Here is a 90,044-nt window from a genome sequence, read left to right on the forward strand (position 1 = left end):
AGGCCACGTGACGTTCGAGCGCCGAGGAGGCACCCCACAGCGGCACCGACCCCCCGACAGCGCCGAGGCGCACGTGAGCCCGGGCACGGCACTCGCGCGAAGGCGTACGTGATCGGGCCAGTCACGCCGGCGGGCCGGCGGCGCGCAGCGCCGAGGCGCACGTGACTGGGCTGGCCACCGGTGTGGACGCGCGCACGTGATCTGAGGTACGTGATCTGGCTGGTCACGGGGCCGGGAAAGCCGGCGCGCAGCGCCAGCCGCACGTGGCCAGACCAACCACGTCAGCGGGCCGGCGGCGCGCAGCCGGGGGTCACCCCAAGCGCGATTGACGTGAGGTCGCTCGGCCGCGGATCGCGTTCACGCGACGGAACGTCGCGAAGAGCGGAATCACGGCGGCCGCGACGACCTGCAGCGCCGCCCCCGTCTGCAGCAGCGCCGCCCCGCCCGGCACCCCCACCGCCCACGCGGACAGGCACCCCATGCTGATGAAGATCCAGCACAGCGTGGCGACCGCCAGCCGCCCCCGCGGCTTGGGGTACTCGACGCGGCTGACCATGAGCCACGCCACGCCCCCGATGATCGCCAGCGTCGGCAGGAACGGCAGCTGAAGCAGGACCGCGGAGACGATGGTCAGCGCGCCCATCGGGCTCGGCATGCCCTGGAAGATCCCGTCCCGGACTGTGACGCAGGAGAATCTCGCGAGCCGCAGCACCACGGCGAGCACGACCACGACCCCCGCGACGGCGGAGATGTTCTTGTGGCCGTCGTCGGCGACCATGCCCCAGACGACGACGAAGTACGCGGGGGCGAGGCCGAAGCTGATCAGGTCGGAGAGGTTGTCGAGCTCGGCGCCCATCGCTGAGCTGCGCAGCTTGCGGGCGACGAGGCCGTCGAAGAGGTCGAAGACCGAGGCGAGCAGCATGAGCATGACCGCCGTCGCCGCACTGTGCCGGGTCATGCCGCCGTCGGTCTGGCCCATGAGGTGGGGGACCAGGACGCCGGTGGTGGTGAAGTAGACCGCCATGAAGCCGCACGTGGCGTTGGACAGCGTGAGGGTGTCCGCTATCGACAGCCGCGTCGAGACGGGCATGTCGGCGGTGTCCTCTCCGTCGGCCCAGGAAGTAGGTGCGTCCGTGTCGGGGTCAATCACGGTCAAGGCGAGTCACCCCTGCCTGCGTCGTCTGGCCGACCTCCACGGCAGGCTCGACTCCCTCCGGCAGGTAGACGTCGACCCGTGAGCCGAAGCGGATCAGCCCGATCCGCTCGCCCTGCTCGACCTTCGCGCCCTGTGGCACGTACGGCACGATACGCCGTGCGACCGCACCGGCGATCTGAATCATCTCGATGTCGCCGAGTTCGGTGTCGAAATGCCAGACTACGCGTTCGTTGTTCTCGCTTTCCTTGTTGAAAGCGGGAACGAATCCGCCGGGAATGTGCTCGACGGAGGTGACCGTGCCGGCCAGCGGTGCGCGATTGACGTGCACATTGAGCGGGCTCATGAAGATGGCGACGCGGGTGCGTCCGTCCTTCCACGCCATGATGCTCTGCACCACACCGTCGGCTGGCGAGATGACCCGACCGTGAGAGATCTCACGGTCGGGGTCGCGGAAGAACCACAGCATGCCTGCCGCGAGCGCGGTGGCGGGAACGGCCGCGGCGGCCCAGCGCCCGGAGCGTCGGGCGCGGGTCAGGCTGACCGCCGCCGCGGCGACGGTCGGCAGGAGCCACGGCGACGCTCCACGCGCGAGGCGGACTCGGCCGCGTTGTGCAGAGGATGGGCTGTGGGGCATGGATGACCTTCGTAGCGGAGGATGCCGCGAATGAAAATGGGGACGGCGGCTTTAACCGATGCTATCGGTTTCGACCAGCAACTCGGCAAGCGCGAAGGCGAGTCGGTGGTTGAAAGGCGAGTACGCCTCGAGGCCGTAGTGTGATCTTCTTCGCGGATAAGTCACCCATATGCGGACATTCATCCCTGGAGTCGATACTCCTCGAGAAGCCTCCGGCCGATGATCATCTTCTGGATCTCCGCCGTTCCCTCACCGATCAGGAGCATCGGTGCCTCCCGGTAGAGCCGCTCGATCTCGTACTCCTTCGAGAACCCGTAGCCGCCGTGGATCCGGAAGGAGTCCTCCACGACCTCCTTGCAGTACTCGGAGGCCAGGTATTTCGCCATACCCGCCTCGAGGTCGTTGCGCTCGCCGGAATCCTTCTTGCGCGCGGCCATCACCATCATCTGGTGCGCGGCCTCCACCTTCGTGGCCATCTCGGCCAGCTTGAACTGGATGGCCTGATGCTGGGCGATCGGCTTGCCGAAGGTATGGCGTTGCTGCGCGTAGGCGATGCCCAGTTCGAATGCGCGGCGCGCGACACCGCAGCCGCGGGCGGCCACATTGACCCGGCCCACCTCGACGCCGTCCATCATCTGGTAGAAGCCGCGTCCGCTGCTGCCGCCGAGGACCCGGTCGGCGGGGATGCGGACGTCCTCCAGGATCAACTCGGTGGTGTCGACGCCCTTGTACCCCATCTTCTCGATCTTGCCGGGCACAGTGAGGCCGGAGACCTTCGGGTTGGGGCCGAATCCGGGTTCCTTCTCGATGAGGAACGTCGTCATCGACTTGTGCGGAGCCGTGCCCTCGGGGTGGCCCTCGTCCGTGCGGCAGAGCACCGCGACGAGGTTCGCCGAACCGCCGTTCGTCAGCCACATCTTCTGGCCGTTGATGACGTAACTGTCACCCTCCTGGACGGCCTTGGTGCGGATCGCCGAGACGTCGGAACCGAGGCCGGGCTCCGACATCGAGAACGCGCCACGAATCTCGCCCGTAGCCATCTTCGGCAGGAAATATTCCTTCTGCTCCTGCGTACCGTGCTGCTTGATCATGTAGGCGACGATGAAGTGGGTGTTGATGATGCCCGACACGCTCATCCAGCCGCGGGCGATCTCCTCCACGCACAGCGCATACGTGAGCAGGGACTCACCGAGGCCCCCGTACTCCTCGGGGATCATCAGGCCGAAGACACCGAGCTCTTTGAGGCCCTCGACGATCCGCGTCGGGTACTCGTCGCGGTGCTCCAGCTCGGTGGCGACCGGCAGGATCTCCTTGTCGACGAAATCCCGGACCGTGGAGAGGATCTCCTGCTGGATCTCGCTGAGGCCCTCGGTCTGCTGCAGGCGGCTCATCTCTTACTTCTCCTGGGACTTCAGCTCGGGGCGGCCGGGCTGCTCGCCGCCGCGCTCCTTGATGTACGTGGCGGTGGGGACCATGACCTTGCGGCGGAAGACGCAGACCAGCGTGCCGTCCTGCTTGTACCCCTTGGTCTCGACGTAGACGATGCCGCGGTCGCTCTTCGACTTGCTCTCCCACTTGTCGAGCACGGTCGTCTCGCCGTAGATCGTGTCGCCGTGGAAGGTCGGCGCGACGTGCCGCAGCGACTCGATCTCCAGATTGGCGATCGCCTTGCCGGAGATGTCCGGGACGGACATGCCGAGCAGAAGGGAGTAGATGTAGTTGCCCACCACCACGTTCTTGCCGAAGTCCGTCGTCTTCTCGGCGTAGTTCGCGTCCATGTGGAGCGGATGGTGGTTCATGGTGAGCAGGCAGAAGAGGTGGTCGTCGTATTCCGTGACCGTTTTTCCGGGCCAGTGCTTGTACACCGCGCCGACCTCGAACTCTTCGTATGTCCGCCCGAATTGCATCTCACGCCTCCAGCTTGTTCGACCGGCGGATCTCGTCCACGATCCGGCCGATCATCCCGGTGATATCGAAGTCCTTCGCAGTGAAGACGGCAGCGACGCCCTCCCCGCGGAGCGCCTCGGCGTCCGCGGTCGGGATGATGCCACCGACGATCACCGGCACATCGTCCACCCCGGCGCGCCGCAGCCGCCGCAGGACATCCGGGACGAGTTCGAGATGTGAGCCCGACAGGATGGACAGGCCCACACAGTGCACGTCCTCGGCGACGGCCGCCGCGACGATCTGCTCAGGGGTGAGCCTGATGCCCTGGTAGACGACCTCGAAGCCGGCGTCGCGGGCGCGCACGGCGATCTGCTCCGCGCCGTTGGAGTGGCCGTCGAGCCCCGGCTTGCCAACGAGCAGCCGCAGCTTGCCGACGCCCAGCCCCTCGGCGGTGGCGGCCACCTTGGCGCGAACGGCGGCAAGCGCGGTGCCCTCCTCGGCGGTGACCGCGACCGGCGCGCTGCTCACGCCCGTCGGGGCGCGGAACTCGCCGAAGACGTCGCGCAGCGCGAAGGCCCACTCCCCGGTGGTGACACCGGCACGGGCGCACTCCAGCGTCGCCTCCATGAGGTTGGCGTCGGTGGTCGCCGCGGCCTTCAGCGCCTCGATGGCGGCCTTCACCCGCGGCTCGTCGCGCTCGGCGCGCCACCGGTCGAGCGCCTCGACGACGCGCGCCTCGCCCGCCGGGTCGACGGTGTGGATCGCGGTGTCGAGGTCGGCGGTGAGCGGGCTGGGCTCGGTGGACTCGTAGCAGTTGACGCCGATGACCTTGTCCTCGCCGGACTCGATCCGGGCCCGGCGCAGCGCGTGCGAGGCGACCAGCTGGGACTTGAGGTACCCCGACTCGACGGCCGGGATGGCCCCGCCCATCTCCAGCACCCGCTCGATCTCGGCCATCGCCTCGGTGGCGATCGCGTCGGTCCGCGCCTCGATGACATGGCTGCCGCGGAAGATGTCCTCGTACTCCAGCAGATCGCTCTCGTGCGCGAGTACCTGCTGGATGCGCAGGCTCCACTGCTGGTCCCACGGGCGGGGCAGGCCCAGCGCCTCGTTCCAGGCGGGCAGTTGGACGGCGCGGGCGCGCGCGTCCTTGCTGAGCGTGACGGCGAGCATCTCCAACACGATGCGCTGGACGTTGTTCTCCGGCTGGGCCTCGGTCAATCCGAGCGAGTTGACCTGGACGCCGTAGCGGAACCTGCGGTGTTTGGGGTCCCGGATGCCGTAGCGCTCCTGGGTGATGGTGTCCCAGAGGCGGGCGAAGGCCCGCATCTTGCACATCTCCTCGATGAAGCGCACGCCCGCGTTGACGAAGAACGAGATGCGCCCGACGACATCACCCTTGCGATCCTCCGGCACCTGGCCGGATGCGAACACCGCGTCGAGCACGGCGATCGCGGTGGACATCGCGTAGGCGATCTCCTGGACGGGGGTGGCGCCCGCTTCCTGCAGGTGGTAGCTGCAGATGTTGATCGGGTTCCACTTGGGGATGTGGTTCACCGTGTAGGTGATCATGTCGGTCGTCAGGCGCAGCGAGGGGACGGGCGGGAAGACGTGCGTCCCGCGCGACAGGTACTCCTTGACGATGTCGTTCTGCGTCGTGCCCTGCAGCTTGGTGACGTCCCCGCCCTGCTCCTCGGCGACCACCTGATAGAGCGCCAGCAGCCACATGGCCGTGGCGTTGATGGTCATCGAGGTGTTCATCTGCTCCAGCGGGATGTCGTGGAACAGCCGCCGCATGTCGCCGAGATGGGCGATCGGGACCCCGACCCGGCCGACCTCGCCGCGGGCGAGGACGTGGTCGGGGTCGTAGCCGGTCTGGGTCGGCAGGTCGAACGCGACCGAGAGGCCCGTCTGGCCCTTGGCGAGGTTGCGCCGGTAGAGGGCGTTGGACTCGTCCGCCGAGGTGTGGCCGGCGTACGTACGCATCAGCCAGGGGCGGTCCCTGTGCCGCTCGGCCATCAGATGTCCCTGCTGTGCTTGATGGTCCGCTCCGCTAGCGCGTCGCGGAACAAATTGATGGCCGGCAGGTGCTTCTCGCGCATCTCCGGGTCGCGGACGCCCAGGCCCTCTTCCGGGGCGAGGCACAGGACGCCGACCTTGCCCTGGTGGAGGTTGCGGTGCACCTCGTACGCGGCCTGGCCGGTCTCGTCCAGCGGGAAGACCTTGGAGAGCGTCGGGTGGATCTTGCCCTTGGCGATCAGACGGTTGGCCTCCCACGCCTCGCGGTAGTTGGCGAAGTGCGAACCGATGATCCGCTTCAGCGACATCCACAGGTAGCGGTTGTCGTACTCGTGCATGTAACCGGAGGTGGAGGCGCAGGTGACGATCGTGCCGCCCTTGCGGGTGACGTAGACGGAGGCGCCGAAGGTCTCGCGGCCCGGGTGCTCGAAGACGATGTCCACGTCCTCGCCGCCGGTCAGCTCGCGGATGCGCTTGCCGAAGCGCTTCCACTCCTTGGGGTCCTGGGTGTGTTCGTCCTTCCAGAACGTGTAGCCCTCGGCGGTGCGGTCGATGATCGCCTCGGCGCCCATCGCACGGCAGATCTCCGCCTTCTGCGGCGAGGAGACCACGCAGACCGGGGTGGCGCCGCCGGCGAGGGCGAACTGGGTGGCGTAGGAGCCGAGTCCGCCGCTGGCGCCCCAGATCAGCACGTTGTCGCCCTGCTTCATGCCGGCGCCGTTGCGCGAGACGAGCTGGCGGTACGCGGTGGAGTTGACCAGACCCGGGGCCGCCGCCTCCTCCCAGGTGAGGTGGGCCGGCTTGGGCATCAGCTGGTTGGACTTGACGAGGGCGATCTCGGCGAGGCCGCCGAAGTTGGTCTCGAAGCCCCAGATGCGCTGCTCCGGGTCGAGCATCGTGTCGTTGTGGCCGTCGGCGGACTCCAACTCGACCGACAGGCAGTGGGCGACGACCTCGTCGCCCGGATGCCAGGCGTTCACGCCCGGACCGGTGCGCAGCACGACGCCCGCGAGATCGGAGCCGATAATGTGGTACGGCAGGTCGTGCCGCTTGCCAAGCGGATTGGACTTGCCGTAGCGCTCCAGGAAGGCGAACGTCGGCAGCGGCTCGAAGATCGACGTCCACACGGAGTTGTAGTTCACGGAGCTGGCCATCACGGCCACCAGGGCCTCGCCGGGCCCGAGTTCGGGCACCGGCACCTCCTCCACGTGCAACGACTTGCGCGGGTCCTTCTCGCGCGTGGTCAGGCCGGAGAACATCTCGGCCTCGTCCTTGTGGACGGTGACGGCACGGTAGGACTCGGGCAGCGGCAGCGCCGCGACATCGGCGGCGATGCCGGCTGTGCTGTCTGACGCGAGGATTGCGTCGAGGATGTCCTTCACTTGGGGCCTCCGGCGAAGCGTTACGGGACGCTTGAGGGAACGCTGGGGTCTTGGGTGTGCCGTCGGTTCGGCGAGGGTGGTGCGGCGAGCGCGCGGTGGCGCGCGGGAGATGCCTGTGACGCAGGCGTCCGGGCCTTTGGGGACAGACGGCGTGCGAGGCGTGTGCTCTGCACGCCGCCCGCCCGGACACCACTAATCTATGGCACGCGGTGCCATGAGTAAAGACACTGCGTGCCAAGAATTTTTTTGCCGGAACCACAGCGTCTGCTCGACACACGCACGCAACACCGCCGTCCCCGAACCGGGAACGGCCGTAAATGCGCACCTCAGGTGGTTATTCGGCGCCAAGAGCCTTTTCGACGGCGCGTAGCACCTCGGCGGGAGACGCGCTGGTGCGAGCGACGGCCACCACCACCTCGCCGCCACGCGGCTCGGCCGGGGGCCGGGCCTGCTCGCTCCTGCCCACCCCCATCCCCGTCCCGAAGGTCTCCCTGATCACGTCGAAGGCGTGATCCAGCTGCGCCTCCACGTCCCCCTTGCCGCCGGCCCGCAGCCAGCGCCGCAGCACATGGTTGTGGGCCGCCACCACCGCGGACGCGGCCACCTCGGCGAGCAGCGGGTCGTCATCGCCCGCACGGTGCTGCGCCTCGTCGAAGTGGCCCAGCAGATAGCGGGTGAACAGTCGGTCGTAGCGGGCCACTGACGCGATCTCGTGTTCGCGCAGCGCCGGGACCTCGCGGGTGAGCTTGTAGCGCTCGACGGAGACCTCGGGGGACTCGGCATACATGCGCAGCACCTCGGTGATGCCCCGGCAGACCGTGTCCAGCGGGTGTTCGCCCGGCTCCGCGCTGTCCAGCACGGCCTGGACGCGGACGAGGGTGTCGTCGTGGTCCGGGAAAATCGCCTCTTCCTTGGAGCGGAAGTGACGGAAGAACGTGCGCCGGGCCACCCCGGCCGCCGCGGCGATCTCGTCGACCGTGGTCCCCTCGTACCCCTTAGTGGAGAAAAGGTGCATCGCGGCGGCGGACAGCTCCTGGCGCACGCGGTGCCGCTGTGCGGTGGTACGGGCGGTGCTGCGCGGCTGGGGCATGTGGGGAACGTTACATGCCGCTACCGGCGGACGGTGGGGCGGGCCGTTCTGCCGGGCCTGATCGAGGCCGGGCAGCAGGCCGTCCCACCCCCCGTCGTGACCCCTGAGCTCTCCCCTGAGCTCGTCAGGCCCTGGCATATTCGCGGAAGCCGCGGCCGGTCTTGCGGCCGAGGCAGCCCGCGGAGACGAGGTGCTCCAGCAGCGGGGCGGGTGCGAGCCCGGGGTCGCGGAACTCTCGATGCAGCACCTGCTCGATGGCGAGCGAGACGTCCAGGCCGACCACGTCGAGGAGTTCGAACGGCCCCATCGGGTAGCCACCGCCGAGCTTCATCGCCGTGTCGATGTCGTCCACGCTCGCGTAGTGCTCCTGCACCATCTTCACGGCGTTGTTCAGGTACGGGAACAGCAGGGCATTGACGATGAAGCCGGCCCGGTCGCCGCAGTCCACCGGGTGCTTTCGCAGGGCCCTGCACACCTCGTGCACGGTGGCGCGCACGTCATCGGCGGTCAGCACCGTCCGGACCACCTCGACCAGCTTCATCGCCGGCGCCGGGTTGAAGAAGTGCATGCCGACGACGTCCTGCGGCCGCGACGTGGCGGTGGCGATCTCGACCACCGGCAGCGAGGAGGTGGTGGTGGCCAGCACCGCGCCCGGCTTGCACACCTTGTCGAGCGTGGTGAACAGCTGCTGCTTCACCGAGAGTTCCTCGGCGATCGCCTCGACCGCGAGATCGACGTCGGCGAAGTCGTCCAGTGAACCCGAGGGAGTGAGCCGGGCCAGCGCCGCGTCCCGGTCCTCGGCGGTCAGCCGGCCCTTGTCGACCGAGCGGGCAAGGGACTTGGCGATCCTGGCGACCGCCGAGTCGGCCTTCTCCGGCGAGCGAGCGGCCAGCACGACCTCGTACCCGGCCTTGGCGAAGACCTCGGCGATGCCGGAGGCCATCGTGCCGGAACCGGCCACGCCGACGCGCCGCACCGTGCGGCCCGCGCCGCCCGTCGAGCCGCCTACAGGAGTCTCGGCGTCCGCGATCTTCGTCTGGCTGCCGGGGGATTCGTAGGTGTAGAAGCCGCGCCCGGACTTGCGGCCGGTGAGTCCGGCGGCCGCCAGGTGGCCCAGGATCGGGGCGGGCGCGTGCAGCCGGTCGCGCGAGGCGGCGTACATCGCTTCAAGCACCGTCTTGGCGGTGTCGATGCCGATCAGGTCGAGCAGTTCGAGCGGCCCCATCGGCAGGCCGCAGCCCAGCTTCATCGCCGCGTCGATGTCCTCACGTGTCGCGTACCGCGCCTCGTACATCGCGGCGGCCTGGTTGAGGTAGCCGAACAGCAGCCCGTCCGCGATGAATCCGGGCCGGTCGCCGACGGGGACGGCCTCCTTGCCCAGGCTGCGGACCAGGGCCGTGACGCGCTCGGTCGCCTCCGGCGAGGTGAGGACGGTCGAGACCACCTCGACCAGCTTCATCGCCTGTGCCGGGGCGAAGAAGTGCAGACCGAGCACCCGCTCCGGGTGGGCGCTGTCGGCGGCGAGCTGGGTTACCGACAGCGCGTTGGTGCCCGTGGTCAGGATCGTTTCCGGCTTGACGACGGCGTCGAGTGCAGCGAAGACCTCGCGCTTGAGCGGGTAGTTCTCCGGCACGACCTCGATCACCAGATCGGCCTCGGCGGCCGCCTGCAGGTCGGAGGAGGTGCGCAGCCGGGCGAGCGCGGCATTGCGTTCGGCCTCGGTGATCTTCCCGCGCTCCACGGCGCGGGCAGTGGAACGCTCGAGGGCAGTGACGGCCGCGACGGCGGCGCGCTCGACCGGTTCGATGCCGATGACCTCGTGACCGGCCCTGACCAGGACCTCGGCAATACCGGAACCCATCGTGCCGAGCCCGACGACGGCGACGGTCAGGGATGAGCGGGCGGGAGACGACGAGGATGGGGAAGCGGGCGTAGTGGACGGACGGTCCATCGCGAAACTCCAGGGGGTCTGCCCCGCACGGGGCGTGACGACTGAGAGGTGACTGCAGGTGAGTCATGCGCATGCGCGCAGGTCACTCAGATGCAGGTGCACGGACACGTGAGTGCCCGCGTGGTGGAGTGGCGGGCCCTGTCCCGGGGCCGCGCCGCGATGTTGCCGAACCGACGTACTGCTGCGGGTGGTGCTGTGCCCGCGGCGGCTGCGTCACCAGGCCACCGTGGGCGGGGAGTCCGTACGACCACGGTCGGTGGTGCACGGCCTCGTGGTTCTGAGGGTAACTCGTCAGTAACCTGGGCGCCAGACTTTCGCCCATGTGATCTGCGCCGCTGACAGATGAGCGGTGCCGGATGGGTGTGTCAGCGCGCGGCGCCCCCGAGCCGTCGGGCGTACCGGACCTCGGGCACGGGCACGCCGTCGACGACGAACGGCTCTAGGCCGCCGTCCGGGGCGAACCCGGCGCGTTCGTAGAAACGCCGGGCCCGCGCGTTCCCCTCCAGTACCCACAGCCGCACCCAGGGGAAGCCCTGCGCGTTCGCGTGATCGAGCGCCGCCTCGGTCAGCGTCCGCCCGAAGCCGTGGCCGATGCGGTCGGGCCGCACGTACAGGGCATACAGCCCACCCTCCTGCGTGGTGGATGCGTTTTCCTCGCGGTACGGGCCGAGGCACGCCCAGCCGACGACCGCGCCATCCGGTTCCTGCGCGACGATGTTCGCCACGCGCTCTCCCGCCCGCGCGAGCATCGCGGTGGGGGCGCGGCGGCAGTGCCATCGCGGAGGCGGGCGCGAGCTCGGTCACGCCGCTGGTGCTCCACCTGCGCCCGGGCGCCCGCGAGTGGTACATGGCATGGCTGGCGGCGAACCACCCGCATCTGGTGCGCCGCTACGAGGCGAGGGACGGGCCGCCAAGGTGTCTCACCATGGCAATGGCACGAACCGCCCGCTAAACCATGGTGGTTTGCTTCAGTGCCCGCAGGCGTGGCTGCAGCCCCGGTAGGGGTTGACCGTCCATTCGAACGGCATGCGGGACGCGCCCGGCACCCGGTTGATGATCGAGCGTGCCCTGACCTCGTGGAAGGTGATGCCCTTGAAGCCCGGGGTGTCGAAGGTGCGGGACACGACGTCCGTGCCGAACAGCGCGGGCGCGGCCCCACCGGCTTCGAGGCTCAGGTTGTCCCAGCGCATGCCGCCTCCTTCGTCGCCGTCGCACCCAGAATAGAACGTGCGATCGATTTTCGACACACCGCACCCCGGATTCGATTGCGCCGCCCGTCAGTGGTTGGCTGTGGCGCGACGTCGCAGGAGACACACGAGTCGACTCAGGTCACAAAGAACACCGGAGGAGAGAGACATGGCGCAGGTCGAGGCCACCACGCAGCGCGTGGTCGCAGCCGCACCCGAGGCGGTTTTCGCCGCGCTCGCCGACTACACCAAGACCCGCCCCGAGCTGCTGCCCGAGCAGTTCAGCGAGTACGAGGTGCAGGAAGGCGGCACCGGGGCGGGCAGCGTCGTGCACTGGAAGCTGCAGGCGACGCAGAAGCGCGTGCGCGACTGCCTGATCGAGGCGAGCGAGCCCACCCCCGGGCAGCTGGTTGAGCGCGACCGCAACTCCTCCATGGTCACGACATGGACCGTCACCCCGGCGGGGGAGGGGCGCGCCAAGGTGGTCGTCACCACCACCTGGGAGGGAGCCACCGGCATCGGCGGTTTCTTCGAGAAGACCTTCGCCCCCAAGGGCCTCAACCGCATCCACGACGCCGAACTCGCCCGCCTCGCAAGCCATGTGGAGAGCTGACGGCGTTCACCGGTTCGGGTGGATTTGATTGACGTGCGGTGTGCGCCCGGCGCACACCGCACGTGGGCGAAAGCCCCTGATGGGGCGCCAAATGCGCCCCACCGCAGGCAAGTTGACCGACGTTGGTGACTCCTCTCCGCTGAAACGTCTCGCTTGCTCATTGATGTCGCGTAATGCGAGAAATGGGCCCGCGAACGGCGACGAGGGGAGCGATACGTGGGCGGTACCGCACAGCTGGAGCAACCTGCGCTGCCCCAGGAGACCACCGCGATCTCCGACGTCACGGAGCTGTCCAAGACCCTGGTCAGCCACGAGGTCACCGAAGAGCTCCCGCCGGTCGCCACGCTCGGCCCCCGCCGGGTGCGCACCGTCTTCGCCGGCCTGATGCTCGCACTGCTCCTCGCCGCCCTCGACCAGACGATCGTCGCGACCGCGCTCCCCAAGGTCGTCGGCGAACTCCACGGCCTGGACCGGATGTCGTGGGTGGTCACCGCCTACCTGCTCGCCTCCACCGTCGGACTGCCCCTCTACGGCAAACTCGGCGACCTGCTCGGCCGCAAGGCCGTCTTCGAGTTCGCGATCGTCACCTTCGTCATCGGCTCCGCACTCGCCGGCTGGTCGCACACGATGGACGAACTCATCGTCTTCCGCGGGCTCCAGGGCCTCGGCGGCGGAGGACTGATCACCGGCGTGCAGGCGATCATCGCCGACATCGTCCCGCCGCGCGAGCGAGGCCGCTACATGGGCCTGATCGGCGCCGGCTTCGGACTCGCCTCGATCGCAGGACCACTGCTCGGCGGCTACCTCACCGACCACGTCTCATGGCGCTGGTGCTTCTACGTCAATGTGCCGTTCGGCCTCGCCACCCTGCTCGTCGTCGCCACCGTCCTCCACCTGCCCAAGCCCGCACACCGCGCCCGAGTCGACGTCCTCGGCTGCCTCCTCCTCGCAGGCGCGTCAACCTGCCTGGTCCTGCTCAGCACCTGGGGCGGCACGCGCTACGCCTGGCGCTCGCACATCATCCTCGGCCTCGGCGCGGGTGCCCTCGCCTGCACCGCCCTCTTCCTCCTCGTCGAACGGTTCGCCGTCGAACCGGTCATCCCGCTGCGCCTCTTCCGCGACGGCATCTTCACCGTCTCCGGGATCACCGGCGCCGTGGTCGGCGTCGCCCTCTTCGGCGCAGCGAGCTACCTCCCCACCTTCCTGCAGATGGTCGACGGTGCCTCCGCCACCGAATCCGGTCTGCAGATGCTGCCGATGGTCGGCGGTGTGGTCCTCGCCTCCACGGCCGCCGGGCAGTTGACCAGCCGCACCGGACGCTACAAGGCCTATCCGGTCATCGGCTGCGCGCTGGCCGCGGCCGGCCTCTGGTTGCTCTCCCGCCTCGGGCCCGGCACCACCCGCCCCGTGTACAGCGTATGGATGGCCGTCCTCGGCATCGGCGTCGGCCTCGCGCTCCCGGTCCTCGTCCTGGCCGTGCAGAACACCGTGCGCCCGGCCGACCTCGGCGTCGCAACAGCCGCCACCAACTACTTCCGCCAGATCGGCGGCTCCCTCGGCGCGGCCGTCTTCGGCACGCTCCTCGCCCACCGCCTCACCACGGCACTGCCGCACTCGGCAGGCCTGCCGAACCTCGAATCGATCACCCCTGCGATCGTCCGCGCCCTGCCCGCACCACTGCGTGACTCCTATGTGCACGCCTACGCGGCCGCCATGCCGCGCATCTTCCTCTACCTGGTGCCGGTGCTCGGCCTCGGCTTCCTGACCGCCTTCCTGCTCAAGGAGAAACCTCTGATGACCGAGCACGGCTCCGACACGCCCCCGTACGGATTCGACGCGGTCATCCCGTCGGCGCGCACCCCCGCCGGTACGGGCGTGCCCGTCTGCGGAACGGTCCAGCACGCCGACGGCACGCGGGTGCCGCGCGCCGCGCTCACCCTCATCGACGCCTCCGGACGGCAGGTGGGCCGCGGCGCGACCGGAGAGGACGGGCGCTACGCCCTGAGCACGCCGGGCAGTGGCGCCTACGTCCTGATCGCGGCGGCGGGCGGCCACCAGCCGCAGGCCGTCAGCGTCACGGTCGGCGACCGTCCCGTCGACCTCGACGTGGTCCTCGGCGGCGCGGGGCGCCTGACCGGCGTGGTGGTGACCGCCGACGGCTCGCCGGTACGGGACGCGGTGGTGACGCTGACCGACGTACGTGGCGAGGTGGTCGCGAGCACACGCACGGGGCGCGAGGGCGGCTATGTGCTGGGTGACCTCGTGGCGGGTGAGTACACGCTGGCGGCGAACGCACCGGCGTACCGGCCCGCGGCGCTGCCGGTCTCCGTCCAGGCGGCGCGGGAGACGCGGCAGGACGTGGAACTGGCGGGCGGGGCGGTGCTGCGCGGTGTCGTGCGCGCCCCCGCGGGCCGGCCTGTCGAGGACGCGAGGGTCACCCTCCTGGACGCGGCGGGCAATGTCGTCGACTCGGTGACGACGGGAGCGGACGGGGTCTTCCGCTTCGTCGACCTCGCGGCGGGCTCCTACACGGTGATCGCAACGGGGTACCCGCCGGTGGCCACGGTCTTGCGTGTCGAGGGCGGGGGGCGCACGGAACGGGACATCCAACTCGGCACGTGACGGGACGCTGCGCTGGGTGCGGTACGTCTATTCGCACGGGTGCGTGACACTGCGGCTTGCGTGGGGTGTTTTTCCCGCCGCCCGCCCGTTGCCGTGATCGGGTGGGTCACGTGGGCGCTGCGTGGGTGGGTGGGGTCGGTGCCGCGCGCACGTGAGCCCAGGCACGTGAGCCCGGGCACGTGACCGGACCAGTCACGCCAATGGGCCAGCGGCGCGCAGCGCCAGGCGCAGGTGATTCGGCCAGTCACGGTGACGAGAAAATCACCCGCACGGGGTGCCGCGGGGGAGGGTGTATCTACTGCCGATGGTGAACACGCCCGCGTCGTGAGCGCGGAGCCGGGTCCACGCGCCGGCCTGTTCCAGGCAGCCCGTGCCGTGGAGAACACCCAACCACGGCGACCACGCCACCCGTACAAGAAACGACCCCGCCTGCGGTACGCGCATCGACAGCTCGCCCTGCCCCGCCCGGATCGCCGTCGACGGCGCCGACGTCAACGGCACGGCGTCCGTGACCGCGTACACGCGCCAGTGCGCGTCACCCCAGACCGGCCGCAGCCACGTCTGTCCGGCCGCCACTATCCGCGCCTCCGCGACCGCCGCGTCGTCGGGTGCCGCGTCCGGAAGCACTACGTAGGACACCGCCCACGTCCGCAACCATGCGTGATACGTCGCGGCCGTGATCTTGCCGTCGTAGAAGACCGGGTTGCGCTCGACGTCGAGCTGGCGGTTCCAGCCTCGCGCGAGATTGACGTAGGGACTCAGGCCGGCCGACTCCCAGTGGGTCCTGGCGGCCACCACTTCGACGCGGTCCCGGTCGGCGCCGAGCCTCCCCAACTCGGCGATCAGCGGCTTCGCGTACGTCGACCACCCTGCCGCGGGCGCCGTGCTCACCAGATCCTGCACCGGCTTCACGACCTGCCACCCGGCGGCGAAGACGAACGCGAGCCACAGCGCGAGCGCCCGCCGTCCACGAGCACCCTCCATCAGCGCCGCCAGCAGCACCGTCGCGGCGAACAGCAACGACAGCCGCTCCACGTTGCTGCCGATGGGCGACGGGATCAAGAGCGTGAGCAGGTCGCCGGCGATGTACACCCACGCCCCCGCCCGCACCGCCCGCCACGACGGGGGAGCCCACAGCGCGACCGGCAGGCCCGTCGCCACCACGAGTGCCGCGCCGCCCACCGAAAACGGCTGCACCCCGTAGAAGGGGAAGAGCAGCGTGATGATCCCGACCACCAGCGGCGGCGCGGTGAGCAGCGCGAGCGAGTCCCGGCGACGCCCCGTCAGGAACAGACCCGCACCCGCGACCAGCAGGAACAACCCGGCCACCGGGCTGGAGCCGGTGGCCACCGCCCCCAGCAGGAAGGCCGCTCCGTCGCGCACCGCACGCGGACCGAAGCTCTCGTACACCATCAGCGTCGCGGTGAGGCCGAACAGCACGCCGATGCTGAAGGTGATACGCCCCGACGCGGTGTCCCCGGAGAGCGCAACCGCCCCGCAGACCGCGGGAAGCAGGGGACGGGCCAGACCCGAGCGCATCAGGAGACGCGCAAGCACCGCGGCGGAGAGGGTGCCGGTGATGACCGCCGTGGTGCGTACTCCCAGCCACGCCATCAGATAGGGGGTGAGCGCGCTGTAGGAGATGGGGTGCATCCCGCCGTACCACGACAGGTTGTACGCCGAACCGGGGTGCGCGCCGGTGAATTCGGCCCAGGCGTACTGCGCTGCCATGTCGCCGCCGTCGGTGGCGAGGAACCCCGCCCACAGCAGGTGCAGTACGGCGGCGACGAGGACCGCCGCGACCACGGGGTGACGCAGCGGGCGCAGCCAGGACAGCGGCCGCGGGACGACCGGTGACGGTGTCAGGAATGCGGCGTGAGGGGATGGTTCGAGGGTGTTCATGATGAATGATTCAGTTCTTCCCCTGATGCCGTACGGGGTACGGGACGCTAACACGTGATCCTGGCGACCGCCCGTCGAGGGGCCGGCGCGCGGGCGTGCGCCGGATTGCGCCGTTGGGCCACATGGGGGACTGCCAGGGCCGTACCGTGGTAGTCGGTGCCGTAGATCTTGCGTCGGTCCTGGAGGCTGCCCCAAGAAGCGGCACGAGAGGGGAAGGAGACCGGCGGGTCATGGACAGTCTCATGCCGCCCGAACAGCAGCCCGCGCCGTCGGGACGGATTCCGCTGGCCGTGATCGTCGTGGACGCCGCGGGCCTGGTCTCGCACTGGAGCACCGGGGCGCGCCGCCTGTTCTGTCTCTCGCGCGAGCAGGCCGTCGGCAGCCCGGCCGTCGACTTACTGCCCGTCAGCAGCCTGCCGGTGAACGACGGCCTCGGCGCTCCCGCTGCGGCGGGCAGCGCGTACGGCGACGAGGGCGCGGGCCCGGATCTCGACTCTTCCCTGAGCGGGGAGACGTCGTACCCGACCGCGGGCCGAGCCCGTCTCGCCGACGCCGAAGGGCGCCCGATCGACGTCCTGTGGTGGGCGTACCCGCTTGTCGGGCCGGGTACCGAGCGGCTCCTCGTACTCGCCGCCGATGCGGCACGGCTGCGTCCGCCCGGGGCAGCCGACGCCGATGGCTCCGACGGCTCCGACGGCGTGATCGAGCGCGTCGCACCCGGTTTCGCACTGCACACCGAGTTCCCGCAGGCTGAGGGGCTCGCCAAGCGGCTGCCGGAGATCCTGCCCAACATGGGCCCGGCCGGCAGCAGCCGGATCGTCGCGCAGGTGCTCGAACTCGGCTATCCCGTCCTTGAGATCAGCAAGCACGACAGGGTGCCGGTGACGCCGGACTGGGGTGTCCCGCGCTACGTGGAGCGCGAGGCCCGGCTGCGGCGGGCGGCGGCCCGTGGATCCGTACCCGGCCTGCCGCAGCAGCGCGGCACGGCACCGGACCCGGAACGGGATCCGGACGACGGGCCCGATCTCGAATACGCCGCGGTGCGCGAGCGGCTTGAGTTCCTCAACGAGGTGAGCGGCCGGATCGGCAGCTCGCTGGACCTGACACGGACCATCCGCGAGGTGACGAGCGCCGCGGTGCCGCGCTTCGCCGACTTCGCCGGGACGCATCTGCGCGCCCAGGTGCTCGCAGGTGAGGGTTTCCCCGACGGCCCGCCGGACGTCACCACCGTCTGGCACCGGGTGTGGGTGGAGCACAACGACGAGCCAGGGCGCTGGGACGACACGGTGCCGGTGGGGGAGGCCATCGCCTTTCCCGATCACACCCCGTTCTTCCAGTGCATGGTCACCGGTGAGCCGGTGCTCATCCCGCGGGTGAGCGAGGAGTTGGGCGACCGCATCTCGGCGCAGTTCGAGAAGCGGGATCTGCGCCCGCTGATCAACGGGCGGTCGATCCTCATCGTCCCGTTGAAGGCCCGCAACGTGGTGCTCGGCTTCATGGTGCTGCTGCGCCGCGCCGAACGGGAGCCGTTCAACGACATGGACCGCACCACGGGCGCAGAGATGGCGGCACGCGCCGGTCTCGTGCTGGACAACGCGCGGATGTACACGTTCCAGGAGAACGTCGCCGAGACGCTCCAGGACAGCATGCTGCCGCACATCACCCCGCGGATGGCGGGGTGCGACGTGGCCACCCGTTACCTGCCGGGCATGCGCCTCGGACGCGTGGGCGGCGACTGGTTCGACACGATCAAACTGCCGGGATCGCGGGTGGCGCTCGTGGTCGGCGACGTGATGGGGCACGGGCTCAACTCGGCGGCGATGATGGGCCAGTTGCGCACCGCCGTGCAGACGATGGCCGCGCTCGATCTGCCGCCTGCACAGCTGTTGCGCAATCTCGACGACCTGGCGCAGCGCCTCGGCGAGCAGTACCTGGCCACGTGCCTGTACGTGGTCTACGACCCGGTGGAGTCGGAGCTGCTGATCTCCAACGCGGGCCATATCCCGCCGGTTCTGGTGCGCGCGGCCGACGGACGCAGTGAGCTGCTCGGCGTGCCGACCGGTGCGCCGATAGGGGTCGGCGGGGTGCCGTTCGAGACGGTTTCGGTGCCTGTCGCCTCCGGGGACCGCCTGGTGCTGTGCACGGACGGCCTGGTCGAGGTGCGCGGGCAGGACATCGGCGCCGGGCTGGCCGCGCTGTGCGAGAGCGCTGCGCATCCGGCGGCCTCGATGGACGACGCGTGCGACACGATCATCCGGGCGCTCGGCAGGCAGGGCGAGCGCAAGGACGACGTCGCCCTGCTCATGGCCCGGCTGCGCGGCATCGAGCGCGAGCACGTGGCCGAGTGGCGCCTTGGCCGCGACCCGGGCGAGGTGGGCCGGGCGCGGGCGATGGCGCGCAAGACGCTCATCGCGTGGGGGCTCGTGGACGCGGTCGACGTAGCGGAGCTGCTGGTGAGCGAGGTCGTCACCAACGCTATCCGGTACGGCGGCGGCGGTGGTGACGGGCACCGCGGTGAGGGGCACGGCGGCAGCGTCGGGCTGCGGCTGGTGTGGGCCGACGCGTTGCTGTGTGAGGTCAGCGATGACGACCCGTCTGTTCCCGTGCTGATGAGCGCCGGGCCCGACGACGAGGGCGGGCGCGGCATGCGTGTGGTGAGCAGGCTCGCCACGGAGTGGGGCACGAGCCGTACGGCGCAAGGCAAGACGGTCTGGTTCGAACAGACCCTTGCGGGCCCTGCACGGGGCTGGCGGGGACGGCCGGCGGTCTGATTGATTGTTGGACCGTTGCATCGTCGGGCTCCTCGGGAGGCACAATGAACGCAGCCGGCAGCTACCAGCAGGCGTGGGAGGGTTTTTGGGCGGCGGCGCCCAAGGAAGCCGGAGCCGTGATCTGGGACACGGCCGCCGCGGATGCCTCTGCCGCCCATCTGCCGCTGTTCGAGCCCCATTTCGATGCCTCGCTGCCGGTGGTGGACGTGGGGTGCGGCAACGGAACCCAGACCCGCTATCTCGCCGAGGTGTACGACAGGGCCATCGGCGTGGACCTGGCGCGCGGCGCGGTCGAGCGTGCGCGAGCGGCCGACACGGCGGGCGCCGCCGAGTACCGGGGGCTCGACGCAGCGGACGAGGATGCGGTGCGGCGTCTGCACGACGAGACCGGTGACGTCAATGTCTACATGCGCGCCATCCTCCATCAGTGTGAGGCGACGGACCGGCCGAAGGTCGTCGCGGGACTGGCCTTGCTCATCGGCGACCGCGGCCGCATCTTCGACATCGAGCTCGCCACGGCGGCGAAGCAGGTGCTCGCCGCGGCCGCCCAGGGCCCGGACGGCCCGCCGCCCAAGCTGCGCCCGGTGCTCGAGCACGGGCTCACCCCGGCGGAGATGCCGGACGGCTCCGTCGCCGAGTTGTACCGCTCGGCGGGGCTCGACGTGCTCGCCCACGGCGAACTGCCGCTAGTGATGACCGAGCACCGCTCCGACGGCTCCCGCATCGACCTGCCCGCGCACTGGGTGGTGGCCGGCCGCAAGGGCTGACGGAACGGAACGGACCCGACCGGACCCGACTCGACCGGACCGGACCGGACGGGCCTGACCGGGCCGGGCCGGTCGCGGCCGGGCGCCCGGAGGAGGACCATCGGAACCACGGGCACGAGGTGATGAAACCGGAGCGTCACAAGCGCATCCGGATTGTGTGATGATGAAACGTCAGCGAAGCCGGTCCCTTCTGCCGCGAGACCCGCGGTCGGACCCCACAACGTCGACTCTCTGCGACTGGGGCACTGCGGAAAGTGACGGAGCTGTACTTGATGTTCGCCGGGGTGGCGCACGTTGCTGTCTACCTGCTGGACAAGCAGGCCGGTGAGCTGCGACTCGCCGACACGGCCGGGGACAGCCCCGGCGCCGCTTATGGTCTTTCGCCCAGCTACCCCTTGTCGGCCCCGTCGTTGGTCGCCGATGCCTTCCGTGAGGGCCGGCCCCTGTGGCTGACGCCGGCCGAGGTCGCGGTGCCGGCCGGTGCCGGCGTCGCGCTGGGCGCCCTGCCGCTGGGGGAGGACGGTGGACGGCTGGGGTGCCTGGTCGTCGCCGACCGTCCGGGAGACGGCCTCGACGCCGAGCGACGCATCTTCCTGGAGCTGTACGCCGACCAGGTGGCGGCCCGGCTCGAAGCCGGCTGCCTGTGCGGCGCCGCCGACATCGTCGGCCGCAAGGAGCCGGGGCATGTGCATGTCCTGGCGCTGGACGGCATCCACGTCGGTTCGTTCACTCTGGTGCTGGGCACCGGGCGGGTCGACGCGGACGCGTCGCTGCTGGAGCTGATCGGCTTCTCACCGGAGGAGTTCGACGGACGCCTGGAGACGCTGCTTGCGTGCACTCTCCCGGAGGACCTGCCCGCGCTGATGTCCGTGGTCGAGCCGGGCCACATGACGCACGACGGCCGGGATCTGGAGTTCCGCGTCCGCAGGCCCACCGGTGAGTTGCGCTGGCTGCGGCTGCGCTGCCGGGTGCTCGCCGATGCCGCGGGCAGGCCGGAGCGGGTGCTGGGCGTGGTGGCCGAGGCATCGCACCTGCGCCCCAGCACCGACGATGTCTCCCGGCTGCAGCAACTGGCCGCCGCCCTGGCGACCGCGATGACCGTCCGGGACGTCAGCCGGACCGTGGTGGCCACGTTGCGGGAGCCCCTGGCGGCCGACCGGATGGCGCTCGCCGAGCTCCACGCCGGACGGCTGACCGTCACCGCCCTCGATCCGCCTCAACCCGGGGCGTGGCCGGAGATCTGGCGTCGCGAATGGCGCTCCGAGTGGCCCGATGCGGCCGCCCGCGACCTGCCCACGCTCCGGGCGGCCCTGCGCCTCGGCCGCGTGCAGCTGTGGGCCACCAGCACTGACCTTGAGCCCGGCCTCGCCGGGGTCGGACGGGGCGGCCTCGCCGTACTGCCGCTTCCGGCTGACGGCCGGGTGGTCGGCGCATGCCTGATCGGCTGGGACGAGCCCCACGGGTTCGCCCCGGAGGAGCGCTCCCTGCTGACGGCGATCGCGGGCGTGGTGGGGCAGGCCCTGGTACGGGCTCGCGCCCTGGACGCCGAGCACGAGCTCGCCGCGATGCTCCAGCGCAGCCTGCTGCCGCGCACGCTTCCGTCGCTGCCCGGCTGTGTGGCGGTCGCCCGCTATCTGCCGGCGACGGCCGGGCTCGAAGTGGGCGGCGACTGGTACGACGTGATCCCGCTCTCCGACAGATATGTGGCGCTGGTCATCGGGGACGTGCAGGGGCACAGCCCCGAGGCCGCGACGATCATGGGTCAGATCCGCACGGCGATCCGCGCCTACGCGGTGGAGGGCCATCCGCCGGATGTCGTGGTCTCCCACGCCAACCGGCTGCTCGTCGGCATGGAGACCGACGCCTTCGTCACCTGCTGCTACGTGGCCCTGGACATGGAGGAGGGCGAGGCCTGGGTCGTCCGGGCGGGGCACCTTCCGCCGTTGCTGCGCGCCCCGGACGGCGCCACCCAGGAGGTCGTCGCCGAGGGCGGGCCTCCGCTGGGTGTGCTCGCCGACGCCGAGTTCCCCATGACGATGGCTGGTCTCTCCCCGGGCGCGACCCTCGCGCTGATGACCGACGGGCTCGTCGAGTCCTCCAGCCTGCGTCTGGAGGACGGGCTGCAGCGGGTGTGCGAGGTGCTTGCGGCCACCGATCCCGCCGACGCCGACCGCATGGCCGACGAGGTGATCGGCGTGGCCGATCGCCGGGATGACGACATCGCGCTACTGCTCCTGCGGTACGACGGGACGGCCGTGCGACCGCTGCGCGCCGGCTGGGCGGTGTGGAGGCTTCCCGACGCCGTCATGCACGCTCGCCGGTTCACCGCCCGCGTGATGCGCTCGTGGAACGTCACGCAGGAAGCGGACGCGGTGCTGCTGGTCGTCTCCGAGTTGGTCACCAACGCGATGGTGCACACCCGGGGCGAGGTGCGGCTCGATCTGACCCTGGCCGGGGACCGCCTGCGGGTCGCCGTGAGCGATTCGTCGCCGCGCGCACCGGTGCGGCAGACGAGTGTCGACTGGGAGGCGACCGGTGGCCGGGGGCTGCTGCTCGTGGAAGCGGTGTCGGAGTCCTGGGGCTCGGTGCCGCTCAGCGGCGGCAAGCAGGTGTGGGGCGAGATCGCTCTCCCCTCGCGCGCCATGACCTGACGTATCTTCCTAGATACCTGCCTCATCATGTATGGCGACTATTGTCAACTTATGGGCAAAATGTTGGGATCTGTGCTGGGATGAACAGCCATCCGGTTCGTGCCGCCGTTGCCGCCACCGCGCTGACGGCAGTGTCGATGGCCGGCGGCCTCGCCGCCTGCGGCACCGGCCATGGCACGGCCGGTGCGAGCGCCTCCGCTGCCGGCCGCGGCGGCTTCGCGATCGGCCTGCTGCTTCCCGACACCCACACCGCCCGCTGGGCGCGCTCCGACAAGCCGCTGATCGAACGGAAGATCAGGCAACTGTGCGGCGACTGCTCGGTCGACTACGCCAACGCCTCGGCGGATGTGGCCACTCAGCAACAGCAGATGGACTCCATGATCGCCAACGGGGTAAGGGTCGTGATCCTCGACCCCGTCGACTACGAGGCGCTCCGCTCCTCGGTCGTCAAGGCGCATGACGCGCACGTCCCCGTCGTCTCCTACGACCGCCTCGCCGAGGGCCCGATCTCGGCCTACTCCAGCTACGACTCCGTGCAGATCGGCAGGATCCAGGGCCAGGCACTTCTGACGGCGCTGAGCCACAAGGGGCACGACGCTCAGATCGTCATGGTCAACGGCGATCCCACCGACCCGAACACGCTGGCGCTGCAGAAGGGCGCTCTGTCGGTGCTCAAGGGCAAGGTGAGGATCGGCAGGTCGTACTACGCCACCGGATGGATCCCGCAGAACGCCTTCAGCGAGATGTCCGCCGCCATCGCCGAACTGGGCCCGGGCGGGATCGACGGCGTCTACTCGGCCAACGACGGCCTCGCGTCCGGCATCGTCGCCGCGTTCAGGGCGCAGGGCGTCCAGGCCGTGCCCCCCGTCACCGGCCAGGACGCCGATCTCGCGGCCGTGCAGCGGATCGTCGCGGGGCGGCAGTACGTCACCGTCTACAAGTCCTTCACCGCCGAGGCCGATGCCGCAGCCGAAATGGCAGTCGCCCTGGGCCGCGGCGAGAGCATCGGCGCCATCGCCAAGGACACGGTCAGCAACGACACCAGCAAACAGATCCCGGCCGTGCTGGGCGCCCTCGTGCCCGTCACCGTCGGCACGATCAAACAAACCCTCGTCAAGAGCGGCGTGTACACGATCGGCCAGATCTGTACCCCGCAGTTCCAGCCCGCCTGCCGGAAGGCCGGACTCATCGGCTAGCGCCGGCCAGGCGAAGGAGATGGTTCATGTGTCGACACCACCAGTGCTGGCGCTGCGCGGGATCTCCAGGAGATTCGGCGCCGTCCAGGCGCTCAGGGACGTCGAGTTGGAGATCCACGCCGGTGAAGTCGTCGCGCTGGTCGGCGACAACGGCGCCGGCAAATCCACCCTCGTCAAGGTGATCACAGGCGTGGCCCCCGCCGACGAGGGCGCCATCGAGTGGGAAGGGCGGCCGGTGCGCATCAGCCGCCCGCATGAGGCCCGGGCCCTCGGCATCGCCTGCGTCTACCAGGACCTCGCGCTGTGCGAGAGCCTCGACGTGGTCGGCAACATCTTTCTCGGCCACGAGATCTGCCGGGCCGGAGTCCTCGACGAGGTGTCCATGGAGCGCCGCGCCCGGGAATTGGACCTGCTCGACACCCTGTCCACCGGCATCGCCAACGTGCGCGTTCCCGTCACCGCCCTGTCCGCAGGCCAGCGCCAGACGGTCGCCATCTGCCGCGCGCTGCTCAGCCGCCCGAAGCTCCTCATCCTCGACGAGCCCACGGCGGCCTTGGGCGTGTCGCAGACCGCGCGGTTCCTCGATCTCATCGAACACCTCAGGGAGCGCGGCATCGGCGTGCTCCTCATCAGCCACAACCTCGGCGACGTCAAGGCCGTCGCGGACGAGGTGGCAGTGCTGCGCCTCGGGCGCAACAACGGCTTCTTCGATGTGCTGACCACCCCCCAGGAACAGATCATCTCCTCCATGACCGGCGCCACGGACAACGCCGTGACGCACCGCAAGGCGTGGGAGGCGGTGCGGTGAAAGGCACAGACGCATCCGGGGACCCGGCCGGCCCGGTGGCCGCGGCCGAGCGGCGACCGGCGGTGCGCGAACGAGGGCTGAGGGTCCGCGCCGGTGAGTGCACGCACAAACTCCGCACCGGCGATGTCGGATCCGTCCCGGTCGTCGTCGTCCTGATCATGATCTGGACCGCCTTCCAGCTCCTCGACCACCACTTCCTCTCGCCTCGCAACCTGTCCAACCTCAGCGTGGACATCGTCGGCACCGGCCTGATCGCGGTCGGCATCGTCTTCGTGCTGCTGCTCGGCGAGGTGGACCTGTCGGTGGGTTCGGTCAGCGGGCTCGCGGCAGCCGTGTTCGCCGTGTTGAACGTGAACAACGGAACGCCGGAGTGGCTGGCGATCGTCGCCGCCGTGCTCACCGGCACCGTCATCGGCGTCGTCCAAGGTTTCTTCTTCGCCAAGGTCGGGGTGCCGTCGTTCGTCGTCACCCTCGCCGGGCTGCTCGCCTGGAACGGGCTGATGCTCTACGTCCTGGGCGCCAGCGGCACGATCAACCTGCGGGACACCGGCCTGATCCCCGCACTCACCATCGAGTACTTCCACAACCCGGCGGCCACGTACGGGCTCGCGGCGCTCGGCGCGACCGCCTACTTTTTCGCCTCGCACCGCGACGCCCGCCGCCGGAGGGCGGCCGGGGTGCCGTACCGACCGCTCGGCTCCACCGCCGTACGTACGGCCGGGATCGCGGTGATCGCGTTCGCCGCCGCCTTCGTCCTCAGCCGGTTCCAGGGACTGCCGCTCGCCCTGCTGCTCTTCCTCGCGTTCGTGGTGTGCCTCGACGTCGTCCTGCGCCGCACTTCCTACGGACGGAAGATCTTCTCCATCGGCGGCGGCGTCGAGGCGGCCCGCCGCGCGGGCATCAACGTGGTGTGGATGCGGATCTCGGCCTTTGCGGCGTCCGCGACGCTGGCGGCGATCGGCGGGCTGTTCCTCGCCTCCCGCGTCGCCTCGGTGGGCCAGACATCGGGATCGAGCAACCTGCTGATCAACGCCATCGCCGCGGCGGTCATCGGCGGCGCGAGCCTCTTCGGCGGGCGCGGCTCGCCCTGGTCCGCCGTGCTGGGGATCCTCGTCATCCAGTCGATCGCATCGGGCATGGTCCTCATGGGCATTGAGACGGCCGTGCAGTACATGATCACCGGCGGTGTGCTGCTCGGCGCCGTCGTGCTCGACTCGCTGTCGCGTCAGTCGCAGAAGGCGCACGGCCGGGCGTGATCCGGCGTGACTCTGCCGCTCGCCGCAGGGCCGTGGGTAGAGTCGGCGCATGAAGATCCTGATCTCCGCGGACATGGAGGGCGCCACCGGCGTGACCTGGCCCGCCGACGTGCTGCCCGGCAGCGAGCAGTGGCAGCGCTGCCGCAGGATGTTCACCTCCGACGTGAACGCGGCGATTGCCGGGTTCTACGACGGCGGGGCCGATGAGGTGCTGGTCAACGAGGCGCACTGGACGATGCGCAACCTCCTGCTCGAAGAGCTCGACGAGCGGGCACAGATGCTCACCGGCCGGCACAAGGACCTGTCCATGGTCGAGGGCGTGCAGCACGACCCGCCGCGGGGACCCGACGGGGTCGCCTTCGTCGGCTATCACACCGGGGCGGGCAGCGAGGGCGTCCTCGCCCACACCTATCTCGCCAACTCCATCACCGGCGTGTGGGTCAACGGGGAACCTGCGAGCGAGGGCAGGCTCAACGCCCTGGTGGCGGCGGAGTTCGGGGTACCCGTGGTGCTGGTGACGGGCGACGACCGGACGGGGCTGGACGCGCGGAGTTATGCCCCGCCGGCCCGGACCGTGGCCGTCAAGACCTATGTCTCCCGCTATGCGGCGGTGTGCCGGCCGCCGGCGCGCACCGCCGAGGAGATCCGCGCCGCGGCGAAGGCCGCCGCCGCCCTCGCCGTACGCCACGACCCGGTGCATGGCGGGCCGTTCACCGTCGAGATGGAGTTCGACGCCGCCCATCTCGTCGGAGCCGCGACCGTGGTGCCGACGGTCGAGCGGTGCGAGGAGCGCCGGGTGCGCTACACCGCCGCCACGATGTACGACGGGATCCGGTGCTTCAAGGCCGTGACCACACTGGTCTCGGCTGCGATCGAGGAGGCGTACGGCTGAGATGACGACCGCGGCACCGGACGGCCTGCTCCTCGACGAGGCGGTCCGTTTCACCTCCGAACTGATCAGGCTCGACACGAGCAATCGCGGGGGCGGCGACTGCGCCGAGCGCCCGGCGGCGGAGTATGTCGCCGAGCGCCTCGCCGACGCCGGCATCGAACCGCAGATCCTGGAGTCGGCGCCAGGGCGGGCCAACGTGGTGGCGCGCGTCGAGGGCTCGCAGCCGGATGGCGGCGGGCTGCTGGTGCACGGTCATCTCGACGTGGTGCCCGCCGAGCCCGCGGAGTGGAGCGTCCACCCGTTCTCCGGCGAGATCCGGGACGGCGTGGTGTGGGGCCGGGGCGCGATCGACATGAAGAACATGGACGCCATGGTGCTGGCCACGGTCCGCGCCTGGGCGCGCGAGGGCCGGCGGCCGCGCCGTGACATCGTCCTCGCCTTCACCGCCGACGAGGAGGACAGCGCAGCCTACGGCTCGGACTATCTGGTGCGGCACCATGCCGCCCTCTTCGAGGGGTGCACCGAAGCCATAGGCGAGTCGGGGGCGTTCACCCTGCACGACGGGCCGCGGCTGCGGCTGTACCCGATCGGCGCGGGGGAGCGCGGCACGGCGTGGCTGAAACTCACCGCACGGGGACGGGCGGGGCACGGTTCGAAGAACAACACCGAGAACGCCGTCAGCCGTCTCGCCGCGGCCATCACCCGCATCGCCGAGCACCAGTGGCCGCTGCGACTCACCCCGACCGTCCGCGCGGCAGTCGACCGGCTCGCCACCATCTACGGCGTCGAGCAGCACGGCCCGCGGGACGTCGACGCGCTCATGCCCAAGGTCGGTCCCGCCGCCGAGCTGATCGCGCCGACGCTGCGCAACAGCGCCAACCCCACCATGCTGTCGGCCGGTTACAAGATCAACGTGATTCCGGGGAGCGCCACCGCCCACGTCGACGGCCGCATCGTGCCCGGCGGGGAGGAGGAGTTCGCCGAGACGCTCGACCGGCTCACCGGCCCGCACGTCGACTGGGAGTTCCTCCACCGGGAGGTGGCCCTGCAGGCACCGGTCGACTCGCCCACGTACGCGGCGATGTGCGAGGCCGTCGAGCACTTCGACCCCGGTGCGCACACCTTCCCGTACTCCATGTCGGGCGGCACCGACGCCAAGCAGTTCTCCCGCCTCGGCATCACCGGTTACGGCTTCGCACCGCTCGCACTACCGCCGGGCTTCGACTACCAGGCGCTCTACCACGGGGTGGATGAGCGCGTGCCCGTCGAGGCTCTGCACTTCGGTGTCCGCGTCCTCGACCGCTTCCTCAGTCGAACAGCCGCCCGATGAGCCGGACAGGCCGGCAGACAGGAGATCCGACACCCATGACCGATCGCACCGCACCGTACGGCGCCTGGCAGTCCCCGGTCGACGCCGCCCTGGCCGCCGCCCATGACGGCCGCCCGGACTTCGTCGGCACCGTCGGTGACGAGGTGTGGTGGAACGAGCCGAGGCCCGCGGAGGGCGGACGGACGGCGCTGATCCGACGACGCGCCGACGGCACGCAGGTCAGCGTGTTGCCGGCGCCCTGGAACGTGCGCAGCCGGGTCATCGAGTACGGCGGTCTGGCCTGGGCGGCGGTGCCCGGCGCGTCGGGCCCCCTGGTGGCTTTCGTCCACTTCGCCGACCAACGGCTGTACGCCTACGAGCCCGACGCGCCGCAGAGCAGCCCGCGGCCGCTCACCCCGCTCTCCGCGGTGGGCGGCGGGTTGCGCTGGGCCGATCCGCGGGTGTTCGTGGAACGGGGCGAAGTCTGGTGCGTACTGGAGGAGTTCACCGGGCCGGCCCAGACCGATGTGCGGCGGGTGATCGCGGCCGTGCCGCTCGATGGCTCCGCCGCCGACGACCGGGCCGCGGTGCGTGAACTGACCGACGACACCCACCGGTTCGTCACCGGCCCCCGGCTCTCCCCGGACGGACGCCGCGCCGCCTGGCTGGCGTGGGATCACCCGCGCATGCCGTGGGACGGCACGGAACTGAAGATCGCCGAGGTGGGCGAGGGCGGCCTGATGGACGTGCGGACCCTCATCGGAGGCCCGGAGGAGTCGGTCGCGCAGGTCGAATGGGCGCAGGACGGCACACTGCTCGCCACCACGGACCGCACCGGCTGGTGGAACCTGCACCGCGTGGACCCGGCGACCGGCGAGGCCGTCAACCTCTGCCCGCGCGAGGAGGAGTTCGCCGGGGCCGGATGGCGGATCGGGCTGCGGTGGTTCGCGCCGCTCGACGGCGGCCTCGTCGCGGTGGTCCACGGGCGGGGCGCGCAGCGGCTCGGCATCCTGGACGCCGCGACCGGCGACCTCGCCGACGTGCCCGGCCCGTGGACGGAGTGGGCCTCGACGCTGGCCACCGACGGCACCCGGGTGACCGGCGTGGCGGCGAGCGGCACCAGCGGATACGAGGTCGTCGAGCTCGACGCCCGCACCGGGCGCGCCCGCGTCATCGGCACCCGGCACGCCGACGCCGTCGACCCCGGCTTCCTGCCCGAGCCCGTGGCCCGCACCTTCGAAGGACCCGGCGGCCGCGAGGTCCACGCCACGGTGTATCCGCCGCGGAACCTGCAGTTCGCCGCCCCGGACGGCCAACTGCCGCCCTACGTCATCTGGGTGCACGGCGGCCCGACCAGCCGTGCCCCGCGCGTTCTCGACCTGGAGATCGCATACTTCACCTCGCGCGGCATAGGGGTCGCCGAGGTCGACTACGGCGGGTCCACCGGCTACGGCCGTGCCTACCGCAACCGGCTGCGCGAGCAGTGGGGCGTCGTCGACGTGGAGGACTGCGCGGCGGTGGCGCGGGCCCTGGCCGCGGAAGGCCTCGCCGACGGTGAGCGGCTGGCCATCCGCGGCGGCAGCGCCGGCGGCTGGACCACGGGTGCGTCGCTCACCTCGACCGACGTCTACGCCTGCGGCACGATCAGCTACCCCGTCCTCGACCTCGGTGGCTGGTCGGGCGGCGCCACGAGCGACGAGCAGACCCACGACTTCGAGTCGCAGTACCTCACTTCACTCATCGGCTCCCGGGCGGCCGTTCCCGACCGTTACCGCGACCGCTCGCCGGTCAACCACGCCGACCGGGTCACCGCGCCGTTCCTGATGCTCCAGGGCCTCGACGACGTGATCTGCCCGCCCGTGCAGTGCGAGCACTTCCTCGCCGCGATCGCCGGCCGCGGTATCCCGCACGCCTACCTCACCTTCGAGGGCGAGGGCCACGGCTTCCGCCGCAAGGAGACGATCGTCACCGCCCTGCACAGCGAACTCTCCCTCTACGGCCAGGTCTTCGGCTTCACCCCTCCGGGCGTGCCGCCTCTGGAGCTCACCAAGTGAGCGCGCCGCACCAAGTGGCCCTCCAGCCGCGGACGCTCGCACCCGGCGCACTCGGCGGGCCGCTGGTCAGGCCCGAGCCGGGGGAGGCCCCGCACGTGTGGCTGGTGCGGGTCGCCGCGCACCGCGGATCGCTTGGGGACGCCCTGACGCTCTTCGACGAGGACGAGCGGTCGCGCCATGCCGCCTTCCACCGGGCGGAGGACCGCGACCGCTACGCCGCCGCGCACGTGGCGCTGCGGCGTCTGCTCGGCGCGTACCTCGGCACGGCGCCGGGCGCGGTGGCCGTGGAGCGTGAACCGTGCCCGTTGTGCGGCGGCCCGCACGGGCGGCCTGCGGTGTCGGGGTCCGGGCTGCACTTCTCGCTCTCGCACAGCGGGGAGCTGGTGCTGCTCGCCTTCGCCGCGACGCCCGTCGGCATCGACGTCGAGGAGACGCATGACCTGGCGGCGATCGAGGATGTGTCGACGAGTCTCCATCCACGCGAGCAGAGCGAGTTGGCCGCGACGGCCCATTCCGGGCGTGCCGCCGCGTTCCTGCGCTGCTGGACGCGGAAGGAGGCGTACCTGAAGGGCACGGGCGAGGGGCTGCCCGGCGATCCGGCGCGGACGTACGTCGGCACAGGGGAGATGCCGGCGGCCGTGCACGGCTGGACGCTTGCGGACATCCCGGTCGACGCGGGCCACGCGGCGGCCGTCGCCGTGCGCCGCGGGCAGCTCCCGTAGCCGACTCGCGCGCGAATTGTTTCGCGCATATGCCCTGCGCGACGTAGTGTCGCGTGCCATGGCACAGCAGCCGACCACCACCACCGAATGGATCAGCCTCGGCGAGGGCTACGACGCCTACGCAGCCGTCCCGTCCTGGCGCAGCCCGGCCGGAGTCGTCATCGTCGCCCCCGAGCTCTTCGGCATCACCGCCGACATCCGCGAGGCCGCCGAGCGGCTCGCCGCCGAGGGCTACGCCGCGGTGGCACCCGACTTCCACTGGCGCAGCGAGCCGCGCGCCGAGATCCCGTACGACGACGCCGGACGCGCCCGCGGTTTCGAGCTGCTGAACCGGATGACGCGCGACGACCTGCTCGCCGACATCGAGACCGCGCAGGTGGCGGCGGTGGCACGCTACGCGCCCGGCCACGCGAGCGCGATCGTCGGCTTCAGCCTGGGCGGCCACTTCGCCGTGCTCGCCGCCACGCAGATCCCCTTCGCGCTCGCCGTGACCTTCTACGGCGGCTGGATGGTGCGCGGCGGCATCCCGGTCGCCGAACCGCACCCGCCGCTCGCCGACAGCAGGCTCATCGCTGCCAACGGCACGTATGTGCTCGGCTTCTCCGGCGACCGTGACCATGTCGTTCCGGCCGACGAAGCGAGGGAGATCGAGCGGTTGCTCGCGGATGCGGGTGTGGAGCACGACATGGTCGTCTATCCGGGCGTGGAGCACGGCTTCTTCTGCGCGGGACGCCCGGCCTCCTACGACGAGAAGGCCGCCGCCGACGCATGGTCACGGCTGCTTGGCGCGTTGCGCGAGCACGTGGGGCGGTGAGCGCTGGCTGCGCACCGCGGGGCGGCATTGTGCGTGGCCCGGTGCGCATTTCGTCTCGCGGCGGTCAGTCGTCAGAGCTCGCTGGCGAAGGCGACGAAGCCGGCCCACTCGGCGGGGGAGAACGCGAGCTGTGGGCCCTGCTTGTCCTTGGAGTCCCGCACATGGACCGTGCCGGGGCAGACGGCCACCTCGACGCAGTCGCCCGAGTCCCCACTGCTGTAGCTGGACTTGTGCCAGGAGACAGCGACCTCAACGCAGTCGCCGGAGCTGCCGCTGCTGTAGCTGCTCTTGAACCAAGCCAGTTCGTCGGTGCTCATAGCGCTCCTCGCATCCGCTGCAACAAGCCCCTGGAGTCCTCGGGGGTGAGGGCCTGCGAGCGCAGTTTCGCATACCGCATCTGGAGCACGCTGATCGTTTTGGGATCGGGTACGAACTGGCCGCTCTCCTGCCCCTCGGAGTAGCCGAACCATCGGTTCTCCGAGGTCTCCAGTAGCTGGATGGGGCCATTCAGCCCAGCGTGCACTCCTCTGGACAGGGGCAGCACTTGGATTTCGGCGTTCCGTTTTGTGGCGACTTGCAGGATGTGATCGATGAGCTCCCGCGTGACGTCCTCTCCTCCGGTGCGTCGCAGGAACAGGTGCTCATCGAGGATGAAGCTGAAGGCGGTGTGCGGGCGCTCTGTCAACAGCCGTTGGCGTTCAAGACGGGCAGCCAGCTGGGCATCGATGTCCTCATCGCTCAGCGGCGGGAGGCGATGCTCGAACAGCGTCCGCGCATACGCCTCCGTCTGCAACAACCCGGGAATCAGGCGGCACTCGTACGTATACAGAGTGATCGCGCCCGCCTCCAACCGCGCCCAGCGCCGGAACCAGGACGCCAGTCCCGGCTGTCGCGCAATATGCCGCACCGCCTTGCGCAAGGCGCCCGTGTTGCCCAGGGCCTCCTCCGCGCGCTCGACAAACACGGGATCCGGCATGCGTCGGCCCAGCTCGATGGATGCCACCGTGTGTTTGGAGAACCGGACCAGCCCGCTGAACTCCTCCCTGCTCAGGCCCGCGTGCTCGCGCAGTGCCTGGACCACCGCGCCGAACGTGCGCAGGCTGTCCGACGGCTCCGGCTCGCCGTCCGAACCGTTCGTACCGACCGTGCCCTCGGCCATCCCCGGCCACCTCCCGCACCCCTGCCCCCGCGCAACTCTCCCGATCGGCCTATGGTCACGGTCGGTTACGAGTACTGTCCACCCTGCGCGTGCGTACGCTGACGCAGCGTACGCGGTGCTGATCTGGTGAACGGCCCACGTCGCGGTCCAGATTGGGCCCATGACAGCGCCACCCGCCAGCCGACAGCCCGTTTCTGTACGGGTGTTCACTCACCGCTTCAGCGCCACTCCGCTCGGAGCCCGGCTCGCCCGGCATCTCGCGGTCAACCAGCTTCACTGCTGGGGCATCGCACCCCGCGCGAGCGCATCCGACACCGCCGCCGTTCTCGTCGCGGAGATGGCGGCCAATGCCGTGACCCACGGGCGCGTCCCCGGACGGGACTTCGAGCTGCGGCTCGCCCTCACCGGGCGCACCCTACGGATCGAGGTCTCCGACACCCGTACCGAGCGGCGCCCGCCCGGTCCCGGCGACGTGTCGTCGCCGCAGCCCCTGGCCGAGTCCGGTCGCGGTCTGGTGTTGGTCGAGGCGCTCGCGGACCGTTGGACGGTGCTGGACCGTGTGCCGGTCGGCAAGACCGTGCGCGCCGAGCTCGACCTGCCGCGCTGACGGGGCCACCCCGAAGAGTTGAGGAACGGGGCTGGATAGCGCTCCGATGTGTTTGAAGTGTTGACAAGGAATCAATCTGTCGTTTGACTCTTGCCTCGATCGTGTTGGCAACGTTGTCAGATCGCCGACCGCCGCTCAGCTCCGTACGTCATCCGCGAAGTCTCGACTTCCCCCGGGGAGGCCCGTGATGGCAAGACTCCAGCGCCCGAGAGCGCCAAGACGAACAGATCCCAGCTCCTTCCACCGGCACCGCAAGCGCCTCGCTGCCCTCGGCGTCATCGCGCTGGCGGTGCTGCCCTTTCAGGCGCTGTCCGGCGCTGTCCCGGCGTCCGCCGCCACGACGCTGGTCGGCGATCCCGCGTCCTTGGTCAACCCGCTCATCGGCACCTCGGGGAGCGTGGACACCTTCCCCGGACCCGACATGCCCTCCGGCATGCTGCAATGGAGTCCGGACACCACACCCGACCGCCCGGACGGCGGCGGTTACGAGTACAACGACTCCAAGATCTCCGGATTCAGCCTGACCCACCTGTCGGGACCGGGCTGCGGCGCCGGCGGCGACGTCCCCATCCTCCCCGTCACCGGCCCGCTCTCCGGGAACCTCAGCAACACGTCGGCAGGCTTCAGCCACTCCGACGAGAAGACCGGTATCGGCTACTACGGCGTCACCGACTCCTCTGGCATCACCACGCAGCTAACCACGACCACCCGTGCCGGCCTCGGCACCTTCACCTTTCCCGGCAACGGTGACGCCTCCGACTCCAGCCTGCTGCTCAAGCTCAGCGGCGGCGCCACCCCGGTGGACGGCACCCGTGCCCAGACCGTGGGCGACGACGAGGTCGTCGGTGCCGTGCAGAGCGGCCAGTTCTGTGGCGCCAAGAACAGCTACACGCTGCACTTCGACATCAAGTTCAGCCAGCCGTTCGTCACCAGCGGCACCTGGAACGGCAGCACCATCAACCAAGGGGCGGCGTCAGTGAACCTGGGCCGCGCACCGCTCGCCCCGAGCACCCCCCACCCCAACGGCCCGCAGCGCGAGCCGCACTTCACCGTCCCGTCCTCGCCGCCGCCGACCATCCACGGCAGCGAGGCCGGCAAACTTTCCGCCGCCGGTGTGCCGGTCACCGGCGCCAACGGGATGTACCTCACCTTCGACACCAGCAGCAATCCCACGGTGACGGCGGCCGTCGGCATCTCGTACACCAGTGACGCCAACGCCACGCTCAACCGCACGCACGAGGTGCACGGCTGGGACTTCAACGCGATGCGCAAGGCGAACCACGACGCCTGGAACCAGCTCTTCGGCCGGGTCCGCATCGGCGGAGGCACCCACGACCAGCAGGTGCAGTTCTACACCGCGCTCTACCACGCGCTGCTGCACCCGAACGTCTTCTCGGACGACAACGGCCAGTACATGGGCTACGACAACCAGGTCCACACCCTCGCCAAGGGGCAGCAGGCCGAGTACGCCAACTACTCGGGCTGGGACATCTACCGCTCGCAGGTGCAGCTGATGGCGATGGCCGAGCCGCAGGTGGAGAGCGACGTCGTCACCTCGATGGTCAACGACTTCGACCAGACGGGCCTGCTGCCCAAGTGGGCGCAGAACAACGGCGAGAGTTACGTGATGGTGGGCGACCCGGCGGACGGGATCATCGCGGATGCGTATGCCTTCGGCGCCCGCTCCTTCAACACCTCGCAGGCCCTCGACGCGATGGTCTACGAGGCGACCAAGCCCAACAACAACCGTCCAGGCGAGTCGGTCCGCGAGGCGAAGGGCTATCTGCCCATCGACGGGAGCAACTGGGGCTGCTGCAACTTCTACGGTCCGGTCTCCACGCAGCTGGAGTACGACACTGCGGACTACGCCATCGCCTCGTTCGCCAAGTCGCTGGGCAAGAACAGCGACTACACGAAGTTCGCCGGCCGCGCCCAGGACTGGCAGAACGTCTTCAACCCGCAGTCCGGCTACATGCAGGCGAAGCAGGGCGACGGCGAGTGGGCGCCCGGCTTCACCCCCGGAACCGCCAACGGTTTTGTGGAGGGAACCTCCGCCCAGTACACCCCGATGGTGCCGTTCAACATCAAGGCACTCATCGCGGCGCGCGGCGGCTCGCAGGCCTACAGCTCCTACCTCGACAGCCTGCTGAGCAACCTGACCAACCCCACCTCCACAAACGCCGATCTCAGCAATGAGCCCAGCCTGGAGATCCCCTGGGAGTACGACTACCTGGCGCAGCCGTGGAAGACCCAGGCGATCGTCCGCCAGACCCAGCAGCAGCTGTGGTTCAACGCGCCCGTCGGCTCCTTCGGCAATGACGACCTGGGCGAGATGAGCTCCTGGTACGTCTGGTCCGAGCTCGGTATGTACCCGCAGACGCCCGGCACCGACACTCTCGCGCTCGGCAGCCCGGTCTTCCCGGAGGCGCAGCTGACTGTGGCCGGCGGGCACCAGGTGACGATCAACGCCCCCCAGGCCGCGCCGGACGCGCCGTATGTGCAGGCGCTGCACGTCAACGGCAAGGCGTGGAACGACTCCTGGCTCACCTACGCCTCGCTGAGCCGTGGCGCGACCCTCGACTACACCCTGGGGACGACACCGGACACCGGCTGGGCCTCTTCGGCCGGTTCGGTCCCGCCGTCCGACCCCACCGGTGAGCACGCGGTGCTCGCCTCGACCGACCCGTCGGGCTCGGGCCTGGTGCTCGCGCCGGGCGGTACCGGCACCGGGAACCTGGACCTGATGAACATCGGCGCTGTGGACAGCCCGGTGAAGTGGACCGCCCAAGCGCCCTCCGGCGTCACCGTGCAGCCCGCCTCCGGTTCGCTCACGGTCCCGGCGGGCTCCACGGCACGTCAGGAGGTCAAAGTAACCGGCGGCACCACTGAGGGGATATTCCCCGTCACCTTCGCACTGAGCGACTCCTCCGGCGCGAGCCTCGGCAACGCGGTGCTGCGCGCGGTGGTGGCCAAGCCGGGGGAGCTGTGGCCGTACGCCACAGGCAAGGGCGTCTACCCAGACGGGAGCTCCTTCACCGGCGGCTTCGACGGGCAGGGGTTCGCCTATTCGCAGAACGCCCTGGCGGCGGCCGGGATTTCGCCCGGTGGCACGGTGACGTCGGGTGGCATCACGTACACCTGGCCCGGCGAGGCCTCCGGACAGAACGATGTCATCGCCATGGCCGGCCAGACGATCCCGGCGGACGCTCCGGCGGGCGCCTCGACACTGGGGCTGCTGGGCGCGGCCACCAACGCCCCGCCCACCACGGGGACGACGGGGCAGATCACGATTCACTACACGGACGGGAGCACCTCGACGGCGACGATCGGCTTCTCCGACTGGACACTCAACGCCGGTGCGAGCAAGCCGATCCCGGGTGACACCACCGTCGCCACCACCCCGTACCGCGACACGGCAAGCGGCGGGAAGCAGACGGTGCTCACCTACGTCTTCGCCACCACGGTGCCGGTCGATACGGGCAAGCAGGTCGCCTCGCTCACCCTCCCGGTGACGAGTGACGGCACCGCGGATCTGTTCGCCCTCGGCTACGGGAGCTGACGAGGAGTCGGCTTTGTCATTCCGGTGCCCCGGCGCGCAACAGCGCGCCGGGGCACCGGATTTCGCCTGCCGCGGCAGCGGCATATGTCGTCGGCGGGGATGATTCCGGCACACGCCTGTGAAGTCTGTGTTGGTGATGTGCACGACAAGTGAATCCTTGACTATCCAGGGCACATGCTTCTGCACGCCTCTATTCGGGCGTGTTGCGCTGCGGTTACCTCGGAGTAAGTCCCGCGGCAACCCGCGGGTACGTACATCACTCTTCCGCAACACCCCGTGGAGGACCCTGTGCGTAGATCACCCCTGCTCGCCTCCGCCGTCGCGCTCGCGGCGGCCCTGGGTATCACACTCGGCGGCGCCTCGTCGGCGTCCGCCGGCGGCGTCAACTACGTTGCCCTCGGCGACTCGTACTCCTCCGGAGTCGGCTCGACCAGCAACTACCTCAATAGCTGCGACCAGAGCACAGCCGCCTACCCGTACCTCTACGACACGGCGACCAACCCCAGCTCCTTCAGCTTCCAGGCCTGCACCGGCGCCACCACCAGCAGCACCGAGAGCAGCCAGCTCGGAGCCCTCAACTCCGGTACCACACTGGTGAGCGTGACCGACGGCGGCAACGATGTCGGCTTCTCCACGGTCATGGAGGACTGCGTCCTCGGCGACGACAGCTACTGCCTCAGCGCCATCCACACTGCCGAGAACACGACGAAGAACCAACTTCCCGGATGGCTGGACACGCTGTACTCGGACATCCGCAGCGACGCGCCCAACGCACACGTCGTGGTGCTCGGGTACCCCGAGTTCTACGACCTGTCCCAGTCCAGCTCCTGCGTCGGGCTCGACTCCACCAAGCGCACCGCCCTCGACCAGGGCGCCGACCTCCTCGACAGCGTCATCGCGGGTGAGGTCGCCAAGTACGGGAACTTCACCTTCAAGGACGTGCGGCCCTACTTCGCCGGACACCAGCTGTGCGACTCCGACGAGTGGCTGCACTCCCTGACGTGGCCGATCTCCGACTCCTACCACCCCACGGCCGCAGGTCAGTCCGGCGCCTACCTCCCGGCATTCGAGGCGGGCCTGTGATCCCGTGATCACCTGACCCCGCGCCCGGCCGTCCGTTCCCCCACACGGGCGGCCGGGACGCTCTGCGACTGGCTTTCAGCCTCACGGGCGGCATCACGCATGCCTGCCGCTCCCTCGGGTACCCGAGCCGACTCGACGGCCCGCACGACCAGAGAAGGAGACGGACAGATGACCGAGAACACGCCCACGGGCGATCCCACCCCCGTCCAGCAGGCACTCCACCTGCTCGCCGCCGACGGGACCAACGCGGTGGCGCTGGGCACCCTGGCCGCCAGTGAAGTGCTGCTGCCCGTGCCCGACGATTCCGTCAATCCGGAGGGCGAGGAGCCCGGCTCGCTCGCCCTGCCCGTCTTCGAGCAGGGCGACGGGTTGCGTCTGGTGCCGGTCTTCACCTCCGAGGAGCGGATGACCCGCGCCCTGCCGCAGGTGCGCAGCTACCGGACCATCCGGCTCGCCACGCTCAGCCAGGGCTGGCCGGCCGACGACCTGTCGCTGTCGATCGACGCCGGCTCGCCCGACACGCTCACCGTCCAGGGCGAGGGCGTACGGGCGCTGGCGACGCTGACCGGCGGCTGAGGCTGAATCCACCGAGCGGGCGCCGCTCCGCCGTGACCGGCAGGGCGGCGCCCGCGCTGTCATCCCTCATCTGACCCGCGGCATCTGACCCGCGCCATCTCACTCGCGGCGCAGCTCGTCGACGACCTCCTGCACATTGCGGTACGTCCTGCCGCCCGGCAGTCGGCGCACCATCTCGGTCAGATCATCGGGGGCATGCTGCTCGGCCAGGTCGTGGACAAGCCCTCCGCGCTTCGCCGGGAACGCCCCGCGCCGCAGGTGCCGGGCGAGCTCGAAGCGCAACGACACCTCGTCCGTCGCGCCCGAGGGAACGTTGCCCGTCGCGACCCGCGGGTCGTCGTCGGCGCCGGGCTCCGGGTCGTGCCATTCCTCGACCCTCGTGGGGCGACCCGAGCGGATCAGCCCCTTCAGCTCGTGCTTCATCTCGTCGTCCTTGTGGAAGCTGAGCCGGTCACTACCTCGCTGCATGACATTCCTCCCGGATTGTCCGCTAGGTGTTCTGCTTCTTACCCACTCCGGGCGGCTCATGCGCACTCCGTCCTCGTCGCTGCCACTCCGTCGTCCACCCGTATGGTTGAGCGCCGCGCGGGCACCTAATCTGGTGGCAGGGGGAGAGACGCATCCGGGAAGGAACGCGCCATGGCTGAGCACCCCACCGGTGTGGCACCGGAGCTGCTGGACGACCGGACGCTGCTCAGGGAGCTGGAAGCACTCCACCGGACCCGGCACGACACGCTGCTGTTCGGATCGGCGGAGGCGCTGCGCACGCACAGTGCGCGCATGGCCGCGCTCGAAGGCGAGTATCTGCGCCGCCATCCCACGCGCAACCCGCTCGCGGGGCGCACCAGGCAGGGGGCGCGCGCTCGCACGGCAGCACGCCCGGTGGGGGCCTGATCCGGCCCGGCGCTCCCGGCCGGTCACGTCACGTCTCCGGTGAGGAACTCCACGACCGCGGGTCCGTCGGCGTCCAGCGCGCTCCGCCACGCACCCGCCACCTCTTCCGGCTCCGTCACCCTGATCCCGGTGAGTCCCAGCGAGGCCGCGAAGGCCGCGTAGGAGACGTCGGGCACCGTCCGGCCCGGCCCGCGGCCGTTCCAGACACCCACCACGAGACGCGGGTCCTTCCACGCGTCCCGGTACCGTGCCGCCGTGATCAGCTCGGCGAGGCCGCTCATCTGCATGGCGTGGTCTCCGGCGAGTGCGATCGCGGGCCGGTCCGGGCAGGCGAACTTCGCGCCGATGGCGTACGGCACGCCGCTGCCCGCCGATGCCAGCGTCCCCGAGAGCGACGCCCGCATCGTCCCGCGGATCCGCAGATGGCGTGCGTAATAGGCGGCGACAGGACCGGGATCACAGGTGAGGACCGCGTCCTCGGGCAGCAGCGGATCCAGTTCCCGCGCCACATGCTCGGGGTTGACCGGCTCCGCGGGCAGCGCGGCACGCCGCTCCATCTCGCCCTGCCAGCGCCTGGTGTCGGCGATGACCTGTTCCTGCCAGCCGCGGTCGGGCTTGCGTCGCAGCTTGGGCAGCAGCCGCTGCAGCGTGATGCGGGCGTCGCCGACGAGGTTCACCTCGTACGGGTAACCCATCCCGACACGGTGCGGATCGATGTCGATCTGCACGCCGCGCGCCTCGCCGAACGCGGGCAGGAACCGGGTGTACGGGAAGTCGGAGCCGATCGTCAACAGGGTGTCGCAGCCCCGCATCAGGTCATACGCAGGACGCGTGCCGAGCATGCCGATCAGGCCGGTGACATAGGGGAGTTCATCGCTGAGCACGTCCTTGCCAAGCAGTGCCTTGGCCACCCCGGCGCCCAGCACGTCGGCCACCTGCTCGACCTCGGCGCGCGCCCCGGCGGCGCCCTGACCGGCGAGAATGGCCACCTTGCGGCCGGAGTTGAGCACCTCGGCGGCGTGTTCGAGGGCGTCGCTGTCCGGCATGGGCGCCCACTGCTCGGTACCGATGGTGGCGGGGTCCATGGTGAACTCGCGGGCGGACGGCGCGTACTCGGCGAACTGCACGTCGGCCGGGACGATCACGGCCGTCGGGCAGCGGCGCCCGTACGCGGTGCGGATCGCGCGGTCGAGCACACCGGAGAGCTGGTCGGGGGCGGTGACCGTCTCGAGGAAGTCGGCGGCCACGTCCCTGAACAGGGCGTTCAGATCGACATTGCGCTGGTACGGGCCGCCCGTCGCGCCGCGGTCGGCCTGGCCGACGATCGTCACGAGCGGCACGTGGTCGAGCTTCGCATCGAACATCCCGCCCAGGAGGTGGATGGCGCCCGGCCCGGACGTCGCCGTGCACACCCCGGCCAGACCGCTGAACTTGGCGTAGCCCACGGCCTGGAACGCGCACGACTCCTCATGCCGGGCCTCGATGAGATGCGGATCGCTCCCGGCGCGCGACCATGCGGCGAGCAGCCCGTTGATCCCCTCGCCGGGATGACCGAAGACATGGGTGACGCCCCACTCGCGCAACCGGGTGAGGATCTGGTCGGCCACTGTGGTGCTCATGGCTGCCTCCTCACGTCACACAGAGCCGGATAACCCGTGACGGGCGGGGGAAACCTCGCAGAGGGCAGGGCGCGGGCGCACGGACGCGGTCCCGCGGAAGATCCGGGTCCGCCGCTGCCGCAGGATCTAAGGTCGCCTCTGATCAGCCGTTTCCCAGGCCGGCCGTCTCGTGGCCTGCCGTCCACCGGAGGTACGGATGCAGCGGACCGCAGCCGGTTCCCGGCCCGCCAAGCCCGCCATCACCGATCCCGGCCTGCCGGTGCCGCCGCTGCTCGCCGAGCGGCTTGCGGCCGCAGCCCCGGACGACGGCGAGCCGCAGCCCGTCGGGGGCGGCCCCGAGGTGCGCACCGCCGCCTGCGGATACTGGGAGCGGCGCGGGCTGCCCACAGGGCCTGAACGGGTGGTCTTCGGCCCGGGGCCGGGATCCGTGCTGCTCGCCCTGCTCACCGCGGCCGGGGGCGATCTGCTGCTGCCCCGGCCCGGCCCGGCCTGGTACGAGCCGCAGGCCCGGCTGCTCGGCCGGACCGCCCACTACACGCCCACCCCCTCCGACTGCGGCGGTGTGCCCGATCCGTTCGCCCTGCTGGAGACGGTGCGCAGGGCCCGCGCCGACGGGGCGGATCCTCGGCTGCTGGTGCTCTCCGTCGCCGACGACCCCACCGGCAGCGTCACCCCGCCCGAGCTGCTGCACGAGGCATGCGAGGCGGCGGCCGACGCCGGGCTGCTGATCGTCTCCGACGAGACGTACCGGGACGTGCTGCACGATCCGCACACCGTCTTGGTCAGCCCGGCCGAGATGCTGCACGACCGCACCGTCGTCCTCACCGACCTGGGCGCCGGGCTGATGCCGCCCGGCTGGCCGGCCGCCCTCGCCCGGTTCCCCGAGGAGGGGCCGGCCGCCGCACTCCAGAGACCTGTCATGGAAGCGCTCACTGCCGCACGTGCGGTGGCCGCCGCTCCCGTCCGCGCCGCAGCAGTGCTCGCACTCACCGAACCGCCCGAGCTGCGCGCACACGCCGCTGCCGCCAACCGGCTGCACGCAGCGGTGGCGGGTGCCGCCCACCGCACCGTCACCGCACGGGGCGCCGTGTGCCCGCCTCCGCAGGCCGGCTTTCACCTCTATCCCGACCTGACCCCGCTGCGGCCGGCCCTCGACGCATGCGGCATCACCCGGTCGGACGAGCTGGAGGACCGGCTGCCCGCATGCCTGAGCGGCCACCGCTTCGGCGAGGACCCGGCGGCGCTGCGGGTCCGCATCACCACCTCCGCGTTCTACGGCAGCACCCCCGCCCAGCGGCGCACGGCTCTGGAAGCGGCCGAGCCGCTTCAGGTCCCGCATGTGGCCGGGGCGCTGGCAGGGCTGGACCGAGCACTCATCGAACTGACCGCCTGACGAGCCGGCCGGCGTTCGCCCGACGAGCCGACAAGCCCTCTGCGGGCGACGCGCAGAGGGCGGCGAAAGCCGCGTCTTCCGCCTCGCGGGCGGAGACGCTCACGAAGGAGATGCAGTGACCGATCAGACCGATCAGACCGATCAGGCCCGGGCCGGGCAATCCGCCGGGACCCGGCCGCTGGGGGAGCGGCGCAGCTGGCCGCGCTCCTTCGCCGACCGGCTCACCGACCCGCTGCCCGGCTTCGGTGACCTCATCCGGGTCGGCCGCCACGGTGGCTTCCACCCGAGCCGCCAGGACCGTGCCACGGACATCCCCCAGCTCCCCTTCGCCCCGGAGCCGCTGCCGGAGGTGGACAAGGAGACCATCGCCGTCAGCTGGGCCGGGCACGCCAGCTGGGTGGTGCGCATCGGCGGCCTCACCGTCCTGACCGACCCCGTCTGGTCCCGCCGCATCCTCGGCACCCCGCCACGCATCACACCCGTCGGCATTCCCTGGCATGCCCTGCCGCCCGCGGACGCGGTGGTCGTCAGCCACAACCACTACGACCACCTCGACGCACCGACGCTGCGCCGCCTGCCGCGCGCCACCCCGCTCTTCGTCCCGGCCGGGCTCGCCCGGTGGTGCCGGCGGCGCGGATTCACCCGCGTCACCGAGCTCGACTGGTGGGAAGCGGCCGAATTCGGCGGCGTGCGCTTCGACTTCGTCCCCGCACACCACTGGAGCCGGCGCACCCTGGCCGACACCTGCCGTTCCCTGTGGGGCGGCTGGGTGATGCGGGATGTCGCCGGGCAGTGCGTCTACTTCGCGGGCGACACCGGATACGGGCGCTGGTTCACCGAGATCGGCCGCCGCCACCCCGGGCTCGACATCGCGCTGCTGCCCATCGGCGCCTACGCGCCGCGCCGGCTGCTGCGTACCGTGCACACCGATCCGGAGGAGGCGGTCCAGGCGTGTATGGACGTCGGCGCGCGCATCATGGCACCGATGCACTGGGCCGCTTTTCTCCTGTCGTCGGAGCCGCCGCTGCAGCCGCTCACCCGGGTTCGCGCAGCGTGGCAGGCCACCGGCCGCCCGCGCGATCAGCTGTGGGACCTGCCAGTGGGCGGCTCGCGGGTGCTCGACACCCGTTGAGCGCCGGTGGATCACGCCGTTGGTGTGATCCACGGCGCACGTGTGGTTCGCGTGACCTTCTTGTGGTGAATATGTGACTGCCAGTACAACTAGGCTACTTCGACCGGCCTGTGGGGGCTTCTCGTGCGAGCCACGCGTGTCACCGACCCGGGCGACGAGATCCGACACGACCCGAGGCGGTCCGCATGACCACACCGTCGTCTCCGCCTGACGATTCTTCGGCCCTCCCCGACGACGTCTGGGAGAAGTTCCAGCACGATTCCGAGTCGGCCATCAGGAAGACCGCCCCGAAGGAGCCGTCCGCCCGCGCCCGCATGGTGACCCGCAGACTGCGGGAGCAGGGTCCGGCCGAGCCCGTCGGGTGGCGCACCGGATCGGCATGGGACGAGATGGAGGCGCCGGAACGCCCCGCACACAGCCGCCTGTGGCAGATGACCCGGTCGTTGCTGATCGTGATCGCGGTGGGCGCGATCGTCCTGTTCGCCCTCGACCCGTCCGGTGCCATGTCGCTGCTGCGCGACAAGGACGGCGGACCGCCCGCCACGGCGACGTCGGCGCCCCGGGCTGTCGAGCCGACGACCACGACCCGGTGACGCGGGGTTCCGCGCCAGTGAACTCCGGACGAATTCACGGTTCCACGGCCTAGGGTGGGTGTCCGGAGCCGCTTCGCTCCCTACGATGAGCGGCGTGATGATCCGCCCGCGAATACCCCGCAGCCGCCGTGTGCTGCTGGCCGCCGGGGGAGGCGTGCTCGCCGCGGGAACGGTGGCCGCGGCCGTGCTCGTACCGTCCGGGGCACGCAACGGCGCCGCCGCACAGGGCCCGTCCGACGGGCTGCCGCACACCGCAGTCCAGATCTCCGCCTCGATGTGCGGTGACGGATGGTTGCGGCCGCACGGCGGACTGCAGGTCTTCGACGTGCGCAACTTCTCCGATTCGCCCGCCGAGGTCGATCTGACCGACGCGGCCACCGGCAAGGTCTTCGGCGAGATCGAGGGCCTCGCCCCGGGCACCACACGGCCGCTCCAGGTCACCCTCGGCAACGGCTCCTACGCCTTCAAGTGCATCCCGGACGACGCCGACGCGGTCACCGGCACCACGGTCACCATCAGCGGCTCGCAAGCCGTCTCCGGCCCGGCCGCGCTGCCCGTCACCCTCCAGGACCTCATCCCGCCCGCCATCTCCTACCAGAAGTGGATCGGTGACCGGATGGCCGATCTGGCGGCGAAGGTCGGAGCGCTCAAGTCGGCGATCGACAGCGGTGATCTGGCCGCCGCCCGCAGCGCGTGGCTGCCCGCGCACCTGGTCTACGAGCGGATGGGCGCCGCCTACGGCACCTTCGGGGACGCCGACAAGGCGATCAACGGCACCACTGCTGGGCTCGCGGGCGGCACAGGCGACCCGCACTTCACCGGCTTCCACCGCATCGAGTACGGGCTGTGGCACGGGCAGTCTGCGTCCCAACTGCGCGGCCCGGCCGCTCAGTTGGCCGACGACATCAGCCAACTGCGTGCGTCATGGGCCCAGGCCCGTATGGACCCGGGCGACCTGGGACTGCGCGCTCACGAAATCCTGGAGAACACCCTGCAGTTCGAGCTGACCGGCCGCACCGACTACGGCAGCGGCAGCAATCTCGCCACGGCCCGCGCCAACCTCGACGGCACCCGCACCGTCCTGGCCTATCTGCGCCCGCTGCTCACCTCCCGCGACCCCGCACTGCCGCAACTCGAGGCCCAGTTGGACCGGCTGCAGCACACACTCGACTCCTTCGACACCCCCTCCGGCTGGACACCGTTCGACAAGCTCACCCTCGACCAGCGCGAACGCGTCGACGCGGACCTCTCGGAATCGGTCGAACAGCTCGCCCAGGTCGCGGCGGTCTTCGATGTACGGAGGACATCGTGAGCGACGCGCACGCGGCCGCCGGGTCGCAGTCGGAGTCGATGCCGGCGGTTTCGCCGGGTGGGCGGAGAAGCGAACGGGACGGCGCGGTGAGCGACGCACGCCCTGCACGTGACGCACGCGTCGCACGTCGTTGGGTGCTGCGTGGGGCCGCCGCGGCCGGGGTCGGGGGCGCGGCCGCCGCGGGGCTGGTGCGCGCCGACGCCGCGCGGGCGAGCACCGGCGCGCAGGAAACCCCGGCCGCCCCGGCCACGTCCGTCCCGTTCCACGGCACGCACCAGGCGGGCATCATCACCCCCGCCCCGCCCAGCTGCGTCAGCCTCGCGCTCGACGTGATGGCCGAGAGCCGTGCGGAACTCACCGACCTGCTGCGCACCGTCACCGACCGGGCCCGTTTCCTCACCGCGGGCGGGACCCCGCCGCCGCTCGGCATCACCGCGCCGCCCCCCGACTCCGGCACGCTCGGCCCGCAGGTTCCCGCCGACGGGCTCACCGTCACCCTCGGAGTGGGCGCCTCCCTTTTCGACGACCGGTTCGGGCTCGCGAAACGCAAGCCGCTGCGGCTGCGTCAGATGGAGCAATTCCCCAACGACGATCTCGACCCTGCCTGGTGCCACGGCGATCTGAGCCTGCAGCTGTGCGCCGACGCCCCCGACACGGTGCTGCACGCGCTGCGCGACATCGCCCGCAACACCCGTGGCGGGGCACAGATCCGCTGGCGCATGGACGGTTTCGTCAGCCCGCCGCGCCCGTCCGGCACCCCGCGCAACCACATGGGCTTCAAGGACGGCACCGCCAACCCCGACACCTCCGATGCCCGCGAGATGGACCGCCTGGTGTGGGTGGGAGCGGGGTCCGGCGAGCCGGCGTGGACGGCGGGCGGCAGCTACCAGGTCATCAGGCTGATCCGGATGCTGGTGGAGTTCTGGGACCGGGTCTCCATCACCGAGCAGGAGCGGATGTTCGGCCGCAGGCGCGACACGGGCGCTCCGCTCGACGGCAACCGGGAGAGCGACGCGCCGAAGTACGCGCAGGACCCCAAGGGCGACGTCATCCCGCTGGACAGCCACATCAGGCTGGCCAATCCGCGCACCGCGGCCACGGCCGACCAGCGGATCCTGCGTCGGGCGTACAACTACGACCGTGGCATGGACTCGAACGGCAATCTCGACATGGGGCTGGTGTTCTGCTGCTACCAGCAGGATCTCGACCGTCAGTTCACCACCGTGCAGGGGCGGCTGGTCAACGAGCCTCTGGTGGACTATGTGACGCCCTTCGGCGGCGGTTACTTCTTCGCACTGCCAGGCGTACGGGACACGGGAGACTGGCTGGGCAGGTCCTTGCTTCAGTGACAGGAACAGGACAAAGTTGTGAGCTTCCGGGGAGTTTCTCATCGGGAGTTCACTTTTCGGCAACCGCAGTTCATCCCGACTGCCGCAAGGAGCAACGAACATCACGCCCGGACTGAAGCACGCGAGCATCGCTCAGTAGTGGAGGACACAAGCATGGTCGGCAGAGGCATATCGGCGGGCGCCCGGCGCCGGGCGATGCGGTGGGGGGCGCTGGCCGGAGCCGTGGCGCTGGCCGCCGCGAGCGGCACGGTGTCCGCGGCCGCGGCGTCCGCTCCCGCGTATCACGGCGCGCCCACCGCCACCCCCGTGAAGCACCTTGTGGTGATCTACGACGAGAACGTCTCGTTCGACCACTACTTCGCGACGTACCCGCAGGCGGCAAACACCGACGGGACGCCGTTCACGCCGGCGAAGAACACACCGAAGGTCAACAACCTGGCGAGCGCGGGCCTGCTCAAGCAGAACCCGAACCAGTACACGCCCTCCCGGCTCAGCTCGTCCCAGGCGATGACCTGCGACCAGAACCACAACTACTCGCCCGAGCAGTACGCCTACGACGGCGGCAAGGCCGACCAGTTCGTCCAGGACACCGAGACGAGCAAGTGCTCGGGCAACCTTTACGGCGAGCCGGGCCTGTCGATGGACTACTACGACGGCAACACCGTCACCGGGCTGTGGAACTACGCCCAGCACTACGCGATGAGCGACAACTCCTTCGCCTCGGGCTACGGTCCCTCGACCCCCGGAGCGCTGGAGCTGGTCTCCGGCCAGACCCACGGCGTGATCTCGGTCGATCCCTCCTCCGGCACCGAGAACCCCAAGCAGACCGCGACCCCGGACCCGTACACCGTGGCCTCGCCGAACGCCAAGGGCGTCGGCACGGTGATAGACGACCCGGACCCGGCGTTCGACGACTGCGCCGACTCCGACCACACCAGCAAGAACGCCCTCGCCGAGCTCAGCGGCAAGAACATCGGCGACCTGCTCAACGCCAAGGGCGTCACCTGGGGCTGGTTCCAGGGCGGCTTCGCACCCAGCACCCCGTGGAACGGGAAGCAGGGCTCGTACGCCCAGTGCAAGGGCGACACGCACACCAACGTCGGCGGTGCGGCGGTCGAGGACTACAGCCCGCACCACGACCCGTTCGAGTACTACAAGTCCACCGCCAACCCGCACCACCTGCTGCCGAAGAGCATCAACGAGATCGGCCACAACGGGCAGGCCAACCACCAGTACGACCTCAGCGCCTTCGATGCCGTGGTCAAGGCGGGCAAGCTCCCCGCGGTCAGCTTCCTCAAGGCCGCCGAATACCAGGACGGGCACGCCGGCTACTCCGACCCGACCGACGAGCAGCACTTCCTCGTCAAGGAGATCAACGAGATCCAGCAGTCGCCGCAGTGGAAGGACACCGCGGTCGTCGTCGCCTACGACGACTCCGACGGCTGGTACGACCACGCGTACGCGCAGCCGCTGAACGGCTCGAAGGACTCCACCAAGGCCTCCGACGGCAACGCCACCGACAGCCCGGCCTGCCAGGCGGGCCCCGCCCCGATCGGTGGCTACGAGGACCGCTGCGGCCCCGGGCCGCGGCTGCCGCTGCTGGTGATCTCCCCGTACAGCAAGGTCAACTCCGTCGACCACGCGCCTGTCGAGCAAGCCTCGATCACCCGGTTCATCGAGAACAACTGGCGGACGGGCTCGATCGGTGACGCCTCGTTCGACCGGCGGGCGGGCTCGCTGAACGGCCTGTTCGACTTCGGCCGCCCGCATGACCAGCAGGTGCTTATGAACAGCAACGGCTCGGTCGCCTCGGTCAAGCCCATCCCGACCGCACAGATGACCGCGGCCGACAACAGCGACACGAACGCACCCTCCACCGACGACCTGGCGACGCAGCAGCTGGCCGAGACCGGCTCGTCCTTCCCGGCGCTGCCGGTCGGCCTCGGCGCGGGCGCGGTCGTCGTCGTCGGCGCGGGCCTCGCGTACACGGTCCACCGCCGCCGCTCGGTGGCCTGACCTGGACAACCGTTCTGAGGGGCGCACGGCTTGGCGGCCGTGCGCCCCTCGGCGTGTCAGGGCTCAGGCGCGGCAGACGATCTCGCCGTGCAGAACGGTGAACCAGCCGTCCGGACAGGCCGACCACCCGCGCCAGGCGTCGGCGATGCGCTGCAGGTCCGCCTCGGTGGCGTAGCCGTCGCGCAGCGCCTGCCCGGCCATGGCCGAGGTGACGATCCGGTCGGCCCACATACCGCCCCAGTACGCGCGTTCCGCGTCATCGGCGTGGCACCAGGTGCCCGCGGTGGCCGTGATGTCGGTGAACCCGGCGGCCCGGGCCCAGGAGAGCACACGACGGCCGGCGTCCGGCTCGCCGCCGTTGGCCCGGGCGCATTGCTGGTACAGAGCCATCCATTCGTCCAGCGCGGGCAGCTGCGGGTACCAGGTGAATCCGTGATAGTCGGACTCGCGCGCCGCTACGACACCGCCCGGCTTGCAGACGCGACGCATCTCGCGCAGCGCGCCGACCGGGTCGGCGACGTGCTGGAGCACCTGGTGGGCGTGGACGACGTCGAAGGTGTTGTCGGCGAAGTCCAGCCGGTGGACGTCGGCGACGGCGAACTCGACGTTGTCCAGGCCGCGTTCGCGAGCCACCTGCCCGGCCGCCGCCAGCACCTCGGCGGATGTGTCGACCGCCGTGACCCGGCCGGCGGGTGAGACCCGCTCGGCCAGGTCGGCGGTGATCGTCCCCGGCCCGCAGCCGACGTCCAGCAGGGTCGTGCCCGGCTCGATGTACGGCAGCAGATACGCCGCGGAGTTCTCGGCGGTGCGCCAGCGGTGTGAGCGCAGCACCGTCTCGTGGTGGCCGTGTGTGTACGTCGTTGTCCGAGCCTGCGAATCGGGCATCGCGGTTCCCTCCCGGTGAGCGTCCTGGTGGACCTCTGATCGTCGCGCCGGTATGTGCACCGTACGCGCAGTCTCACTTTTCGGGAATCGCGTATCGCATGGTGGACGACGGTCAGTCGTCGGCGGGCTTGTACGCGTATACCGTCGTGGTGATCCTGCAGACGCCGGGCGAGATCACCTCCGCCCGCAACGTCTGCGTCCGCACGTCGTAGTCCACGCCCTCGGCCTCGAAGGTGCCCGAGCAGACGCTGCGCTGCGGCAGCTGCAGCAGCGTCGTCACGGCGCCCGTGACCGGCGTGCCGTCCAGCGCATGCGGGAGGTCCACCTGCAGCAGGTCCTTCGCCGCGTCGTCCGAGACGCAGACCAGCCGGGTGCCCGAGACGAAGTCGCAGCCCTGGATGTCGCTCACCGTGCGGTCGAGGGTGATCTGGCCGGCCTGCGGCAGGTTGCCGCCGGTGCGCGGCGTCGACGGGTTGAGCAGCGGCGCGGGAAAGACCTGCAGCCGGCTCTCGTCACCCCATTCGCCCGAGACCAGCCACTGGTCGTCGGGGGAGACGGTGGCGAAGGAGTTGTTGAGCATCTCGCCCTGGTCGAGCGGGTGGACGTACTCGTAGAGCTGCCCGCCGGGTGTGGTGACGGCGAACATCTTCGATGTCGCGCCGCTGCCGCCCTGGTAGGCGTCGAAGGTGTAGCCGCCGGCGATGTCGGGATCACCGACGTGGTTCCAGCCCTGCATGCGCAGCGACAGCGGGATGGAGGCGAGGCCGCGGTAGAGGATCGTTCCGTCGGCGCGGCTGGCCAGACCCTCGCCTCCGGTGAGGGAGTTGACGACGGAGCTCCCGGTCTCCGTCCAGCCGGCGGGCGCGTCGGGCGCCGCGCTCGCGGCCGTACCGGCCGTACTGGCTGCGGTGGCGGCGGTCAGGGCTAACGAGGCGAGCAGGCGCGCGGCACGGCGCGAAGCAGCAGTCATGGTTCCCCCCTGGATGGGTAGGTGGTGGTCGTACGTGAGCGTAGACCTCACCGCATGCGTTCCGGTGACGGAACCGGAACGGTGCCTCATCCGTCACATGGCCATGAAGAAGCGACCCCTTGCCCCCACCGCCGCGGCCACCCTCGCCGCCGGCGCGCTCCTCACCGGAGTCTCCGGATGCGGTCACTCCACGACGGCCGGCAGCGCCGCGGGCCAGCCCGCGAGCCACGTCAGCCCGGGCCGGTCCATCGGCCCCGGCGGACCCATGCAGATGCCGACCGGCGGCCCCAAGACCTCCAAACAGCCGATCAACCAGCCGGTCACGCTCGCGGCGCAGGACCGTACGGTCACCGCCAAGGCCGTCGTCGGCGGATGCCGGACCGCCAAGCTCGTCTCCCAGGAGACGCTCACCGCTGTCACGCTCACGGTCGTCGTGACCAACAATCAGAAGCCCGGTGAGATGTGTTCCACGCTCGCCAAGATCGTCCCCGTGCAGACGACCCTGAAGGCACCGCTGGACTCCCGCAAGCTGATCGACGGCGCGACCGGCAAGCAGCTGCCCGCCCCTAAGTAGCCCTTGCGCAACAGCCTTTGCGCGCGCGTCGGCCGTCAGGGGCCGGCCGGGCCGACACTGGTCCGGCCGGTACCCTGGACGATCACCGTGTCGCCGAGACGCGTGAAGGCATAGAAGCGCCGTGCGTCCGCCGTGGACAGGTGGATGCAGCCATGGGAGGTGTCGGCCGTGCCGATTTGCGAGTCCCACGGCGCGGCATGGACGAAGACGCCGCCCGAGGTGAGCCGCACAGCCCAGTGGACCGTCAGGTCGTAGTAGCTGGGACTGCTCCGGTCACAGGTGATGTGTGCGCTGCATGAGGTCATCTCGATGACCGCGTCCTTGCCGAGGACGTGGAAGGTGCCGGAGGGCGTGCGGAATCCGGGCTTCCCGAAGCCTACCGGGAAGGTCATCACCGTTCTGCCGTTGTCGGTGACGCGCATCGTGTGCGTCGTGGCGTCGATCGTCGTGACGTGACCGGTGGTGACCGGGTCGCTGCGGTACGTCGTTGCGGCGGTCGCCGTTGCCGAAGACGCAAGAACCGTGACGAGGGCGGCGCCTATCGCGGTGCGCCCGATGGTTCGACGTCGCTGCCGTGCCATCTGTGATCACCGTCCCGTGCTCCGAGGTCCCGTGCTCCGGGGCCAGGCGTTGATCTTTCCTCGATCAGCGTACGCGCGGCGCGGCCGTGCCGCCGCCCGGGCGACGGCACCGCGTGCGGTGACGGGCCCGGTGACCGGCCCGGCGACGGGTCCCGGGATCAGTTCCAGTCGAAGGTGTCCGGGTCCGGGCCGAGCCGGTTGCCCTTGTCCAGCGCGTCGAGGGCCGCCAGGTCGTCGCCGTCGAGCTCGAAGTCGAAGACGTCGATGTTCTCGGCGATCCGGGACGGGGTCACGGACTTCGGGATCACGATGATGCCGTGCTGCAGATGCCAGCGCAGGACGACCTGGGCCGGGGTCCTGCCGTGCCGGGCCGCGATCCGGCCGATGACCGGGTCGTCGAGCAGTCCCTTGCCCTGACCCAGCGGCGACCACGCCTCGGTGGCGATGCCGTGTTCCGCGTTGAAGGCGCGCAGCCCGGTCTGGGCGAAGTCGGGGTGGATCTCGATCTGGTTGACCGCCGGGACGATCTCCGTCTCGTCGATCAGCCGCCGCAGGTGGGCCGGCTGGAAGTTGGAGACGCCGATCGCCTTCGCGCGCCCGCTGCGGTGGATCTCCTCGAACGCCCGCCAGATCGTGAGGTAGTCGTCGCGCATCGGGCGCGGCCAGTGGATCAGGTACAGGTCGATGTAGTCCAGGCCGAGCCGGGACAGGGAGGCGTCGAACTCGCGCTGGACGGCCTCGCGCGTCCAGGTCTGCGAAGCGCTGTTCCACAGCTTGGTGGTGACGAAGAGCTCCTCACGGGGGATTCCGGAGGCCGCGAGCGCCTTGCCGGTGCCTTCCTCGTTGCGGTACATGGCGGCGGTGTCGATGCTGCGATAGCCCTCACGCAGCGCCGTGGCGACTGCGTCGGCCGCCTCCGCGTCCGACATCTGCCAGACGCCGAAGCCGAGCTGCGGGATCCGCACGCCGTTGTTCAGGGTGATGGAGGGGACCTTGCTCACGAGCAGTGGTTTCCTTGTCTCGTCGTCGAGCAGTTTCCTCCGCGACAACGATCACGGCCCCGCTGCGGATTCCCCGGATCCGCTATCCGTGGTGGTAGAGAGCTTCGATCTCCGCCGTGTACGTCTTCTCGATGGCCTTCCGCTTCAGCTTCAGCGACGGGGTGAGCAGCCCCTTCTCCTCGCTGAACTGCGCCGCCAGTATGCGGAACGTACGGATCGACTCGGCCTGCGAGACAAGGGTGTTGGCAGCGACCACGGCCCGCCGGACCTCCATCTCGAGATCCTTGTCGCGCACCAGATCGGCGGGCGTCATCTGAGGCTTGCCGCGCATCGTCAGCCAGTGCGAGACCGCCTCCGGATCGAGGGTGACGAGCGCCGCGATGAACGGGCGGTCGTTGCCGACGACGACGCACTGGGCGACGAGCGGATGGGCCCGCACCCGCTCCTCCAGCGGGGCGGGCGACACGCTCTTGCCGCCGCTGGTGACCAGGATCTCCTTCTTCCGGCCGGTGATCGTCAGATAGCCCTGCTCGTCGAGCATGCCCAGGTCACCGGTGGCGAGCCAGCCGTCGTGCAGGGCCTCGTCCGTCGCCTTGGGGTTGTTGAGGTAACCGGAGAAGATCTGGCCGCCGTACAGCCACACCTCGCCGTCGTCCGCGATGTGCACGGTGGTGCCGGGTATGGGCTGGCCGACGGTGCCGAAGCGCGTCTGCTCGGGCGGATTCGCGGTGGCCGCGGCGGTCGACTCGGTGAGGCCGTAGCCCTCGTAGACCGTGATGCCCGCCCCCGCGAAGAACAGGCCGAGGCGGCGCTCCATGCCCGACCCGCCGGACATCCCGTGCCGCAGCCGCCCGCCGAGCGCCTCACGCATCTTGGCGTAGACCAGCTTGTCGTACACCTGGTGCGCCATCCGCAGCCCTGCGCCCGGTCCGGGACCGGTGCCGAACGCCTTGTGCTCCTGTGCCTCGGCGTAGCGGATCGCGACCTCCGCGGCCTTGTCGAACGCACCGAGCTTGCCCGACAGCTCCGCCTTGCGCCGCGCCGAGTGGAAGACCTTCTCGAAGACGTACGGGACGGCGAGTACGAACGTCGGCTTGAACGCCGCCAGATCGGGGATCAGCTCCGCGGCGGCGAGGCTCGGCTGGTGGCCGAGGCGCACCCGGCCGGAACGTATCGCCGCGACCTCGACCATCCGGCCGAAGACATGGGCGAGCGGCAGGAAGAGCAGCGTGGATGCCTGGTCACCGGGCTTGGAGTGGAACACCGGCTCCCAGCGTTCGACGATGTTGTCGCACTCCGCCATGAAGTTGGCGTGGGTGAGCAGACAGCCCTTGGGACGGCCGGTCGTCCCCGAGGTGTAGATGATCGTGGCAATGGCGTCGGGGGTGATCGCCACCCGGTGCCGGTCCACCACCTCGTCGTCGAGATACGCACCGGCCGCCATCAGCTCGTCGACCGCGCCGGCGTCCAGCTGCCACAACCGGGTGAGGTGCGGGAGCTGGTCCACGACGGCGCCGATCGTCATGGCGTGGTCCTCGTGCTCGACCATGCACGCCACCGCTCCCGAGTCGTGGAGCATCCAGCGCACCTGGTCGGAGGAGGAGGTCGGGTAGACGGGAACCGACTGCGCGCCGATTGACCAGAGAGCGAAGTCGAACAGCGTCCACTCGTAGCGGGTACGCGCCATGATCCCGACGCGGTCGCCGAACCGCACGCCGTCCGCGAGCAGGCCCTTGGCGAGCGCCAGCACCTCGTCCCGGAACTGCGCAGCCGTCACGTCGTGCCAGACGCCGTCGACCTTGCGTCCGAGCACGACCTGGTCAGGAGCCTCCGCCGCATTGGTGAACACGGCGTCCGCCAGTCCTCCGACTGGGGGCGCCGTCACCAATGGCGGCACGGTGAACTCGCGCAAGGTTGCTCCTCGGGGGCGCTCGGCGGGGCGCCTCGATGGTGTGCGTCCGCCCGGTGGGGCCGGCAGAAAACGGTCCTGACGGGCGGGCCCGTAAGCTACCTGATCCGGCGCGAGGACGGGAAGGGATCTCACTTCACCGGAAATCGGATTTCTGCGACTCGTAGGACGAGTTCTCCGCCGGGAATGTGGGCTTTTGTCGCAATCAGAGGGAACTGCAGTGGGGTTACTCGGCTGTAACAAACCGTGGATCTGCACCGAATCTGCCAGGCATCTTCCCGGTGCGCTCACGTCCGTTACCCGGTGTCATAGTGGCGGCGCTCGGCGGGTGATCGCGCCACGGTACCGGCGTACCCGGCGTACGCAGAGTCTACGCGGCGATGCTGTGTCGGGTGGCCACAACGCTCTCACATCTGGATGTCCGCCATCCGCCTGCTTCTGCCTGCTTCCTGGATCGTCGCATGGTGCGAGTCACATGGGCCGGTGCAGCCTGTCGCCCGCGGCGAGGATGGCCCGTGCGAGCGCGGCCGCCGGTTCGCCGCCGGTGGCGGGCCGCTGCCCGTGCAGCAGGACGAAGTCGACCTCGCCCAGTTCCGGCAGTCCCGCCTTCGCGGGAAGCCTGCGCAGGCCCGGCAGCAGCAGGCCCTGGGCGTGCGCCACCACGCCGAGCCCGGCCAGCGCCGCCGCGCGCACCCCGCTGAGGCTGCTGCTCGTGCACACGATGTGCCAGGGACGGCCCGCGCGTTCGAGCACGTCGAGGGCGCGCGCCCTGGTGATGCTCGGCGGCGGATAGACGATCAGCGGCACCGGGCGGTCCGGTTCGATGCGCAGCCGCTCACCGGCGATCCACACCAGCCGGTCCCGCCACACCAGCCGGCCCGGTCCCTCACCGGAGGCCCGCTTGCCGAGCATCAGGTCGAGCCGCCCCTCGGCGAGCTGCTCATGAAGCGTGCCGGAGAGTTCGACGGTGAGTTCGAGATCGACCTCTGGGTGGTCGCGGCGGAAGCCCTCCAGGATCTCCGGCAGCCGGGTCAGCACGAAGTCCTCCGAGGTGCCGAAGCGCAGCCGTCCGCGCAGCCGGGTACCGGCGAACCAGGCCGTGGCCCGCTCATTGGCGTCGAGGATCGTGCGGGCGAAGCCGAGCATGGCCTCGCCGTCCTCGGTCAGTTCCACCCCGTGCGTGTCCCGGGTGAACAGCTGGCGCCCGGCCGCCTCCTCGAGCTTGCGCACATGCTGGCTGACGGTGGACTGGCGCAGGCCGAGCCGGTGCGCGGCCTGCGTGAAGCTCAGGGTCTGCGCGACGGTGAGGAACGTGCGCAGCTGAACCGGATCGAACACGCTCACCAGGCTATCGCGGCTATCGCAAAACGTGATGGCAGTCAGCGCAGTGAACGGGGTTCACAATGACCGTGCCCGTCCCGCAACCTGTCCTCACACTGCCCGAACGCGTGTCCCCGTCCCGACCGAGCGAACCCGACCGAGCGAACCCGACCGAGCGAACCCGACCGAGAGAAGACATGCCGCGCCTGAAGATGCCGTCCTGGCTGCCGATCGACCCGTACATACTCGTGCTGGTCGCCACGGTCGGCCTCGCGGCCCTGCTGCCTGCCGAGGGCGCTGCCGCGCCTGTCGCCGCCGACGCGTCGAGCGTGGCCATCGGGCTGCTGTTCTTCCTCTACGGAGCCAGGCTTTCCACGCGCGAGGCAGTCGCCGGGATGAGCCACTGGCGGCTGCACCTCACCGTGGTGGTGAGCACGTTCGCGCTCTTTCCGCTGCTCGGCCTCGCCGCGCACGGGCTCGTTCCGTACGTCCTCACCCCGCAGCTCTACACCGGCCTGCTGTATCTGTGCATCCTGCCGTCGACGATCCAGTCCTCGATCGCCTTCACCTCGATCGCGCGCGGAAACGTATCTGCGGCCATTTGTGCGGGCACGTACTCCAGCCTGATCGGCATGGTCGCCACCCCGGTGCTCGCCGGGCTGATACTGCTCCCCCTGCCTTGGGCGGGAGATGCCCACTCCACCGGCGCCTTCTCCGCGCACGGGCTGCTCGACATCGCGCTCCAGCTGCTCGTGCCGTTCGTCGCCGGTCAGTTGCTGCGCCGCTGGATCGGCGGCTTCCTCGCACGCCACAAGAAGGTGCTCGGACTCGTCGACCGGGGATCGATCCTGCTCGTCGTCTACACGGCGTTCAGCGAGGGCATGGCGAGGGGCATCTGGCACCAGGTCACGGCGGTCAGGCTGCTGGAGCTGCTCGGCGTCGAAGCGGTGCTGCTCGCCGTCGTCCTCACCATCACCAGCACGGTCTCGCGCAGGCTCGGCTTCAACCGCGGCGACCGCATCGCGATCGTCTTCTGCGGCTCCAAGAAGAGCCTGGCCAACGGCCTGCCGATGGCCAGCGTGCTCTTCGGCGCCCAGGCGGGACTCCTCATCCTGCCGCTGATGCTGTTCCACCAGATGCAACTGATGGTGTGCGCGGTGATAGCAAAGCGCTGGTCAACTGATGCCGGGGACGGCGGGGAGGGTAGCCTGCCATCGGAACGTTCACCGTCCCCTGACGCCCAGGCCCGCCCCGCCCACGCTTGAGGAGAAAGCCGTGATCCGCGACCTGTTCACCCCGACCCATCTGCTGATCGTCGTGCTCGTCGCGATCGTGCTCTTCGGCGCCAAGCGGCTGCCCGACACCGCCCGTCAGCTGGGCAAATCGCTGCGCATCCTGAAGGCCGAGACCAAGGCGCTGCGTGACGAGACCCCCGCGGGCGAGCAGCGCACGGTCGCCGGCGAGGTCGTGGACTCCGGCAAGGAGCGGGCGCAGGCCGGCTGACGACCGCAGCCGCGCCGGCTTGTCACCTGATCAACGCGTCGCCGCCGCCGTGGGCAGCGCGATCCGGTGCTCACCCGCGTAGACGTTCATCGACGTCCCGCGCAGGAAGCCGACCAGCGTCAGCCCGCTCTCGGCGGCGAGTTCGACCGCGAGTGACGACGGAGCCGACACCGCGGCCAGCACAGGTATCCCGGCCATCACCGCCTTCTGGGCAAGCTCGAACGAGGCACGGCCGGAGACGAGCAGGATCTTGTCGGAGAGCGGGAGCAGCCCCTGCTGCAGGGCGCGCCCGACCAGCTTGTCCACCGCGTTGTGACGGCCCACGTCCTCGCGGATGTCAACGAGCTCCCCGTCCGCCGTGAACAAGGCGGCCGCGTGCAGTCCCCCGGTCCGCTCGAAGACGCGTTGCGCCGCGCGCAGCCGGTCGGGAAGGGCGGCGAGGACCTCCGGTGAGAGCCGGATTCCGGGCGTGTCGGGGATGGACCAGCGGGCGGTGGTCCGGACGGCATCGAGGCTGGCCTTGCCGCACAGTCCGCACGATGACGTGGTGTACACGTTCCGTTCCAGCGTGATGTCGGGCAGCGCCACGCCGTCCGCGAGCCGGACGTCCACCACGTTGTAGGTGTTCGAGCCGTCCTCGGTCGCACCCGCGCAGTAGACGATCGTGGCGAGCTCCTCCGCCCTCCCGAGCACCCCCTCGCTGACGAGGAAGCCCGCGGCGAGCGCGAAGTCGTCGCCCGGAGTGCGCATGGTGATCGCCAGCGGCCTCCCGCCCAGACGGATCTCCAGCGGCTCCTCCGCGACCAGAGTGTCCGCACGGTGCGTGACCGCGCCATCCCTGATCCGCAGTACGCGATGCCGCTCGGTGACCCGTCCCATGATCATCAGCCCCCTGCCGTCATGATGCGATTGCCTTATGCAGGCATTGTCGTGCATCGCCGTCCCGTGTCGCCGTCCCGCATCGCCCTTCGTGGAGGGGGCGCCCGCCCGGGCAGTCATCGGCTGCCGGCCGCGCGGATACGCAGGTGAAACGCACTGCGAATCCTTGGTATCGTTGCTCCTGTCGCCGCGGGGAACCGCGGCGCGATCCCGGTCCGGGTGGCGGAATGGCAGACGCGCTAGCTTGAGGTGCTAGTGCCCTTTATCGGGCGTGGGGGTTCAAGTCCCCCTCCGGACACATACAGTATGCCCACCGGTGGTGTCGGCCTTGTCGGTCGGCACCATTCGCGTTTCGTGGTCGCAGGAGACGCTCCACACTGTTTCGCCAGGGCCGCGTCCATCACAAGCGGACTGGGCGCGAGGACGAGTCCCGGGACTGGGCGCAGGGCCTCTTCGGGGAGGCAGGGCCTCTCCGGCGCCCTGATGGTGGCGCGTTACCTGGGCAGCCAAAGAGGCCCCGAGCCGGGTATGCGCAACCGGCTCGGGACCACTTCCATTGCTCCCCCGCCCAGGGAGCGGACGAGGGTTGTTCTGACCTCTTTCATCTTCCGACCCCTGTGCACCTGCCGCAACCGGAGATCACCCAAGCGGACGCATGCGGTGCGACTACGCGGGGCGGACGTGGTCCGCCCACTGATCATGTGCCGCGCGGCGCCGGGGCGGCCGTGGAGACCGCTCGCGTCAGTGGCCGCGGTGCGCTGTGCTGGGCACATGGCAGAGCATCCGATCATCTGTTCCGCCAAGGAGCTCATGCGGCTCACCGACGACATCGAGATCGATTAGCGCAGGCGACCCCCGCTCCCACACTGCATCAGGACATGAGGAGCGAGGGTCGTCGATCTGTCACCACCCCCGACCTGCGGCGTCCGCGCTGTATTCGTCGTTGGCCGGGCCGACCGCGGGAATCACATCTCGGGCGACCCGACCACGTAGGTCTGCCGGGGTCTCTCGCTGGGAATACAAGCTGAAGAGGGAGCCTGAGTCCCCGGAGGCTGGCCATGCCCGTCAAGCCCCACCCCCGCAACGGGCACTTCGATCACGAGGGTTACTGCCGTTGCGGTGGTCCATGCTGTGTGGCCGAAGGCGGCGGCGAGTGCCTGTGCCGGCTGTGCGCTTGTCAGAGCACCCCGAGGACAGAGGTCCCCCTAATGAACACCACCGTGTACGAGGGCCCGTACAGCGGCACGCACCAGGCTGGCTAGGACTCCCTTGGGCGGCTTGTAGTACCGACACAGCGCGACAGCCTTGCGAAGCCCTGGACATGCATATGCGCGTTGTCGAACGGCCGGGCGTGTTGTCACACCCGCCACGTATTATGGCGATCATGTGTGCAGCTCGTGAGCCTCGGGTGAGGTACCTGCCTGCAGCGCTCCATGAGGCGGCAGCCCAGGTACGTGAAGAGCGTGCCCAGCAGGCCATTCGCGCCCTGATCGCTCGCGGCCGGCTCACGGCCGAGCAGCGTCTCGAACTTGCCCGCTGGCAACGCGAATGGGTCGCTGCGTGGCGCGAAAGCCAGTACGTCATCGCGGCGTGAAGACGACCCCGCCGCCGTGGAGGGTGTTTGCATCAGCTGTCCTCGTCCACCGCCGCGCCGAAAGCGGCCGCGCGTTGGGTGATGAAGCCGACGGCGACGTCGAGGATATGGCGCCGGTCAGCCACGGTCTCCTGGGCCTTGGTGAGGTGGGTGCGCAGCGGCTTGGCGCGCTGGCCGTTACCGCCCTCCTCACCCTTGGCTCGACGGCGGGAGCGATCCAACGCGGCACGCGCAGGGAAGTACGCTGAACTGCCCCGCAGTGTCATCCACGACGCGGACTGCCGCCTCATCGGACGAGGCGGCGCCGTCGGCGATTCCGCGCATACGTCAGCGTGCGGGTGCCGTCTGATCCGCGAGGCGGGCGGCGCACTCGAGCATCAGGGCGTGGACGAACGCCTGGGGAAGGTTGCCGCGCAACTGGCGCTGCGGAACGTCGAATTCCTCGGCGAACAGCCCGGGGGGGCCGCACGCGGCGCGGTTGCGTTCGAACCAGCGGACGGCCTCCAGCTCGTGGCCTTGCTGGTGTTCGGCAAGCGCGGTGAGGAATCCGCAGAGCAGGAAGGCGCCTTCCGCTTCGTTCAGGGGACGTTCGTCGTGCCGGAAGCGATACGCGTAGTGCTCCTGGGTGAGTTCCGACAGGTAGGCGCGGAGGGTCAGCGCGCTCCTGGGGTCGTCCGGCGGCACGGCGCCTCGGACGGGCGCGAAGAGCAGGGCCGCGTCGAGCCGGGGGTCGTCGGGGGAGCGTTGCCAGCGGCCCGACGGGTGGGTGGCGTGCGCGGCGGTGTCGGCGATGATGGCGTCCGCGAGCCCGGCCCACTGACCGGCCCGGCCGGGTGGCGGAGCGTAGAGCGCGATCGCGCGCAGTCCGGCGGCACAGATCAATCGGCTATGGGTCCAGGCCCGGTCGTCGAGTTCCCAGATCCCGGCGTCCGGTGCCCTCCAGCGCTCGCCGATCGCGGCCGCGGCGATCTCGGCTGCGCGCCATCCGTCCACGTCGAGCCTGCCGAGACGGGCAGCCGCCGAGAACAGCAGCAGCGCCTCGCCGAACGGGTCGAGCTGGAACTGTTTGGCGGCGCGGTTGCCGATCACGTCGAAGCCGCCCGGATATCCCGGCAGGTCCAGTGGGCGCTGTTCGGGCACTGCACCGCCGTCCACGGCATAGGCGGGGGAGAGGGCCGGGCCGTCCTCGTGCAGCCGGGCGGAGGCGAAGCGCACGGCCTCGTCGAGGAGCGGGTATGCACCCGTGGCCGCGGCGGCCTGTCCGGCGTAGCACTGGTCGCGGATCCACACGTACCGGTAGTCGTAGTTGCGGCCCTCCGCGGCGCGCTCGGGCAGGCTCGTGGTGGCCGCGGCGACCATGCCGCCGCTCGCCCCGGTCATCCCGCGCAGTACGGCGTAGGCCTGCCGCGCGTCGCGTGGGGCGATGGTGGATTCGAGCGACGGCACGGCGCGTTCCCAGGCGGCGCGGGTGGCGGCCCAGGCGCGGGAGGCGTCGACCGGCGTACCACGCAGCGGCCGGTCGGAGATCTCCAGGACCAGGTCGTGTGATCCGCCCGCGGGCACGGTCAACTCATGGGCGAGTGATCCGTCGACGTCGGATTCGCCGGCTGCGCAAGCGCCGGACCAGCGCAGATGCAGTGGACCGGCCTCGCCCGTCCACTGTTCTCCCTGGCGTGCGAAGCGAGCCTGCTGCCGACCGAAGCACGCATACGGGCCGAGCACGATACGCATGCGGGCGGCAGCGTCGCGCGGGAGGATGCGGCGCAGTACGACGGCGCGGTGCGGGTCCGCCGGCAGGGCCAGCGCATCCTCGCACTCGACGACGCCGTCCTGCGTCACCCAGCGGTTGCGCCAGATGAGCGTGCCGTCCTGGTAGGAGCCACCCCACACGAAGGTGCCCACCGGCGTGACCGCGTAACAGCCGCGCCCGCCGATCAAGGCGCAGAACAGTGCCTCGGAGTCCCAGCGGGGTGCGCACATCCATGCGATGTCGCCGCGCGGCCCGATGAGGGCCCCGCGCTCGCCGTCCGCCACTACTGCGTAGTCCCGCAGCACGTGAGGCGGATAAGCGAGCGTCTGGTTCACCGACCGCGGACCCACACCACCACGCTACCCCTGCATGCGGCCGGACCTTCGGGGAAGGCACAAGGCGAGGCGACGACCGGCTGTCCTTCCAGCGGAACCAAGGGAAACGGGGAAGGGGTGGTTGGATGCCTGTCCCGACGTCTGTGACGGGCCTGTTCGACGGTTTGCCGGCGGAAGAGCGCAAGGCATTGCGGCGGACGGCTCAGCCGGAGCATCCCAGGCCGATGCTGGCCACGTTGACGGAACGCTACTTCTCCGATCCCGCATGGGTATTCGAGCGTAAGTTCGACGGAGAGCGCTGTCTGGCCATTCGTAACGGTGCCCGGGCCGGGCTGCTCTCCCGCAGCGGCCAGTCGCTCTCCGAGACCTATCCCGAGATCGCTGACGCTCTTGACCAGCAGGAATGCGACGACTTCGTGGTGGACGGCGAGATCGTGGCCTTCGAGGGCTCCCGGACCAGCTTCGCGCGACTGCAGCAGCGCATGGGCATTCACGACGCGCGTCAGGCGCGGGCCAGCGGTGTGGCGGTGACCTACTACGTCTTCGATGTGCTCTACCTGGCGGGCCACGATCTGACCGGCCTGCCGCTGCGCACCCGCAAGGCGTTGTTGCGCCGGGCCCTGGACTTCTCCTCGCCGCTGCGCTTCACCTCTCACCGCAACACGACCGGTGAGGCGTATCTGCGCCAGGCGTGCGAGCGGGGCTGGGAGGGGGTCATCGCCAAGCGCGCGGACAGCCGCTACGAGCAGCGGCGTTCAAGGCAGTGGCTGAAGTTCAAGTGCGGCCGGCGGCAGGAGCTCGTGATCGGCGGATTCACCGAACCGGCCGGCAGCCGCACCGGTTTCGGCGCGCTGCTGGTCGGTTACTACGAGGGCCCACGGCTGATCTATGCGGGCAAGGTCGGTACCGGCTACGACCGCAGGACGCTGAAGACGATGCGCGAACGCCTGGACGATCTGGAGACCGGCAGCACGCCGTTTTCCGGGGGTGCGGTCCGTGAGCGCGGGGTTCACTGGGTTCGGCCGGAGCTCGTCGCCGAGATCGGCTTCACCGAGTGGACCGACGACGGGAAGCTGCGCCACCCGCGCTTCATGGGCCTGCGGACCGACAAACCACCCGAGCAGGTGGTGCGGGAGCGGCCAGGGGAGAAGGCGAGGGAGAGCTGATGACTGCGAAGACAAAGGAGACGATAGGGGTCGGGACCCGCAGCGTGCCGCTGTCCAACCCGGACAAGGAGCTGTTCCCTGACGACGGGATCACCAAGGCCGAACTGGCCGACTACTACCGCACTGTCGCGCGTCCCATGCTCCCCCATCTCAAGGACCGGCCGCTGGTGATGGAGCGCTACCCCGACGGGTTCCAGGGAAAGTCCTTCTTTCACAAGGATGTTCCTGACTACTTCCCCGAGTGGATCCGTACCGTTCAGGTGCCCAAGGAGGGCGGCAGCGTCACCATGGCGGTCTGCGACGACGCCGCCACACTCGTCTATCTCGCCAACCAGGCGTGCATCACCCCGCACCCGTGGCTGAGCCGCGCGGACTGCCTCGACTGCCCGGACCGGCTCGTGTTCGACCTCGACCCTTCCGAGCACGACGGCGACGGTTTCGAGACCGTACGGTGGAGCGCCCGCCAGTTGGGCGACCTGCTCACCGAACTCGGGCTTCGCCCGGCGGTGATGACGACCGGATCGCGCGGCCTGCACCTGCTGGTCCTGCTCGACCGGCGCACGGACTTCGACACCGCACGGCACTTCGCCCGGCGCGTCGCCGACGTGCTCGCCGCACGCCACAGCGACCGGCTGACCACCGAACCACGCAAGAACAAGCGCCGCGGCCGCCTCTACCTGGACACCCAGCGCAACGCCTACGCCCAGACCTCGGTTGCCCCCTACGCTGTCCGCGCCCGACCGCACGCCCCCGTCGCCACCCCGCTGGAGTGGAACGAACTCGACGACCCCGGCCTCGGCCCGCGGCAGTGGACGCTGCGTACTCTCCCCGAGCGCCTCGAGAAGGACGGAGACCCATGGAAGGGGCTCAGTCGCTGCCGGCGCTCCCTCACCGCGGCCGAACAGCGCCTCGACGCCCTCTGATGACGACAGTTACTTGAGTGCCTCCTGACGCAGTTGTGCGCAGGTGCGGCTGATGATGCGGGAAACGTGCATCTGGGAGATGCCGAGCTCCTGGGCGATCTGGACCTGTGTCATATCCCGGAAGAATCTGAGGTAGAGAATCTTCTGCTGCCGCGGCGGCAACCGGTGCAGGCACGGCTTGACCGCTTCCCGGTCGGTCACGGTGTCCAGAGCCGGGTCGGCGGTTCCGAGGCTGTCGAGGAGAGAATAGGCATCGAAGTGGCGAAGGGGCTCGTCCAGTGACTGGGCGGAGTAGCTGTTGATGGCTTCCATACCCAACCGAACTTCGTCTTCTGTGAGTTCAGCATGGGCGGCGATGTCGCGCACCGTCGGGCCGCGTTCATCCATGCCGGTCAGCAGATCGCGGCGGGCTGCGTACACCCGGTTGCGCAGTTCCTGCATGTGCCGGGGTACGTGCAGATCCCACAGGTTGTCGCGGAAATGCCGTTTGATCTCGCCGAGGATCGTGGGCACGGCGAAGCCGATGAAAGGTGTACCGCGATCCGGATCGTAACGGTCGACCGCCTTGACGAGGCCGAGTGCGGCCACCTGTTTCAAGTCCTCGATGGCCTCGCCGCGGTTGCGGAAACGTCCGGCCAGCCGTTCGGAGAGCGGGGTCCAGGCGGCCACGATCTCCGCCCGCAAGGCGTCGCGCTCGGGACCGTCGGGCAGGTGAGCCATTCGACGCAGGGAGTCACAGGTGTCCGGCGTGTCGTCGTGCCGGTGGTTCCCCGACGATCGGCGGCCGGATACCCGGCGGGCCGCACTGGCCGGGCGGACCCTCGGGCACGGTCTGAACGCGCCGTCATTCATGTCCGCGGACGAGGGATCCGGCTGCGGTTTCTATGCGGTGGGCGAGCTCGACGTCGACGTCGGTGAGGCCTCCCTCCGAGCGCACTGCGAAGTGCACCACCTTCTCGTGGATGTCGATGTCGGGCCTGTGGTTCAGCTTCTGGGTCTCCGGCACGACCTTGTCGACGATGCGGACGGCTGTGGGGAAGTCGTAGGCCTCGACCGTCCGGTGCAGTGTGGCGCCCTCGCGTCGCCATTCTCGGAGGTCGGCGTCTGACATCCGCTCCTGGATCTCGGTGTCGTCGAGCAACCTGGACACGATCCCTCCTGGGGCCGGGATGATGCCGATGCCTGAACGGGACGTAGCGCGTCAGACCTTCTGACCTCCAGCGTTACCCGCGCCAGGAGAGGTGGCAAGCGGAGCAGGCTCGGCCCGGCTGACACGGCCGATGGCACAGGCTCGCTCCTCGGAGACCGTCACAGCTCCCGCAGGGCCGGCAGCAGGGTCTCGCGCGCCCACTCCAGATAGCCGCGTTGATGCTCGCCGCCGATCTGGACGAGGGCGACCTCGGTGAACCCGGCCTCCGTGAAGCGTTGTACCGCGTCGGTGAACCGGCCGACGTCGTCACCGCAGGGGATTGCTTCGGCGACGTCTTCGGGACAGACGAACCGGGTCGCGGAGGCGAAGGCCGCAGTTCCGGGCAACTCGGCGTTGACCTTCCAGCCGCCTCCGAACCAGCGGAACTGATCGTGTGCACGCTTGACGGCGGTGTCCCGCTCGGGGTCGTAGCAGACCGGAAGCTGACCCACGCGCGGTTTGCCCGTACCGCCGCGCTCGTCGAAGGCGCGCAGCAGCTCGGGCTTGGGCTCGACGGCGATGACCAGATCGGCAAGGCGACCGGCCAGCTCGCACGACTGCATCCCGGAGACGGCGATGCCGATGGGCGGCGGCTCGTCCGGCAGATCCCACAGCTTGGCGGAGTCGACGTCGTAGTGCGTGCCGTGGTGATTCACGTATCCGCCACCGAACAGCTCCCGGATGATCTGCACCGCCTCGGCGAGCATCTCGTGACGTACGTCGACGGGTGGCCAGCCACCACCGACGACGTGCTCGTTGAGGTTCTCCCCGGCCCCCAGACCCAGCCGGAACCGTCCCCGCGACAGCAGCTGCACCGTCGCCGCCTTCTGGGCCACGACCGCCGGGTGGTAGCGCAGGAGCGGGCAGGTCACATAGGTCATGAGCGGAATGCGCGAGGTGGCCTGCGCGGCCGCGCCGAGCACGCTCCAGGCGTAGGGGGAGTGGCCTTGCGAGTCGAGCCACGGAAAGTAGTGGTCGGAGATCACCGAGAAGTCGAACCCTGCCTCTTCGGCCTGGGCGACGTGCTCGACGAGTTCGCAGGGCCCAGCCTGCTCCGTCATCATTGTGTATCCGATTCGCACCATATGTGGCGGGTGCCCGATCGCCGCGACCGAAAACCCGGACCCCGATCAGGCATCCACACCGGACATCGTCCGGGGTGCGATCGCGGCCGCGGCAATCCGCGGTGCCGCGGCGGCGAGCACGGCCACCCAGGTCGCCGGTCCCATCGGGGTGGAACCGAAGAACTGACTGACGCCGGGCGGCTCGGCAGCGCAACTCAGGCCGTGGTTCCTTGTGGCGGATCATCTGATTCAGCATCAGTAACAGTGCTGCCGCCCGCATGGTCGAGTCGTTCGGACGCCTAGTCGGCATCGAGTGCATGCCGGGCAAAGGTGCGCGGGCCGCCCCCCACCTGCGGTGCGAAGGGACGACAGACTCCCCCGGACGTTCGGGTACCCGCGACCGTTTGCTTCATTCTGTCCGCCGTGCGCATGTTTCCATCCGCGCGGTCGGGTTACCCGGTAGGTGCACCGCGGTCGTGCTCGCGGCTGCTTGCAACAGGCAGCGTCCGGCACCCTGAGGAGGCAGGCTATGAGCACCAAGGTGTCCGACCAGATCCTCGCCCGGCTGCGAGAGTGGGGCGTGGACTGCGTATTCGGATATCCCGGCGACGGCATCAACGGGCTTCTTGCGGCCTGGGAGCGCGCCGACAACGATCCGCGCTTCATCCAGTCCCGGCACGAGGAGATGTCGGCGTTCGAAGCCGTCGGCTACGCGAAGTTCAGCGGGCGCGTGGGCGTGTGCACGGCCACGTCAGGTCCCGGCGCCATCCACCTTCTCAACGGGCTGTACGACGCCAAGCTCGACCACGTGCCGGTCGTGGCGGTCGTCGGACAGACGAATCGCAGCGCCATGGGCGGCTCGTACCAGCAGGAAGTCGATCTCCATACGCTGTTCAAGGACGTGGCATCGGAGTTCGTTGAAACGGTCAACGTTCCCGAGCAGTTGCCCAACGTCCTGGACCGTGCCTTCCGCACCGCGTACGCCCGCCGGTGCCCGACGGCAGTGATCGTCCCGGCCGACGTCCAGGAGCTCGACTATTCACCACCCACCCATGCTTTCAAGATGGTGCCCTCCAGTCTCGGCTGCGAGCACTTCGCTCTGCAGCCGGACGACGCCGCGCTGAAGAGGGCCGCCGAGGTCCTCAACGCCGGCGAGAAGGTCGCGATACTCATCGGCCAGGGGGCGGCCGGCGCCCGCGCCGAGGTCGAACGCGTCGCCGACGTGCTCGCCGCCGGGGTGGCGAAGGCGCTGCTCGGCAAGGACGTGCTCAGCGACGAACTGCCCTACGTCACCGGGGCCATCGGACTGCTGGGCACCCGCCCTTCGTACGAGCTGATGCGGGACTGCGACACCCTTCTGACCATCGGTTCGAGCTTCCCGTATACCCAGTTCATGCCCGAGTTCGGCCAGGCCAGGGGAGTGCAGATCGACATCGACCCGCACATGGTCGGCATGCGGTACCCGTACGAGGTCAACCTCGTCGGCGACGCCCGCACGACCCTCTCGCGGCTGCTGCCGATGCTGCGCCGCAAGAAGGACCGCAAGTGGCAGAAGCGAGTCATCGCGAACAACGAGCGGTGGCGTGGCGTGATGGCACGGCGCGCCGAGCAGTCCGCCGACCCGATCAACCCGGAGTTCGTGGCGTGGGCGCTCGACCCCCTGCTGCCGGACGACGCGATCATCACCTCCGACTCCGGCTCGGTGGCCAACTGGTACGCACGCCACCTGCACATGCGCGGGTCGATGCGGGTGTCGCTGTCGGGAACGCTGGCCACCATGGGCTGCGGCGTGCCGTATGCGATCGGCGCGAAGTTCGCCCACCCGGACCGGCCGGTGATCGCGCTCGTCGGCGACGGTGCGATGCAGATGAACGGGCTTGCGGAGCTGATCACGGCGTGGAAGTACCGCGATGCATGGAGTGATCCGCGTCTGGTGGTGGCGGTGTGGAACAACCAGGACCTCAACCAGGTCACCTGGGAGATGCGGGCGATGAGCGGGTCGCCGCAGTTCCTGCCGTCCCAGTCCATACCGGACGTCTCCTACGCGACGTTCGCCACCTCGCTCGGCCTGACCGGCATTCGTGTCGAGAAGCCGGACGGCGTCCTGGACGCCTGGCAGCACGCGCTGGACGCGGACGGCCCGGCGGTGCTGGAGTTCCTCACCGATCCCTCCGTGCCGCCCATCCCTCCGCACGCCACCTGGGAACAGATGGAAGCGACCGCGAAATCCATCCTGAAGGGCGATGTGGAACGCGAGGCCATGGTCAGGCAGGGCTTCAAGGCGAAGGTCCAGGAGTTCCTCCCTGGGGCGCGCAGGCGCGCGGAGGCAGGCCACGGCCACCTGCGCCGCGGCAGCCGGCATCGCCACCGCCATCCGGCGAGGTCCGGCCGCTGAGCACTGGTCGGCTGCGCCTCAGGTCGTCTGCTGCAGCACCTTCCCCGCATGCGAAGGGATCTCGGATGTTCCTTACGTCGCACAGCTCGCGAGTCGTCGTGGTCACCGGCGCGAGCGGGGGAGTCGGCCGGGCCGCCGCCCGTGCCTTCGCGGCTCGGGGAGACCGCGTTGCGTTGGTGGCGCGTGGCCGCACCGGTCTCGATGCGGCCGCCGACGAGGTGCGCGCGGCGGGTGGCGTGGCACTTCCGCTGGAGGTGGATGTCGCCGACCACCGGGCGGTGGAGGAGGCGGCATCGCAGGTCGATCGCGAGCTGGGCCCGATCGAGATATGGGTCAATGACGCCTTCACCACGGTGTTCTCGGAATTCACCGAGATCGAGCCCGAGGAGTTCCGCCGCGTCACAGAAGTCTGCTACCTCGGCTATGTGTACGGCACGCAGGCCGCACTGCGGCGGATGCTGCCCCGCGACAAGGGCGCCATCGTGCAGGTCGGGTCGGCTCTCGCCTACCGCGGCATCCCGCTCCAATCGGCGTACTGCGGTGCCAAACACGCCATCCAGGGCTGGAACGAAGCGCTGCGCTGCGAACTCCTTCACAACCGCAGCAAGGTGCGCGCCACGATGGTCCAACTGCCCGCCGTCAACACACCGCAGTTCGACTGGTCGCTGAGCCGGATGCGGATGCAACCGCAGCCCGTCCCGCCGATCTTCCAGCCGGAGGTGGCCGCGCGCGCCATCGTGCACGCGGCGGACCATCCGCGTCGTCGGGAGTACTGGGTCGGTGGCAGTACGACGGCCACGCTGATCGCCAACGCTGTGGCTCCAGGACTGCTCGACCGCTACCTGGCCCGCACCGGGTACGCCTCCCAGCAGACCGACGAGCCGAAGCCCCCGGACAGCCGGGACAACCTGTGGCAACCGCTGGATGACGCATGTGGCCAGGACTTCGGTGCTCACGGCCGGTTCGACGAGACCGCCAAGGCACACGCGGTTCAGGCATGGGCGTCCCGCCACCACGGCACGCTCGCCCTCGCCGGGCTCGGAACGGTCGCGGGCGTCGTTGCCGGCCGGGTGGTGCGGGGACGGCCAGGGGTCGTCGCGGGCCTCGAGCGACGATGACGGGGGGTACGAGCGACGGCCGTCGTCGCCGCACGGGTACCGAGCCGGTTGCGGCCCGCAGCGCGCTCGGGTTGCGCATGGTGCTGTCCGCCGTCTACGTGCCGATCTTTGTGGCCGGCGCCATCGCCTTCGCGATCTGGGCGACGCGCTCCGCGCCCGGCGGCAGCCCGGGCGTGACGGTGCTCGACGTCCTCGCTGGGGTGTCCGCGGCGCTGGCCGCGGTGGCGGCCGCGGATCTGCTGGTCGTGAGCCGGCGGCGCCGGCGGGCTGGGACGTGCCCTACGAGTGGTTCCGGCGGCGGCCGGCGAGACGGTGAACGGCGCTCGCCGTGACGGTGCCCGTCGCGGCGACCGCTGCGGCAGCTGCTGCGGCCGCCAGGCGTGCGTCTGCGGGCCGGGACTGCTGACGCAGTGCACCCAGCTTTTCGGGATGGTCGGCGGGTGCCGGGCCGTCGAGTCCCATGGCGAGGGCCTCCGCCAGGTGCATGGCTCGCCGACCGGTGGCTGCTTGCTCGATCTGGGTGCGGCAGCTGAAGCCGTCGGCGATCACCAGGGCGGACGGAGCCGTTGCGCGGACCGCGGGGAGCAGCCCCAGCTCCCCGATCCTCATCGACAGTTCGTGGTGGCCGCGCTCGAACCCGAAGTTCCCCGCGAGCCCGCAGCACCCCGCGTCCAGCACATCGGCGATGATGCCGGCCCGGCGCATGAGCTCGGTGTCCGCGTCGAACCCCAGGACCGCGTGCTGGTGGCAGTGGGGTTGGACGGTGGCCGTGCGGGCGAGGCCCGGGGGCTGCCAGTCGTCGGGCGCACGGTTCAACAGCGCTTCGGCCAGCGTCATGGTCTGCTGGGCGAGACGCCGTACGTCCTCGTCCTCAGGCATCATCTCGGGCGCGTCCGACCGGAAGACGGCGGTGCAGGAGGGCTCCAGACCGACGATTGCGGTTCCGGCCTCGAGCCAGGGCCGCAGAACACGAAGCGTCCGGCGCAGCACGCGTCGCGCGACGCCGAGCTGCCCGGTGGAGATCCAGGTCAGGCCGCAGCACACCGGCTCGGCCGGTACGGCGATGCGGAAGCCGGCGTCCTCCAGGACGCGCACGGCGGCCTGAGCGATGTGGGGGTGGAAGTAGTTGCTGAACGTGTCGGGCCACAGGACGACGGTGCGCGGATCCGACGGCCACGGCTGTGGCATGCCGCGCTCGCGCCACCACTGGAGGAAGGGCTGCTCGGCGAAGAGCGGCGCCTGGCGTTCGGCGTCCACGCCCGCCAGCCGTTTGCCGAGGGCGGCCAGCAAGGGGGCGTGCAGGACCGCGTTGGCGGCCCGCGGTCCCGCCCTCGACAGCAGCGCCCACAGCGGCAGCCAGCCGAGCGCGTAGTGGGGTGCGGGCCGCAGCCGCCCGGCGTAGTGGTGGGCGAGGAACTCGGCCTTGTAGGTGGCCATGTCGACGCCGACCGGACAGTCGGACTTGCAGCCCTTGCAGGCCAGGCAGAGATCGAGCGCGTCTCGGACTTCGACCGAGCGCCACCCGTCACTGACCGGCGAGTCGGCGTGGCCGCCGAGCATCTCGAAGAGCAGGCGCGCCCGGCCGCGGGTGGAGTGCTCCTCTTCGAGCGTTCCCCGGTACGAGGGGCACATCACGCCCCCGGAGTGGCTGCGGCACTGGCCGATCCCGACGCATCGCAGCACAGCCCGGTCGAAGCTGCCCTCGTCGTGCGGGTAGCGGAAGTACGTCGTCGTAGGGCCGTCCGGACGCCACCGTGCGCCGAGCCGCAGGTCGGCATCGACCGGATTCGGCCGGACGACCTTGCCGGGATTCATCCGGTGGTCCGGGTCGAAGAGCGCCTTCAGCTCACCGAACGCGCGCACCAGCGGCTCGCCGAACATGCGCACGAGCAGTTCGCCGCGGGCCTGCCCGTCGCCGTGCTCACCTGACAGCGATCCGCCGTAGGAGGCCACCAGGTCGGCTGCGCGCTCCACGAAGCGGCGGAATTCCGCGACGCCATTGGCGGAGCGCAGGTCGAAGGGGATGCGGGTGTGGACGCAGCCCTGGCCGAAGTGCCCGTACAGCGAGGAAAGCTGGTAGCCGAACTCGGTGAAGAGCGATTCCAGATCGCGTAGATAGCCGCCGAGCCGGTCCGGAGCGACCGCGGAGTCCTCCCACCCCTCCCAGGTCTCCCGGTCGTCCGGCGGGCGCGCGGTGACGCCGAGTCCGGCCTCGCGTGCCTTGAGCATCTCCTCCTCGCGGGCCGGGTCGTCGGAGAGGACGACACAGGCGTTGTGTTCGCTGCGGTCGATTGCGCGGAGCAGGCGTCGGGCTGCGTCGTCGGCCTCCTGCTCGGAGTCGCCGGTGAACTGCAGCAGCAGCCAGCTGTCGCCGTCCGGGAAGCGGTCGAGTGAGTCGAGGTAGGCGTGCTGCTCGCGCATCAGCTGCGCCATGCGCCCGTCGATCGCCTCGAGCATTGTGGGTTCGCAGTGCTCCAGCAGGCGGGGAACATCGTCGGCCGCGGTGAAGATGTCGGGATAGCCGAGCACGAGGGTCGCCTCGGCTGCCGGCACGGGGACCAGCTCGAGCTCGGCGTGCAGCACGGCGACGAGCGTGCCCTCGCTGCCGGTGAGTGCTCTGGCGACGTTGAAGCCGTTCTCCGGCAGCAGGGAGTCCAGGTTGTACCCGGACACCCGCCGTGGGATGTGCGGAAACCCCGTGCGGATGTCGGCCATGTATTGGTCGGCGATCTCCCGCATGCCGCGGTAGAGCTCGCCCCGTCGGCCGCCCGTGGCGAGGATCTTCTCGTACTCCTCCCGTGAGGTCGGCCCGGTCCAGCAGCGCAGCCCGTCGTAGGTGAGGACCTCGAGCCGCCGCACATTGTCAGCCGTCTTGCCGTATGCCTGCGCGGTTGCGCCGCACGAGTTGTTGCCGATCATCCCGCCGAGGGTGCACTGGCCGTGCGTGGAAGGCTTCGGCCCGAATTTCAGACCGTACGAGGACAGCTGCCGGTTCAGCTCGTCGAGCACGATCCCCGGCTCGGCGACGCACGTGCGGTTGCCCGGATCCACCGACAGCAGGCGGTTGCAGTACTTGGTCCAGTCGATGACCACGGCGTGGTTGGTGCACTGGCCGCCGAGCGAGGTTCCCCCGCCCCGGGAGAGCACGGGCAGGCCGTACTCGGCGCACACCGCGATCGCCTCCGCCCCCGCCCCCACGCTGCGGGGCACCACGACCCCGATGGGTACCTGGCGGTAGTTGGAGCCATCCGTGGAGTAGGCGCCACGGCTGCCGGCGTCGAACCGCACCTCGCCGTCGACACGCCGACGCATCGCCGCCTCGGCAGCCTGCAGCCGCTCAGGCGAGAACTCAGGGACTACGCCCCCCGGGTCTTTGGAGTGTGCGGCGGCCATCGACCCCTCCCTTGCGTGCCTTTGCGTGCAGACTCGTCACTCTCGGGTAACCCGCGTCGCCGCTGCCAAACCGGATTGTCTCGGCGAACTCGCTTTCGCCCCGCCTACGGCTACCGCATCGAGGCCGGAGGCATGCTCGTCGTGTGGGCACTGGGATTTCCGCGGCTCGCCGGACGCAACGGTGCGAGCCAGGCAATTTGCGAGCCAGACACTCGTCGAGTGCATCGCGCATGAGGGCGACCCGGTCGCCACACCACCGTGGCACGGTCCGGAATCCATCAACGATCACTGCCATGTTCCACCTCCCAGAGCCACTGAACGAACCGGTCGAGCGGGCCGGCGGAGGCGAACGAGTCGCTCGGTATGGACGGTTGGATGCGGACGGGTCCGGCCCGCAGCGGGGCGTCGGTCAGGTCCGGCACGGTGATCGGCCCTTGCCGGTTGGAGATGGACTCGGCATGTGTGAGGCGGACGGGTATCCGGCGCCCGGTCGGTGGCGGAGCGCCGCGGCGGTTCGGTGCGGCGTCGTAGGCGGCGCGCCGGTCGGGATCGTGGGGGGTGTCGTACGCGGCCACCACCTCGGCCAGGTCGTCACGTGCCGTCGGTTGACCGGGGCCGGCATCGAGGTGGAGGCGGCGGACCAGTCCGGCTGCTCACCCGCCTGGCCCGGCACCGGGCGACCGGCGGGTCCCTTGCGTGCCCTTGCGCGCCTTGCGTGAGACTCGGGGGACCCGCCTCGCCGCTACCGAACCGGGGGTGGTCAGGACCTCTGGGTGCGCTTGCCGTCCTCGGGCAGTTCGTCGAGGGTGCGGCCGCTGCGTACCGAGGCGGGCTCGGTGCTCACAGGATTGCGGCGGGCGTCCGCCCCTTCGTCGGAGAGCTTGATCATGATCCAGCGCTCGCGTTCGCCGTCGCGGCCGGTCCGGGTCAGCGCGTAGCCACCGCGCAGCTTCTCGCCCTCCAGCCACACCTTGATGTGGCCTTCGTCCACGCCCTTGGTGACGGGCACTTTCCTGCCGTCGTGCTCGGCAAGGTTCCGGTAGGTGCCGGTGTCCCAGACGATGACCTTGCCTGCGCCGTACTCGCCGGGTGGTATGACGCCCTCGAAGCCCAGGTAGTCGACCGGGTGGTCCTCGGTGCGCATCGCCAGGCGCTTGTCCTTGGGGTTGGTGGACGGGCCCTTGGGGACGGCCCAGGACTTCAGGACGCCGCCCGCCTCCAGCCGGAAGTCGTAGTGCAGCGCGGTCGCGGAATGCTTCTGGACCACGAAGCGCCGCCTGCCGCCCTTGGGCGAAGTGCCGCCCATCGGCTCGGGCGTGCATCCTGCCGTGCGTTTGCCGCGGTACTTCTCCAGCGGGCGACCGGATGCGGATTTCCTGGTCTTACCGCTGCCGCTGCTACCAGCCATGGTGCGTGCCTGCCCGAGACCGCAGGGGACAAACCGTCGCATCGATCGGACCAGGGCGGGCAGGTGACCGTGTGCAAGGCAGAACCGCGAACTGTTGAAACCGTTGAATCGGTGACTGCGCGATGACGACGAAGACCATGCAGAAGACGAGGCAGACGGAGAAGGCGGTTGTCCGGGCGCTGCTCGACCGTCAGGAGGGCACGTACGCGGCGCAGGCGGGCATCAGGCTGCGCAATAGCCCTGGCCCCCTGTACCAGACGCTCGTGCTCGCGATACTGCTCAGCGCCCGTATCAGGGCCGATATCGCGGTGGCGGCTGCGCGAGCGCTGTTCGACGCCGGAATGCGTGACGCGCGCTCGATGGCGAACGCGTCCTGGCAGGAACGCGTGGACGCACTCGGCAGGGGCGGTTACCGCCGCTACGACGAGCGGACCGCCACCCTGCTGGGCAAGGGGGCCGAGCTGCTGCTCGAACGCTACAACGGCGATCTGCGGCGGCTGCGTGAGGAACCCGACCCCAAGAAGGCCCTTCTGGACGTGCCCGGGATCGGCCCCACGGGTGCCGACATCTTCCTGCGGGATGTGCAGGGCGTATGGCCCGAGTTCGCACCGTACATCGACCGCAAGGCGCTGGACGGCGCCAAGCGGCTCGGGCTGCCGACCTCGTCCGAGCGGCTGGCCGGCCTCGTGGACCAGCGCGAGATGCCCCGCCTCGCGGACGGCCTGGTGCACGCGGCCCTCGACAAGCCGCTGGCCGAGGACGTGCTCGCCGCCGCGAGGTCGGCGTGACGGCCGTCAGCAGGTCACCGTCGGCCCGTCACCAGTAGTGCCGCCGCCCGAAGACCGCGTGTCCGAGGGAACCGAGGAGCCACAGGATGGCCCCAATGGCAACCAGGATGATTCCGATCGTCCAGAGGATGGCGATCTTGAGCACGAATCCTACGACGAGCAAAACAATTCCGAGGACGAGCATCGTGTCCTCCGATTAGTGGTTCCTGAGCGCCCCGAGTCCAGTAGGGGTCTGCTACCCCGTCGCTGCGTTCGGAACCGCAACTCAAGGGCTGGTTGCCCCGCTGCTACGCAGTGACGTACAACGAGACGAAGGAAAGGAAGGTGTCGCCATGGGTGACAAGACGCCGAAGGAACCGGAATCAGCCGGTCCTGTCCCGCGTGATCCGCCGCCGACCGAGGAACTGCCTGGCGACGTGGAAATCCCCTGCCTCGACCGGAAAGAGGCGGCGGAAGATTACCGCGAGACGGACGAGACACCGCAGGAACCACCGGACTGACCGGATGCGAGGACGCCATGACTACACGCAGCGAAAGCGGCAGCGAGGGTGCGAAGCTCCGCCGTGCCAGGCGGACACTCAGCCGGAATGCCGGGCGTGTGAAAGAAGAGGTGCGTCAGGCCGCAGAAGGACCGCGCGAGGGACTCATCCGCCGCATGATGCGCAAGGCGACGGGCAGTGGGCAGGGGCGCCGCGCAACGCGATGGTCATGAGCCGCCGTATCCGAGGTGTGCGCGCGGGTGTCCGCTGGTCAGCGGGTGGCCTTCGTGAACTCCGAGACGAGAGCGTTGTCGAACGCCTTGAGGTCGGCAGGCTTGCGGCTGGTGACCAGGACGTTCGGTCCTGAGGTGCAGACCTTGACCTCCTCGTCGACCCAGGTCCCACCGGCATTGCGGATGTCGGTTCGCAGACTGGGCCATGAGGTGAGCGTGCGGCCGCGTACCGCATCAGCTTCGACCAGGGTCCACGGCGCGTGGCAGATGGCCGCAACCGGCTTGCCCGCGTCGAAAAAACCCTTGACGAACGCAACGGCTTTTCCGTCCATGCGCAGGAAATCCGGATTGGCCACGCCGCCGGGCAGCACCAGTGCGTCGAAGTCGGCCACCGAGGCGTCCGAGACGGTCTGGTCCACCGGGAATGTCCTGGCCTTGTCGAGATGCTCGAAGGCCTGCACGCTGCCGGGCTCGGTGGAGACGAGGACGGGCGTACCGCCGGCCTTGCGCACGGCATCCCATGGATCCGTCAGTTCCACCTGCTCCACGCCTTCCGGCGCGACGAGAAAAGCAACCTGCATGACGCCGCCTCCTTTCGAGCCAGGCGAGCAATCCTCGTCAACCCGGGTACCCGGGTATCCGACCGGAAACCAGCAAAGGCAGCACGAGCGGCAACTGAATCCGGGCGCATACGGACGTTCGTACCGGCGAGTGCGGGGCAGGCGTCCGGTGAGATCGGGGCCGCCGTGCGCGTAACTGTGCGCGATGACTGAAGGGCTGTCACGATCACACCGGACTTCGTGAAGAGCGCATACATCCGAAGCGCATACATCCGAAAGAGGTGAGTGTCATGCCGGCAGGCTCCAGCTCCAAGCGGGAGCGCCAGTACGAGCACATCAAGAAGAGCGCGATGGAGCGCGGGGAGAGTGAGAGCCGCGCCAAGGAGATCGCTGCCCGCACGGTGAACAAGGAGCGCGCCCGCTCGGGCGAGTCCGAACGTGCCAGCCGCCAGTCGCTCGAGGACATGTCGTCGTCGCGCCGTGGCGGACAGCGCTCCGGCCATGGCCCGGGTGGTCCCACCAAGGACCAGCTGTACGCCGAGGCACAGCGGCGCAACGTCAAAGGCCGCTCGTCGATGACCAAGTCCGAGCTGGAAAAGGCGCTCGGCGACTAGAGCCCGCCCTGGACATGGCCGTCTGCCGAGCGGCAGAGCTACCGGCCCGAAGTGACCTCGCCGGATCCTCGGCCTACTCTCGTGCAGCGATGCGGGGGCTACCGTGGCACAACGAACACAGACCCGCGGGCCAGAGGCCTACGATGCGACGCCGTACGTCCCCCAGGACGCGGATCTTCAAACGTTGCGGCATGCGGCGGCGGGCTGCCAGGGGTGTCCCCTGTACCGGAACGCCACACAGACCGTCTTCGGATCCGGCGACGCCTCGGCCCGCGTCGTCCTCATAGGCGAACAACCCGGCGACCAGGAGGACCGCAAGGGGCTGCCCTTCGTCGGCCCGGCCGGGGGAGTGCTGATGCGGGCTATCGACGAGGCGGGCATCGATCCGGCCGATACCTACGTCACCAACGCTGTCAAACACTTCAAGTTCGAGCGGCAAGAACGTGGAAAGCGCCGCATTCACAAGCCGCCCAACCTGCGAGAGATGGCCGCCTGCAGACCCTGGCTCGCCGCCGAGCTGCGGCTCCTCGAACCCGAGGTGGTGATCGCTCTCGGTGCCTCCGCCGGCAAAGCGCTGCTCGGTTCCTCCTTCCGGGTGACCAAGGAACGCGGGGCGGTGCTGCCGATGCCTTCGCTCGACGGCGGCGGCGAGCCTGCCGGCGGCGCATTGGTCGCCACCATCCACCCCTCGGCCGTACTCCGCGCCGACGACGCCGCCCGGGCCGAGGTGTACGCGGGCCTGGTCTCCGATCTGAAGGTGGCCGCGCGGCTGCTGCGCGGAAAGGAGTGATATGGGCGATCCACTCCTGTGGCCGTTCGAGCACGCGCTGCGACAAGTGGTGAGGATGGGCACGGCGGCAGACGGGAGCCCGGCGGGTCGCCAGGCGTGAGACGACGTCACGGAGGGAGTGCGGAATGCCGGTGGCGCAGGGACCCCACGAGGCACGGGTGGACACCCTGGCGGTCCGCGTATACACCGTGCCCACCGAAAGTCCTGAAGGCGACGGCACTCTCGCATGGAACTCGACCACCATGGTGGTGGTCGAAGCAACCTCCGGCACCACCAGCGGCATCGGCTGGACCTACGGAGCGGCCGCCACCGCGTCGGTGATCGACGATCAGCTCACGGGCGTCGTCGAGGGCGGTTCGGCCCTGGACGTACCGCGCGCCAACGAGGCGATGAGCCGCGCGGTCCGCAACGCGGGACGCCCCGGTCTGATCGCGGGTGCGATCTCGGCGGTCGACATCGCTCTGTGGGACCTCAAGGCCCGTCTGCTGGGCCTTCCACTCGGCAGCCTGCTCGGTGCTGTCCGGGACGAGGTTCCCGTCTACGGCAGCGGCGGCTTCACCACGTACGACGACGACCGTCTCGACAGCCAACTGCGCCATTGGGTCGAAGAGCAGGGCATTCCCCGCGTCAAGATCAAGATCGGCGAGTCGTGGGGAACGGCGCAGGAGCGCGATCTCGCGCGTACCCGCAAGGCCCGCGCGGCGGTCGGCGACGCTGCGGAACTCTACGTGGACGCCAACGGCGGCTATACGCGCAAGCAGGCGGTCCGGGTCGGCGCCGCCCTCGCCGACCTCGGCGTCACCTGGTTCGAGGAGCCCGTCTCCTCCGACGACCTGCGCGGCCTCCGCCTGGTAGGCGCCGCACTGCCGCTGGACATCGCCGCGGGTGAATATGGGTACGACCTCCCGTACTTCGCCCGCATGGTCGGCGCGGGGGCCGTGGACTGCATGCAGGCGGACGTCACCCGCTGCGGCGGCATCACCGTATGGATGCGCGTCGCGGCGCTCGCCGAAGCGCACGGGCTGCAGATCTCCGGACACTGCGCACCGCATGCACATGCCCACGCAGCGGCGGCCGTGCCCAACCTGCGCCACCTCGAATGGTTTCACGACCACACGCGGATCGAAGAAATGTTCTTCGATGGCGCGCTCGACCCCGCCGGCGGCGCCATCAGACCCGTCGGTTGCGGCATGCCCGGTCTCGGACTTGAACTGTGCCATGACCGGGCGAACCCCTACCGCACGGCGTGAGAGGCCGGGAAGGGCCGGGTGGTTCCGGTGACCCTCGCGAGGAGCCGGGGCGGGGAGTCGGGCGCGAATTCGGATGTTCGTCCCCGGCGAGAGCCGGGCAGGCGCCCGGTGAGAAGGACTGTGGCGTGCCAGCGCGTGCGGGAGGTGTCGGACGTGGACGGGCGCGGGCTGACGGAGGCCGAGCGTCGCTCCCTGAACGAAATCGAGACCAGGCTGCGGGAGGAGTCCGCGGAACTCGACCGCGATCTGCGGACCATGGCCCCGGGCCTATGGGGGCGCCTGAGGGAGGCGACGGGGCTGGTACAAGGAAGGCTGGTCGTCGCCCTTGGCCTGGTTTCGCTGACGTTGCTGGCTGCTGCCATCCGGACCTCGTCGGCGGGTGTCATCTGGGCCTTCGCGATCTGTTGGACGTCCACCCTGATATGTGTCTTTGCACTGTTGTGCGCGATGGCTGAGGGGTCGTCACACGACTCGATGCGAAAGAGATGAGAGCCGTGCCGACAGCCTTCCAGTTCCAAGAGAGAGCGCCAACGCGAGGGCACCATGCGTTGGGGACCATGGCCTCCAACGTCACCGAGCCTACCCGCGTCGATGCCGCGCGACCCCACCTGCCGGCAGGTCCGCGCTGCAGTACGACTTCCGCCTGGAGGCGGAGGGCTTCCTGCAGTCGCTGAACCAGGAAGGGCCTGCTCATTCCTCGGCGACCACGCGGATGCTGTGCACGTCCACATCGGCCGCGTCCGGTACAACCATGCCGGCGTCCGCCCCTGTGCGCAGATATCGCATGACCTCTGCGTTGAGCCGTTCGCCGGGCAGTACGCAGGGGATGCCGGGCGGATAAGGGGTCAGCATCTCGGCCGAGATCCGGCCCGCGGCGTCGTCCCACCCCACCTGCTCGGTGCGGCCGAAGAACGCGTCCCTGGGCAGCATCACCTGCTCCAGACGCAGCTGGGCCGGTCCGGGCACCTCGACCGCGGGCCCACCGCCGGACCGTAGCTGCCCGGCCTGCTCGGCGAGCTCCCGCAGGGCCGTCATCAGGATGGGACGGGTCTCCTCGTCGTCCGCGTGGGTCAGCTGGGCGCTGATGCGGCGGTGATCGGCCAGATGGAGGTTGATCCGGTGACGCTCGCGCAGCCAGTCGGCGGCACAGTACCCCGTGATGCCCAGAGCGGAAATGTCGATCACGATCTGCAGCGGATCGAGGTCGGCGGCCCTGCCCGGTCCGCAGAAGTCCTCGCGGCCGTGCAGGTGCAGTCCCTCGGTCTCGGCGATGTCCTCACGCACCGCGGCGGCCAGCGCGAGGGCGTTGTCGTAGAGGGCACGGCCGTACTCGACCATCTGGCGGCGCCAGCCGTCCAAGGAGGCGTAGAGCAGCACCGAAGGGCTGGTCGTACCGAGCAGGTCCTCACGGGACTTCAGCACCGCCGGATCGATCAGGTCGCCCTGCAGGTGAAAGACCGAGCCCTGTTCCAGCCCGGACCCCATCTTGTGGACCGAAGTGACGCACACATCCGCGCCTGCATCCATAGCCCAGGTCGGCAGGTCGGGGTGGAAAGGCAGGTGAGCGCCCCATGCCTCGTCCACGATCAGCGGCTTGCGCCGCTCGTGGCAGACCTGCGCGAGCGCTCGCAGATCGGCGCACGTGCCGTACGGGGTCGGGCTCGTCACCAGCGCGCCCTTGGCGTCGGGGTGCTCGTCGAAGGCCTGGCGTACCGATTGCGCCGAGGGCGGATGAGCCAGTTTCAGTTCAGGATCCCACTCGGGCTCCACCCAGATGGGCCGTACGCCGGAGAGAATGAGCCCGGAGACCACCGACTTGTGGGCGTCGCGGCCCACCAGGAGTTCTTCGTGCGGGCCGGCCACGGAGAGCATGGCCGACTTGACGGACAGCGAGCTTCCGCAGGTCGAGAAGAAGGTGTGCTCGGCTCCGACGGCATCGGCCATCAGCTCCTGAGCCTCTTCGAGCACGCGATGCGACGATGTCCGGTCGTCCAGTCCACTCGTCGCCAGCACATCGGAGTGGAACACCGATTCCCCCAGCGCCTCGAGCACCCGGGGGTCGGCTCCCCGCCCCTGCTTGTGCCCGGGCGGTGTGAACGGAGTCTGGCCAGCCTCGTGATAGGCCATCAGCGCGTCGAGGACGGGCGCCCGCGAGTGATCCATGTGCGGACAGTTACCTCCGTGCGCCTGTTCCAAACGCCGCCGAATGCGCACCGCGCCGAGGAATGCCCTGGTGGCAGACCGGCGGCCCCACCGCGCACCCGGCCCCGGCAGGCCGGTCTCGGCATTGAACTGGACCATGACCAGGCGGACCCCTACCGGACAGCCCGAGCCTGATCCGCCGCCAACGCGTCCTCCACCAGGCCTTGGAGACTCCGTCCCAGCCGCCGATGGGCATGCCGGCGCACTTCATCATCCGGGCCACCGCTGCCGGCGAGCCGCCGGCCGAGGCGCTGCGGCTGCTCATTCACGCCATCCTCGATCACCAGCAGAACAAACTGCGGGACGATGCCACGATTCTGATGATCGAGTGGCGTCGCGAGGCCCGGCGCTGACGGTGATCTGATCGGCATCTGCCGCACATGGACCTGGGTTCGGCGGGTACACGAAGTATGTCCTCGTCCGATGGCGGAGGCGCGCCGGAGTGAACGGGATACAGCCCGGTCGGCGCTGCCCTGGAACGTCGTCGGGCACCCGCACGGAGGAGGCAAGCCGATGGCTGGCGCAAAGGAAACCGGAGGCATCACCGGGACCAAGGACAGGGACTACGACCTGATGTGGTACACGGAGACGTGCCTGAGCAATGCGCTCCGCCTCGAGACATACATTCACGATGCCGAGCGCGCGCAGGACAAGGAGGCCGTGGATCTCTTCCGCAAGGCGCAGGCCGACAGCCGTAAGGGCGCGGAAATGGGCAAGGAGCTGCTACGGTCCCGACTCCACAGCTGACCGGCGAACGTTGCGGCGCGCGGTTCCAGGGGTGGGGGCGGCTCACCGCGCGCCGTGCTCGTCGTGACGTGCGTCGGCTACTTCCTGCTGTTGCCCGACGTGACGATCGTCAACGTTGCGTTGCCGCGGATCGGTACCGGGCTCGCGGCCGGCGTCTCCGGTCTGCAGTGGCGCGCCGACCTCCTCGAACCGTGCATGGCGACGACAGGTCGCTGAGGGTCCCGTTGACGTCGGACAGCACCGGCTGGGGGCGGTCATGAGTGATTGCCGGCATCGGCTTCCCTGCCTCGCCGCAGGTCGGCCAGGGCATCCTCCACGGCACGGTGGAAGGTCGGGTAGGCGTAGATCATGTGCCGCAGCTGCTCAATGGGAACCTGGCACTGGACGGCCACCGCGAGTCCGTAAAGGACCTCACCGCCCATCGGCCCGGCGGAGGTGGCACCGACCAGCACGCCGCGGTCGGCGTCCTCGACCAGCTTGATCAAGCCCTCGTTGCCTGTCTTGTGGATCCAGCCGCGCGCGGAGGACGGCACCTGGGCAGTGCCCGTGCGCACCAGCAGGCCCTGCTGGCGGGCCTGGGCCTCGGTCAGGCCGACCGAGCCGATTTCCGGGTCGGTGAAGGTGACCCGTGGCAGGGCCCGGTAGTCGGCATCGGGGCCGGGCTCGCCGAGGATGTCCCGCACCGCGATCTCCGCCTGGTACATCGCCACATGGGTGAACAGCCCTCGCCCGGTCACATCGCCCACGCCCCAGATCCCGTCGGCGGCCCGCATCTGCCCGTCGACCTGGAGGGCGCGGGCCTCGGGGTCCAGGCCGATGCTGTCCAGGCCGAGCCCCGTCAGATTCGGCCGGCGGCCGGTGGCGACCAGCAGCCGCTCGGCAGTCAGCTCCTCGCCGCCGTCCAGGATGAGACTGAGGGCGCCGGGCGCATAGCGGGCGCCGGTGGCCTTCGCCCCCGTGCGCACGGTGATGCCCTCGGTGGCCAGGATCTCGCGGAGCAGGGCACCGGTCTCGGGTTCTTCGGCGGGTAGCAGCCGGTCCATCGCCTCGATGATGGCCACGCGGGTGCCGAAGCGCGCGAACACCTGGGCGAGCTCCAGGCCCACCGCGCCGCCTCCGAGGACGAGCAGGGACGACGGCGGTTCCTTGACCGAGACGGCCGCACGGTTGGTCCAGTACGGCACCCGGTCCAGACCCGGCACGGGAGGGGCCTGGGGGCGGCTGCCGGTCGCCAGCACCACGCCGCGGCGGGCGGTGAATACCTGCCCGTCCACCTCGACCCTGCCAGGTCCGGCCAGTCGGGCGTGCCCCCGGATGAAGTGCCCGCCCTTGCCGGCGAAGCGGTCGACGGCCACCTGGTCGTTCCAGTCGTCGGTCGCCTCCTGCCGGATTCGCGCGGCGACGGGGGAGAAGTCGGGATCGACCTGCGACTGCCCGGCCATCCCGGGGATCCGCCGGCCCTCGGCGAGCAGGTTCGCGGCGCGGATCATCATCTTGCTGGGGATGCAGGCCCAGTACGGGCACTCTCCGCCGACCAGCTCGGCCTCCACCCCCACCACGGTGAGCCCGGCCTCGGCCAGCCGCTCGGCGGCATGCTCGCCACCGACCCCCATTCCGATCACCACGACATCGGTGTCCTGCGCCATGGGCCCGTCTCCTCATCTCATCCGGTGGCTCACCCGGTCCGCCCTGATGTGGGTGTGTACCCGGAAACCCGGTGGGAGACAGCACGGCTTTCTCCTCGCTCACCGCTCTCACTGCGTATCACCGCGAGCGGCGATGTGTCCGGCGTTCACCCACCTCTCCGACGTGCCGGTCGCGCACACCGCCGGAGGAGAAGCCGGCGGAGACCACGAAGATCATCCTGGACTTCCTGGCGGCGTCGCAGAACGCGCCGATGCCCCGGGGGACATCGGCGTCTCCGCGCTGCCGTCGGAGGACGGGGCTGTGGACCGCCGAGATCGGGTTCGCCAACTGCGACGCTCAGTCGCCGATGGGCTTCACCGCAACGGCGAAGACCGTCGGCACGACGGCTGCGATCCGCTGTGCTCGTCGCGGCGCGGACGGCTCTGAGTCGCGTGCGCCGACAACTGGACGATCCGCGCCGGTGCGGGGCGGCTGCACGGCGAGGCGGCTACACGCCGACCGCCTTCGGTTCGTCGGTTCGCACGATGGTGGCGAGCACGTCGTTGAATGCCTCGGTCGAGGTGGGGTGTTGGTAGACGGCGTCGCGGAGTTCGGCTGCCTTGATGCGGTGTCGCATGGCGAGCGCGACGGTGTTGATGACTTCCTGCGCGTCGACGCTGAGCAGTGCCGCGCCGAGGATTTCGTCGGTGTCGGCGTCGATCACGAACTTCATGACTCCGCGGGTGTCCTCGACGATGTAGGCGCGGGGCATGGCGATGATCTCGGCGACGGGCTGGCTTGCGATCTTCACCCGGTAGCCGGCTGCGCGGGCTTGTTTCTCGGTGAGCCCGACGGTGGCCAGCGGCGGGGTGATGAACAGGGTGTGGGGAATGGCGACCCGGTCGGCCGTGGAGCGCTTGCCCTCGCCGATGAGCTGGTCGAGGACGATGCGGCTGTCGTCGAGGGAGATGTAGGTGAACTGCGGGCCGCCGTTGACGTCGCCGAGGGCGAAGATGTGCGGCCGGCTGGTGCGCAGGTGCTCGTCGACCTCGACCGCCCCTCGCTCGGTGGTGCGCACGCCGGCGGCCTCCAGCGCAAGGTCGCGGGTGGCCGGTGCGCGACCCGTGGCGGCGAGGATGGCGTCGGCCTCCAGGGTGTGCTGCCGGCCGTCCTTGTCGTAGACGACGGTCGCGGCGGTCTCACCGTCACGGATCTCGGTGACGTTCGCGCCCGCGATGATCTCGATGCCCTCGTCCGCGAGGATGCCCTCGGCGACGTCGGCGACGTCGTCGTCCAGATGCCCCAGGATCTTCGGGGCTGTCTCGAGCACGGTGACCTGCGATCCGAACTGGCCGTAGATCGAGGCGAACTCCAGGCCGAGGTAGCCGCCCCCGACGATCGCGAGCCGTCCCGGCAGGACTGTCGTCTCGATCAGGTCGGTGCTGGTCACGGTGTACTGGCTCGCCCGTAGACCAGGGATGTCGAGGATGATCGGTTCAGAGCCGGTGTTGATCAGGATCGTCTCGGCGGTGATCGTGAGATGGCCGTCGGCGGTGTCGACGCCCACGGTGTGCGGGTCGGTGAAGGCAGCTTTGCCGGTGACGACCGTGACCGTGTCCATGCCGTTCAATCCGTCGTAATTGCCGCCGCGGAACAGCTTGGTGAGCGCCTGGACCTCGCCGACGGAGCGCTCATACCACTCCTGCGGCGAATCCTCGGGCCTGCGCTTGCGGGAGTGGTGGACGAGCGCCTTTGTCGGCACGCACCCGACGTTGGGGCAGGTCCCGCCGTACATACGGTCGGACTTCTCGACGAGCACGACGCGCTTGCCGAGCCGGCCCATCGTCGCGGCCACCGCCTTGCCGCCCTTGCCAAATCCGATCACGAGTACATCGGCATCGAGGTTTTGGTTCGTGGCGCCCATATTCGCTCCCGCCTGGAAACGGCTGAGTAAATCAACGGGTGAGGAAAAGTGCCCTTGTGGCCCGGCTCTCACGAAGTCCGTGTCATCTCAACGCCACCACCAACGCCGCGACGCCGCAACAGCTGCGGTAGCGCTGTCGCCAAGAGCGGCCATAAGCCACACCACTGGCCTTGCTGGAATCCGCCGCAGGCAAGCGATGCTGTCATCAGTGATCACTGCGCGATAAGTGGTCGGGCGAAGAAGTTGCGCGAAAAGGGCATGCAAAGAGGTGCTCGATGTGCGCGGAGCTCATCCGAAAAACGAAAGGTTTTGGTCATGACTTCTGCAGACCTGGCAGGACGCGTCGCTCTGGTGACCGGGGCGACCAGCGGCATTGGCGCTGCTACCGCGTCGGTGCTCGCCGAGCGGGGCGCGCACGTGCTGGTCGCGGGCCGGGACCGCACTCGTGGCGACGCCGTGGTCGATGCGATCCGGGGACGTGGCGGGAAGGCGGACTTCGTGGCCGCCGATCTGCGGGATGCCCAGTCGGTACGGCGGCTGGCGCGTGAGGCCCGAGAGGCGGGCGGTGGGCGTGTCGACATCCTGGTCAACAACGCGGGCGTCTTCCCGTTCGGGCCGACGGAGCAGGCGCAGGAGAGCGACGTCGACGCCGTCTACGCGCTGAACGTCAAGGCGCCGTTCTACCTGGTGGCCGAGCTCGCTCCGGCGATGGCCGAGCGGGGCAGTGGAGCGATCGTCAACGTCAGCACGATGGTGGCCGAGTACGGCGTACCGGGCATGGCCCTGTACGGCTCCAGCAAGGCGGCGCTGAACCTGCTGACCAAGGCGTGGGCCGCCGAATACGGCCCGCGGGGGGTTCGCGTCAATGCTGTGGAGCCCGGTCCGACGCGGACGGAGGGCACCGTCGGCATGGACGATGACCTCGACGCCCTCGCCGCGCAGGCGCCGGCCGGGCGCCCTGCCGCACCGGCGGAGATCGCCGAGGCGGTCGCGTACCTGGCCGGTGATGCCGCGAGCTTCGTGCACGGTGCGGTACTGCCCGTCGACGGCGGGCGCACGGCCGTCTGACGCCGTCGGGCCGCCCCCGTACCACGGCGTGCCGAAAGCGCCGCCGCCAGGGAAGAACCTGGCCGCGGCGCCTTCGGCTTGATGTCCGGGGACCGCAGCGCGGATGCGGCCGGGTCAGCCGATGACCTGCGGCTCGAAGGAGGCGATCAGCCGTCCCAGATCACGCCGCCGCGACGTGGCCGGCCACACCGCCCAGGTACGACGTACCAGCGGGTGGCCGACCAGCGGGCACCAGGTGACGGCGTCGGGGAGGGGCTGCGACCAGTCGGGCGGCGCCAGCGCAAACGCCCCGCCGGCGCCGACCGCGGCGAGCTTCACCTCGGCGATCAGCGACTGCCCCTCGGGCACAGCAGCGCCGAGGTCCAGGCCGTGGCTGCGCAGGACGGCGGTGAGCTCGTCGTACCACGCGGGGCTGCCGGAGCGGGAGAAGCCGACCCAGTCCAACCCGGCGAGGGCATCGAGGCGCACGCCGCCGGGAACGGCGATCTTGGCGGCCTGATCAGCGGCGAGCAGCACACCGAGTCGTTCTTCGGCGACGAGCACGGCGTCCAGTTCCTGGCCGACGGGGTGTTCGCGCAGCAGGCCGACGTCGAGCTCGCCGCCGGTCAGGGCCGTCAGTTGCGCGGAGGTCGACAGGTGACGGGCCTGGACTCGGGTTTCGGGATAGGCGGCGGCCAGCTCCACCAGGGGACGGGTGAGCAGATCGGAGGGCAGCTCCAGCGGGATGCCGAGCCGCAGCACGCTCCCGCCGACGTCGGTGTGCCTGGCCATGGCCGCGAGCGCCTGGTCGTGGCGGGCCAGCACGGCACGCGCTTCGGACAGCAGGGTCATGCCCGCGTCCGTGGCCTGCACACCCGTACTGCTGCGCACCAGCAACTGCACGCCGAGCTGGCGTTCCAGGGCGCTGACGGTCTGCGACAAGGCAGGCTGGCTCAGATGCAGCCGACGCGCGGCTGCGGACAGACCGCCTTCCTCGACGACCGCGACGAACGCACGCATCTCCCTCAGCTCCACGCGCTCATCGCACCACGCGCTGCGGGTGCATGCCAGGGCGGCCCCCAAGCCCGGCTTACGGATGCCCTTGCCGCGCGGTCTGGCCGGCGGCTACAAGGTGTGCCGACAGGGAGGTTGTCCAGCCCGAAGGGTCTCCTCGGCGGGCCGCTCGTCCGGCTTCGGCGACCAGGACGGTGAGAATGGCAGATAACTACGCCGTCCGGTCCCTGCCTCAGCGACCGCCGGCCGCGGCTGTAAGGACCGCCGATGACCACACCAGCGGACGACAACGGCCATGATTCCGCTCGGCACTCCGAAGCGAGCGGACCACCGTGCGCGAAAGCCCACCAGAGCGGGCCCCCAGCCCCGCGCCCGGGGCCGCACCGCGCCGCCGGCGGCGCGCCGGACGTGCCGAAAAGGATCCTGACCGCCGCCCTCGCCGACGCGGGCGACGACGAACGGGCCACCGTCATCGACGCACTCGCCCGACTGCACCAGCTCCTCGTTGCAGACCAGGCCCCGCCACGCCCCCTGGTACTGACCATCCAGGAAGACGGGGCGATCCGCCGGTGAAACGGGTACCTCCTGTTACGTTCCTCTCACCCGTTCTATCCGTCTTGACGCGATTCGGGACTCGGAGTGATCCTCGAAAAGGTGACGCACCGCGTGAGGCGAGGCGTCTGCGTGCACAGGTGCCCTCCCGCTGTGGGGGGCCGCCGCCCGTTCGATGACACCCATGTGTGTCCTGGCCGCGAGGAGGTGAGGGGAATGAGTTCCTGGCCCAGTCCGGAGCCCGCTCATGGGCAAGCTCATCCATCACGCTTGATCGCGGCCCGCACACTCGTCGGCTGACACCCACGCGCTTTCATTCAGCCCCGGCGCTCAGAGCCGGGGGAGTGCACGCGCGATCGCACGTGATCAGGCCTGCCCCCCCGATTCCACGAGCCTCCGAGGGAGACAGCCATGCGCATCGAACTGACCTGGCCGCGTGCTGACGCGGCAGACCGCACGCTCAGCGTTGCGGTGCCTGAGATTCCCGTGACCGACCTGCTGCGGCGTGCCGTCACCTCTGCCGAGCCGGTCGTGAGCAGCGCCGCCGCTACAGCCGGGGCCGGGGTGCTCGTTCAACTTGCCCTGCCGTTCGCGGTCCGTCTGGCTCGGCAGACGCTCAACGAGGGACCCGGCACCGCATAGCCCGCCCGGGTCCCGAGATGGCGACCGCGCTCGACGGCACCCAGTGGCACAGGCTATGGTTGACGAGGTTGAAGTAAGACACCTCGTTCGGTGAGGCGTCTTCACGGACACAGGCCACTGATCCCACCCGTCGAGAGACGCTCCGGATCAGGACAGGTCTCCCCGGCCTAAGGGGTGACCCCAAGTGGCTGCCTTCGCAAGGGGATTACGCCGTGAAGTGCCAAAGCTCTGACGAGTTGGGGTGAGCCGGCCGTATGGGCTGGTCCGCTCCTGACGACGTCGACGCGCCAGTGATTGCGTGTCCCGGCCGGAAGGAGGCGAGAGACATGGATTGCAGCAGCAGTAGTCCGGGCCACAGTTGGCCCCTGATCCGCTTGTCCTCGCATTCTTCCGGCACGCGGTAACCACCTTCCCCGCGCGGTATCCGGCCGCGCCCCCCCTCCGTCACGATCTCGACGATCGTTGACGGCTCAGGACCATTGTTGTGTCCACGCAGGGGGATGGTGGCTGCGTGCCCCTGACCTCCCCCGATCGGGGGTGTTGGGAGGCCCACCATGAGCAACACGATCCTCAACCAGGTACCCGCGCAGCGTGCCGCTGTTCTGGATGACGCGCATGTCGGTGACATTCGTGGTGCGTTGGGC

At 70.0% G+C, this 90,044-nt stretch carries 79 protein-coding genes, 1 tRNA gene, 3 pseudogenes and 1 riboswitch; of the genes and pseudogenes, 47 read left to right on the plus strand and 36 right to left on the minus strand.

Annotated elements, in window-relative coordinates:
- Nucleotides 1-310 precede the first annotated feature (310 nt).
- The 9 genes from NGB36_RS24795 to NGB36_RS24835 all read right to left on the minus strand — a co-directional run bounded on the left by NGB36_RS24795 (nt 311) and on the right by NGB36_RS24835 (nt 10,844).
- On the minus strand, nt 311-1,156 hold the full coding sequence (locus tag NGB36_RS24795) for a CDP-alcohol phosphatidyltransferase family protein (protein WP_255922697.1): 846 nt from the start codon (nt 1,154-1,156) through the stop codon (nt 311-313).
- Nucleotides 1,143-1,790, minus strand: a complete 648-nt coding sequence (locus tag NGB36_RS24800) for a phosphatidylserine decarboxylase (protein WP_255922698.1) — start codon at nt 1,788-1,790, stop codon at nt 1,143-1,145. The genes NGB36_RS24795 and NGB36_RS24800 overlap by 14 nt, the downstream gene beginning before the upstream one ends.
- Nucleotides 1,791-1,969: 179 nt before the next feature.
- On the minus strand, nt 1,970-3,181 hold the full coding sequence (locus tag NGB36_RS24805) for an acyl-CoA dehydrogenase family protein (RefSeq protein ID WP_255922699.1): 1,212 nt from the start codon (nt 3,179-3,181) through the stop codon (nt 1,970-1,972).
- A gap of 3 nt (nt 3,182-3,184) precedes the next feature.
- Nucleotides 3,185-3,697 (minus strand): MaoC family dehydratase, encoded by a 513-nt coding sequence (locus tag NGB36_RS24810; RefSeq protein ID WP_255922700.1) that lies wholly within the window; start codon nt 3,695-3,697, stop codon nt 3,185-3,187.
- 1 nt (nt 3,698) lies between these two features.
- Nucleotides 3,699-5,696, minus strand: a complete 1,998-nt coding sequence (locus tag NGB36_RS24815) for an ethylmalonyl-CoA mutase (protein ID WP_255922701.1) — start codon at nt 5,694-5,696, stop codon at nt 3,699-3,701.
- Entirely contained in the window at nt 5,696-7,078 is a 1,383-nt protein-coding gene (gene ccrA / locus NGB36_RS24820; RefSeq protein WP_255922702.1) for a crotonyl-CoA carboxylase/reductase, read from the minus strand. The genes NGB36_RS24815 and ccrA overlap by 1 nt, the downstream gene beginning before the upstream one ends.
- Nucleotides 7,079-7,412: 334 nt before the next feature.
- Entirely contained in the window at nt 7,413-8,168 is a 756-nt protein-coding gene (locus NGB36_RS24825) for a TetR family transcriptional regulator (protein ID WP_255922703.1), read from the minus strand.
- A 124-nt stretch (nt 8,169-8,292) separates the two neighbouring features.
- Nucleotides 8,293-10,119, minus strand: a complete 1,827-nt coding sequence (locus NGB36_RS24830; protein WP_255922704.1) for a 3-hydroxyacyl-CoA dehydrogenase family protein — start codon at nt 10,117-10,119, stop codon at nt 8,293-8,295.
- Between the two features lie 365 nt (nt 10,120-10,484).
- Nucleotides 10,485-10,844 (minus strand): GNAT family N-acetyltransferase, encoded by a 360-nt coding sequence (locus tag NGB36_RS24835; protein ID WP_255922705.1) that lies wholly within the window; start codon nt 10,842-10,844, stop codon nt 10,485-10,487.
- Between the two features lie 47 nt (nt 10,845-10,891).
- On the opposite strand from NGB36_RS24835, the pseudogene NGB36_RS24840 reads away from it, so the two are divergent.
- Nucleotides 10,892-11,014 (plus strand): annotated as a pseudogene (locus tag NGB36_RS24840) (Rv2578c family radical SAM protein); the annotation flags it as partial.
- 82 nt (nt 11,015-11,096) lie between these two features.
- Here the strand turns inward: NGB36_RS24840 and NGB36_RS24845 are convergent.
- A pseudogene (locus NGB36_RS24845) lies at nt 11,097-11,309 on the minus strand (Rv2578c family radical SAM protein); the annotation flags it as partial.
- Between the two features lie 166 nt (nt 11,310-11,475).
- On the opposite strand from NGB36_RS24845, the gene NGB36_RS24850 reads away from it, so the two are divergent.
- Both NGB36_RS24850 and NGB36_RS24855 read left to right on the plus strand, forming a co-directional pair.
- Nucleotides 11,476-11,919, plus strand: a complete 444-nt coding sequence (locus NGB36_RS24850; RefSeq protein ID WP_255922706.1) for an SRPBCC family protein — start codon at nt 11,476-11,478, stop codon at nt 11,917-11,919.
- Between the two features lie 288 nt (nt 11,920-12,207).
- Nucleotides 12,208-14,541 (plus strand): MFS transporter, encoded by a 2,334-nt coding sequence (locus NGB36_RS24855; protein WP_372509525.1) that lies wholly within the window; start codon nt 12,208-12,210, stop codon nt 14,539-14,541.
- Between the two features lie 261 nt (nt 14,542-14,802).
- Here NGB36_RS24855 and NGB36_RS24860 read toward each other — a convergent pair whose 3' ends face one another.
- Entirely contained in the window at nt 14,803-16,443 is a 1,641-nt protein-coding gene (locus NGB36_RS24860) for a DUF8823 domain-containing protein (protein ID WP_255922707.1), read from the minus strand.
- Nucleotides 16,444-16,673: 230 nt separating this feature from the next.
- Between NGB36_RS24860 and NGB36_RS24865 the strand changes: the two genes are divergently transcribed.
- The 11 genes from NGB36_RS24865 (at nt 16,674) to NGB36_RS24915 (ending at nt 31,683) form a co-directional block, all read left to right on the plus strand.
- Nucleotides 16,674-19,214: an ATP-binding SpoIIE family protein phosphatase gene (locus tag NGB36_RS24865; RefSeq protein ID WP_255922708.1), complete on the plus strand. Its 2,541-nt coding sequence runs from the start codon at nt 16,674-16,676 to the stop codon at nt 19,212-19,214.
- Between the two features lie 44 nt (nt 19,215-19,258).
- On the plus strand, nt 19,259-19,981 hold the full coding sequence (locus tag NGB36_RS24870) for a class I SAM-dependent methyltransferase (protein WP_255922709.1): 723 nt from the start codon (nt 19,259-19,261) through the stop codon (nt 19,979-19,981).
- Nucleotides 19,982-20,226: 245 nt separating this feature from the next.
- Nucleotides 20,227-22,632 carry a SpoIIE family protein phosphatase gene (locus NGB36_RS24875; RefSeq protein ID WP_255922774.1) on the plus strand — a complete coding sequence of 802 codons (2,406 nt, stop codon included), beginning with the start codon at nt 20,227-20,229 and terminating at the stop codon, nt 22,630-22,632.
- An 80-nt stretch (nt 22,633-22,712) separates the two neighbouring features.
- Entirely contained in the window at nt 22,713-23,828 is a 1,116-nt protein-coding gene (locus tag NGB36_RS24880; RefSeq protein ID WP_255922710.1) for a substrate-binding domain-containing protein, read from the plus strand.
- A gap of 19 nt (nt 23,829-23,847) precedes the next feature.
- Nucleotides 23,848-24,636 (plus strand): ATP-binding cassette domain-containing protein, encoded by a 789-nt coding sequence (locus tag NGB36_RS24885; protein WP_255922712.1) that lies wholly within the window; start codon nt 23,848-23,850, stop codon nt 24,634-24,636.
- Entirely contained in the window at nt 24,633-25,892 is a 1,260-nt protein-coding gene (locus NGB36_RS24890; RefSeq protein WP_372509521.1) for a sugar ABC transporter permease, read from the plus strand. Before NGB36_RS24885 ends, NGB36_RS24890 begins: the two co-directional genes overlap by 4 nt.
- A 49-nt stretch (nt 25,893-25,941) precedes the next feature.
- Nucleotides 25,942-26,784 carry a M55 family metallopeptidase gene (locus NGB36_RS24895; RefSeq protein ID WP_255922713.1) on the plus strand — a complete coding sequence of 281 codons (843 nt, stop codon included), beginning with the start codon at nt 25,942-25,944 and terminating at the stop codon, nt 26,782-26,784.
- A 1-nt stretch (nt 26,785) separates the two neighbouring features.
- Nucleotides 26,786-28,114 (plus strand): M20/M25/M40 family metallo-hydrolase, encoded by a 1,329-nt coding sequence (locus NGB36_RS24900; RefSeq protein ID WP_255922714.1) that lies wholly within the window; start codon nt 26,786-26,788, stop codon nt 28,112-28,114.
- Nucleotides 28,115-28,149: 35 nt separating this feature from the next.
- The gene (locus NGB36_RS24905; RefSeq protein ID WP_255922715.1) at nt 28,150-30,147 is read left to right on the plus strand and encodes a prolyl oligopeptidase family serine peptidase; all 1,998 of its coding nucleotides are present in this window, start codon (nt 28,150-28,152) and stop codon (nt 30,145-30,147) included.
- Nucleotides 30,144-30,869, plus strand: a complete 726-nt coding sequence (locus NGB36_RS24910) for a 4'-phosphopantetheinyl transferase family protein (protein WP_255922716.1) — start codon at nt 30,144-30,146, stop codon at nt 30,867-30,869. The genes NGB36_RS24905 and NGB36_RS24910 overlap by 4 nt, the downstream gene beginning before the upstream one ends.
- A 58-nt stretch (nt 30,870-30,927) precedes the next feature.
- Complete coding sequence (locus tag NGB36_RS24915; RefSeq protein ID WP_255922718.1) at nt 30,928-31,683, plus strand: dienelactone hydrolase family protein; 756 nt, start codon at nt 30,928-30,930, stop codon at nt 31,681-31,683.
- A 71-nt stretch (nt 31,684-31,754) separates the two neighbouring features.
- Here the strand turns inward: NGB36_RS24915 and NGB36_RS24920 are convergent, their stop codons facing one another.
- On the minus strand, nt 31,755-32,000 hold the full coding sequence (locus tag NGB36_RS24920; protein WP_255922719.1) for a DUF397 domain-containing protein: 246 nt from the start codon (nt 31,998-32,000) through the stop codon (nt 31,755-31,757).
- Nucleotides 31,997-32,842: a helix-turn-helix domain-containing protein gene (locus tag NGB36_RS24925; protein ID WP_255922720.1), complete on the minus strand. Its 846-nt coding sequence runs from the start codon at nt 32,840-32,842 to the stop codon at nt 31,997-31,999. The genes NGB36_RS24920 and NGB36_RS24925 overlap by 4 nt, the downstream gene beginning before the upstream one ends.
- A gap of 160 nt (nt 32,843-33,002) precedes the next feature.
- Between NGB36_RS24925 and NGB36_RS24930 the strand changes: the two genes are divergently transcribed.
- The 4 genes from NGB36_RS24930 (at nt 33,003) to NGB36_RS24945 (ending at nt 38,667) form a co-directional block, all read left to right on the plus strand.
- Complete coding sequence (locus NGB36_RS24930; RefSeq protein ID WP_255922721.1) at nt 33,003-33,449, plus strand: ATP-binding protein; 447 nt, start codon at nt 33,003-33,005, stop codon at nt 33,447-33,449.
- A 187-nt stretch (nt 33,450-33,636) separates the two neighbouring features.
- Nucleotides 33,637-37,008, plus strand: coding sequence for a lectin (locus NGB36_RS24935; protein ID WP_255922722.1), 3,372 nt, complete (start codon nt 33,637-33,639; stop codon nt 37,006-37,008).
- 288 nt (nt 37,009-37,296) lie between these two features.
- Entirely contained in the window at nt 37,297-38,091 is a 795-nt protein-coding gene (locus tag NGB36_RS24940; protein WP_255922723.1) for an SGNH/GDSL hydrolase family protein, read from the plus strand.
- 168 nt (nt 38,092-38,259) lie between these two features.
- Nucleotides 38,260-38,667 carry an SseB family protein gene (locus NGB36_RS24945; protein ID WP_255922724.1) on the plus strand — a complete coding sequence of 136 codons (408 nt, stop codon included), beginning with the start codon at nt 38,260-38,262 and terminating at the stop codon, nt 38,665-38,667.
- Nucleotides 38,668-38,766: 99 nt separating this feature from the next.
- Here the strand turns inward: NGB36_RS24945 and NGB36_RS24950 are convergent, their stop codons facing one another.
- Nucleotides 38,767-39,135 carry a DUF2795 domain-containing protein gene (locus NGB36_RS24950; RefSeq protein ID WP_255922725.1) on the minus strand — a complete coding sequence of 123 codons (369 nt, stop codon included), beginning with the start codon at nt 39,133-39,135 and terminating at the stop codon, nt 38,767-38,769.
- A gap of 171 nt (nt 39,136-39,306) precedes the next feature.
- Between NGB36_RS24950 and NGB36_RS24955 the strand changes: the two genes are divergently transcribed.
- Nucleotides 39,307-39,561, plus strand: a complete 255-nt coding sequence (locus NGB36_RS24955) for a DUF6158 family protein (protein ID WP_255922726.1) — start codon at nt 39,307-39,309, stop codon at nt 39,559-39,561.
- A gap of 23 nt (nt 39,562-39,584) precedes the next feature.
- On the opposite strand, the gene NGB36_RS24960 is transcribed toward NGB36_RS24955, so the two are convergent.
- Nucleotides 39,585-41,180: a thiamine pyrophosphate-requiring protein gene (locus NGB36_RS24960; RefSeq protein WP_255922727.1), complete on the minus strand. Its 1,596-nt coding sequence runs from the start codon at nt 41,178-41,180 to the stop codon at nt 39,585-39,587.
- Nucleotides 41,181-41,376: 196 nt separating this feature from the next.
- Between NGB36_RS24960 and NGB36_RS24965 the strand changes: the two genes are divergently transcribed.
- The 6 genes from NGB36_RS24965 (at nt 41,377) to NGB36_RS24990 (ending at nt 48,975) form a co-directional block, all read left to right on the plus strand.
- Nucleotides 41,377-42,573 carry a pyridoxal phosphate-dependent aminotransferase gene (locus NGB36_RS24965; RefSeq protein WP_255922728.1) on the plus strand — a complete coding sequence of 399 codons (1,197 nt, stop codon included), beginning with the start codon at nt 41,377-41,379 and terminating at the stop codon, nt 42,571-42,573.
- A gap of 115 nt (nt 42,574-42,688) precedes the next feature.
- Complete coding sequence (locus NGB36_RS24970; protein ID WP_255922729.1) at nt 42,689-43,705, plus strand: MBL fold metallo-hydrolase; 1,017 nt, start codon at nt 42,689-42,691, stop codon at nt 43,703-43,705.
- A 185-nt stretch (nt 43,706-43,890) separates the two neighbouring features.
- Nucleotides 43,891-44,298, plus strand: coding sequence for a hypothetical protein (locus tag NGB36_RS24975; protein WP_255922730.1), 408 nt, complete (start codon nt 43,891-43,893; stop codon nt 44,296-44,298).
- 97 nt (nt 44,299-44,395) lie between these two features.
- On the plus strand, nt 44,396-45,610 hold the full coding sequence (locus tag NGB36_RS24980; protein ID WP_255922776.1) for an EfeM/EfeO family lipoprotein: 1,215 nt from the start codon (nt 44,396-44,398) through the stop codon (nt 45,608-45,610).
- Nucleotides 45,607-46,959: an iron uptake transporter deferrochelatase/peroxidase subunit gene (gene efeB / locus NGB36_RS24985; protein ID WP_255922731.1), complete on the plus strand. Its 1,353-nt coding sequence runs from the start codon at nt 45,607-45,609 to the stop codon at nt 46,957-46,959. Before NGB36_RS24980 ends, efeB begins: the two co-directional genes overlap by 4 nt.
- Before the next feature lie 153 nt (nt 46,960-47,112).
- Nucleotides 47,113-48,975: a phospholipase C gene (locus tag NGB36_RS24990; RefSeq protein WP_255922732.1), complete on the plus strand. Its 1,863-nt coding sequence runs from the start codon at nt 47,113-47,115 to the stop codon at nt 48,973-48,975.
- A gap of 63 nt (nt 48,976-49,038) precedes the next feature.
- Here NGB36_RS24990 and NGB36_RS24995 read toward each other — a convergent pair whose 3' ends face one another.
- Nucleotides 49,039-49,860 (minus strand): class I SAM-dependent methyltransferase, encoded by an 822-nt coding sequence (locus tag NGB36_RS24995; RefSeq protein WP_255922733.1) that lies wholly within the window; start codon nt 49,858-49,860, stop codon nt 49,039-49,041.
- Between the two features lie 112 nt (nt 49,861-49,972).
- Nucleotides 49,973-50,830 carry a hypothetical protein gene (locus tag NGB36_RS25000; protein WP_255922734.1) on the minus strand — a complete coding sequence of 286 codons (858 nt, stop codon included), beginning with the start codon at nt 50,828-50,830 and terminating at the stop codon, nt 49,973-49,975.
- 103 nt (nt 50,831-50,933) lie between these two features.
- Between NGB36_RS25000 and NGB36_RS25005 the strand changes: the two genes are divergently transcribed.
- On the plus strand, nt 50,934-51,404 hold the full coding sequence (locus tag NGB36_RS25005; protein WP_255922735.1) for a hypothetical protein: 471 nt from the start codon (nt 50,934-50,936) through the stop codon (nt 51,402-51,404).
- Nucleotides 51,405-51,439: 35 nt separating this feature from the next.
- On the opposite strand, the gene NGB36_RS25010 is transcribed toward NGB36_RS25005, so the two are convergent.
- The 4 genes from NGB36_RS25010 to NGB36_RS25025 form a co-directional block, all read right to left on the minus strand.
- Complete coding sequence (locus tag NGB36_RS25010) at nt 51,440-51,985, minus strand: L,D-transpeptidase (protein ID WP_255922736.1); 546 nt, start codon at nt 51,983-51,985, stop codon at nt 51,440-51,442.
- 158 nt (nt 51,986-52,143) lie between these two features.
- Nucleotides 52,144-52,986 (minus strand): aldo/keto reductase, encoded by an 843-nt coding sequence (locus NGB36_RS25015; RefSeq protein ID WP_255922737.1) that lies wholly within the window; start codon nt 52,984-52,986, stop codon nt 52,144-52,146.
- An 82-nt stretch (nt 52,987-53,068) separates the two neighbouring features.
- The gene (locus NGB36_RS25020) at nt 53,069-54,898 is read right to left on the minus strand and encodes an AMP-dependent synthetase/ligase (RefSeq protein WP_255922738.1); all 1,830 of its coding nucleotides are present in this window, start codon (nt 54,896-54,898) and stop codon (nt 53,069-53,071) included.
- Nucleotides 54,899-55,366: 468 nt separating this feature from the next.
- Nucleotides 55,367-56,233, minus strand: coding sequence for a LysR substrate-binding domain-containing protein (locus NGB36_RS25025; RefSeq protein WP_255922739.1), 867 nt, complete (start codon nt 56,231-56,233; stop codon nt 55,367-55,369).
- A gap of 179 nt (nt 56,234-56,412) precedes the next feature.
- Here NGB36_RS25025 and NGB36_RS25030 point away from each other — a divergent pair, with 179 nt between their 5' ends.
- Together NGB36_RS25030 and tatA are read left to right on the plus strand one after the other, a co-directional pair.
- Nucleotides 56,413-57,480 (plus strand): bile acid:sodium symporter family protein, encoded by a 1,068-nt coding sequence (locus NGB36_RS25030; RefSeq protein WP_255922740.1) that lies wholly within the window; start codon nt 56,413-56,415, stop codon nt 57,478-57,480.
- Between the two features lie 10 nt (nt 57,481-57,490).
- Nucleotides 57,491-57,718 (plus strand): Sec-independent protein translocase subunit TatA, encoded by a 228-nt coding sequence (tatA, locus tag NGB36_RS25035; RefSeq protein WP_255922741.1) that lies wholly within the window; start codon nt 57,491-57,493, stop codon nt 57,716-57,718.
- Nucleotides 57,719-57,748: 30 nt separating this feature from the next.
- Here the strand turns inward: tatA and fdhD are convergent, their stop codons facing one another.
- Entirely contained in the window at nt 57,749-58,597 is an 849-nt protein-coding gene (fdhD, locus tag NGB36_RS25040) for a formate dehydrogenase accessory sulfurtransferase FdhD (RefSeq protein WP_255922742.1), read from the minus strand.
- A 213-nt stretch (nt 58,598-58,810) separates the two neighbouring features.
- Between fdhD and NGB36_RS25045 the strand changes: the two genes are divergently transcribed.
- Nucleotides 58,811-58,895: transfer RNA gene (locus NGB36_RS25045), tRNA-Leu, on the plus strand.
- A 1,086-nt stretch (nt 58,896-59,981) separates the two neighbouring features.
- Nucleotides 59,982-60,191 carry a hypothetical protein gene (locus NGB36_RS25050; protein ID WP_255922743.1) on the plus strand — a complete coding sequence of 70 codons (210 nt, stop codon included), beginning with the start codon at nt 59,982-59,984 and terminating at the stop codon, nt 60,189-60,191.
- A gap of 32 nt (nt 60,192-60,223) precedes the next feature.
- On the opposite strand, the gene NGB36_RS25055 is transcribed toward NGB36_RS25050, so the two are convergent.
- Both NGB36_RS25055 and NGB36_RS25060 read right to left on the minus strand, forming a co-directional pair.
- The gene (locus NGB36_RS25055) at nt 60,224-60,412 is read right to left on the minus strand and encodes a hypothetical protein (protein WP_255922745.1); all 189 of its coding nucleotides are present in this window, start codon (nt 60,410-60,412) and stop codon (nt 60,224-60,226) included.
- A 106-nt stretch (nt 60,413-60,518) separates the two neighbouring features.
- On the minus strand, nt 60,519-62,291 hold the full coding sequence (locus NGB36_RS25060; RefSeq protein WP_255922746.1) for a glycoside hydrolase family 15 protein: 1,773 nt from the start codon (nt 62,289-62,291) through the stop codon (nt 60,519-60,521).
- 110 nt (nt 62,292-62,401) lie between these two features.
- Here NGB36_RS25060 and ligD (NGB36_RS25065) point away from each other — a divergent pair, with 110 nt between their 5' ends.
- Both ligD (NGB36_RS25065) and ligD (NGB36_RS25070) read left to right on the plus strand, forming a co-directional pair.
- A complete protein-coding gene (gene ligD, locus NGB36_RS25065) occupies nt 62,402-63,442 on the plus strand; it encodes a non-homologous end-joining DNA ligase (RefSeq protein ID WP_255922747.1) in 1,041 nt (346 codons plus the stop codon).
- Nucleotides 63,442-64,365, plus strand: a complete 924-nt coding sequence (gene ligD / locus NGB36_RS25070) for a non-homologous end-joining DNA ligase (RefSeq protein WP_255922748.1) — start codon at nt 63,442-63,444, stop codon at nt 64,363-64,365. Before ligD (NGB36_RS25065) ends, ligD (NGB36_RS25070) begins: the two co-directional genes overlap by 1 nt.
- A 9-nt stretch (nt 64,366-64,374) precedes the next feature.
- Here the strand turns inward: ligD (NGB36_RS25070) and NGB36_RS25075 are convergent, their stop codons facing one another.
- From NGB36_RS25075 to NGB36_RS25085, 3 genes are all read right to left on the minus strand, one after another.
- A complete protein-coding gene (locus tag NGB36_RS25075; protein ID WP_255922749.1) occupies nt 64,375-65,085 on the minus strand; it encodes a SigB/SigF/SigG family RNA polymerase sigma factor in 711 nt (236 codons plus the stop codon).
- A gap of 124 nt (nt 65,086-65,209) precedes the next feature.
- Entirely contained in the window at nt 65,210-65,515 is a 306-nt protein-coding gene (locus tag NGB36_RS25080) for a 4a-hydroxytetrahydrobiopterin dehydratase (protein ID WP_255922750.1), read from the minus strand.
- 158 nt (nt 65,516-65,673) lie between these two features.
- Nucleotides 65,674-66,639, minus strand: a complete 966-nt coding sequence (locus NGB36_RS25085; protein WP_255922751.1) for an LLM class F420-dependent oxidoreductase — start codon at nt 66,637-66,639, stop codon at nt 65,674-65,676.
- A gap of 508 nt (nt 66,640-67,147) precedes the next feature.
- Between NGB36_RS25085 and NGB36_RS25090 the strand changes: the two genes are divergently transcribed.
- The 3 genes from NGB36_RS25090 to NGB36_RS25100 all read left to right on the plus strand — a co-directional run bounded on the left by NGB36_RS25090 (nt 67,148) and on the right by NGB36_RS25100 (nt 70,463).
- A complete protein-coding gene (locus NGB36_RS25090) occupies nt 67,148-69,013 on the plus strand; it encodes a thiamine pyrophosphate-requiring protein (protein ID WP_255922752.1) in 1,866 nt (621 codons plus the stop codon).
- 65 nt (nt 69,014-69,078) lie between these two features.
- Nucleotides 69,079-70,131, plus strand: a complete 1,053-nt coding sequence (locus tag NGB36_RS25095) for an SDR family oxidoreductase (protein ID WP_255922753.1) — start codon at nt 69,079-69,081, stop codon at nt 70,129-70,131.
- Nucleotides 70,128-70,463, plus strand: a complete 336-nt coding sequence (locus NGB36_RS25100) for a DUF6343 family protein (RefSeq protein WP_255922754.1) — start codon at nt 70,128-70,130, stop codon at nt 70,461-70,463. Before NGB36_RS25095 ends, NGB36_RS25100 begins: the two co-directional genes overlap by 4 nt.
- On the opposite strand, the gene NGB36_RS25105 is transcribed toward NGB36_RS25100, so the two are convergent.
- From NGB36_RS25105 to NGB36_RS25115, 3 genes are all read right to left on the minus strand, one after another.
- Nucleotides 70,411-73,443: an FAD-binding and (Fe-S)-binding domain-containing protein gene (locus NGB36_RS25105; protein ID WP_255922777.1), complete on the minus strand. Its 3,033-nt coding sequence runs from the start codon at nt 73,441-73,443 to the stop codon at nt 70,411-70,413. The genes NGB36_RS25100 and NGB36_RS25105 overlap by 53 nt on opposite strands.
- A gap of 359 nt (nt 73,444-73,802) precedes the next feature.
- A complete protein-coding gene (locus NGB36_RS25110) occupies nt 73,803-74,099 on the minus strand; it encodes a hypothetical protein (RefSeq protein ID WP_255922755.1) in 297 nt (98 codons plus the stop codon).
- A 185-nt stretch (nt 74,100-74,284) separates the two neighbouring features.
- Nucleotides 74,285-74,932, minus strand: coding sequence for a DNA polymerase ligase N-terminal domain-containing protein (locus tag NGB36_RS25115; RefSeq protein WP_255922756.1), 648 nt, complete (start codon nt 74,930-74,932; stop codon nt 74,285-74,287).
- 122 nt (nt 74,933-75,054) lie between these two features.
- On the opposite strand from NGB36_RS25115, the gene NGB36_RS25120 reads away from it, so the two are divergent.
- Nucleotides 75,055-75,720: an HhH-GDP family DNA glycosylase gene (locus tag NGB36_RS25120; RefSeq protein WP_255922757.1), complete on the plus strand. Its 666-nt coding sequence runs from the start codon at nt 75,055-75,057 to the stop codon at nt 75,718-75,720.
- Between the two features lie 28 nt (nt 75,721-75,748).
- On the opposite strand, the gene NGB36_RS25125 is transcribed toward NGB36_RS25120, so the two are convergent.
- Nucleotides 75,749-75,904 carry a DUF6131 family protein gene (locus tag NGB36_RS25125; RefSeq protein ID WP_255922758.1) on the minus strand — a complete coding sequence of 52 codons (156 nt, stop codon included), beginning with the start codon at nt 75,902-75,904 and terminating at the stop codon, nt 75,749-75,751.
- Nucleotides 75,905-76,052: 148 nt separating this feature from the next.
- On the opposite strand from NGB36_RS25125, the gene NGB36_RS25130 reads away from it, so the two are divergent.
- A complete protein-coding gene (locus NGB36_RS25130) occupies nt 76,053-76,220 on the plus strand; it encodes a hypothetical protein (protein ID WP_255922759.1) in 168 nt (55 codons plus the stop codon).
- 250 nt (nt 76,221-76,470) lie between these two features.
- Here NGB36_RS25130 and NGB36_RS25135 read toward each other — a convergent pair whose 3' ends face one another.
- Entirely contained in the window at nt 76,471-77,013 is a 543-nt protein-coding gene (locus NGB36_RS25135) for a type 1 glutamine amidotransferase domain-containing protein (protein ID WP_255922760.1), read from the minus strand.
- Between the two features lie 269 nt (nt 77,014-77,282).
- On the opposite strand from NGB36_RS25135, the gene NGB36_RS25140 reads away from it, so the two are divergent.
- The 4 genes from NGB36_RS25140 to NGB36_RS33895 all read left to right on the plus strand — a co-directional run bounded on the left by NGB36_RS25140 (nt 77,283) and on the right by NGB36_RS33895 (nt 80,135).
- A complete protein-coding gene (locus tag NGB36_RS25140; protein WP_255922761.1) occupies nt 77,283-77,606 on the plus strand; it encodes a plasmid stabilization protein in 324 nt (107 codons plus the stop codon).
- A 103-nt stretch (nt 77,607-77,709) separates the two neighbouring features.
- Complete coding sequence (locus tag NGB36_RS25145; protein WP_255922762.1) at nt 77,710-78,396, plus strand: UdgX family uracil-DNA binding protein; 687 nt, start codon at nt 77,710-77,712, stop codon at nt 78,394-78,396.
- Between the two features lie 125 nt (nt 78,397-78,521).
- Complete coding sequence (locus NGB36_RS25150) at nt 78,522-79,646, plus strand: enolase C-terminal domain-like protein (protein WP_255922763.1); 1,125 nt, start codon at nt 78,522-78,524, stop codon at nt 79,644-79,646.
- Between the two features lie 153 nt (nt 79,647-79,799).
- Nucleotides 79,800-80,135, plus strand: a complete 336-nt coding sequence (locus tag NGB36_RS33895) for a DUF3040 domain-containing protein (RefSeq protein ID WP_372509523.1) — start codon at nt 79,800-79,802, stop codon at nt 80,133-80,135.
- Between the two features lie 201 nt (nt 80,136-80,336).
- On the opposite strand, the gene NGB36_RS25155 is transcribed toward NGB36_RS33895, so the two are convergent.
- On the minus strand, nt 80,337-81,809 hold the full coding sequence (locus tag NGB36_RS25155) for an aminotransferase class I/II-fold pyridoxal phosphate-dependent enzyme (protein WP_255922764.1): 1,473 nt from the start codon (nt 81,807-81,809) through the stop codon (nt 80,337-80,339).
- Nucleotides 81,810-81,973: 164 nt separating this feature from the next.
- Between NGB36_RS25155 and NGB36_RS25160 the strand changes: the two are divergent.
- The 3 genes and pseudogenes from NGB36_RS25160 to NGB36_RS25170 form a co-directional block, all read left to right on the plus strand.
- Nucleotides 81,974-82,201 (plus strand): annotated as a pseudogene (locus NGB36_RS25160) (serine/threonine protein phosphatase); the annotation flags it as partial.
- A gap of 160 nt (nt 82,202-82,361) precedes the next feature.
- Nucleotides 82,362-82,595, plus strand: coding sequence for a hypothetical protein (locus tag NGB36_RS25165; RefSeq protein ID WP_255922765.1), 234 nt, complete (start codon nt 82,362-82,364; stop codon nt 82,593-82,595).
- A gap of 54 nt (nt 82,596-82,649) precedes the next feature.
- Nucleotides 82,650-82,811: a hypothetical protein gene (locus tag NGB36_RS25170; RefSeq protein WP_255922766.1), complete on the plus strand. Its 162-nt coding sequence runs from the start codon at nt 82,650-82,652 to the stop codon at nt 82,809-82,811.
- 38 nt (nt 82,812-82,849) lie between these two features.
- Here the strand turns inward: NGB36_RS25170 and NGB36_RS25175 are convergent, their stop codons facing one another.
- On the minus strand, nt 82,850-84,241 hold the full coding sequence (locus NGB36_RS25175) for a dihydrolipoyl dehydrogenase family protein (protein ID WP_255922767.1): 1,392 nt from the start codon (nt 84,239-84,241) through the stop codon (nt 82,850-82,852).
- 488 nt (nt 84,242-84,729) lie between these two features.
- Complete coding sequence (locus tag NGB36_RS25180; RefSeq protein WP_255922768.1) at nt 84,730-86,145, minus strand: FAD-dependent oxidoreductase; 1,416 nt, start codon at nt 86,143-86,145, stop codon at nt 84,730-84,732.
- A gap of 315 nt (nt 86,146-86,460) precedes the next feature.
- Here NGB36_RS25180 and NGB36_RS25185 point away from each other — a divergent pair, with 315 nt between their 5' ends.
- Entirely contained in the window at nt 86,461-87,213 is a 753-nt protein-coding gene (locus NGB36_RS25185; RefSeq protein ID WP_255922769.1) for an SDR family NAD(P)-dependent oxidoreductase, read from the plus strand.
- A gap of 114 nt (nt 87,214-87,327) precedes the next feature.
- Here the strand turns inward: NGB36_RS25185 and NGB36_RS25190 are convergent, their stop codons facing one another.
- Nucleotides 87,328-88,212, minus strand: coding sequence for a LysR family transcriptional regulator (locus tag NGB36_RS25190; protein ID WP_255922770.1), 885 nt, complete (start codon nt 88,210-88,212; stop codon nt 87,328-87,330).
- A gap of 261 nt (nt 88,213-88,473) precedes the next feature.
- Here NGB36_RS25190 and NGB36_RS25195 point away from each other — a divergent pair, with 261 nt between their 5' ends.
- The gene (locus NGB36_RS25195; RefSeq protein WP_255922771.1) at nt 88,474-88,779 is read left to right on the plus strand and encodes a hypothetical protein; all 306 of its coding nucleotides are present in this window, start codon (nt 88,474-88,476) and stop codon (nt 88,777-88,779) included.
- 390 nt (nt 88,780-89,169) lie between these two features.
- Nucleotides 89,170-89,400, plus strand: a complete 231-nt coding sequence (locus tag NGB36_RS25200) for a hypothetical protein (RefSeq protein WP_255922772.1) — start codon at nt 89,170-89,172, stop codon at nt 89,398-89,400.
- A 75-nt stretch (nt 89,401-89,475) separates the two neighbouring features.
- A riboswitch (M-box (ykoK) riboswitch) is annotated at nt 89,476-89,648 on the plus strand.
- Nucleotides 89,649-90,044 lie beyond the last annotated feature (396 nt).

Source organism: Streptomyces humicola (assembly GCF_024436035.1).
Lineage (GTDB): Bacteria > Actinomycetota > Actinomycetes > Streptomycetales > Streptomycetaceae > Streptantibioticus_B > Streptantibioticus_B humicola.

What these genes read in the sequence shown, in the direction of transcription:
- NGB36_RS24815 (WP_255922701.1), bottom strand. Translation starts at nt 5,696, where the DNA reads ATGGCCGAGCGGCACAGGGACCGCCCCTGGCTGATGCGTACGTACGCC.
- NGB36_RS24990 (WP_255922732.1), top strand. Translation starts at nt 47,113, where the DNA reads ATGGTCGGCAGAGGCATATCGGCGGGCGCCCGGCGCCGGGCGATGCGG.
- NGB36_RS24885 (WP_255922712.1), top strand. Translation starts at nt 23,848, where the DNA reads ATGGTTCATGTGTCGACACCACCAGTGCTGGCGCTGCGCGGGATCTCC.
- NGB36_RS24830 (WP_255922704.1), bottom strand. Translation starts at nt 10,119, where the DNA reads ATGGACCGTCCGTCCACTACGCCCGCTTCCCCATCCTCGTCGTCTCCC.
- NGB36_RS25030 (WP_255922740.1), top strand. Translation starts at nt 56,413, where the DNA reads ATGCCGCGCCTGAAGATGCCGTCCTGGCTGCCGATCGACCCGTACATA.
- NGB36_RS24870 (WP_255922709.1), top strand. Translation starts at nt 19,259, where the DNA reads ATGAACGCAGCCGGCAGCTACCAGCAGGCGTGGGAGGGTTTTTGGGCG.
- NGB36_RS25150 (WP_255922763.1), top strand. Translation starts at nt 78,522, where the DNA reads ATGCCGGTGGCGCAGGGACCCCACGAGGCACGGGTGGACACCCTGGCG.
- NGB36_RS25090 (WP_255922752.1), top strand. Translation starts at nt 67,148, where the DNA reads ATGAGCACCAAGGTGTCCGACCAGATCCTCGCCCGGCTGCGAGAGTGG.
- NGB36_RS25000 (WP_255922734.1), bottom strand. Translation starts at nt 50,830, where the DNA reads ATGACTGCTGCTTCGCGCCGTGCCGCGCGCCTGCTCGCCTCGTTAGCC.
- NGB36_RS24980 (WP_255922776.1), top strand. Translation starts at nt 44,396, where the DNA reads ATGATCCGCCCGCGAATACCCCGCAGCCGCCGTGTGCTGCTGGCCGCC.
- NGB36_RS25095 (WP_255922753.1), top strand. Translation starts at nt 69,079, where the DNA reads ATGTTCCTTACGTCGCACAGCTCGCGAGTCGTCGTGGTCACCGGCGCG.
- NGB36_RS24800 (WP_255922698.1), bottom strand. Translation starts at nt 1,790, where the DNA reads ATGCCCCACAGCCCATCCTCTGCACAACGCGGCCGAGTCCGCCTCGCG.
- NGB36_RS25105 (WP_255922777.1), bottom strand. Translation starts at nt 73,443, where the DNA reads ATGCGTCGGCGTGTCGACGGCGAGGTGCGGTTCGACGCCGGCAGCCGT.
- NGB36_RS24935 (WP_255922722.1), top strand. Translation starts at nt 33,637, where the DNA reads ATGGCAAGACTCCAGCGCCCGAGAGCGCCAAGACGAACAGATCCCAGC.
- NGB36_RS24880 (WP_255922710.1), top strand. Translation starts at nt 22,713, where the DNA reads ATGAACAGCCATCCGGTTCGTGCCGCCGTTGCCGCCACCGCGCTGACG.
- NGB36_RS25010 (WP_255922736.1), bottom strand. Translation starts at nt 51,985, where the DNA reads ATGGCACGGCAGCGACGTCGAACCATCGGGCGCACCGCGATAGGCGCC.
- NGB36_RS24860 (WP_255922707.1), bottom strand. Translation starts at nt 16,443, where the DNA reads ATGAACACCCTCGAACCATCCCCTCACGCCGCATTCCTGACACCGTCA.
- NGB36_RS24995 (WP_255922733.1), bottom strand. Translation starts at nt 49,860, where the DNA reads ATGCCCGATTCGCAGGCTCGGACAACGACGTACACACACGGCCACCAC.
- NGB36_RS24865 (WP_255922708.1), top strand. Translation starts at nt 16,674, where the DNA reads ATGGACAGTCTCATGCCGCCCGAACAGCAGCCCGCGCCGTCGGGACGG.
- NGB36_RS24930 (WP_255922721.1), top strand. Translation starts at nt 33,003, where the DNA reads ATGACAGCGCCACCCGCCAGCCGACAGCCCGTTTCTGTACGGGTGTTC.
- NGB36_RS25125 (WP_255922758.1), bottom strand. Translation starts at nt 75,904, where the DNA reads ATGCTCGTCCTCGGAATTGTTTTGCTCGTCGTAGGATTCGTGCTCAAG.
- NGB36_RS24900 (WP_255922714.1), top strand. Translation starts at nt 26,786, where the DNA reads ATGACGACCGCGGCACCGGACGGCCTGCTCCTCGACGAGGCGGTCCGT.
- NGB36_RS25085 (WP_255922751.1), bottom strand. Translation starts at nt 66,639, where the DNA reads ATGGTGCGAATCGGATACACAATGATGACGGAGCAGGCTGGGCCCTGC.
- NGB36_RS24965 (WP_255922728.1), top strand. Translation starts at nt 41,377, where the DNA reads ATGCAGCGGACCGCAGCCGGTTCCCGGCCCGCCAAGCCCGCCATCACC.
- NGB36_RS25005 (WP_255922735.1), top strand. Translation starts at nt 50,934, where the DNA reads ATGAAGAAGCGACCCCTTGCCCCCACCGCCGCGGCCACCCTCGCCGCC.
- NGB36_RS25195 (WP_255922771.1), top strand. Translation starts at nt 88,474, where the DNA reads ATGACCACACCAGCGGACGACAACGGCCATGATTCCGCTCGGCACTCC.
- NGB36_RS24905 (WP_255922715.1), top strand. Translation starts at nt 28,150, where the DNA reads ATGACCGATCGCACCGCACCGTACGGCGCCTGGCAGTCCCCGGTCGAC.
- ligD (WP_255922748.1), top strand. Translation starts at nt 63,442, where the DNA reads ATGACTGCGAAGACAAAGGAGACGATAGGGGTCGGGACCCGCAGCGTG.
- ligD (WP_255922747.1), top strand. Translation starts at nt 62,402, where the DNA reads ATGCCTGTCCCGACGTCTGTGACGGGCCTGTTCGACGGTTTGCCGGCG.
- NGB36_RS24945 (WP_255922724.1), top strand. Translation starts at nt 38,260, where the DNA reads ATGACCGAGAACACGCCCACGGGCGATCCCACCCCCGTCCAGCAGGCA.
- fdhD (WP_255922742.1), bottom strand. Translation starts at nt 58,597, where the DNA reads ATGGGACGGGTCACCGAGCGGCATCGCGTACTGCGGATCAGGGATGGC.
- NGB36_RS25050 (WP_255922743.1), top strand. Translation starts at nt 59,982, where the DNA reads ATGTGTGCAGCTCGTGAGCCTCGGGTGAGGTACCTGCCTGCAGCGCTC.
- NGB36_RS24895 (WP_255922713.1), top strand. Translation starts at nt 25,942, where the DNA reads ATGAAGATCCTGATCTCCGCGGACATGGAGGGCGCCACCGGCGTGACC.
- NGB36_RS24850 (WP_255922706.1), top strand. Translation starts at nt 11,476, where the DNA reads ATGGCGCAGGTCGAGGCCACCACGCAGCGCGTGGTCGCAGCCGCACCC.
- NGB36_RS25140 (WP_255922761.1), top strand. Translation starts at nt 77,283, where the DNA reads ATGCCGGCAGGCTCCAGCTCCAAGCGGGAGCGCCAGTACGAGCACATC.
- NGB36_RS24925 (WP_255922720.1), bottom strand. Translation starts at nt 32,842, where the DNA reads ATGGCCGAGGGCACGGTCGGTACGAACGGTTCGGACGGCGAGCCGGAG.
- NGB36_RS24825 (WP_255922703.1), bottom strand. Translation starts at nt 8,168, where the DNA reads ATGCCCCAGCCGCGCAGCACCGCCCGTACCACCGCACAGCGGCACCGC.
- NGB36_RS24975 (WP_255922730.1), top strand. Translation starts at nt 43,891, where the DNA reads ATGACCACACCGTCGTCTCCGCCTGACGATTCTTCGGCCCTCCCCGAC.
- NGB36_RS24920 (WP_255922719.1), bottom strand. Translation starts at nt 32,000, where the DNA reads ATGAGCACCGACGAACTGGCTTGGTTCAAGAGCAGCTACAGCAGCGGC.
- NGB36_RS24950 (WP_255922725.1), bottom strand. Translation starts at nt 39,135, where the DNA reads ATGCAGCGAGGTAGTGACCGGCTCAGCTTCCACAAGGACGACGAGATG.
- NGB36_RS25185 (WP_255922769.1), top strand. Translation starts at nt 86,461, where the DNA reads ATGACTTCTGCAGACCTGGCAGGACGCGTCGCTCTGGTGACCGGGGCG.
- NGB36_RS25115 (WP_255922756.1), bottom strand. Translation starts at nt 74,932, where the DNA reads ATGGCTGGTAGCAGCGGCAGCGGTAAGACCAGGAAATCCGCATCCGGT.
- NGB36_RS25075 (WP_255922749.1), bottom strand. Translation starts at nt 65,085, where the DNA reads ATGGCTCACCTGCCCGACGGTCCCGAGCGCGACGCCTTGCGGGCGGAG.
- NGB36_RS25100 (WP_255922754.1), top strand. Translation starts at nt 70,128, where the DNA reads ATGACGGGGGGTACGAGCGACGGCCGTCGTCGCCGCACGGGTACCGAG.
- NGB36_RS25175 (WP_255922767.1), bottom strand. Translation starts at nt 84,241, where the DNA reads ATGGCGCAGGACACCGATGTCGTGGTGATCGGAATGGGGGTCGGTGGC.
- NGB36_RS24805 (WP_255922699.1), bottom strand. Translation starts at nt 3,181, where the DNA reads ATGAGCCGCCTGCAGCAGACCGAGGGCCTCAGCGAGATCCAGCAGGAG.
- NGB36_RS25135 (WP_255922760.1), bottom strand. Translation starts at nt 77,013, where the DNA reads ATGCAGGTTGCTTTTCTCGTCGCGCCGGAAGGCGTGGAGCAGGTGGAA.
- NGB36_RS24915 (WP_255922718.1), top strand. Translation starts at nt 30,928, where the DNA reads ATGGCACAGCAGCCGACCACCACCACCGAATGGATCAGCCTCGGCGAG.
- NGB36_RS24955 (WP_255922726.1), top strand. Translation starts at nt 39,307, where the DNA reads ATGGCTGAGCACCCCACCGGTGTGGCACCGGAGCTGCTGGACGACCGG.
- NGB36_RS25190 (WP_255922770.1), bottom strand. Translation starts at nt 88,212, where the DNA reads ATGCGTGCGTTCGTCGCGGTCGTCGAGGAAGGCGGTCTGTCCGCAGCC.
- NGB36_RS25155 (WP_255922764.1), bottom strand. Translation starts at nt 81,809, where the DNA reads ATGGATCACTCGCGGGCGCCCGTCCTCGACGCGCTGATGGCCTATCAC.
- NGB36_RS24810 (WP_255922700.1), bottom strand. Translation starts at nt 3,697, where the DNA reads ATGCAATTCGGGCGGACATACGAAGAGTTCGAGGTCGGCGCGGTGTAC.
- NGB36_RS24960 (WP_255922727.1), bottom strand. Translation starts at nt 41,180, where the DNA reads ATGAGCACCACAGTGGCCGACCAGATCCTCACCCGGTTGCGCGAGTGG.
- NGB36_RS25180 (WP_255922768.1), bottom strand. Translation starts at nt 86,145, where the DNA reads ATGGGCGCCACGAACCAAAACCTCGATGCCGATGTACTCGTGATCGGA.
- NGB36_RS25200 (WP_255922772.1), top strand. Translation starts at nt 89,170, where the DNA reads ATGCGCATCGAACTGACCTGGCCGCGTGCTGACGCGGCAGACCGCACG.
- NGB36_RS25130 (WP_255922759.1), top strand. Translation starts at nt 76,053, where the DNA reads ATGGGTGACAAGACGCCGAAGGAACCGGAATCAGCCGGTCCTGTCCCG.
- NGB36_RS25165 (WP_255922765.1), top strand. Translation starts at nt 82,362, where the DNA reads ATGGCTGGCGCAAAGGAAACCGGAGGCATCACCGGGACCAAGGACAGG.
- NGB36_RS25120 (WP_255922757.1), top strand. Translation starts at nt 75,055, where the DNA reads ATGACGACGAAGACCATGCAGAAGACGAGGCAGACGGAGAAGGCGGTT.